114 protein-coding genes, 1 tRNA gene, 1 other RNA gene and 4 pseudogenes (2 of these 120 running past the window's edge) are annotated in these 113,094 nt (G+C 66.2%); 72 read left to right on the top strand and 48 right to left on the bottom strand.

The genetic code is table 11. The features are described 5' to 3' along the window. Window positions 1–474: the 5' portion of an RNA polymerase sigma factor SigI gene (sigI, locus tag ACJEIK_RS18920; protein WP_064860722.1), read on the bottom strand. The gene continues 384 nt to the left of window position 1, outside the view; only the first 474 of its 858 coding nucleotides appear in the window; its start codon is at window positions 472–474; its stop codon lies off the left edge, out of view. A 91-nt stretch (window positions 475–565) separates the two neighbouring features. Here sigI and ACJEIK_RS18925 point away from each other — a divergent pair, with 91 nt between their 5' ends. Beyond that, a complete protein-coding gene (locus tag ACJEIK_RS18925; RefSeq protein WP_064860723.1) occupies window positions 566–1,417 on the top strand; it encodes an NmrA family NAD(P)-binding protein in 852 nt (283 codons plus the stop codon). Window positions 1,418–1,460: 43 nt separating this feature from the next. After that, window positions 1,461–1,868 carry a nitroreductase/quinone reductase family protein gene (locus ACJEIK_RS18930; protein WP_409430127.1) on the top strand — a complete coding sequence of 136 codons (408 nt, stop codon included), beginning with the start codon at window positions 1,461–1,463 and terminating at the stop codon, window positions 1,866–1,868. Window positions 1,869–1,896: 28 nt separating this feature from the next. Here the strand turns inward: ACJEIK_RS18930 and ACJEIK_RS18935 are convergent, their stop codons facing one another. From ACJEIK_RS18935 to fabG, 5 genes and pseudogenes are all read right to left on the bottom strand, one after another. Continuing rightward, on the bottom strand, window positions 1,897–3,240 hold the full coding sequence (locus tag ACJEIK_RS18935; protein WP_064860725.1) for an MFS transporter: 1,344 nt from the start codon (window positions 3,238–3,240) through the stop codon (window positions 1,897–1,899). A gap of 153 nt (window positions 3,241–3,393) precedes the next feature. Then, complete coding sequence (locus ACJEIK_RS18940; protein WP_061005220.1) at window positions 3,394–4,077, bottom strand: GntR family transcriptional regulator; 684 nt, start codon at window positions 4,075–4,077, stop codon at window positions 3,394–3,396. After that, window positions 4,061–5,254 carry an acyl-CoA dehydrogenase family protein gene (locus tag ACJEIK_RS18945; RefSeq protein ID WP_061005218.1) on the bottom strand — a complete coding sequence of 398 codons (1,194 nt, stop codon included), beginning with the start codon at window positions 5,252–5,254 and terminating at the stop codon, window positions 4,061–4,063. Before ACJEIK_RS18945 ends, ACJEIK_RS18940 begins: the two co-directional genes overlap by 17 nt. Beyond that, window positions 5,251–6,469 (bottom strand): annotated as a pseudogene (locus ACJEIK_RS18950) (acetyl-CoA C-acetyltransferase). The gene ACJEIK_RS18945 and the pseudogene ACJEIK_RS18950 overlap by 4 nt, the downstream one beginning before the upstream one ends. After that, window positions 6,470–7,207 (bottom strand): 3-oxoacyl-ACP reductase FabG, encoded by a 738-nt coding sequence (gene fabG / locus ACJEIK_RS18955; RefSeq protein WP_061005235.1) that lies wholly within the window; start codon window positions 7,205–7,207, stop codon window positions 6,470–6,472. A 126-nt stretch (window positions 7,208–7,333) separates the two neighbouring features. Between fabG and ACJEIK_RS18960 the strand changes: the two genes are divergently transcribed. After that, window positions 7,334–8,530, top strand: a complete 1,197-nt coding sequence (locus ACJEIK_RS18960) for an acyl-CoA dehydrogenase family protein (RefSeq protein WP_061005215.1) — start codon at window positions 7,334–7,336, stop codon at window positions 8,528–8,530. Between the two features lie 51 nt (window positions 8,531–8,581). On the opposite strand, the gene ACJEIK_RS18965 is transcribed toward ACJEIK_RS18960, so the two are convergent. Then, window positions 8,582–9,034 carry a MaoC family dehydratase gene (locus tag ACJEIK_RS18965; RefSeq protein WP_064860726.1) on the bottom strand — a complete coding sequence of 151 codons (453 nt, stop codon included), beginning with the start codon at window positions 9,032–9,034 and terminating at the stop codon, window positions 8,582–8,584. A gap of 307 nt (window positions 9,035–9,341) precedes the next feature. Beyond that, window positions 9,342–10,500, bottom strand: a pseudogene (locus ACJEIK_RS18970) (transposase). Window positions 10,501–10,750: 250 nt separating this feature from the next. Here ACJEIK_RS18970 and ACJEIK_RS18975 point away from each other — a divergent pair. From ACJEIK_RS18975 to ACJEIK_RS18985, 3 genes are read left to right on the top strand one after another with little or no spacing between them, the layout of a single operon-like run. Further along, entirely contained in the window at window positions 10,751–11,467 is a 717-nt protein-coding gene (locus ACJEIK_RS18975; RefSeq protein ID WP_061009922.1) for a hypothetical protein, read from the top strand. Then, window positions 11,467–13,596, top strand: coding sequence for an Rv1355c family protein (locus tag ACJEIK_RS18980; protein ID WP_133427118.1), 2,130 nt, complete (start codon window positions 11,467–11,469; stop codon window positions 13,594–13,596). Before ACJEIK_RS18975 ends, ACJEIK_RS18980 begins: the two co-directional genes overlap by 1 nt. A gap of 12 nt (window positions 13,597–13,608) precedes the next feature. Further along, window positions 13,609–15,498: a putative bifunctional diguanylate cyclase/phosphodiesterase gene (locus ACJEIK_RS18985; RefSeq protein ID WP_409430128.1), complete on the top strand. Its 1,890-nt coding sequence runs from the start codon at window positions 13,609–13,611 to the stop codon at window positions 15,496–15,498. 11 nt (window positions 15,499–15,509) lie between these two features. Here ACJEIK_RS18985 and ACJEIK_RS18990 read toward each other — a convergent pair whose 3' ends face one another. Beyond that, a complete protein-coding gene (locus ACJEIK_RS18990) occupies window positions 15,510–16,412 on the bottom strand; it encodes a hypothetical protein (RefSeq protein WP_409430129.1) in 903 nt (300 codons plus the stop codon). A 186-nt stretch (window positions 16,413–16,598) separates the two neighbouring features. Between ACJEIK_RS18990 and ACJEIK_RS18995 the strand changes: the two genes are divergently transcribed. From ACJEIK_RS18995 to ACJEIK_RS19005, 3 genes are all read left to right on the top strand, one after another. Further along, the gene (locus tag ACJEIK_RS18995) at window positions 16,599–17,264 is read left to right on the top strand and encodes a ScbR family autoregulator-binding transcription factor (protein WP_061009914.1); all 666 of its coding nucleotides are present in this window, start codon (window positions 16,599–16,601) and stop codon (window positions 17,262–17,264) included. Window positions 17,265–17,336: 72 nt separating this feature from the next. After that, window positions 17,337–18,569, top strand: coding sequence for an acyl-CoA dehydrogenase family protein (locus tag ACJEIK_RS19000; protein ID WP_064860413.1), 1,233 nt, complete (start codon window positions 17,337–17,339; stop codon window positions 18,567–18,569). Then, the gene (locus tag ACJEIK_RS19005; RefSeq protein WP_135357322.1) at window positions 18,570–19,694 is read left to right on the top strand and encodes an acyl-CoA dehydrogenase family protein; all 1,125 of its coding nucleotides are present in this window, start codon (window positions 18,570–18,572) and stop codon (window positions 19,692–19,694) included. A 53-nt stretch (window positions 19,695–19,747) separates the two neighbouring features. Here the strand turns inward: ACJEIK_RS19005 and ACJEIK_RS19010 are convergent, their stop codons facing one another. Then, window positions 19,748–21,010, bottom strand: coding sequence for an amidohydrolase family protein (locus ACJEIK_RS19010; protein ID WP_135357321.1), 1,263 nt, complete (start codon window positions 21,008–21,010; stop codon window positions 19,748–19,750). A gap of 76 nt (window positions 21,011–21,086) precedes the next feature. On the opposite strand from ACJEIK_RS19010, the gene ACJEIK_RS19015 reads away from it, so the two are divergent. Further along, complete coding sequence (locus tag ACJEIK_RS19015) at window positions 21,087–21,947, top strand: helix-turn-helix transcriptional regulator (protein WP_209841251.1); 861 nt, start codon at window positions 21,087–21,089, stop codon at window positions 21,945–21,947. Window positions 21,948–21,956: 9 nt separating this feature from the next. Here the strand turns inward: ACJEIK_RS19015 and ACJEIK_RS19020 are convergent, their stop codons facing one another. The 4 genes from ACJEIK_RS19020 to ACJEIK_RS19035 form a co-directional block, all read right to left on the bottom strand. Next, complete coding sequence (locus ACJEIK_RS19020) at window positions 21,957–22,592, bottom strand: nucleoside/nucleotide kinase family protein (RefSeq protein WP_135357319.1); 636 nt, start codon at window positions 22,590–22,592, stop codon at window positions 21,957–21,959. 64 nt (window positions 22,593–22,656) lie between these two features. Continuing rightward, window positions 22,657–23,637, bottom strand: coding sequence for a hypothetical protein (locus ACJEIK_RS19025; RefSeq protein ID WP_135357318.1), 981 nt, complete (start codon window positions 23,635–23,637; stop codon window positions 22,657–22,659). Window positions 23,638–23,660: 23 nt separating this feature from the next. Then, window positions 23,661–24,842, bottom strand: a complete 1,182-nt coding sequence (locus tag ACJEIK_RS19030; RefSeq protein ID WP_135357317.1) for a type VII secretion target — start codon at window positions 24,840–24,842, stop codon at window positions 23,661–23,663. Continuing rightward, window positions 24,839–25,354 carry a WXG100 family type VII secretion target gene (locus ACJEIK_RS19035; protein WP_064860409.1) on the bottom strand — a complete coding sequence of 172 codons (516 nt, stop codon included), beginning with the start codon at window positions 25,352–25,354 and terminating at the stop codon, window positions 24,839–24,841. Before ACJEIK_RS19035 ends, ACJEIK_RS19030 begins: the two co-directional genes overlap by 4 nt. Before the next feature lie 186 nt (window positions 25,355–25,540). Between ACJEIK_RS19035 and ACJEIK_RS19040 the strand changes: the two genes are divergently transcribed. The 3 genes from ACJEIK_RS19040 to ACJEIK_RS19050 all read left to right on the top strand — a co-directional run bounded on the left by ACJEIK_RS19040 (window position 25,541) and on the right by ACJEIK_RS19050 (window position 28,077). Further along, window positions 25,541–25,984, top strand: coding sequence for an alcohol dehydrogenase catalytic domain-containing protein (locus ACJEIK_RS19040; protein WP_234789752.1), 444 nt, complete (start codon window positions 25,541–25,543; stop codon window positions 25,982–25,984). Continuing rightward, on the top strand, window positions 25,915–26,514 hold the full coding sequence (locus ACJEIK_RS19045; RefSeq protein ID WP_244602347.1) for a zinc-binding dehydrogenase: 600 nt from the start codon (window positions 25,915–25,917) through the stop codon (window positions 26,512–26,514). Before ACJEIK_RS19040 ends, ACJEIK_RS19045 begins: the two co-directional genes overlap by 70 nt. Window positions 26,515–26,658: 144 nt before the next feature. Further along, window positions 26,659–28,077: an AMP-binding protein gene (locus tag ACJEIK_RS19050; RefSeq protein WP_409431726.1), complete on the top strand. Its 1,419-nt coding sequence runs from the start codon at window positions 26,659–26,661 to the stop codon at window positions 28,075–28,077. A gap of 9 nt (window positions 28,078–28,086) precedes the next feature. On the opposite strand, the gene ACJEIK_RS19055 is transcribed toward ACJEIK_RS19050, so the two are convergent. Further along, window positions 28,087–28,854, bottom strand: a complete 768-nt coding sequence (locus ACJEIK_RS19055) for a DUF2127 domain-containing protein (RefSeq protein ID WP_061009895.1) — start codon at window positions 28,852–28,854, stop codon at window positions 28,087–28,089. An 81-nt stretch (window positions 28,855–28,935) separates the two neighbouring features. Between ACJEIK_RS19055 and ACJEIK_RS19060 the strand changes: the two genes are divergently transcribed. From ACJEIK_RS19060 to ACJEIK_RS19080, 5 genes are all read left to right on the top strand, one after another. Continuing rightward, a complete protein-coding gene (locus tag ACJEIK_RS19060; RefSeq protein WP_133427112.1) occupies window positions 28,936–30,315 on the top strand; it encodes a deoxyribodipyrimidine photo-lyase in 1,380 nt (459 codons plus the stop codon). A 90-nt stretch (window positions 30,316–30,405) separates the two neighbouring features. Then, window positions 30,406–30,903 carry a TspO/MBR family protein gene (locus tag ACJEIK_RS19065; RefSeq protein WP_406774210.1) on the top strand — a complete coding sequence of 166 codons (498 nt, stop codon included), beginning with the start codon at window positions 30,406–30,408 and terminating at the stop codon, window positions 30,901–30,903. Between the two features lie 76 nt (window positions 30,904–30,979). Further along, window positions 30,980–31,315 carry a GerW family sporulation protein gene (locus tag ACJEIK_RS19070; RefSeq protein ID WP_135357314.1) on the top strand — a complete coding sequence of 112 codons (336 nt, stop codon included), beginning with the start codon at window positions 30,980–30,982 and terminating at the stop codon, window positions 31,313–31,315. Between the two features lie 187 nt (window positions 31,316–31,502). Further along, a complete protein-coding gene (locus tag ACJEIK_RS19075; RefSeq protein ID WP_061009885.1) occupies window positions 31,503–31,916 on the top strand; it encodes a hypothetical protein in 414 nt (137 codons plus the stop codon). 202 nt (window positions 31,917–32,118) lie between these two features. Then, window positions 32,119–34,404: an alkaline phosphatase family protein gene (locus tag ACJEIK_RS19080; protein ID WP_135357313.1), complete on the top strand. Its 2,286-nt coding sequence runs from the start codon at window positions 32,119–32,121 to the stop codon at window positions 34,402–34,404. 67 nt (window positions 34,405–34,471) lie between these two features. Here ACJEIK_RS19080 and ACJEIK_RS19085 read toward each other — a convergent pair whose 3' ends face one another. Beyond that, the gene (locus ACJEIK_RS19085; RefSeq protein ID WP_061009931.1) at window positions 34,472–36,235 is read right to left on the bottom strand and encodes an acyl-CoA dehydrogenase; all 1,764 of its coding nucleotides are present in this window, start codon (window positions 36,233–36,235) and stop codon (window positions 34,472–34,474) included. Between the two features lie 124 nt (window positions 36,236–36,359). On the opposite strand from ACJEIK_RS19085, the gene ACJEIK_RS19090 reads away from it, so the two are divergent. From ACJEIK_RS19090 to ACJEIK_RS19100, 3 genes are all read left to right on the top strand, one after another. Then, window positions 36,360–36,944, top strand: coding sequence for a TetR/AcrR family transcriptional regulator (locus ACJEIK_RS19090; RefSeq protein WP_029105473.1), 585 nt, complete (start codon window positions 36,360–36,362; stop codon window positions 36,942–36,944). 123 nt (window positions 36,945–37,067) lie between these two features. Beyond that, entirely contained in the window at window positions 37,068–39,266 is a 2,199-nt protein-coding gene (locus ACJEIK_RS19095) for an adenylate/guanylate cyclase domain-containing protein (RefSeq protein WP_212813682.1), read from the top strand. 3 nt (window positions 39,267–39,269) lie between these two features. Continuing rightward, complete coding sequence (locus ACJEIK_RS19100) at window positions 39,270–40,793, top strand: mechanosensitive ion channel domain-containing protein (RefSeq protein ID WP_244872841.1); 1,524 nt, start codon at window positions 39,270–39,272, stop codon at window positions 40,791–40,793. Here the strand turns inward: ACJEIK_RS19100 and ACJEIK_RS19105 are convergent. Continuing rightward, window positions 40,762–41,352, bottom strand: coding sequence for a TetR/AcrR family transcriptional regulator (locus tag ACJEIK_RS19105; RefSeq protein ID WP_061009878.1), 591 nt, complete (start codon window positions 41,350–41,352; stop codon window positions 40,762–40,764). The two genes, ACJEIK_RS19100 and ACJEIK_RS19105, sit on opposite strands and share 32 nt — an antisense overlap. Before the next feature lie 162 nt (window positions 41,353–41,514). On the opposite strand from ACJEIK_RS19105, the gene ACJEIK_RS19110 reads away from it, so the two are divergent. Together ACJEIK_RS19110 and ACJEIK_RS19115 are read left to right on the top strand one after the other, a co-directional pair. Beyond that, a complete protein-coding gene (locus ACJEIK_RS19110) occupies window positions 41,515–42,171 on the top strand; it encodes a TetR/AcrR family transcriptional regulator (protein WP_064859663.1) in 657 nt (218 codons plus the stop codon). Between the two features lie 26 nt (window positions 42,172–42,197). Further along, window positions 42,198–42,941 (top strand): TetR family transcriptional regulator, encoded by a 744-nt coding sequence (locus ACJEIK_RS19115; RefSeq protein WP_371824557.1) that lies wholly within the window; start codon window positions 42,198–42,200, stop codon window positions 42,939–42,941. A gap of 61 nt (window positions 42,942–43,002) precedes the next feature. On the opposite strand, the gene ACJEIK_RS19120 is transcribed toward ACJEIK_RS19115, so the two are convergent. From ACJEIK_RS19120 to istA, 3 genes are all read right to left on the bottom strand, one after another. Continuing rightward, complete coding sequence (locus ACJEIK_RS19120) at window positions 43,003–43,305, bottom strand: DUF4333 domain-containing protein (protein ID WP_061009874.1); 303 nt, start codon at window positions 43,303–43,305, stop codon at window positions 43,003–43,005. 94 nt (window positions 43,306–43,399) lie between these two features. After that, on the bottom strand, window positions 43,400–44,155 hold the full coding sequence (gene istB / locus ACJEIK_RS19125; protein ID WP_074360265.1) for an IS21-like element helper ATPase IstB: 756 nt from the start codon (window positions 44,153–44,155) through the stop codon (window positions 43,400–43,402). Between the two features lie 54 nt (window positions 44,156–44,209). Next, window positions 44,210–45,754 (bottom strand): IS21 family transposase, encoded by a 1,545-nt coding sequence (gene istA, locus ACJEIK_RS19130; RefSeq protein WP_109558051.1) that lies wholly within the window; start codon window positions 45,752–45,754, stop codon window positions 44,210–44,212. Window positions 45,755–46,071: 317 nt separating this feature from the next. Here istA and ACJEIK_RS19135 point away from each other — a divergent pair, with 317 nt between their 5' ends. After that, complete coding sequence (locus ACJEIK_RS19135; RefSeq protein WP_234789704.1) at window positions 46,072–46,437, top strand: hypothetical protein; 366 nt, start codon at window positions 46,072–46,074, stop codon at window positions 46,435–46,437. Window positions 46,438–46,550: 113 nt separating this feature from the next. After that, on the top strand, window positions 46,551–46,892 hold the full coding sequence (locus ACJEIK_RS19140; RefSeq protein ID WP_064859656.1) for a hypothetical protein: 342 nt from the start codon (window positions 46,551–46,553) through the stop codon (window positions 46,890–46,892). 29 nt (window positions 46,893–46,921) lie between these two features. On the opposite strand, the gene ACJEIK_RS19145 is transcribed toward ACJEIK_RS19140, so the two are convergent. The 9 genes and pseudogenes from ACJEIK_RS19145 to pgm form a co-directional block, all read right to left on the bottom strand. Then, the gene (locus ACJEIK_RS19145; protein WP_409430130.1) at window positions 46,922–48,607 is read right to left on the bottom strand and encodes a patatin-like phospholipase family protein; all 1,686 of its coding nucleotides are present in this window, start codon (window positions 48,605–48,607) and stop codon (window positions 46,922–46,924) included. Between the two features lie 70 nt (window positions 48,608–48,677). Beyond that, window positions 48,678–49,553: an alpha/beta fold hydrolase gene (locus ACJEIK_RS19150; RefSeq protein WP_212813675.1), complete on the bottom strand. Its 876-nt coding sequence runs from the start codon at window positions 49,551–49,553 to the stop codon at window positions 48,678–48,680. 82 nt (window positions 49,554–49,635) lie between these two features. Continuing rightward, entirely contained in the window at window positions 49,636–50,091 is a 456-nt protein-coding gene (cynS, locus tag ACJEIK_RS19155; RefSeq protein WP_409430131.1) for a cyanase, read from the bottom strand. A 347-nt stretch (window positions 50,092–50,438) separates the two neighbouring features. Continuing rightward, the gene (locus ACJEIK_RS19160) at window positions 50,439–50,759 is read right to left on the bottom strand and encodes a contact-dependent growth inhibition system immunity protein (RefSeq protein WP_061004664.1); all 321 of its coding nucleotides are present in this window, start codon (window positions 50,757–50,759) and stop codon (window positions 50,439–50,441) included. After that, window positions 50,756–52,687 carry an RNase A-like domain-containing protein gene (locus ACJEIK_RS19165; RefSeq protein ID WP_212813673.1) on the bottom strand — a complete coding sequence of 644 codons (1,932 nt, stop codon included), beginning with the start codon at window positions 52,685–52,687 and terminating at the stop codon, window positions 50,756–50,758. The genes ACJEIK_RS19160 and ACJEIK_RS19165 overlap by 4 nt, the downstream gene beginning before the upstream one ends. Window positions 52,688–52,690: 3 nt before the next feature. Further along, complete coding sequence (locus ACJEIK_RS19170; protein ID WP_212813671.1) at window positions 52,691–52,996, bottom strand: hypothetical protein; 306 nt, start codon at window positions 52,994–52,996, stop codon at window positions 52,691–52,693. 336 nt (window positions 52,997–53,332) lie between these two features. Continuing rightward, window positions 53,333–53,405, bottom strand: a tRNA-Ala gene (locus tag ACJEIK_RS19175). Window positions 53,406–53,465: 60 nt separating this feature from the next. After that, window positions 53,466–54,724 (bottom strand): annotated as a pseudogene (locus ACJEIK_RS19180) (MFS transporter); the annotation flags it as partial. Further along, a complete protein-coding gene (gene pgm, locus ACJEIK_RS19185) occupies window positions 54,721–56,355 on the bottom strand; it encodes a phosphoglucomutase (alpha-D-glucose-1,6-bisphosphate-dependent) (RefSeq protein ID WP_409430132.1) in 1,635 nt (544 codons plus the stop codon). The gene pgm and the pseudogene ACJEIK_RS19180, both read right to left, overlap by 4 nt. 70 nt (window positions 56,356–56,425) lie before the next feature. Here pgm and crcB (ACJEIK_RS19190) point away from each other — a divergent pair, with 70 nt between their 5' ends. From crcB (ACJEIK_RS19190) to mbtN, 6 genes and pseudogenes are all read left to right on the top strand, one after another. Beyond that, entirely contained in the window at window positions 56,426–56,824 is a 399-nt protein-coding gene (crcB, locus tag ACJEIK_RS19190; protein ID WP_133428459.1) for a fluoride efflux transporter CrcB, read from the top strand. Then, on the top strand, window positions 56,821–57,186 hold the full coding sequence (gene crcB / locus ACJEIK_RS19195; protein WP_061004654.1) for a fluoride efflux transporter CrcB: 366 nt from the start codon (window positions 56,821–56,823) through the stop codon (window positions 57,184–57,186). Before crcB (ACJEIK_RS19190) ends, crcB (ACJEIK_RS19195) begins: the two co-directional genes overlap by 4 nt. Continuing rightward, window positions 57,183–58,247: a DUF190 domain-containing protein gene (locus ACJEIK_RS19200; protein WP_409430133.1), complete on the top strand. Its 1,065-nt coding sequence runs from the start codon at window positions 57,183–57,185 to the stop codon at window positions 58,245–58,247. Before crcB (ACJEIK_RS19195) ends, ACJEIK_RS19200 begins: the two co-directional genes overlap by 4 nt. 44 nt (window positions 58,248–58,291) lie before the next feature. Continuing rightward, window positions 58,292–58,558: pseudogene (locus ACJEIK_RS19205) on the top strand (acyl carrier protein); the annotation flags it as partial. Window positions 58,559–58,569: 11 nt separating this feature from the next. After that, complete coding sequence (gene mbtM, locus ACJEIK_RS19210) at window positions 58,570–60,132, top strand: long-chain-fatty acid--ACP ligase MbtM (protein WP_409431727.1); 1,563 nt, start codon at window positions 58,570–58,572, stop codon at window positions 60,130–60,132. Further along, the gene (gene mbtN / locus ACJEIK_RS19215; RefSeq protein ID WP_064859651.1) at window positions 60,129–61,298 is read left to right on the top strand and encodes a mycobactin biosynthesis acyl-ACP dehydrogenase MbtN; all 1,170 of its coding nucleotides are present in this window, start codon (window positions 60,129–60,131) and stop codon (window positions 61,296–61,298) included. The genes mbtM and mbtN overlap by 4 nt, the downstream gene beginning before the upstream one ends. Here the strand turns inward: mbtN and ACJEIK_RS19220 are convergent. After that, window positions 61,288–61,980 (bottom strand): YceI family protein, encoded by a 693-nt coding sequence (locus ACJEIK_RS19220; protein ID WP_061004649.1) that lies wholly within the window; start codon window positions 61,978–61,980, stop codon window positions 61,288–61,290. The two genes, mbtN and ACJEIK_RS19220, sit on opposite strands and share 11 nt — an antisense overlap. A 28-nt stretch (window positions 61,981–62,008) precedes the next feature. Next, window positions 62,009–62,617: a GNAT family N-acetyltransferase gene (locus tag ACJEIK_RS19225; RefSeq protein ID WP_061004647.1), complete on the bottom strand. Its 609-nt coding sequence runs from the start codon at window positions 62,615–62,617 to the stop codon at window positions 62,009–62,011. Window positions 62,618–62,856: 239 nt separating this feature from the next. Between ACJEIK_RS19225 and ACJEIK_RS19230 the strand changes: the two genes are divergently transcribed. Further along, window positions 62,857–63,189, top strand: coding sequence for a hemophore-related protein (locus ACJEIK_RS19230; protein ID WP_020102663.1), 333 nt, complete (start codon window positions 62,857–62,859; stop codon window positions 63,187–63,189). A gap of 69 nt (window positions 63,190–63,258) precedes the next feature. Here the strand turns inward: ACJEIK_RS19230 and ACJEIK_RS19235 are convergent, their stop codons facing one another. Next, window positions 63,259–63,882 carry a TIGR03085 family metal-binding protein gene (locus tag ACJEIK_RS19235; protein ID WP_212813658.1) on the bottom strand — a complete coding sequence of 208 codons (624 nt, stop codon included), beginning with the start codon at window positions 63,880–63,882 and terminating at the stop codon, window positions 63,259–63,261. A gap of 228 nt (window positions 63,883–64,110) precedes the next feature. Between ACJEIK_RS19235 and ACJEIK_RS19240 the strand changes: the two genes are divergently transcribed. Next, window positions 64,111–65,547 (top strand): DUF4185 domain-containing protein, encoded by a 1,437-nt coding sequence (locus tag ACJEIK_RS19240; protein ID WP_409430134.1) that lies wholly within the window; start codon window positions 64,111–64,113, stop codon window positions 65,545–65,547. Window positions 65,548–65,566: 19 nt separating this feature from the next. Here ACJEIK_RS19240 and ACJEIK_RS19245 read toward each other — a convergent pair whose 3' ends face one another. From ACJEIK_RS19245 to ACJEIK_RS19255, 3 genes are all read right to left on the bottom strand, one after another. Continuing rightward, window positions 65,567–66,313, bottom strand: a complete 747-nt coding sequence (locus tag ACJEIK_RS19245; protein ID WP_061004643.1) for an alpha/beta fold hydrolase — start codon at window positions 66,311–66,313, stop codon at window positions 65,567–65,569. Window positions 66,314–66,399: 86 nt separating this feature from the next. Then, a complete protein-coding gene (locus ACJEIK_RS19250; protein WP_409430135.1) occupies window positions 66,400–67,017 on the bottom strand; it encodes a hypothetical protein in 618 nt (205 codons plus the stop codon). 55 nt (window positions 67,018–67,072) lie between these two features. Then, window positions 67,073–68,095 carry a linear amide C-N hydrolase gene (locus ACJEIK_RS19255; protein ID WP_064859648.1) on the bottom strand — a complete coding sequence of 341 codons (1,023 nt, stop codon included), beginning with the start codon at window positions 68,093–68,095 and terminating at the stop codon, window positions 67,073–67,075. Window positions 68,096–68,292: 197 nt separating this feature from the next. Here ACJEIK_RS19255 and ACJEIK_RS19260 point away from each other — a divergent pair, with 197 nt between their 5' ends. Further along, entirely contained in the window at window positions 68,293–68,796 is a 504-nt protein-coding gene (locus tag ACJEIK_RS19260) for an allene oxide cyclase barrel-like domain-containing protein (RefSeq protein WP_409430136.1), read from the top strand. A 16-nt stretch (window positions 68,797–68,812) separates the two neighbouring features. Here ACJEIK_RS19260 and ACJEIK_RS19265 read toward each other — a convergent pair whose 3' ends face one another. Beyond that, entirely contained in the window at window positions 68,813–69,283 is a 471-nt protein-coding gene (locus ACJEIK_RS19265) for a nuclear transport factor 2 family protein (RefSeq protein WP_064859646.1), read from the bottom strand. A gap of 516 nt (window positions 69,284–69,799) precedes the next feature. Between ACJEIK_RS19265 and ACJEIK_RS19270 the strand changes: the two genes are divergently transcribed. From ACJEIK_RS19270 to ACJEIK_RS19280, 3 genes are read left to right on the top strand one after another with little or no spacing between them, the layout of a single operon-like run. Beyond that, the gene (locus tag ACJEIK_RS19270; protein WP_409430137.1) at window positions 69,800–70,675 is read left to right on the top strand and encodes an alpha/beta fold hydrolase; all 876 of its coding nucleotides are present in this window, start codon (window positions 69,800–69,802) and stop codon (window positions 70,673–70,675) included. After that, window positions 70,672–71,379, top strand: a complete 708-nt coding sequence (locus tag ACJEIK_RS19275; protein ID WP_409430138.1) for a haloacid dehalogenase type II — start codon at window positions 70,672–70,674, stop codon at window positions 71,377–71,379. Before ACJEIK_RS19270 ends, ACJEIK_RS19275 begins: the two co-directional genes overlap by 4 nt. Window positions 71,380–71,391: 12 nt before the next feature. Then, window positions 71,392–72,441: a zinc-binding dehydrogenase gene (locus ACJEIK_RS19280; protein ID WP_409430139.1), complete on the top strand. Its 1,050-nt coding sequence runs from the start codon at window positions 71,392–71,394 to the stop codon at window positions 72,439–72,441. Window positions 72,442–72,529: 88 nt separating this feature from the next. Here ACJEIK_RS19280 and ssrA read toward each other — a convergent pair. Both ssrA and ACJEIK_RS19290 read right to left on the bottom strand, forming a co-directional pair. Beyond that, window positions 72,530–72,901, bottom strand: a transfer-messenger RNA (tmRNA) gene (ssrA, locus tag ACJEIK_RS19285). 91 nt (window positions 72,902–72,992) lie between these two features. Further along, window positions 72,993–73,847, bottom strand: a complete 855-nt coding sequence (locus tag ACJEIK_RS19290; protein WP_409430140.1) for a maleylpyruvate isomerase family mycothiol-dependent enzyme — start codon at window positions 73,845–73,847, stop codon at window positions 72,993–72,995. Window positions 73,848–73,927: 80 nt separating this feature from the next. On the opposite strand from ACJEIK_RS19290, the gene ACJEIK_RS19295 reads away from it, so the two are divergent. Both ACJEIK_RS19295 and ACJEIK_RS19300 read left to right on the top strand, forming a co-directional pair. Next, complete coding sequence (locus tag ACJEIK_RS19295) at window positions 73,928–74,362, top strand: helix-turn-helix transcriptional regulator (RefSeq protein ID WP_061004630.1); 435 nt, start codon at window positions 73,928–73,930, stop codon at window positions 74,360–74,362. A 20-nt stretch (window positions 74,363–74,382) separates the two neighbouring features. Continuing rightward, window positions 74,383–74,790, top strand: a complete 408-nt coding sequence (locus ACJEIK_RS19300; protein WP_133428467.1) for a VOC family protein — start codon at window positions 74,383–74,385, stop codon at window positions 74,788–74,790. A gap of 7 nt (window positions 74,791–74,797) precedes the next feature. Here the strand turns inward: ACJEIK_RS19300 and ACJEIK_RS19305 are convergent, their stop codons facing one another. Genes ACJEIK_RS19305 through prfB form a run of 7 tightly spaced genes read right to left on the bottom strand, consistent with a single transcriptional unit; the run spans window position 74,798 to window position 80,441 of the window. Beyond that, window positions 74,798–75,598 carry an EamA family transporter gene (locus ACJEIK_RS19305; RefSeq protein WP_234789705.1) on the bottom strand — a complete coding sequence of 267 codons (801 nt, stop codon included), beginning with the start codon at window positions 75,596–75,598 and terminating at the stop codon, window positions 74,798–74,800. Window positions 75,599–75,639: 41 nt separating this feature from the next. Further along, a complete protein-coding gene (gene smpB, locus ACJEIK_RS19310; protein ID WP_064859642.1) occupies window positions 75,640–76,143 on the bottom strand; it encodes an SsrA-binding protein SmpB in 504 nt (167 codons plus the stop codon). A gap of 2 nt (window positions 76,144–76,145) precedes the next feature. Next, the gene (ftsX, locus tag ACJEIK_RS19315) at window positions 76,146–77,042 is read right to left on the bottom strand and encodes a permease-like cell division protein FtsX (RefSeq protein WP_061004623.1); all 897 of its coding nucleotides are present in this window, start codon (window positions 77,040–77,042) and stop codon (window positions 76,146–76,148) included. Next, the gene (gene ftsE / locus ACJEIK_RS19320; protein WP_061004622.1) at window positions 77,043–77,732 is read right to left on the bottom strand and encodes a cell division ATP-binding protein FtsE; all 690 of its coding nucleotides are present in this window, start codon (window positions 77,730–77,732) and stop codon (window positions 77,043–77,045) included. Window positions 77,733–77,786: 54 nt separating this feature from the next. Further along, window positions 77,787–78,338 carry a hypothetical protein gene (locus ACJEIK_RS19325; protein WP_082934767.1) on the bottom strand — a complete coding sequence of 184 codons (552 nt, stop codon included), beginning with the start codon at window positions 78,336–78,338 and terminating at the stop codon, window positions 77,787–77,789. After that, window positions 78,338–79,333 (bottom strand): mechanosensitive ion channel family protein, encoded by a 996-nt coding sequence (locus ACJEIK_RS19330; RefSeq protein ID WP_061004619.1) that lies wholly within the window; start codon window positions 79,331–79,333, stop codon window positions 78,338–78,340. Before ACJEIK_RS19330 ends, ACJEIK_RS19325 begins: the two co-directional genes overlap by 1 nt. Beyond that, on the bottom strand, window positions 79,326–80,441 hold the full coding sequence (gene prfB, locus ACJEIK_RS19335) for a peptide chain release factor 2 (protein WP_061004617.1): 1,116 nt from the start codon (window positions 80,439–80,441) through the stop codon (window positions 79,326–79,328). Before prfB ends, ACJEIK_RS19330 begins: the two co-directional genes overlap by 8 nt. Window positions 80,442–80,590: 149 nt before the next feature. Between prfB and ACJEIK_RS19340 the strand changes: the two genes are divergently transcribed. From ACJEIK_RS19340 to ACJEIK_RS19370, 7 genes are all read left to right on the top strand, one after another. Next, a complete protein-coding gene (locus ACJEIK_RS19340) occupies window positions 80,591–81,967 on the top strand; it encodes an FAD-dependent oxidoreductase (RefSeq protein WP_267323605.1) in 1,377 nt (458 codons plus the stop codon). Window positions 81,968–82,103: 136 nt separating this feature from the next. Next, window positions 82,104–83,429: a hypothetical protein gene (locus ACJEIK_RS19345; protein ID WP_409430141.1), complete on the top strand. Its 1,326-nt coding sequence runs from the start codon at window positions 82,104–82,106 to the stop codon at window positions 83,427–83,429. Next, a complete protein-coding gene (locus ACJEIK_RS19350; protein ID WP_061004612.1) occupies window positions 83,426–83,920 on the top strand; it encodes a hypothetical protein in 495 nt (164 codons plus the stop codon). Before ACJEIK_RS19345 ends, ACJEIK_RS19350 begins: the two co-directional genes overlap by 4 nt. Continuing rightward, window positions 83,901–84,221 carry a WXG100 family type VII secretion target gene (locus tag ACJEIK_RS19355; protein WP_133428462.1) on the top strand — a complete coding sequence of 107 codons (321 nt, stop codon included), beginning with the start codon at window positions 83,901–83,903 and terminating at the stop codon, window positions 84,219–84,221. The genes ACJEIK_RS19350 and ACJEIK_RS19355 overlap by 20 nt, the downstream gene beginning before the upstream one ends. Window positions 84,222–84,223: 2 nt before the next feature. Continuing rightward, entirely contained in the window at window positions 84,224–84,511 is a 288-nt protein-coding gene (locus ACJEIK_RS19360; protein WP_082761772.1) for a WXG100 family type VII secretion target, read from the top strand. A gap of 87 nt (window positions 84,512–84,598) precedes the next feature. Beyond that, window positions 84,599–84,736, top strand: coding sequence for a hypothetical protein (locus ACJEIK_RS19365; RefSeq protein ID WP_209841248.1), 138 nt, complete (start codon window positions 84,599–84,601; stop codon window positions 84,734–84,736). Continuing rightward, the gene (locus ACJEIK_RS19370; protein ID WP_244602344.1) at window positions 84,733–85,386 is read left to right on the top strand and encodes a metal-dependent phosphohydrolase; all 654 of its coding nucleotides are present in this window, start codon (window positions 84,733–84,735) and stop codon (window positions 85,384–85,386) included. The genes ACJEIK_RS19365 and ACJEIK_RS19370 overlap by 4 nt, the downstream gene beginning before the upstream one ends. A 45-nt stretch (window positions 85,387–85,431) precedes the next feature. On the opposite strand, the gene ACJEIK_RS19375 is transcribed toward ACJEIK_RS19370, so the two are convergent. After that, window positions 85,432–85,788 (bottom strand): hypothetical protein, encoded by a 357-nt coding sequence (locus ACJEIK_RS19375; protein ID WP_064859637.1) that lies wholly within the window; start codon window positions 85,786–85,788, stop codon window positions 85,432–85,434. 206 nt (window positions 85,789–85,994) lie between these two features. Continuing rightward, a complete protein-coding gene (locus tag ACJEIK_RS19380) occupies window positions 85,995–86,291 on the bottom strand; it encodes a hypothetical protein (protein ID WP_374704302.1) in 297 nt (98 codons plus the stop codon). A 44-nt stretch (window positions 86,292–86,335) separates the two neighbouring features. Here ACJEIK_RS19380 and hisN point away from each other — a divergent pair, with 44 nt between their 5' ends. The 3 genes from hisN to ACJEIK_RS19395 all read left to right on the top strand — a co-directional run bounded on the left by hisN (window position 86,336) and on the right by ACJEIK_RS19395 (window position 89,967). After that, complete coding sequence (gene hisN / locus ACJEIK_RS19385; RefSeq protein ID WP_064859636.1) at window positions 86,336–87,145, top strand: histidinol-phosphatase; 810 nt, start codon at window positions 86,336–86,338, stop codon at window positions 87,143–87,145. A gap of 156 nt (window positions 87,146–87,301) precedes the next feature. After that, complete coding sequence (locus ACJEIK_RS19390) at window positions 87,302–88,708, top strand: acyl-CoA dehydrogenase family protein (protein WP_409430142.1); 1,407 nt, start codon at window positions 87,302–87,304, stop codon at window positions 88,706–88,708. Between the two features lie 47 nt (window positions 88,709–88,755). Continuing rightward, complete coding sequence (locus ACJEIK_RS19395; protein WP_061009402.1) at window positions 88,756–89,967, top strand: acyl-CoA dehydrogenase family protein; 1,212 nt, start codon at window positions 88,756–88,758, stop codon at window positions 89,965–89,967. Between the two features lie 113 nt (window positions 89,968–90,080). On the opposite strand, the gene ACJEIK_RS19400 is transcribed toward ACJEIK_RS19395, so the two are convergent. Next, window positions 90,081–91,070 carry an esterase family protein gene (locus ACJEIK_RS19400; protein ID WP_064859634.1) on the bottom strand — a complete coding sequence of 330 codons (990 nt, stop codon included), beginning with the start codon at window positions 91,068–91,070 and terminating at the stop codon, window positions 90,081–90,083. A 289-nt stretch (window positions 91,071–91,359) separates the two neighbouring features. On the opposite strand from ACJEIK_RS19400, the gene ACJEIK_RS19405 reads away from it, so the two are divergent. From ACJEIK_RS19405 to nuoL, 23 genes are all read left to right on the top strand, one after another. Continuing rightward, window positions 91,360–91,950: a TetR/AcrR family transcriptional regulator gene (locus ACJEIK_RS19405; RefSeq protein ID WP_409430143.1), complete on the top strand. Its 591-nt coding sequence runs from the start codon at window positions 91,360–91,362 to the stop codon at window positions 91,948–91,950. Window positions 91,951–91,984: 34 nt separating this feature from the next. Further along, on the top strand, window positions 91,985–93,142 hold the full coding sequence (locus ACJEIK_RS19410) for an acyl-CoA dehydrogenase family protein (protein ID WP_064859632.1): 1,158 nt from the start codon (window positions 91,985–91,987) through the stop codon (window positions 93,140–93,142). A 132-nt stretch (window positions 93,143–93,274) separates the two neighbouring features. After that, entirely contained in the window at window positions 93,275–94,366 is a 1,092-nt protein-coding gene (locus ACJEIK_RS19415) for a homogentisate 1,2-dioxygenase (protein WP_061002990.1), read from the top strand. Further along, window positions 94,366–95,553: a S9 family peptidase gene (locus ACJEIK_RS19420; protein ID WP_064859631.1), complete on the top strand. Its 1,188-nt coding sequence runs from the start codon at window positions 94,366–94,368 to the stop codon at window positions 95,551–95,553. The genes ACJEIK_RS19415 and ACJEIK_RS19420 overlap by 1 nt, the downstream gene beginning before the upstream one ends. After that, window positions 95,550–96,752, top strand: coding sequence for a CaiB/BaiF CoA transferase family protein (locus ACJEIK_RS19425; RefSeq protein ID WP_061002986.1), 1,203 nt, complete (start codon window positions 95,550–95,552; stop codon window positions 96,750–96,752). The genes ACJEIK_RS19420 and ACJEIK_RS19425 overlap by 4 nt, the downstream gene beginning before the upstream one ends. Then, window positions 96,749–97,654: a hydroxymethylglutaryl-CoA lyase gene (locus tag ACJEIK_RS19430; RefSeq protein ID WP_061002984.1), complete on the top strand. Its 906-nt coding sequence runs from the start codon at window positions 96,749–96,751 to the stop codon at window positions 97,652–97,654. Before ACJEIK_RS19425 ends, ACJEIK_RS19430 begins: the two co-directional genes overlap by 4 nt. A gap of 2 nt (window positions 97,655–97,656) precedes the next feature. Further along, window positions 97,657–98,268 (top strand): TetR/AcrR family transcriptional regulator, encoded by a 612-nt coding sequence (locus ACJEIK_RS19435; RefSeq protein WP_061002982.1) that lies wholly within the window; start codon window positions 97,657–97,659, stop codon window positions 98,266–98,268. Window positions 98,269–98,286: 18 nt separating this feature from the next. Further along, window positions 98,287–99,525: an acyl-CoA dehydrogenase family protein gene (locus ACJEIK_RS19440; RefSeq protein WP_138249939.1), complete on the top strand. Its 1,239-nt coding sequence runs from the start codon at window positions 98,287–98,289 to the stop codon at window positions 99,523–99,525. Beyond that, the gene (locus ACJEIK_RS19445) at window positions 99,522–100,481 is read left to right on the top strand and encodes a phosphotransferase family protein (RefSeq protein ID WP_133428289.1); all 960 of its coding nucleotides are present in this window, start codon (window positions 99,522–99,524) and stop codon (window positions 100,479–100,481) included. The genes ACJEIK_RS19440 and ACJEIK_RS19445 overlap by 4 nt, the downstream gene beginning before the upstream one ends. Then, window positions 100,478–100,819, top strand: a complete 342-nt coding sequence (locus tag ACJEIK_RS19450) for a DUF6285 domain-containing protein (RefSeq protein WP_061002975.1) — start codon at window positions 100,478–100,480, stop codon at window positions 100,817–100,819. The genes ACJEIK_RS19445 and ACJEIK_RS19450 overlap by 4 nt, the downstream gene beginning before the upstream one ends. 45 nt (window positions 100,820–100,864) lie before the next feature. Then, window positions 100,865–101,257 (top strand): response regulator transcription factor, encoded by a 393-nt coding sequence (locus tag ACJEIK_RS19455; RefSeq protein WP_064859630.1) that lies wholly within the window; start codon window positions 100,865–100,867, stop codon window positions 101,255–101,257. 193 nt (window positions 101,258–101,450) lie between these two features. Then, on the top strand, window positions 101,451–101,825 hold the full coding sequence (locus tag ACJEIK_RS19460; protein WP_020102710.1) for an NADH-quinone oxidoreductase subunit A: 375 nt from the start codon (window positions 101,451–101,453) through the stop codon (window positions 101,823–101,825). A 10-nt stretch (window positions 101,826–101,835) separates the two neighbouring features. Continuing rightward, complete coding sequence (locus ACJEIK_RS19465; RefSeq protein WP_029119553.1) at window positions 101,836–102,393, top strand: NuoB/complex I 20 kDa subunit family protein; 558 nt, start codon at window positions 101,836–101,838, stop codon at window positions 102,391–102,393. Beyond that, window positions 102,390–103,064 (top strand): NADH-quinone oxidoreductase subunit C, encoded by a 675-nt coding sequence (locus ACJEIK_RS19470; protein WP_061002971.1) that lies wholly within the window; start codon window positions 102,390–102,392, stop codon window positions 103,062–103,064. Before ACJEIK_RS19465 ends, ACJEIK_RS19470 begins: the two co-directional genes overlap by 4 nt. After that, a complete protein-coding gene (gene nuoD, locus ACJEIK_RS19475) occupies window positions 103,064–104,392 on the top strand; it encodes an NADH dehydrogenase (quinone) subunit D (protein WP_409430144.1) in 1,329 nt (442 codons plus the stop codon). The genes ACJEIK_RS19470 and nuoD overlap by 1 nt, the downstream gene beginning before the upstream one ends. After that, the gene (nuoE, locus tag ACJEIK_RS19480; RefSeq protein WP_409430145.1) at window positions 104,389–105,111 is read left to right on the top strand and encodes an NADH-quinone oxidoreductase subunit NuoE; all 723 of its coding nucleotides are present in this window, start codon (window positions 104,389–104,391) and stop codon (window positions 105,109–105,111) included. Before nuoD ends, nuoE begins: the two co-directional genes overlap by 4 nt. Next, window positions 105,108–106,409 carry an NADH-quinone oxidoreductase subunit NuoF gene (gene nuoF, locus ACJEIK_RS19485; protein ID WP_061002965.1) on the top strand — a complete coding sequence of 434 codons (1,302 nt, stop codon included), beginning with the start codon at window positions 105,108–105,110 and terminating at the stop codon, window positions 106,407–106,409. The genes nuoE and nuoF overlap by 4 nt, the downstream gene beginning before the upstream one ends. A gap of 97 nt (window positions 106,410–106,506) precedes the next feature. Beyond that, complete coding sequence (locus ACJEIK_RS19490; RefSeq protein ID WP_133428288.1) at window positions 106,507–108,879, top strand: NADH-quinone oxidoreductase subunit G; 2,373 nt, start codon at window positions 106,507–106,509, stop codon at window positions 108,877–108,879. Next, a complete protein-coding gene (gene nuoH, locus ACJEIK_RS19495) occupies window positions 108,876–110,105 on the top strand; it encodes an NADH-quinone oxidoreductase subunit NuoH (protein ID WP_061002960.1) in 1,230 nt (409 codons plus the stop codon). The genes ACJEIK_RS19490 and nuoH overlap by 4 nt, the downstream gene beginning before the upstream one ends. Beyond that, window positions 110,095–110,664: an NADH-quinone oxidoreductase subunit NuoI gene (gene nuoI, locus ACJEIK_RS19500; protein ID WP_061002958.1), complete on the top strand. Its 570-nt coding sequence runs from the start codon at window positions 110,095–110,097 to the stop codon at window positions 110,662–110,664. The genes nuoH and nuoI overlap by 11 nt, the downstream gene beginning before the upstream one ends. Then, a complete protein-coding gene (locus ACJEIK_RS19505; RefSeq protein WP_061002956.1) occupies window positions 110,661–111,398 on the top strand; it encodes an NADH-quinone oxidoreductase subunit J in 738 nt (245 codons plus the stop codon). The genes nuoI and ACJEIK_RS19505 overlap by 4 nt, the downstream gene beginning before the upstream one ends. Continuing rightward, a complete protein-coding gene (nuoK, locus tag ACJEIK_RS19510; RefSeq protein ID WP_061002954.1) occupies window positions 111,395–111,694 on the top strand; it encodes an NADH-quinone oxidoreductase subunit NuoK in 300 nt (99 codons plus the stop codon). Before ACJEIK_RS19505 ends, nuoK begins: the two co-directional genes overlap by 4 nt. 2 nt (window positions 111,695–111,696) lie before the next feature. Then, on the top strand, window positions 111,697–113,094 hold the 5' portion of the coding sequence (nuoL, locus tag ACJEIK_RS19515) for an NADH-quinone oxidoreductase subunit L (protein ID WP_135357282.1). Its footprint extends 486 nt past the window's final position; only the first 1,398 of its 1,884 coding nucleotides appear in the window; the start codon lies at window positions 111,697–111,699; its stop codon lies off the right edge, out of view.

Here is a 113,094-nt window from a genome sequence, read left to right on the forward strand (position 1 = left end):
CGCGCGGGCCCGACGGGCCAGCTGCCGGCACGTGCCGACCGGACGGCCGACGGTCTCCGCGATCGACTCGAACGGGACGCCGAACACGTCGTGCAGGATGAAAGCCACGCGCTCACCGGGACTCAACTGCCGTAGCACCCGCAGCAGGGCGCTCGACACCTCGTCGTCCAGGGTGACGCGGTCCGCCGGGTCTGGCTCACTCGATGCCAGTGGCGGCATCGCGTCCTGCTCGGTCGGTTGTTCCCGCCGCGCCCGCGCCGACCGCACCAGGTCCAGGCACAGCCGCCCGGCGACGGTCGTCAGCCACGCGCGGACGTCCTCGATCTCACCGGGAAGCGTGCGGGACAGTCGCAGAAACGCTTCCTGCGCAACATCTTCGGCGTCGCCGACGTCACCGAGCATCTGGTACGCGAGGTTGACCAGATACGGATGGTGGTGGCGCCAGGCCGCGGTGAATTCGGTGGTTTCTGTCATCAGTTGAAGACGATTCAGGGTGCTGAAAAGTTACCGCACCGCCTCATCTTTCGGGCCGTAACTTTCCCGAGCGGTACTCCGTCCTTGATGCATGACCATTCTCATCACCGGGGCCACCGGCAACGTCGGCCGCCCACTCGTCGAACAGTTGCACGCCGCAGGCATGAAAGTCCGTGCCGTCACCCGTAATCCGTCGCCGCATTTCCCGGCCGGGGTCGAGACCGTCGCGTCCGTCCGCGACGGCCTCGCCGGAGCCACGGCGGTGTTCCTCAACTCCCGTGCCCTCGGACCGGACCTGACATGGACCGTCGAGGCTGCCAAAGACTCCGGAGCCAAGCTGGTTGCGCTGTCCGCGATGAATGTCGACGAAGACTTCACGCGGCAGCCCTCGCGTCTGCGCGGCGACCGCAACAAGGAAGTCGAACAACTGGCTGTCGACTCGGGACTGCCGTGGGTGAGCCTGCGGCCGGCGTTGTTCGCCACCAACTTCATCGGTATGTGGGCGGGCCAGCTGCAGGCCGGCGACGTCGTGGCGGGCCCCTACGCAAGCGCGTCCAGCGCGCCGATCATCGAAGCCGACATCGCCGCGGTCGCCGCGCATGCCCTGCTGACCGACGACCTGAACGGTCGCAAGATTCCGCTGACGGGGCCGCAGTCGCTCACCAACGCCGAGTTGCTCGCCATCGTCGGCGAGGTGCTGGGGCGCGCTCTGCACTACCGGGAAATCCCGGTAGTGCAGGTCCGCGAACGCTTCGTCGCCATCGGCTTCCCCGCCGAATTCGGCACCGCCTACACCGCGCTGCTCGCCGAAACGGTCGACCGCCCGGCGCCGGTGACCGACGAGGTCGAGCGCATCCTCGGCCGCCCCGCCACGACGTTCGCCGAATGGGTGGCGCAGCACCGCGGCGCCTTCACCCCGCGATTGGAGACCAGCCATGTCTGAGCCCCGCACATCGAATCCCCGGCCGCCCCGCTACCTCAAACAGATGAACAAAGTTGTTGTCGCCGTAGGCAAACTCGGCATCCCGGTCGGTCCGGCGATGGTGCTCACCGTGCCCGGCCGCAAGACCGGTACACCGCGGAGCACCCCGATGACGCCGTTCGTCGTGCACGGCGAGATGTACGCCGTCGCCGGCTATCCGGGTGCGCACTGGGCCCTCAACGCCCGCGCCGCCGGCACCGGCACCTTGACGCGGGGCCGCAAGTCGCGGCCCGTGCGGATCACCGAGTTGACGGTCGACGAGGCTCGCCCGGTGCTGCGCGAGTTCCCCGTCCAGGTACCCGTCGGCGTGAAATTCGCCAAGAGTTCGGGCATGGTCACCGAGGGCACGCCCGATGAATTCGAGTCGCTGGCAGGCAGACTCGCGGTCTTCCGGTTCGATCCGCTGGGCTGATCCGGAGATCACGCAAGCCGTCGAACTCTCAGCGGTAGGCGCTGCCCTGCTCGCGGTCGAGGTAGGTGTCGGACTTGTTCTTCAAGAAGAACAGGTACACCAGCAGCGACGCCGCGATACAGACGGTGACGTAGGCGATGAACAGCGGCACGTCGCCCCGGGCCTTGAGGGCCTGGTAGATCAGCGGTGCGGTACCGCCGAAAATCGAATTGGCCAGCGCGTAGCCGACGCCGACGCCGAGGGCCCGCACGTGGGCCGGGAACAGTTCGGACTTCACCAGCGCATTGATCGAGGTGTATCCCGTGAGGATGACGTATGCGACGGCAACCAGCAGGAACGACATGATCGGCGAGTGCGTCTGCGGCAGATAGGTGATGAGGACGTACGTGTAGACCAGCCCGCCGAAGCCGAACCACAGCAGTAGGGGCTTGCGGCCTATCCGGTCGCTGATCATTCCGCCGATCGGCTGGATCAGCATCAGGAAGATCAGTCCGAGCAGGTTGATCCAGGTCGCGGTCATGGGTTGGTTCTTGTAGGTCGCCTTGACCATCGCCGGCGCGTTGACACTGTACGTGTAGAACGCGACGGTGCCACCGAGCGTGATCAGGAAGCACAGCAGCAACGGCTTCCAATAGCGCGAGAACAGCACCCATATCGAACCGGCATGGGGCTCCTTGCCCTCCTGAATCGCCTCGAGGGTCTCCTTGGACAGCGACTCGTCCATGCTGCGGCGCAGCCAGAACACCACCACCGCCGCGACACCGCCGACCGCAAAGCCTATGCGCCAACCGAATTCGCTCACCTGCGCGGTGCTCAGCGCCGTGAGGATGATGAGCAAGGTGAATTGGGCCAGCACGTGCCCACCGACCAGGGTGACGTACTGGAACGAGGAGAAGAACCCACGGCGTTCCCTGGTCGCCGCCTCCGACATGTAGGTCGCCGACGTGCCGTACTCGCCGCCGGTGGCGAACCCCTGCACCAGCCGGCAGATGATCAGGATGATCGGTGCGGCGACGCCGATGCTCGCCCGCGAGGGAACCAGGGCGATCACCATCGAGCAGGCGGCCATCAGCGAAACGCTGACCATCAGTGCGGCGCGGCGGCCCCGGCGGTCGGCGAAGCGGCCGAAGAACCACGATCCGATGGGCCGGGTGACGAACGTGACCGCGAAGATCGCGTACACGTAGATCGTCGAATTCTGGTCGGCCTTGTCGAAGAACTGGTTTTCGAAGTACGTGGCGAAGACGGTGTAGACGTAGACGTCGTACCACTCGACGAGGTTGCCCGACGATCCCCGGATGGTGTTCCAGATGGCGCGCCGGGTCGCGGCGCGGCCCGACGGCGTCGGCGTGTCCTCGGTCAGTGCGGTCATGCTGCTCTCCAACGGTCGGCAACGAACGGGTGTGGGCACATCCTTGCGGCGAACCGACGCCAAGGAACGGGATCTGGCCACAGCGCCGTTTTCCTTGCACGATTCACAGATTCACACAGACCGTACCCCCGGGCGACACCGGCTCACCGGACTTCAGCCCTCGCGGATGACCCCGCGTGCGCAGAGGTGCTCGGTCAGCGGGGCCACCCCGACCTCGAAGTGTTCGGCCATCGCCGTTCGGGCCGCTTCACCGTCGCCGGCCTGCAGTGCGGCGATCACCCGGCGGTGGTCCCGGATCGACAGATCCGGCCAGCCCTCCAGTGTCGGGAACACGGCTTCAGGCGCGTAACGGGTTATGCCGGACATGAATTGGGTCAGCTTGGGTGAGTCGGCGACGACGTTGATCAGCCGATGGAACTCGTGGTTGAGCTGCACCATGCGGTCGACATCGGTGTGCTGGTAGGCCTGCTCAAGCGCGTCTTGAATCCGGGTGAGTTCCGAAACCTGGGCCGCGGTGATGTTCTCGGCGGCGCGGGCCGCGAGTTCCCCGCCGACGAACGCCTGCACCATGGCCACATCGGAGACATCGCGGGCGGTGACCTCCAGGACCATGAAGCCGCGTCGCGGGTGCTGCACCAACAGCCCCTCGGCCCGCAGGTTCAGCAGCGCCTCCCGGACCGGGGTGACGCTGACACCCAGCTCGGTGGCCAGCTGGTCGAGCCGCAGATACTCCCCCGCCGGGAAGGTGCCGTTGAAGATCCGGCGGCGGACGTAACGCGCCACGTCGTGCGAAAGCTGTGCGGGCGCGGCGAATTCGGGTTCAGATGCGGTATTCATTGAGCAGGCTCTTGCTGATGATGGTCTTCTGGATTTCGCTGGTGCCCTCGCCGATCAGCAGGAACGGCGCGTCCCGCATCAGCCGTTCGATCTCGTACTCCTTCGAGTAGCCGTAGCCACCATGGATCCGGAAGCTCTGCTGGGTGACCTCCGAACAGAACTCGCTGGCAAGGTATTTCGCCATGCCTGCCGCGACGTCGTTGCGCTCCCCCGAGTCTTTGAGCCGCGCCGCATTGACCATCATCAGATGCGCCGCCTCGACTTTCGTGGCCATCTCGGCGAGCTGGAAGGCGATGGCCTGGTGGTCGGCGATCGGCTTGCCGAACGTCTCCCGCTGCTGGGCGTACCGCACCGCCAATTCGAAGGCGCGGATACCGACACCACAGGCCCGCGCCGACACGTTGACCCGGCCGACCTCGATACCGTCCATCATCTGGAAGAAGCCCGCACCCGGCTTGCCGCCGAGTACGTCGTCCGCGCCGGCGCGGTAGCCGTCGAAGATGAGCTCGGTGGTGTCGATGCCCTTGTAGCCCAGCTTGTCGATCTTGCCCGGGATGGTCAGGCCGGGTTTGACCTCGCCGAAGCCGGTCGGCTTCTCGACCAGGAACGCGGTCAGGTTGCGGTGCGGCTTGTCCGCGCCCTCATCGGTTTTCACCAGCGCCGCAACCAGAGTCGAGCTGCCACCGTTGGTCAGCCACATCTTCTGCCCGGTGATGGTGTAGCCACCGTCGGCATCCCGGACACCCCTGGTGCGGATCGCCGCGACATCGGAACCCAGCTCCGGCTCGGACATCGAGAAGGCGCCGCGCACCTCGCCGGTCGCCATGCGGGGCAGGTAACGCTGCTTCTGCTCGTCGGTGCCGTGCTGGCGGATCATGTACGCGACGATGAAGTGGGTGTTGATGACGCCCGAGATGCTCATCCAGCCGCGGGCCAGTTCCTCGACGCACAGCGCGTACGTCAGCAGCGACTCACCGAGCCCGCCGTACTCCTGCGGGATCATCAGGCCGAACAGGCCCATGTCTTTCATCTGATCGACGATGGCCTGCGGGTAGGAGTCCGAGTGCTCGAGCTCCTGGGCCGCGGGAATGATCTCCCGGTCGACGAATTGCCGCACGGTGGCGACGATTTCGCGCTGCACCTCGGTGAGGCCGGCGGTCTGGGCGAGACGAGTCACGATGCCACCCTTTCGAAGACAGCGGCCAGCCCCTGGCCGCCTCCGATGCACATGGTTTCCAGGCCGTAGCGGGCATCCCGCAGGTGCAGTTCGCGGGCCAGGGTCGCGAGCATCCGGCCGCCCGTCGCGCCGACGGGATGGCCGAGCGAGATACCCGAGCCGCGCACGTTCGTGCGTTCCCAGTCCCCGTCGGTGAACTTCCATTCCCGGGTGCACGCCAGCGCCTGCGCGGCGAAGGCCTCGTTGAGTTCGATCAGATCGATATCGGCAAGAGCCAGGCCGGCTTTGGCCAGTGCGACCTCGGTGGCCGGCACCGGTCCGATGCCCATGACGTTCGGCGGCACCCCGGCCACACCCCACGACACCAGCCGCACCAGCGGCGCCAGCCCCAGTTCGGCCGCGCGCGGGGGTGGTCACGATGCACATCGACGCCGCGTCGTTCTGCCCACTGGAGTTTCCGGCCGTCACGGTGGCATCCGGATCGTTCTTGCCCAGTACAGGTTTGAGCTTGCCCAGCGCTTCGACGGTGGTGTCGGCGCGCGGATGTTCGTCGGTGTCGATCACCTGGTCGCCGGTGCGGGAGCTCACCATGACGGGCACGATCTCGTCGGCCAGGACGCCACTGCGTTGCGCCGCAACGGCTTTCTGGTGCGACCGCACCGCCAGCGCGTCCTGTTCGACGCGGGAGATCGCACACTGCCGGCGCAGATTCTCCGCGGTCTCCAGCATCCCGCCGGGCACCGGGTAGTTCTTGCCACCGGCGGTGGTCCGGCCACGCGCCAATCCGTCATGGACGGTGATGCCGCCGCGCGAGCCGCCCCAGCGCATATCGGTGGAGTGAAAGGCGACATTGCTCATCGACTCGGCGCCACCGGCGATCACGAGATCGTTTGCGCCACTGGCGACCTGCATGCACGCCTGGATGACGGCCTGCAGTCCCGACCCGCAGCGCCGGTCGACCTGCATGCCGGGAACCGTGACCGGCAACCCGGCGTCGAGCGCCACCACGCGGCCGATGGCCGGCGCCTCACTCGACGGGTAACAATGCCCGAGAATGACGTCCTGCACCGCCTCGGCCGGAATCCCGTTGCGCTGCAACAGGCCCCGCAGCGCCGCAACGCCCAGCTCGACCGCGGTCAGTGACTTGAACATGCCGCCGTAGCGGCCGATCGGGGTACGTACCGGTGCGCAGATGACGGGACTGGTCGCGGTCATCTAGATGTGCCGTCCCCCGGTGATTTCCAGGACGCAGCCGGTCATGTACGACGACATGTCCGACGCCAGGAACGTGACCACCGACGCCACTTCACTGGGCTCGGCGGCCCGTCCCATCGGGATCTCCGCCAGTTTCTGGTCCCAGATCCGTTGCGGCATGGCCTCGGTCATCGCGGACCGGATCAGGCCCGGCTGCACGGCGTTGACCCGCACGCCGAGGTGGGCGACCTCCTTGGCCGCCGCCTTGGTCAGACCGACGATGCCCGCCTTCGCGGCTGAGTAGTTGGTCTGGCCGATGAGGCCGACCTTGCCCGAGATCGACGAAATGTTGATGATGGCACCGTTTTTCGCCTCCCGCATGACATTGGCCGCGAGCCGGGTGCCGTTCCAGCAGCCTTTCAGGTGCACATCGATGACCTGATCGAACTGCTCCTCGGTCATCTTGCGCATCGTGGCGTCGCGGGTGATGCCGGCGTTGTTGACCATGATGTCGAGGCCACCCCATGCGACGGCGGCGTCGATCAGCGCCTGGACGTCGGCGGCGGACGTCACGTCGCACCGGACGGCCTTGGCCACCTCGGCGCCACCGAGCTTGGCGACAGCCGCCTCGGTCGCCTCGAGATTCAGGTCGCCGATCACGACGCGGGCGCCCTCGGCGATGAAGCGTTCCGCGATCGCGTATCCGATCCCCTGGGCTCCGCCGGTGATCACCGCGATACGTCCGTCCAGCAGCGGCATGGTCGTGCACTCCTCCTGATCGACTGAACCGGTCATCGCAGCACCCGACGACCAGCTTCATACATAAAATATGATATTTCTTGCATCAAACCAGAAGCACCGTCGTGTTGCGCAAGGAGACCCCACATGGCCGGACCCACCGGTTCCCCCGTCGCAGAAGTCAGCGATCAGGATTTCCGCGACATTCTCGACGCGACCCGCCAGTTCGTCCGTACCGCGGTGGTGCCGCGGGAGCTGGAGATCATGACCGAGAACCGGGTGCCCGACGACATCCGGGATCAGGCCAAGAACATGGGCCTGTTCGGCTATGCCATCCCCCAGGAATGGGGCGGCCTCGGGCTCGATCTCGTCCAGGACGTCGAGATGGCGATGGAGTTGGGCTACACCACGCTGGCCGTCCGCTCGATGTTCGGCACCAACAACGGCATCGCCGGTCAGGTGCTGGTCGGCTTCGGCACCGACACCCAGAAGCAGCGCTGGCTGGAACCGATCGCCAGTGGCGACTGCGTGGCATCGTTCGCGTTGACCGAGTCCGGCGCCGGTTCCAACCCGGCGGGCCTGCGCACCAAGGCCGTGGCCGACGGGGACGACTGGATCATCACCGGCCACAAGCGATTCATCACCAACGCGCCCACCGCGAATCTGTTCGTGGTGTTCGCCCGGACCCGGCCGGCCGACGCCGACGGACCCGGCATCGCGGTGTTCCTGGTCCCCGCCGACGCTCCCGGCGTCGTGGTCGGACCGAAAGACGCGAAGATGGGCCAGGAAGGGGCCTGGACCTCCGACGTCACGTTCGACGATGTGCGGGTCGGTCCGGATGCCCTCATCGGCGGCAATGAGGACATCGGCTACCGCGCCGCGCTGACGTCACTGGCCCGGGGACGGGTGCACATCGCCGCAGTGGCGGTGGGCGCGGCGCAACGCGCGCTCGACGAGTCGGTCGCATACGCCGCGACCGCCACCCAGGGCGGCACCGCAATCGGCGAATTCCAGCTGGTCCAGGCGATGTTGGCGGACATGCAGACCGGCGTCATGGCCGGTCGCGCCCTGGTCCGTGATGCCGCGCAAATGTGGGTCAGCGGCACGGACCGACGCATCGCGCCGTCCGCCGCGAAGCTCTTCTGCACCGAGATGGTCGGCAAGGTCGCCGACCTGGCCGTGCAGGTGCACGGCGGTAGCGGGTACATGCGCGACGTGCCCGTCGAACGGATCTACCGCGACGTGCGTCTGCTGCGGCTGTACGAGGGCACCAGCGAGATTCAGCGTTTGATCATCGGTGGCGGCCTGGTGAAGGCGGCACAGCGCTCGGCTGCGGGCCGCTGACGCGACCGCGCGACCTGGCGGTCCGCGCTCTCACCTGGCCGCCTCCAGCAATCATCCGATGATTCGCACGATCGACTCGACCACGGCCGCCGGCTTATCCGATCCCTCGATTTCGACGGTTACTGTCACGGTCGCCTGAACGGCACCGTCCAGCTCGTCGACTTTCGAAATGACCGCACCCGCCCGAACGTTTGCTCCGACCTTGACCGGTGTGATGAATCGCACCTTGTTATAACCGTAATTGACGGCCAATGCGACGTTGTCGACGCGATAGAGCTGGTGCATGAAATGCGGTAGCAGTGAAAGCGTCAGCAAACCATGGGCAATTGCGCCGCCGAACGGGCCCGCGGCGGCGCGCTCAGGATCGACGTGAATCCACTGATGGTCGTCGGTGGCGTCGGCGAACAGATTCACCCGCTCCTGGGTGATTTCCATCCACTCCGTCGGCCCAAGCTGACTACCTGCTGCTGCGACGAACTCGGACAGATTGTCGAAGACCTTCACGCTTGCTCCTCTCGGGCGCGGCCGCTTCCCGGGCCGCACCGCTATTACTTCTAACGCGTCCGTCAGGGCAGCACAATGCACAGATTTTCGGCCGATGCCACCTACTTAGCCACTCAAAGTTCGCCATCTTGGGGCATCGCCTACGCTAACCTGCACATATAGCAATATCCGGGATTGCCAACGTCCATTGCACCAGCACACTCGGTTTGACCAATTCTTCGGCCCGCCGAAGGCCGACAGACAACGTTTCACCACTAGTTGGCTGCAGGACCCCGAGCAATTGTCGATACCTGTGGATCGGGGTGTTTCAGGCGACCTCCGTTTCGGTGTGTTGATCGCCGTCTGACGGTGGTGTCGGTGGGGTGATGTCGGTGGGTCGTTCGAGCAGTTTGCCTTTGTGGAAGACCGCTCCGGCGCGGACGAGGGCGACCAGATGTGGGGCGTTGACGGCCCGCCAGCGGGCTTGGGCGGCGTCGATCAGCTTGTAGGCCATGGCCAATCCAGCGGCCCGTGATCCCGGACCCTTGGTGACCTTCGTTCTCAAACGCACTGTGGCGAAGGTGGATTCGATCGGATTCGTGGTACGCAGATGGATCCAGTGCTCGGCGGGGTAGTGGTAGAACTCCAGCAGGACATCGAGGTCGTCGACGATCTTGGCGACCACTTTCGGGTACTTCGCGCCGAAGGCAACCGCGAAGGCCTTGACCGCGACCTGAGCTTTGTAGCGCGCCATCGCCGACGGCCAGCACTGGGGCGGTCATGCCGCGGCGTTTGCAGTCGCGCAGCAGATCCGCCCACGACTCGCATGACTCCCGATAGCCGTCGGTGATCGCCACGAGTTCTTTGCGGCCGTCAGCGCGCACGCCGAGCATCACCAGCAGGCACAGCTTCTCCTGGTCCAGGCGGACCTTGAGGTGAATGCCGTCGACCCACAGGTAGACGTAGTCGCTGCCGGACAGGTCCCGGGCAGCGAACGTACGGGCTTCGTCTTGCCACTGCGCGGTCAGACGGGTGATCGTGGTGGCCGACAACCCGGCACCCGAGCCGAGGAACTGCTCGAGTGCGGGCCCGAAGTCGCTGGTTGATAGGCCGTGCAGATACAGCAGCGGCAGCACCTCACTCATCTGCGGGGACTTGCGTGCCCAGGCCGGCAGGATCGCCGAGGAGAACCGCTGCCGCTCACCAGAATCGGGGTCGACACGGCGGTCGTTGACCCGCGGCGCTTTCACCTGCACGGCACCGGCCGCGGTCAGCACCTCACGCGGCTGGTGATAGCCGTTGCGGACCACCAGTCGGTGACCGTTCTCGTCACGCTGATCAGCGAATGCGGCGACGTACGCGGCGACCTCGGCCTGCAGGGCAGCGGCCAACATCTGCCGGGCTCCGTCGCGGACGATCTCGTCCAACAACGACCGGCCGGCCTCGCCGCCGTTGGCCTCCTCGGCATCGTGAACTACGGTGAGCATGGGCGTACCTTCCCAACCAGCGCGCCAACGCCGGTCTTGATCGAATACCTGATTCCGTGATGATCATCCTCGGGAAGGTGCGCCCACTTTCAGGCCACCTCCTCGGGCCTCATCCACAGGTATTGATCATTGCTCCAGGACCCCAACAACCCCGATACTGAATTAGGGAATGCAGTCCGCGCGAGATGCGTTTACCGCAACCGACTGCCAACTGACGTTGCAGTGACTGCTCGAAACGAATGGGGCAACGATGTCGGTGGAGTATGTCGAATACGAATCCAACGTCGATATTCGCTTTCCCGAAAACATCGCCTGGTTCGACACCGATACCGATTGCAGCGTGGTGCTGTCGCAACCCCACACCGACCCGGAACTCTGGAACCGCTACGTGGATGCGGCGGAGCAAAGCTATCGCCGGCACGGCGTCGAAGCGGTCGTCGACGCTGCCGCGATCCGCGGCGGTGCCGACACCGCGCTGTTCTGGACGGTCCTGGACCGCGGCGGCAACATGGTCGGCGGCCTGCGTGCCAAAGCCCCGCTCGGCGGCGCCGATGATTCTCATGCCGTGGTCGAGTGGGCCGGCCGGCCCGGACTGGCCATGGTGCGCAAGATGATCAACGACCGGGTGCCCTTTGGCGTCATGGAGATGAAAACGGCGTGGGTCTCCGACAACCGGACCAGCCAGCACGCCATCACGAATCTCCTGGCCCGCACCGCCTATCACGCCACCAGCGTCATGGGCGTGCAGTTCGTGATGGCCACGGCAGCCCAGCACGTCCTGGAATTGTGGAAATCCGGTGGCGGCGTGGTGGCGCCCATTCCGGCCACGCCGTACCCGGACGAGCGCTACCGCACCAAGATGATGTGGTGGGATCGACGGACCATGGTCAATCATTCTCAGCCGGAGCAGATTACGAAGGCGCTGCACGAGATCGACGCGATATCAACCAGGCTGGTCGCCGGTTGATGCCAGCTCTGGACGCTAACCACATCTCGATCCTCGACCCGCAGAACCCCGCCGACGCGGAATCCCTCGAAGCGCTGCTGCGCGACCCGACGGTGAACACCGTGGACACCTGGGCCGACCAGTTCGCCGCGCTGGCCGAACTCCGGCCGGCACCGACGTCCGATCTCCTCGACGAGCCCGCCCGCTGGGTCTACTACCCGTGGCGCGCGACGGTGCTGAAGCTGCTGGGACCGCGGTCGTATCGCCGACTGCGTCTGGACCGCAACCGGCATCTGGCCACCAGCGGCGAACAGGACCGGCTGGGCCGCCTCCGCATCGGCATCGTCGGACTCAGCTCGGGCCACCTCATCGCTCACTCGCTCGCCGTAGCGGGGTTCTGCGGCGAGCTGCGGCTCACCGATTTCGACACGCTGGGCGTGTCCAATCTCAACCGCATTCCCGCAACGGTTTTCGACATCGGCCTCAACAAGGCGACCGCCGCCATGCGCCGGATCGCCGAACTCGATCCCTACCTCCTCGTCCGGCATTCGTCCGCCGGACTGAGTGCCGACGCCCTCGCGCCGTTCCTCGACGGGCTCGACGTACTGGTCGAGCAATGTGACTCGTTGGAGATGAAACTGCACCTCCGGCACGGCGCCCGCGCCCGCGGGATCCCGGTGCTGATGGCCACCAGCGACCGCGGGCTGATCGACGTCGAACGCTTCGACATCGATCCCACCCGCCCGGTCTTCCACGGACTGCTCGGCGACATCGACCCCGACGCGATGGCGGGCCTGCCGATCGCCCAGAAGTTGCCGTACCTCATGCAGGTCTTCGACCCGGCCAGAGTTTCGCCGCGAATGGGTGCGTCCCTACTCGAGGTGGGCCGCACGCTGTCGGCCTGGCCACAGCTCGTCGGCGACGTAACCGTCGGAGCGGCAACAGTTTTGGAAGCCATCCGCCGGATCGGGCTGGACGAACCGCTGGCGTCGGGGCGCACCCAGGTCGACATCGGCGGTCTGCTCGGCGAATTGGCCGAACCCACCCGCGCGGACCCACCTGCCGACGGCGCCCTGCCGCCGTCCCCTGCGGTCGCCACCGGGCTCGGCCAGGTCGTCGACGCCGCGGTCGCCGCCGCCATCCGCGCCCCGTCGGGCGGCAATTCCCAGCCCTGGCACATCGCGGCGACAGCCGACAGCGTCGTCATCGGCATCGATCCCGCGCGCACGTCGACCATGGACGTCGGCTTCCGGGGCAGTGCGGTCGCCATCGGAGCCGCCGCGTTCAACGCCCGAGTTGCTGCCGCCGCCAACGGTTTTGCCACCGACGTGACCTACACCGAACCCGCCGGCGAGTCCCCGCTGCAGATCGCCCTCCGGCTGCGGCCGGGCGCCGACCCTGAGCTCGCCCGGTGCTACCCCGGGATCTTCGAACGTGAGACCAACCGCCACCGCGGGACGGGCGCACCGTTGCCCCCCGAGGTGTCCGAGACACTCGCGCGGGTGGCACAGCAACACGACGCACGTGTGCACGTGATGGTCGACCACGACGAGATCGCACGCACAGCAACGGTCTTCGCCGACGCCGACCGAATCCGCTATCTCACCCCCACCCTGCACCGCGAGATGATCTCGGAACTGCGCTGGCCCGGCGACGACGGATCGGACTTCGGCATCGACGTCCGTTCCCTGGGGCTCGATTCCGGCGATCTGGCCGTACTGCCCCTGCTGCGCCGGACCGACGTCGTTGCGGCACTCGATGACTGGGATGCCGGCTCCGTCCTCGGGGATGACACAAGTGGTCGCATGCGTTCCAGCAGTGCGATCGTCACCGTCATGATCCGAGGCGCGGCGCTGAGCGACTTCGCCCGTGGCGGTGCCGCCGTGGTCGCCGTGTGGATGGCGGCGCAGGACGCCGGCCTGGCCGTGCAGCCGATGTCGCCGCCGTTTCTCTACGCCCACACCGGAACCGAACTCGGCGAACTGTCCGGCAAGTACGCCGACGAACTCCGCCGACTACAGGACACGTTCCATGCGTTGACCAGCAAAGGGCCGGGCGAGGCCGTGGTGCTCGCGCTCCGAATATCGGATGCGCCACCGGCTTCGGTACCCAGCCGCAGGAGCACCGCCTTTGAGGTCAGCGCAGGTTAAGCTGATCGTCTCATGTCCATCGACGAGTCTCCCCCTTCACTGGATCGCCTGGTCACAGAGGTTGCGACGCGGTTGATGGCGGCGGACTCCAGCAACTCCACCAAGGTGTACACGGACGTTCTGGAGATCCTCGTCAACTACTTCGAGGTCGACGTCAGCTTCCTGCGCCGCAACGACCATGAGATCAGTGCTTCGATCCTCGTCGCGGAATGGCCACTGCGGCCGGAGATTCCGGACCCCGACCCCCTGCGCGTGGTGTACTTCGCCGAGGCCGACCCGGTCTTCGCGGAGACCGAGCACCGCAAGACACCGCTGATCGTGCGCCCCGACCCGGAGCCGGACGACTACCAGCGCCGCATCGAGGCGGACCGCAACGTCCCCCAGATATCACTGGCAGCAACGCCTTTGGTGTCCGGCGACCGCACCACCGGCGCCTTGGGCTTCATCAAGTACGGCAACCGGGAATGGGTCACCGAGGAGATCAACGCGCTGCAGGCCATCGCTTCGCTGTTGACCCAGGCCCAATCTCGGGTTCTCGCCGAGGAGCAGCTCCGGTACCTGGCCGAACACGACGACCTGACCGGCCTGAACAACCGGCGCGCCCTCATCGCCCACCTCGATGCCCGGTTGCAGCCGGGACAACCCGGCCCGGTCACCGCCCTCTTCTTCGACCTCGATCGGCTCAAGGCCATCAATGACTACCTGGGGCACAGCGCGGGAGATTCGTTCATCCGCGTCTTCGCCCAGCGCCTCACCGAAGGGGTCGACAGCAAGACCGTGATCGCCCGGCTCGGCGGTGACGAGTTCGTGGTCGTCCCGGCCGAACCGATCTCCGCGGACAAGGCCGAAGCCCTCGCCTACCAGCTTCAGGACTCGCTGCGGCGCCGCGTCTGGATCGACGGTGAACGGCTCACGCGGGCAGTGAGTGTCGGCGTCGCTTCGGGCATTCCGGGCTCCGACACCTCCTCCGACCTGTTGCGCCGGGCCGACCAGGCCGTCTTGAGCGCGAAGTCGGCCGGCGGGGACCGTGTCGCGGTGTTCACCACCGCGATGTCCCTGGAAACGGCCTACCGCAACGACATCGAACTGCATCTGCAGGACGTCATCGAGAACGGCGCACTGCTGCTCAATTACCTACCGGAAATCGACATGCGCACCGGGAAGCTGCTCGCGACCGAAGCGCTCGTACGCTGGGACCATCCCACGCGCGGGCTGCTCCCGCCGGCCGCATTCATCGGTATCGCCGAATCGATCAACCTGGCAGGCGAATTGGGCCGTTGGGTGTTGCGGACGGCTTGTCGCGAGTTCGCCCGGTGGCGCGAGGACTTCCGGGCTTCGAAATCCGGCGGCGATGATGCCGACGATCGCGACGATTTCGAGCTGCGCGTCAACGTCTCCCCGGTCCAGCTGGTGACCGACGGCTTCGCCGAGTCGGTGGCCGACATCCTCGACGAATTCGGTCTCGACCGCGGATCGGTGTGCCTGGAGATCACCGAGAACGTCGTCGTCCAGGACAGCGAGTCCTCCCGCGCAACCCTGGCAGACCTCCGCAGAACCGGGGTTCGGCTGGCGATCGACGACTTCGGCACCGGCTACAGCGTGCTGTCCCACCTCAAGTCGCTACCGGTCGACATCCTCAAGATCGATCGCAGCTTCGTCACCGACCTGGGTTCCAACCCCGGCGACCTCGCGATCGTCCGGGCGATCATCGCGCTGGCCGACTCGTTCGGTCTCCAGATCGTCGCCGAGGGCGTCGAAACCAAAGCTGCCGCAACCACACTGCTGCGCCTCGGCTGCCACCGCGCGCAGGGCTTCCTGCTGTCGCGGCCGCTGCCGAGCGATCAGATGGCGACGCTGTACCGCAAGGGCCGGGTGCCGGTCCGGTTCACCGGCGAGATGTGAGCCGAACAGCGCTAGCGCGCAACCAGTTCCACGCGGGCGAATCTGCTGGCGGGCTGGCCGACGATACAGACCTCGAGGGCGCCGGCCGGCGGCGCGGCAGTGTCGGCGGGCGCACCCCCGCCGGTGAAATCGGGCGAGATCACGACGCCGTGGCGCGCACGTACGAAGTACGGCCCGTCGGGTGTGTTCAGTTCGGCTCCGATGATCCGGCGGTCTTCGAACAGCAGCGCCTGCAGCGTGCTGGCCGCGCTCACCGCGATATCGCGTTCGGCGGCCGCCGCCGCCAGCCAGTCGAACAATTGGCCCGGTCCGTCGCCCGTGCTCCATTCGATGGCGCCGAGCGAAGACAGCCGGAGCGTCGTGCCCGCCGAGTCGCGCAGGGTCTCCGAGGACCAGCCGCGAACCGTGCTGTAGAGCGCGCCGGTGGCCGAATCCAGGCACACCCGGGCCCAGTCGAGCAGTCCCGCGCCGAAGAACGTCTCGATGGTGCGCGTGTGCGTCTCGGACTCCGTCAGCTCGCGCACGACACGGGCCGGCACCGAAGCGCCGTCCGACGGCGGTTCGGCCGCGTCATCGACTTCGGCGGTCACCGCAGCGAAATAGACGGCGGTGGCGTCGAGCTGCTCGCCGAGGTCGGGCTCGGCCGCTTCGACTTCGCCGGGTCCGCCGGCTTCCGGGGCGGGCTCGTCGTCGGGAATCCCTCGCGGTACGCCGAACTCGTCGATCCTTGCGTCGAGCGTGGCGCCCAGAGTGACGCAATGCACATCATCGCCGCGCAGCCAGCGCCCGTCATCGGCGTGCAGCGCTCCGGCAACCATCACATCTGCGGCGGCGTCGACCGCGGCAATGGCTGTCGCCAGGCCACCGATACCGGCGCCGACGCACAGCACGTCAACTTCTGCGTCCCAATCCAACCTGAAATCCCTGAGTTAAGCGGCAGCGAATTGCAACAATCCGACAGCCAGGGATCGATTTCGCCGTGCGGCTACTTTACATACTCTCGGAATGAACGACACCAACAACGGCCCACGTTATGGCACCCTTAGGATGATTCCGGGGGGCTAGCCACAGAACGCGCGCTGACGGAAGGTGATCGACGAATGGGGCGCCAGCCGCGATCCGAAGTGACCCGACGCAAGATCATTGACTCTGCTGTCGATTTGATCAACGAGATCGGTTATCCCGCCGCGGGATTGGCTGACATCATCGAACGCGCCGAGCTGACCAAGGGCGCGCTCTACTATCACTTCGACTCCAAAGAAGCACTGGCCACTGTCATCATCGAAGAGGCAATGGTTCTGCTGCACAACGTGTTCCAGTCCGCACGGGACTCCGAGCACAGCGCCATGGAATCACTGATCGTCGGCACCTTCACCACCAGCGACCTGTTGGCGACCAACCGGACCGCCCAAGCGGGGACCAAACTGCTGCGCACGTTCGCCGGCTTCAACCCGACGGCGCGACACAGTTACGTGAACTTCGTCGACCAGTTCACCTCGGACATCAAGCGCGCCGAAACAGACGGCGACCTGCGCCCGGGCGCCGACCCCGCCGACGTCGCCAACACGCTGGTGGCCTGGATCCTCGGCGCGGAGTTGATGTCGAGCGCCGCGTCCGACGGCAACGATCTCCGGGAGCGGTTCGCCAGGCAGTGGCGCGTTCTGATGCCGGCGATCGTGACCGCGGACTCGCTCGACCGCCATCTTGCCTTCATGGCGGCCGCATCCACGCGACAGACGAACACCGTGGAGCAGACCACCACCTGAAACCCACATCGCTAACTAAGTTCACTTCTTTGTTGCTAGGCTGCCATCAGCCCAAGCGACAGAGGAGTCTGCATGGACCTCAATTGGTCGGCCAGTGATCTGGCATTCCGCGATGAAGTACGCACGTTTCTGCAGGAAAATCTGACACCGGACATCCAAGAAGCCGGTCGCCTGATGACCAGCGTGTACAGCGATCACGACGCGAGCCTGGACTGGCAGCGCATCCTGCACGAGCGCGGCTGGGCGGCGCCGGCCTGGCCGGTGGAGTACGGCGGCTGCGATTGGAGCTTGACGCAGCACTACATCTTCAGCCGGGAGTCGATCCTGGCCGGGGCGCCGTCGCTGTCCCCGATGGGCATCCGGATGGTGGCACACGCGATCATCCGGTTCGGCACTGCCGAACAGAAGGACTACTTCCTGCCCCGCATCCTGACCGGCGAGGTCTTCTTCTGCCAGGGCTACTCCGAACCCGAGGCCGGGTCCGACCTGGCCGCCCTGACCATGGCCGCCGCTTCCGACGGCGACGACCTGGTGTGCACCGGCAGCAAGATCTGGACCACCCACGCCACCGAGGCGAACTGGATGTTCGCACTGGTGCGCACCACCCGCACCGCCAAGAAGCAGCAGGGCATCACCTTTGTCCTGATCGACATGAGCACACCCGGTATCGAAATCCGGCCACTGGTCATGACGTCGGGCGAAGAGGTCCAGAACCAGGTCTTCTTCGACGAGGTCCGGGTGCCCAAGAGCAACGTCATCGGGCAGATCGACGACGGCTGGACCGTCGCGAAGTACCTGCTCGAATTCGAACGCGGCGGCGGTGCGGCCGCCCCGGGCCTGCAGGTGCTGGCCGACGAGATCGCCACGGCGGCGGCGCACGCGCCGGGCCCCGAGGGCGGCGTGCTGCTCGACGATGCCGCGTTCTCGCGCAAGCTCGCCGATGCGCGAATCCGCACCGAAGTGCTCGAGATTCTCGAATACCGCGTGCTGGCCGCGCTGGCCGGCGGCGGACATCCGGGCGCAGCGTCGTCGATGCTGAAGGTGCTCTCCACCGAGTTGAGCCAGACCCTGACCGAACTCGCCATGGAGGCCGCCGGCCCCCGCGGCCGGGCGTACCAGCCGCATGCCACCCGTCCCGGTGGACCGGTGGCCGAATTCGCCCCTCCCCCAGACGGTTACGTCAGCGGCGAGGCATGGCAGGCGGTCGCGCCGCTGCGGTACTTCAACGACCGCGCCGGCTCGATCTACGCCGGCAGCAACGAAATTCAGCGCAATATCCTCGCCAAAGCAGAATTGGGGCTGTAGATGGACTTCACCTTCTCCGCGGAACAGGAACTTCTCCGGGACGGCCTGTCCAAGTTCCTGGCCGGCCGGTATGACCTCGAAACCAGCCGGGCGGCAGCCAAATCCGGGCCCGGTTGGCAGCCTGACATCTGGCAGTCGTTCGCCGAGGAACTCGGCATCCTCGGCGCCGCGCTGCCGGAGGACGCGGGTGGCATCGGCGGCGGGCCCGTCGAGGTCATGCTGATCGCCGAGGCGCTGGGTCACGCCCTGGTCATCGAACCGTACGTGGACACCGCGGTGGTCGCCGCCGGTCTGCTGCTGCGCTCCGGGAGTGCGACGGCCGGCCCGGTTCTGGCGGAAATCGCTTCCGGCACAGCGGTTGTCGCGCTCGCCGCGGCCGAGGCCGACAGTGGCGACCGGTGGCAGGACGTCCAGACCACCGCCTCCCGCGACGGCGACGACTGGGTGCTGCGCGGCGACAAGATCATGGTGGTCAACGCGCCGTTGGCCACCCACCTGCTGGTCACCGCACAGACGCCCGGCGGCATCTCGCTGTTCCTGGTCGACATCTCCGAGTCCCGCGACGGGCTGGTCATGCACAGCTACCGCACCGTCGACGACCGTCGTGCGGCCGACCTGGAACTCCGCGACGTCCGGCTGCCGGGCGATGCACTACTCGGCGCCGAGGGCGAGGCGTGGCCGTCGATCGCCCAGGCGCGCGACGAGTGCGCCGCCGCCGTGTGCGCCGAAGCCGTCGGCAACATGCGGAAGGTGTTGGCGGACACCGTCGAATATGCCAAGCAGCGCCAGCAGTTCGGCCAGCCGATCGGCAGCTTCCAGGCGCTGCAGCATCGCATGGTCGACATGCACATGGAGCTCGAACAATCCGTCTCGGCGGTTTACCTGGCCGTGCTCAACCTGGACGCCGACGCGCGTACCCGGGCACGTTCGGTTTCCGCGGCCAAGGCCACCGTCGGCCGCGCCGCGCGGTTCATCGGCCAGAACGCCGTCCAGCTGCACGGCGGGATGGGCATGACCGAAGAGCTCGCCATCGGCCACTACTTCAAGAGGCTGACCGCGGTGCAGTACGAATACGGTTCCACCGATCACCACGTGACCCGCTACGCCGAACTGACCCGCGGCTGAGTTCGGCGCCGCGCAACTCTGGGTGTGCCCTCACCTGATCCGGCCGGACCGGATCAGGTGAGCGTCATCTGCTTCTGCGCGTACAGCTTTGCCCACTCGGCGCGCGGCCGGATCGACGTGTCGACGTCGACGGCCTTGGCGGGCAGGGCACCCGCCGTCGCCTGGTCCTTCGGGGTCAGCTTGAACGGGTCCCAGTCGAAGAACCGGCAGGAGTTCTGCCAGGTGATCTTGTCGATGTCGGAATCGCTTGCGCCCGCGGCATTCAACTCGGCCAGCACCTGCTCGGGCGCATCGGGCCAGAAGCAGTCCGAGTGCGGATAGTCGCACTCCCAGGCGATGATGTCGATGCCGATCTCGTGGCGCAGCTTCAGCGACGTCTTGTCGGTGACGTAGCACGCCAGCGAATGCTCACGGAAGACGTCACTGGGCAGCTTGTCCCCGAAGTCGCGGCGCAGCCATTTCTGGTTGGTGTAGTGCCGGTCACTGCGATCCAGATAGAACGGGATCCAACCGATACCGCCTTCGGAGAACGCGAATTTCAGGTCCGGGTAGTTGCGCATCGCCGGGCCCCACAGCAGGTCCTGGGCGCACATCGCCGAGACCTGCGTGGCCAGGATGATCAGATTGTCGATCGGGGCGTCCTTGGCCATCGAGATCGCGCCGAAACCGGTGCCGATGTGCAGACACATCACCACGTTCTCTTCCGACAGGGTGCGGAACACCGGGCCCCAATAGTCTTCGTCGAAGTAGCTCGGCAGGCCTTCCAGGTGCGGCAACTCGGGCATCGTCACCGCCCGGCACCCCTTCGCGGCGACGCGACGGATCTCACGGCACATCGCCTCCGGATTCCACGTCGGCAGGATCGCGACGGGGATGAACCGGTCCGGGTACGAACCGGCCCATTCATCGATGTGCCAGTCGTTGTAGGCCGAGACCATCACCAGGGTGGCCTCTTCGCGGTGCATGTTCAGGTGCCGGGCCGAGAAACCGGTGAAGGTCGGGAAGCACATCGAGGCCAGGATGCCGTTGCGGTTCATGTCGCGCACCCGCTCGTGCACGTCGTAGACGCCGGGACGCATCTCTGCGAACCCGGCAGGATCGCGGCCCCACTCCTCGGCCGGCCAGGAGACCACGGCATTGAGGCCGCTCACCCCTTGCGGGCGGCCCTGGTACATCCACTGGTCGACGCCCTTGTCGTCGGTGACGACGATCGGCGCCTCGGGCTTGTACTTGTCCGGAACATGGTTGACGAACATGTCGGGCGGCTCCACGACATGGTCATCGATGCTCACCAGGATCAGGTCGTCGGTATTCACTGGACTCCAATTGCTCCTCACGTGCGCGGCATCCTCACGTCCGCGCCTGCTCACCTCAGTAGTACCGTCTACAGGCGTGACCGTCTCTGCACTTTCGGACAGAGGTTTATCTCAAACGGCCAAGATGTCCGAGCGGCCGGTGATCGAGCTGCGCCGCGGCGGCCGCGCCCTCGGCGGCAGCTACCTCTACGAGGGCGACGCGCTGATCACCGGCTGGCACTCGCACGAGGTGCACCAGATCGAATACGCACTGCACGGCCTGGTCGAGGTGGAGACCGATGTCGCCCACTATCTGCTGCCGCCGCAACAGGCCGCCTGGATACCGGCCGGCCTGCCCCATCAGGCGGTGATGAACCCCGACGTCCAGACCGTTGCCGTGATGTTCGATCCCGGCCTGATCTCGGACCGGTCGGACCGGGCTCGGATCATCGCCGTCTCCCCACTGATCCGCGAGATGATGATCTACGCGTTGCGGTGGCCCATCGACCGGCCGGACGGCGATGCCGTCTCCGACGGGTTTTTTCGCACCCTGGCGCATCTCGTCGCCGAAGCGCTGGACCACGAAGCGCCGCTGAGCCTGCCGACGTCCGAGCACCCGATCGTCGCCGCGGCGATGGCCTACACGAAAGCGCATCTGGCTTCGGCAACGGCCGAACAGGTGAGCCGCGCGGTCGCGGTGTCGCAGCGGTCGCTGCGCCGGCTGTTCCAGGAGTCCATCGGATTATCTTGGCGGACTTATCTTCTCAACGCCCGGATGCTCCGGGCGATGGCGTTGCTGACAGAACCGGGGCAGTCGGTGCAGGCCACTGCCACCGCGGTCGGCTTCGAGAGCCTGAGCGCGTTCACCCGCTGCTTCACCCAGTTCAGCGGGCAGTCACCGTCGGGTTACCGGCGCCAGACCGCGGAGACGGCGCGCGCGCCGCACGAGTCGCGATAAGGGTCGCGATCACGGCCGGTCAGCCATCTCCCAGGTGCGATCACATCGCACCTGGGTCTCGGCGATCAACTGCGCGTTCGGCTCGTCGACCGCACGGACCCAGTGCTCGGCCGCGATCAAACTGCGTCCGCCGGCGATGTGGCGCGCAAGCAGTCGCTGCCGCCGCACCTCGTCGGCGCCGCTGAGGTAGTACAGCCGATCGATCAGGTCCCGCGCACCGGCAAAGCCGTTGGACGGCAACGCCAGATAGTTCCCCTCCGTGACCACGAGCCGGGCCGCCGCGGGCACAACCAGTCCGGCCGCGACAGACTCCTCCATCGCCCGATCGAACCGTGGCACATAGACATCGGCAGTCTGATACGCGTCCCGCACCCGAGCCAGCGCCACCAGGAAACCGGCCGCATCGAAGGTGTCCGGGGCACCCTTACGGCCTTTGCGGCCGAGCCGCGCCAGCTGCGCATTGGCGAGATGAAAGCCATCCATGGGCAGTAGGGCCGCGAAATCATGCTGCGCGGAATTGAATTCATCGACGAGATGTGCGGCCGCGGTCGACTTGCCGACACCCGGTGGCCCGGTGAGGCCGACGACCACCCGGCCCGACCGCTCATCGAGCAGTCGGGCGACATCGTCCGTCAAGCGGGCCATGGCGCGGACATTAGCCGTTCGGCGCGTCCAAGTCGAAGACGTCCAGCACGCGATACCGGCAATGTCACCGGCGCTGCGGCTCGGGCGCACACGCCGTCAACAGCTCCGTGCCGTCCTTGCCCGCGACATCAGCGGGACTCAGCCAGCCGAATCCCTGGAACCAGTAGGTATCCGGTGCATGCCGGCCCGACTCGGTGACGGCCGGACCGAGGTCGGTTGTGGTGGTTTCCGGCTCCCCGCTGGGGCGGTAGACCCGCAGCAGCACCGTTTTCCGGGTCCGCCAGTCGAATCCGCCGGGCAGCGGCCGTGCCACAGCGAAGCCGGGGTACGGCCCGGTGGCGGTCAGGGAGTCGAACGGGACGGCATTGCGTGCGTCGGCAGCCAGTACCAGATCCGTCTGACCGGGCTGGAACGTCAGGATCACCGCGTCCACCGGACCGCAGTACCGGCCGGGCCAGATTCGCAACGTGCCGTCGGTGACGCGCACCCCGAAAACCCTCGGCAGTTGCCGGCCCCGCGCGGGGTCACGCGAACAGATCGTCAGGAACTTCGTGCCGTCCCGGGCCGCGACGCCCGCAGGATTGAGCCAACCGATGCCCTCGAACCAGTAGGTGTCCGGCGGATGCCGGTCCGATTCCGTGATCGCCTCGCCCAGCTTGCTGACACCGCCGAATGATCGTGGCGACTGCGGAAAGACGGACACGGTGTCCGCGGTGCGCCAGTCGAATCCGGCGGGCAGCGGCGTCACCACATCGAACCCTGGATAGGGCCCGCCGACGGTGAGGTACTCGACTTCGACGCCGGGGTTCGGCGGAGTCGTGCGTGCACCGATGGCTTCCGGCAATGGCGTCGCCTCGAGCTTCAGTTCCGCCTTGGCGCGGCCATCGATGTTGAAGGTGACGTTGACGGCCGTCGTGCCGCGGCATGGTGAGCCGGTCCACACCCGCAGTTGTCCGTCGGTCACCCGGACTCCGAATTGCACCGGTAGCGACGGCTTCCCCAGGGGGTCACAGCCGCACAACGCCAGCAGCGTCACGAAAGCCACACCGAGACAGTGGATTCGCCGGATCACGAGTAACCCCCGTCCGATGCGCCGGCGTTGGTCTCGAACGGATTTCGGCGGCCGGTGAGCTTTTCGGCGGCCAGACTGATCGCGTACTGCTTGGCGAATTCCACGGGTCCCAACGCGGCCCACTGTCCCGAGTGCCGCTCTTCGTGATGCAGGATGCGATCGATGTCCATGTCCTGCTGGCGTGCGCCGCCGGGCCCGTCGTACCACATCTGACCCGACCCGATGATCTTGCGGAGTTGGTCGCCCGCATCCGCCGGGTGATCGATGTTGATCAGGAACACGTCACCATAGGTGGATCCGGCCTGCTGGCTCAGCTGGTTCTGGATGAACCCGCCGCCCAGTCCCATCAGCATGCCGTTGGGTGTGGTGGCGAACCGCCCGCCGCTGCCCGCCAGTCGCGGAACCTGTTCGTAGCTCCAGGAATTCGCCGACTGCCGGTCGACGATGCGCTGCACCTCGGTCGCCGTGTAGGGCGTTTCGGCGAAGTCGGTGGTCGGGTTTCCTTTTTTGTAGCTGGTGCCCGCGTTGAGGATGTACGTCATCAACACGGCCCGGCGGGCGTCGTCGGCGCTGGTCCCCGGCGGTAGCAGGAAGTAGGTGTTGTCGTCGCTGGGATCGCTGCTCGTTCGGTTGTTGTCGACGACGCGCTCCATGCCCTCGAGGATCTCGAAACTCGCCGGGGTGAGCTTCTGCTGCCGTGCGATGTCGACGATGACCTGAGGCGGCACACCCTTTTTCGCCGCATTCTGCAGCCACTCCCGGTAATACCCCGCGCTGGTCCCGCTCAGCAGGCCCGCGTCGCGCAGCGCGTCCTCGTACTTGTTGACGGGGTCGTATCCCGGTTCCCCGGGATCATCACCGATTCGTGCGTCTTTCGCTTCCGGCACGTCGAACGGAATACGTTCGGCAGCTGCTTGGTCGCCGTGCTCGTAAAGGAACGCGGCCGAATCGAGCTTCCCCGCGAACGCGGACATGCCCTGTCCCAGCACCTGCGCACGACGCAGGAGCGCAGCCCCCACCTCGCGACACGCCTGGCCGCTGTCGAGCCCGGCCACCGGGCCCGCGGCGGCAGACAGTTCGGGGCCGCCGCCGTCGTTGACCAGTCCGCCGGCCACGTCCGCCAGCTCCGCTGCGGTTTCCCGCAACGAGGCCACGACGACCGTCAACGGCGCCGTCATGCCAGTTCCCAACCGACCTTGCGGAGCTGATGGCCGGTGTCGCGGTCGGCCGCTTCGAATTTCGCGAGCAGCAGTTTGATCGCGTTCTCGACCTCGATCCGCTTGGCCGCGATCTGCAGCGCCTGGACCGGCGAAACCCGCGCATACCAGCGGAGCCAGAAGCCGGGCGTGACCCCGCCGTCGTCGGCGACGTCCCACTGCGACCCGGCAGCGTCGACTGCCTTCTTCAGACTGGCGCGGAGCTCGGTGAGCTGGGCACCACCTGTCGCCAACGGCTCTGCCACGGCATCGAGCTGGTTCCGATATGCGGTCTGCTCGTCGAGTGATTCGCGGCCCTGCTTCTGCGCGGCATCGGCGGCGGTGCCGGTCCAGTCCTCGGCCAGATGGGCGAATTGCGTTCGTGCCCGGTCGATCTGGGCGCCGACGCGCTGGGCCGCGGCCCGCGCGTCGAGGGATGCGGTCAGCAGCGATTCCGGATCGGAATTCAGCACCTGCGACACCGTGTACGACATGGACCGTCCCCCGTTCCCATCGGTCTCCATTGTCCCCCACGGGCCGCAGGCCACCGGTCACCAAAAATCGCGTCCCCGCGACCAGGATGTCACCTAGTGGGAACCTGCCTTCCACTGACGCTGCGGGCCGACTAAGACCGAATGATGACCTCCCACATCGCGCCCCCGCCCGACACAATGCAAGCAATGGTGCTGACCGAGTTCGGCGGCCCCGAGGTGCTGCACGCCGCCGAGTTGCCCACCCCGGTGCCCGCGGCCGACGAGGTGCTGGTCGAGATCGCCTGCACCAGCGTCAACCCGGCGGACTGGAAAACCCGCGAGGGCAAGCTCTCCGCCTACATCGACTATCACTTCCCGTTCGTGCTCGGCTTCGACCTGGCCGGCGTCATCGCGGCAGTCGGGCCGGGCGTGACCCGTTGGCAGGTGGGCGATCAGGTCTTCGGGATGTCCAACCAGCGCAACGGGAATGACGGCACTACGCCGAATACTGCCTCGCATCGTCCGAGCTGCTCGCGCCACTGCCCGCCGGCTGGAGCCACGTCGACGCCGCGGGACTGCCGGTGGCGGGCAGCACCGCCTACGGCGGCATGGTCGACGCCGGCGGGCTGCAGGACGGCCAGACCGTGCTGATCAACGGCGGCGCCGGTGGCGTCGGCAGCATCGCGATCCAGATCGCCCGGGCGCTGGGCGCGCGGGTCGCGGTGACGTGCAGCCCGAGGAACTTCGATTACGTCACCGAACTCGGCGCCGAGCTGGCCATCGACTACCGCGGCGGCGACGTCGTCGCGCAGCTGCGGGCCTGGGCTCCGTCGGGCGTCGATCAGGTGCTCGACGCCGTCGGGCTGGACACCCTGCTGCCGCATGCCGAGGAGCTGGTGGCTCCCGGCGGCAGCTACGTCGAGATCGAGACCCTCATTTCGCGCGCCGACGAGGAGCGGGTGGCCCGTGCCGCCGAGCGCGGCGTGCGGATCGTCTCCAACATGATCGCGGTCCAGCGCCAGCCCCAGCACCTCATGGAGTTGGCCGCACTCTGCGCCAAGGGCGCGATCCGGCCACCGGAAACCGAGGTGCTGCCACTGTCGAAGGTGGCTGACGCGCACCGCCTCGTCGAGGCCGGGCACGTCCGCGGGAAAGTCATCCTCGCCACGCATTCCGGCTGAGCTCGCCCGGCCAAAGCCCTTGGGACGGAGACTCATCCGACCACCGGGCTGGTAGCGTGATGCGGACGTTCAGGCCGAGGCACGGGAGGCATTGTGGGGCATCGCGAATTGCTCCATCACCTGGTGTCCGACGCCGCTGCCGCAATGCCTGATCGGCCGGCTCTCATCGCCGAGGACGGCACCGTCACGACGTTCGCGCAGTTCGACCGGTCGATCGCGGCGGTCGCCGGCTGGATCGCGTCGCGGACCAGGCGCGGCGACCGCGTCGCGGTGATCGCCGACAACGGCCCGGATTACGCGACGCTCTACTACGCGGTGCCCGGCGCCGGACGCATCCTGGTCCTGATCAATCAGCGGCTCAGTGCCGACGAGCATGTCGCACAACTGGCGACCGCGGCTCCGACCTTGATACTGGGTGACGGCCGCTATCTGGGGCCCCTGAACCGGCCCGAGGCAATCTCGTTCGACAGCGAAGAGTGGACTGCGGCAACTCAATCGGCCGGACGGCCCGGGCCCGACGAACCTGACGCCGACGACCCCGTCTGGCTGCTGTTCACCAGTGGGTCGACGGGAGCGCCGAAAGGTGTTGTGCACACGCATCGTTCGATCACCGCGGCGGTCCGGGGCAGTATCGCCGGCAGGTCGGTCCGTCCGGGCGGTGTCTATCTGCTGCCGTTTCCCATGTGCCACATCGCCGGGTACAACATGCTGGTGCACCACGGTGCCCGGTCGACGGTGCTGCCGGTGGCGGCATTCCGGCCCGATGACTTCGCGGCCGCGGTGAACCGGCACCAGGTGACCTCGTGTTCGTTGGCCCCGACCATGCTGCACAGCCTGCTGGCCCATCTGGACCAGGCCGGCACCGATCTGCCGTCGCTTCGCGACATCGCCTACGGTTCGTCGGCCATTCCGGCCGACCTGCTCCGGCGTGCCCTCGACCGGCTCGACGTGGGATTCCACCAGGGTTACGGAATGACCGAAACCGGCGGCAACGTCACGTTTCTCGGGCCCGAGGACCACCGGGCGGGCGCTGCTGGCGACACCGCCGTCCTCGGGTCGGCCGGCCGTCCCCACGGCGGCGTGCAGATCCGGATCGCGCCGAACGGCGAAATCCTGGTGCGCGGAGACCAGGTGGCGGTCCGGTACTGGCCCGACACGCCCACGACCGTCGACGGCTGGTTGCACACCGGCGACGTCGGATATCTCGACGACGAGGGCCGACTCGTGGTGTCCGACCGGCTGAAGGACATCATCATCACCGGCGGCGAGAACGTGTCCTCGCGGGAAGTCGAGGACGTGCTGTCAGCGCACCCCGACGTGGATCAGGTTGCGGTCGTGGGGGTTCCGGATCCGTACTGGGGTGAGGCCATCTGCGCGGTCGTCGTGCCCAGCGGCGGGGCTCACCCTGACGCGGATGCCCTGACCGCGTATGTTCGCGAGCACATCGCGGTCTTCAAGCGCCCCCGGCACGTCGTGTTCGTGGACGCCCTACCGCTGACGACCAATGGCAAGATCGCGAAACAGATACTGCGCGAACAGCTCCGAGCACGATTCACCAACTAGCGCGGCTGCTCAGGGCGTGGTCGTCGCGAGGCCTGCCCGCTCGACGCTCATCAGGCTCTCGGTCTCGTGCTCCTGCCGGTACGCCGCACCACCGCCGTTGAGGCCGAACAGCCGCTTGCTCCACAACAACCACAGCACGGCGATGATGTTCACCAGCAGCATCGCCACGCGCAGTGTGGTGACCTTTTCCGTCAGCTCGTAGATCTCCAGCGGCAGGAAGATACCGGTGGCCACCACCGCGAAATACTCTCCCCACCGCCACATCCCCCACAGCCCGACAGCTTCCACCAACTCGATCAGCGCATACACCGCAATGCCGATCCCGATCCACAACAGGGTCGTGCCCGACATGGTGAAGGCATCGTTGATGTGCCGAATGATCTTGGAACCGTCGATGTTCCAGCCGATCTGGTCGGCCAGCGGCCGCAGCAGGGGCAGGTCCTTCTCGAACATGTCCCGCAGATGCACACGCGCCGCTCGCACCCTGAAGACGCCGTAGGACATCGCGGCCAGCAGCAGGAATCGGAAGACGCGCTCGACCGCCAGCACCCGCATCAGCACGCGGTCGCGCAGCAGCCGGCCGCGCGGGACTTCGGGTGCCGATTCCGCCGGTCCCTTCCCCCGTGGCGGGCCGACGACGAACGTCTCGCACCTCAGGCAGCGCCACGCCTCACCGACCGGGGTCTGCACGTGCAGACGGGCGGCCAGCTCCGGCTCATCCGGGGCGAACGTTGCGTGGCCGCGGAGTCCGCAGGACCGGAGGGCGAAATCCACCATGTCCGTACCGTATCGACACGAGCTGAGCGGAGCACCCGAATCCGCCCGCCGTAGTTCCGCCGGTTCAAGGAAGATGGACCGATGCCATCCCTACTGTGGTTCCGTCGCGACCTGCGGCTGCATGACCTGCCCGCGCTGGCGGCTGCGATCGACCAGGACCGTGACGTACTCGCGTGCTTTGTGCTCGACCCGCGCCTCGAGGCGTCGTCGGGCCCGCGCCGTCTGCAGTTCCTGGGCGACTGTTTGAGACACCTGAACGCAGAACTCGATGGCCGACTCCTGATCACCCGTGGCCGCCCTGAAGAGCGAATTCCGTTGATCGCCAACAAAGTCGATGCCACTGCAGTGCACATCTCGGCAGATTTCTCGCCGTTTGGCCGACGCCGCGACAGCCGCGTGCAGGACGCCCTGGACGGTATCCCCCTGATATCCACCGGATCGCCGTACCTGATCTCGCCGGGGCGGGTCACCAAAGACGACGACAGCCCATACAAGGTGTTCACGCCGTTCTTCCGTCGCTGGCGTGACCACGGCTGGCGGCAACCGGCCGGCACCGGTGCACAATCGGCACGGTGGATCGATCCGGGCAGCGTGGCGACCGCCGTGTCCAAACTTGCCGACGCCCCAGACACTGGTGTGCCGGCCGGATTCACCGCCGGCGAGGAGGCAGCTCGGCACCGGTGGCAGCAGTTCGTCGACGAGGGACTGGGCGACTATGACGACCACCGCGACCTGCCCGGCATCGACGGCACGAGCCATATGTCGGTGCATTTGAAGTTCGGCACCATTCATCCCCGCACCATGGTCGCCGACCTCGACTTACGCCACAGCAGCCACCTTGCGTACCTGCGCCAGCTTGCTTTTCGCGATTTCTATGCCGCGGTACTGCATCACTGGCCGAACAGCGCCTGGCACAACTGGAACCGCGACTTCGATGTCATCGAGACCGATACCGACGACGCGGCAGAGCGGCTCTTCGAAGCCTGGAAGGCCGGACAGACCGGATTCCCGTTCGTCGACGCCGGCATGCGGCAATTGCATCAGACCGGATTCATGCCCAACCGGGTACGTATGATCGCCGCGTCCTTTCTGGTCAAAGACCTGCACCTGCCTTGGCAATGGGGCGCCCGCTGGTTCATGGAGCAGTTGGTGGACGCCGATATCGCCAACAATCAGCATGGCTGGCAGTGGTGCGCGGGCAGCGGGACGGACGCCGCGCCCTACTTCCGGGTGTTCAATCCGACAGCGCAAGGACAGAAATTCGACCCCACCGGGGCCTACATCCGCCGCTGGATTCCCGAACTGGCCGACGTGGTTGATCCCCACCTCAAATCGGGATCGCGGCCGGCCGACTACCCGGCGGCGATCGTCGATCACGGCGAAGAGCGCGGCGAAGCGCTCCGCCGGTACCAAGCGGTCGGCGCCCGTAGCGCCGCGGTGCACGCGTCGCGGAAACCGTAGCGATTTCCCGGCGTATGGCAGCATCGAAAGGGAGCGCCTGCCAATTGGCCAGTGCCGTAGCGGTTTTGCCGCACCGGGGGAAGGATTGCGATGCGTGTCACGACATTTCTGATCACGGGAGTCGCGACAGCCGTCACCGCGGCCGTCGGCGGCGCCGCAACAGCGCCTGCGGTCCGCTCGAGTTGGTATGCGCAGCTGCGGAAGCCGGCCTACCAGCCGCCGCGTCAGGTGTTTCCGGTGGTCTGGCCGGCGCTGTACGCGGACATCGCCGTGGTGTCGGCAGCCACGATCGACGAGTTGGGGACAACCGGCCGCGACAGCGAGCGACGCGCCTACCGGAACGGGCTCGCGCTGAACCTCGTACTCAACGCCGCGTGGTCCTGGTTGTTCTTCAACCGCCGCCGGTTCGGAATGGCGACAGCCGTCAGCGCCGTGCTGACGGTGAGCAGCGCCGATCTGACCCGGCGAGCCGTCGACGCGATCGGCGGACGGGCCGCACCACTGGCGCTGTATCCGCTGTGGTGCGCTTTCGCCACCGTGTTGTGCGGGCACATCCGGCAACTGAACCGCCGAGCCGGCCAGTCGTAGCCGCGGAGGTCTGGCACTCACCGGGCCATCGACCTACGCTGGCGAGCATCCACGCCCGATACACGCGGAGGCCAGGTTGCCGAATCCGGAAGCTTTTCTCGACCAGTTCGCCGATGACGCGTCCGGGCGGGTGTTCGCCGAGCCGTACCACACGCCTGATGGCTCGACTGTGATCCCCGTCGCCAAGGTCAGCCACGGCGGCACCGGACCGACGGCAAAACCGCTGGGCGTCTTCGTCATCCGTGACAGTGGCACGACCTGGGTGCCCGCCGTCGATGCGGACCGCATCGCGTTGGTCGGTGTCGTGACGGGCCTGGTGGCCGCCACGATCGGCTGCCTTGCGCTGCTGCGGCGCCCGCCGTGGCCGGACCTGTCCGACCACGGGCACCCGGCTTCGCGTCGGCAGCGCTGACGTTCATCCGCGCCGGGCGCGGATTTCATCTCACAGATTCAGATCGTCGACTTGTCGACACTTGCGTCGTTTCGCGAGCCCGCCTCTGGGTATCTGGTGTTGCGGGGGTCGTGGAGTTGTTCGACCGCGGGACAGCGCGGAAGAGCGATTCCTCTTTCATCACGAGCACACGCAAGGAGTTCAACCCATGACCTTGAAGAAGACCGCAGCGCGTGCAGTTGCAACCAGCATGCTTGGCCTGGCAGGCCTCGGCGTCGGCGCCGGCCTCGCGCAGGCAGACCCGGTCGGCCCGATGCCGACACCGCCATTTCCGTCGCCCAACGTCCCCGGACCAGGCGTAAACGCCGGGACACCGGGCAACCCGCTCCCGCCGGGACGCGGTTTCCTCCCGCCTCCTGGACACGGCGGGCCGATGCCGCAGGACCGTATTCCGTTCACCGCGACGCCGTCGTGGGTCCTGGTCCCGGTGGTGCCGCCGATGGGCACCCCACCGGCACCGGCGCTCCCGGACTGGGCCACCGGCATGCAGGTGGTCTGGAACCCTGACCTGGGCGCTTGGGGCGTCTGGGACATGCAGGGCAGCGCGTTCATCCGCATCTGACCGACAGCAAGCGGCCGCCACCCCGTCGTTTGACGGGGTGGCGGCCCGCTGACGGGGACTGCGGACCTCGCAGCACTCACCAAATCCCCGGAAACTCTACGGATACTCCCAGCTGTATCCCAGGCAGAAATGCTGACTCTGGCGTCAATTCTTTCTACCGTTACCGCTGACAGCCATCAGTGCGCGGGCGGAGGGAACGACCATGGGTTGCTCACGGTACATCGGCCGGGTCGGCGCCCTGGCAGTTTTTCTGGGGGTCGGCGTATCGCTGACGACGGGGCAGGCGATCGCCTACGCCGAGCCGTCGGCGACGGACACCTCGCACGCGACACAAGCAGCAACCCCAGGCAAGCCGGCACCCCACACGCCCACCTCAGAGACGGCGGCACGGGCCGACACGACGCCGGCCTCGACGCCAGACGGATCGGTGCCCTCACCCCACAAGCCCAAGCGGCAGCCGAAGAACAAGGGCGCTGACAGCAAGAACACCGAGACGGCCGGCAAGCACCGCGACGCGAATTCCACCCGCCACGCAGACCGCGCCACCAAGGCCGCGCCGGCCTCGACCACCGGCGAATCCGTCAGCGCCACAACGAAAACCGATCAGCCGCGGCCCACTGCGACGGTCAACCACTCCCCCACACCAGCGGTCGCCGCGACCTCGGCCGTGCCCGCGACGGCATCGGTGGCCCATACCGCCGCCGCACCGCCGGCGGCGGTCGTCACGCCCACCGTGTCGGCCCCTTCCGTACCCAACACGATCAACCAGATCGTCACCGCCGCAAAGCAACTCATCGGCGTGGTGCTGCGGCCGCTGGTATCGACGCTGCCGTCGAACGTACCCGCCAATTCGCCCGCCCTGTGGACGGTATTGGCCTGGGTGCGCAGGCAGATCGAGACGAATCTCCTTCCACCCCATGTGGTCTCCGCCTGGAACGTGACGAGCCCGAACCTGCTGACCAACCCCGGTGCCGAGTTCGGTGATCCTTCGCTGTCCGGCGGCAGCACGGTGTCCATCCCCGGCTGGACCGTCACCGGCACGCCGCCCTATGGCACCAAGCGCCAGCTCCCGTTGGGTCTGCCGACGCCGGGGCCGACACTCCCGGCCATCTTCAACTTCCCCAGTGATCGGCCGACCCCGGGCGACACGCAGTTCTTCGGAGGCGGCAATGTCGCGACCTCCACGCTGACCCAGACAGTCGATCTCAGTGGCGCCGTCGCGGGCATCGATACCGGCACGACACCGTTCAAGCTGAGCGGCTTCCTGGGCGGCGCCATGATCGATCCTTCGGCCGCGTCGATCAAGGTCACGTTCCTCGACGCCACCGGGACGCAACTGGGGGTCGGCAAAGTGGCGCCCGTCGGCCCCTTCGAACGTTGGTTCCAGACCGGACTGCTCGAGCGCAGCACCGAAGGCACCGTCCCGGCCGGCACCCGCACCGCGCAAGTTGTCGTCACCCTGAAAGACTTGAACCCGCTGACCGGCGGCTACAACAACGCGTTCGCCGACGATCTCTCGTTCACCGTCGGGGCGTCGCTGCCTGCACCGTCGCCGCCCACCCCGCCGAAGTCGACGGTCGGCGCACTCGACCACATCTTCATGGTCTACCTGGAGAACAAGGGCTACAAGGACATTGTCGGCAGCGCCAACGCGCCGTACCTCAACAGCCTGATCGACACCTACGGCGTCGCGACCGACTACCACGCGCTGACGCACCCGAGCGATCCGAACTACTACCCGATCCTCGGCGGCTCCGACTTCGGCCTCAGCTACAACTGCGCGACCAACTGCATCGATGCCACCAACCTCGCCGACAGAATCGAATCGGCAGGCAAGACATGGGCCGGCTACGCGCAGGGCATGTCCGCCGCTGGGCCCTACGTGTCGACAAGCGGTTACGCGCCCGACCAGTTGCCGTTCCTGGCATATAGCGACATCTACAACAACCAGGCCCACGCCACCGCGCATCTCCACCCACTGACCCAGATGGCGACAGACCTCTCGTCGTCGGCCACCACGCCAAACTTCGTGTGGTTCGCGGCCAACGAGGCCAACAACGGTGAAGGGCCGCTCGACTTCCCCGGCGGCTATCTCAATTACATTGGGGCGCTGCTCACCAACCACCAGTACAACGTGAAGGCGGCCGACCAGTTCGCTCAGCAGACCATCCCGACAATTCTGAATTCGGCGGTCTGGAACGACCCGACGCAGAAGTCGGCGATCGTCGTCACATTCGACGAAGACACCGACAACCTCTCGCTCGGCTTCGGCAACGGCGGCAATCGCGTTGTCACCGTGGTGATCCCATCTCCGGCAGCCGTCAGCGCCGGGATGCGGTCGGGTAACTTCACCAGCACCAGCTACGCCAACCACTACAGCCTGCTGCGCACCATCGAGGATTCACTGCAATTGGCGCCGTTGACCAACAACGACGCCTACGCCGTGCCGCTCAACGACTTCTGGGGCACGCCGCCGGTCATGCCGTAGCCCAAACGAGCGTCGGACCCGAGGAAAAACCTCGGGTCCGACGTCTACTTCCGGTTGGTTCAGCGGATCAGAACCAGTCGACCTGAGCCTCGACGGTGGTGCGGTCCAGGCTGGCCAGCAGGTCCAGCTGGGTCGTCACCTTCGGCAGCTCGTAACGGAAGAAGTACTGCGCGGCAGCACGTTTCCCGTCGTAGAAGTTGCCGGTGTTGCCGCCGGCGGCAACCAGCTGCTCCAGCCAGATCCAGGCCATCACGATGTGGCCGGCGGCTTCGAGGTAAGCGGTCGAGTTGGCGAGCGTGGTCTCGGGATCGCCCGCGGCCCACAGCGCCGCGGTGACCTCGGCGAGGCGGTCGGTCTGCGCCTGCAGGTCACGCGCGTAGCCGGCCGTCGCCTCCGACTGCAGTGCGGTCTGGACGGTGTCACCGATCCGGCTCTGCAGCAGCTTCAGGCCGGCGCCGCCCTGCATGACCACCTTCCGGCCGAGCAGGTCGATGCCGTGAATGCCATGCGTGCCTTCGTGAATGGCGTTGAGGCGGTTGTCGCGGTACTGCTGCTCGACGTCGTACTCGGTGGTGTAGCCGTAGCCGCCGTGAATCTGGATGCCGAGGTTGTTGGCTTCCAGGCACCACTGCGACGGCCAGCTCTTGGCGATCGGCGTGAGGACCTCGAGCATCAGCTCGGCCTCGTCACGCTCGGCGCCGGTGAAGATCTTGATCTGGTCGACCAGCCGTGCGCAGTACAGGCCGAGCGCCAAAGCGCCTTCCACGTAAGACTTCTGAGCCAGCAGCATGCGCTTGACGTCGGCGTGCTCGATGATCGCGACCTGCGCCCGCGACGGATCCTTGTCGCCGACCGGACGACCCTGGGTGCGCACCTTGGCGTACTCCAGCGACGTCAGGTAACCGGCGTAGCCGATGGCGGTGGCCATGGAGCCGACGGCGACGCGGGCCTCGTTCATCATGTGGAACATGTAGGCCAGACCGCGGTGCTCCTCGCCCACGAGGTAGCCGACGGCGCCGGGCTCGTCGGTCGGCTGGTGGCTGCCGTCACCGAAGTTCAGCAGGGCGTTGGTGGTGCCGTGGTTGCCCATCTTGTGGTTGAGGCTGACGAGCGCGACGTCGTTGCGGGTGCCGTCGGTCAGGAACTTCGGCACGATGAACAGCGAGATGCCCTTCACGCCGGGGCCGCCGCCGGGGACCTTGGCCAGGACCAGGTGCACGATGTTCTCGGACAGCTCGTGGTCACCACCGGTGATCCACATCTTGGTGCCGGTGACGCGGTAGGTGCCGTCGGCCGCCTTGGTGGCCTTGGTGCTGATGTCGGCGAGCGACGAGCCGGCGTCCGGCTCGGAGAGGCACATGGTGCCGAAGTAGCGACCCTCGAGCATCGGGCGTACCCAGGTGTCGATCTGCTCTTCGGTGCCGTACTCGGTCAGCAGGTTCGCGTTGCCGACGGTGAGGAACGCGTACGAGAAAGTGGCGGGGTTCGCGGCACGGAAGAACGCGGCCGACGACTGCGCAACCACGTTGGGCAGCTGCATACCGCCGACACGCTCGTCGAACGAGCTGGCCATCAGGCCCGCGCCGTTGAAGTCGTCCAGCGCCTGCTTGATCTCGTCGATCAGCACGACCTTGCCGGCCTCGTCCACGAACGGCGGGTTGTGGTCGGCCTTCTTGTTGTGCGGCGCGAAGCGCTTGGTGGCGATGTCGGCGCTCAGATCGAGGACGGCATCGAAGGTGTCCCGCGAGTGCTCCGCGAAGTGCTCGTGCTTGGTGAGCTCGACGACGTCAAGCCACTCGTACAGCAAGAAGTCCAGGTCGCGCCGAGACATGAAATCAGTCACTGGGTTCTACCTTCCAATGCAGCCAGACATTAGCAGTCGCTCATTTCCTAAGCGATTGCTAATATCGCCTATCAGTCAGGCCTGTGTCAACTGTGTGTACGATCACGTGCACATGAAGACCGACCGGACGACCGACTCGGCCGCAGCCGAGCGCATCCGGCGGGCGGCCATCGAGGCGTTCGCGGAGTCCGGCTACGGCGGCACCTCCACCCGTCAGATCGCCAAACGCCTCAACATGAGCGCGACGGCCATGTACCCGCATTACCGCTCGAAAGAAGAACTGCTCTACGCCATTGCCCTGGAAGGGCACGGCAGCCTCCTGGCGACGCTGCGCGCCACCGATGATGCCGCCGCACCGAGCGCCGAACGCTTCCACACGGTCGTCGCGGCCTTCGCCACCTGGCATGCGGAGAACAGCAAGCAGGCCAGGGTCGTGCAATACGAACTCCACGGCCTGACCCCGGCCCACTACCGCACCATCGCCCCACTGCGGCACCAGGTCACCGCCGTCATCGCCAACATCATCGAAACCGGCATGGCGACAGGCGAATTCCATGTCGACAACCTCGACGACGTGGTGATGGCGATCTCGTCGCTGTGCGTCGACGTCTGCCGGTGGTTCCCCTCGCGCACGCACCGCGACCCCCACAAACTGGGCGAGATCTACGCCCAGGTCGCCGCCCGCCTGGTGCGCTGACCGCGCGCCGCGCAGCTCGCGCGAAAGGGCGTCGGGACGCCCGATTTTCGGGCTCTACCTGCCATAACCTGCCAGTCATCGGCACCGGTCATGATGTACTTGCTGCCGACGACAGGAGGCCCGATGGTCAACCCTCGACCGGAGGACCGCGAAGAGGTCGCGACGGCGGCAGACGACAGCCCGGCCACCACGGGCGACGCGCCAACGACCGAGGTCCGGTTGCGCCGCGTGCGTGGCAGATTCAGCATCCAGTCGAAGCTCATCACGATGTTGTTGGCCGCGAGCATCGTCTCGGCCGCCATCGTGGGTTTCATCGGATATCAGACCGGACAGGCCTCGTTGCGCAACGCCGCCTTCGACCGGTTGACGCAGGTCCGTGAGACGCAGGCCCGGCAGTTCGCCGTCCAGGTCACCAACCTGAAGAACGCGCTGCTCATCTACACCAGCGGGCCCGCGATGGCCGAAGCAGTCCAGGCCTTCAGCACCGGATTCAACGAACTGGCCAATGCCACAATCGATCCCGCTGAGCAGAACGCAATCCTCGATTACTACAACCAGGAACTGATCAACCCCGTCGAACGCGCGACGGGCGCCAAGCTGAACCTCAACGTCCTGTTGCCGTCGTCCAACGCGGCCAAGTACCTGCAGGCCCGATACACCGTCGCCGCGGCTCGGCCGAACGGCCCGCCGCCGCCGCCCGATCCCACCGCCTGGGGCGCCGCCGCCAACCGCTACAACCTGTTCTTCCAAGAGGTCGTGCGGTTGTTCGGCTACGGCGACGCCCTGTTGATCGATGCCGCCGGCAATGTCGTCTACTCGGCCAAGAAGCGCGCGGACCTCGGTACGAACGTCCTGTCCGGCCCGTACCAACAGGGCAACCTGCACGACGCCTACGCCAAGGCGATGGGCGCCGACCGCGTCGGGTACGTCGCCATCACCGACTACCAGACCTATCACCCGGCCGCCGACCACCCCATCGCCTGGATGGCAGCGCCGGTCGTTTCGGGCGGGCGCACCGTGGGAGTGGTGGCACTGCAGTTCCCGATCTCCGGGCTGAATGACCTGATGACCTTCAACGGCAAGTGGCAGGCGAACGGTCTGGGCGCCACTGGCGAAACCTATCTCGCCGGGACCGACGACCTCATGCGGTCGAATTCGCGTGTCTTCGAGGAGAATCGGCAGACCTATCAACGCGACGTCGTCGCGGCCGGGACGCCGGCCGAGCTGGCGGAGCGGGCCGTCCGGCTCGGCGGTACCACGCTGATACAGCCCGTCGGTGGCCCCGCCACCCGCGCGGCGCAGCGCGGCCAGTCGGGGGTCCTCATCGCCACCGACTACCTCGGCCAGGAAACGCTGCAGTCATATGCGCCCGTGACCGTCGGTCCCGACGTCAATTGGTCGATCGTCGCGAAGATCAACACCGCGGAAGCCTTTGCGCCCGAACGTGTCTTCACCCGGACCATGGGCGTGGCCGTGACCGCGATCGTCATCCTGGACTGCCTGGCCGCCATGGCACTGGCGCAACTGTTCGTACGGCCCATCCGACGGCTCGAGGCCGGTGCCCAGAAAGTCAGCAGGGGCGACTACGACGCGATGATCCCGGTGCGGACGCGCGACGAATTCGGGGATCTGACCAAGACATTCAACGACATGAGCCGGCTGCTCGGGATCAAGGACGACCTGCTGCGCCGCGAACGCCGCGAGAACGCCCAGCTGCTGCGCTCGCTGATGCCCGAATCGGTCATCGAGCGCTATCGCAGCGGCGAGGAGACCATCAGCGAGAACCACCAAGACGTCGCGGTGCTGTTCGCCGACATCGACGGCCTCGACGCCCTCTCCAGTGCGCTGCCGGCCGACGAATTCCTCACCGTGGTCAACGAATTGGTCCGCCAGTTCGACGACGCCGCCGAACGCAGCGGGGTCGAGCCGGTGCGCATCCTGCGCAACGGCTACACGGCGAGCTGCGGTTTGAACGTGCCCCGGCTGGACAACGTCGAGCGCATCGTCAACTTCGCCATCGAGTTGCAGCGCATCGTGGCCCGCCTCAACGACGAGGACAATCTGCAGCTCGGTTTCCGGGCCGGCATCGACACCGGCACCGTCACCAGCGGCCTGGTGGGCGGCGCCACCATGATGTACGACATGTGGGGCAGCGCAGTCGATTTGGCCTATCAGATTCAGGCCGGCGGCGCCGAGCCCGGGATCTACATCACCGGGCGGGTGTACGACGCCGTGCACGACACCCACCGGTTCACACCGGCCGGACAGCACACGGTCGACGACGTCGAAGAGCCCATCTGGCGACTGGCCGGGCGGCGGTAACCCGTGTACTCCTCCGGTTCGTCATGGTTTCTGTGGGTCGCAGCGATCGCCATCGGGCTACCTGTCGGCCTGATCGTCCTGACCGAGTGGCGCCGCTCCCTGATCCGCCGGCACAGCCCGCTCGCCGCGCCCGTCGGGCTCCTGCGCACGTATGTGCTCCCCGTGATCGCCGTCCTGCTGCTGATGCTCAAGGTCGCCGTCGTCCCCGCCCGCGACGTTCCCATCCGCATCGTGGCGACCGTCCTGGTCTTCCTGGTGCTGCTGCTGGTGCTGTCCGGCTTGAGCAACACGATGTTCGCGAACGCCCCGGAGACCTCGTGGCGCAGCCGCATCCCCCGCATCTTCCTCGACGTGGCCCGGATGGTGCTCATCATCCTGGGCTTGGCGGTGATCTCCCGCTACATCTGGGGCAGCAATATCAAGGGCGTCTTCACCGCGGTCGGCGTCAGCTCGGTGGTCCTCGGCCTCATGCTGCAGCACTCCGTCGGGCAGATCGTGTCCGGGTTGTTCATGTTGTTCGAGCAGCCGTTCCGGATGGGCGACTGGCTGGACACTGCCGCGGCGCGTGGCCGCGTCGTCGAAGTCAACTGGCGCGCAGTGCACATCGAGTCCAGCACCGGCGTGCAGATCACCCCCAACTCGGTGCTGGCCGGCACGTCGTTCACCAACCTGAGCCGGCTGGCCACCTCGCACACCACCGTCACCACCACGTTCGCCGCCAGTGACCCTCCCGACCAGGTGTGCGCGATGCTCACCCGGATTGCGGCTGCCCTGCCCAACCGCGGCGACGACGTCGAGCCCAGCACCGTGCCCATCGGCGATCACAAGTACCGCACCACCATCGGGCTCAAATCGCCCGGGGACGACGACGCCGTGCAGGCCACCTTCCTGCGCTGGGCCTGGTACGCGGCCCGGCGCGACAAGCTGCATCTCGACGGTGTGGCCGACGACTACTCCACCCCGAAACGTGTCGACGAAGCGCTCGAGGAGGCGGCGGCGCCCGCACTCCGGCTGAACAAGGCCGACCAGCAAGCTCTCGCCCCGTACGCACGCCTGATCCGTTACGGCACAGGCGAACTCATCCATGCGCCCGGCGAGGTCCCGAAAACCATCAACGTGGTGGTGTCAGGCCGGGTCCGGTTGACCGTGCCGACGGCCGATGGTTCAGTCGCCGGCGTGCGCAGCCTGGACAAGGGCGCGCTCATCGGCGTCGCCGCGTTCACCCACCAGGCCAACCTCGCCTACGTGCACGCCCTCGACGAAGTCACCCTGCTGCAGATCGAGCACGACGAAATCCAGCGCCTGCTCACCGACCGGCCCCAACTGTCCCGGGAGTTCGGCCGCCTCATCGACGAACGGCGGAGCGAGGCCAGAGCCACCATCAGATCTGCGGGGAAAGCAGACCGCGCCAAGGCAATTCGTGATGCCGGGGCCGCACAACTCGGCACTGCCGGTGGAGCCAACGGGCTGCATTCCTCTCAGCTCCCGACAGGCATCACGTCTCGGCCGTCCCGTCGAACTTGCTGATGTGTCGATCGAAGAACTCGACGATGTCGTCACGACCGCCTGACAACCCAAGCGACGCATGCATGGACAGCAGTTGCGCCGTCCCGACGATCAAGGACGTCGCCACAACCGGCGGTAGATCCTCGGCGGCGATGCCGTGCCGCGACAGGACGGACCGGACAGTCTCAGCCTGCGCTTCCAGAAACTGCTGCGCTGCGGCCGCGATCTCGGCCCGCAGCGCTTTCCGATGATTGGCGAGTGCCGTGTATTCCGTGATCAGTCCGAAATCACGGTTGTCGATGAGGGCATTCCACAACGCCCGCAACGGGTTCGGCGCCCGTAGGATCTGGGCCTGCGATGCCAATTCCTGCTCGATCCTGCGCCGGATCGCAGCCAGGAACAGATCATCCATGGTGCGGAAGTAGTAGTGCACCAGCTGCGGCTTGAGCCCTGCCCTTTCAGCGACCCGCCGCGATGTCACCGCGGCGTAGCCCTCGTCGAGCATCAGCGCCTCGGCGGCATCGAGTAGGGCTCCGCGGTTCTTCGACTCGGGACCAGCGATCCTGCGCTCCGATGCCATACCGTCACCACCTTTCTCCACCGCTGCCGCCGGGCGCCATTCTCGCGGTTCCACCACGTGACGGCGACGCCATGATGCTAAGCAGGCGCTCGGCACGAGCATCCGCCAGCCTGGGTTCGGGTACAATTCATGAGTGTTTTCCGCCGATGACCTGGGCGTGTGGTGACCAGCCCGACAGACGATCCGATCTGGAAACAACGCGCGGTCGAGCGCTCAGTCAAGACGGCGAAACTCCGGGCAGCCCAACGAGTCCAACGATTCATGGACGCGGCTCAGTCGATCATCCTCGAGAAGGGCACCACGGACTTCACTGTCCAGGAGGTCGTCGACCGCTCAGGCCAGTCGCTGCGTAGCTTCTACCTGCAGTTCGACGGCAAGCATGAATTACTGCTGGCGCTATTCGAAGATGCGCTGAACCGCGCAGCCGACCAGATTCGGGCCGCCGCCGACCCCGAGAGTGACCCGCTGAATCGCCTCAAAATTTCCATCGAGCTGCTCTTCGAACTGTGCCGACCCGACCCAGCGGCCAGGCAGCCACTGTTCACCGACTTCGCTCCGCGACTCGTGGTCACGCATCCGGATGAGGTCAAAATCGCCCAAGCACCTTTGCTGTCGTTGCTCACCGAGTTGATGGAAAATGCCAGTGCCGCAGGCGAACTTCGGCCGAGTGCCAATCCGGCTCGAATGGCGGCGATGGCCATGCAGACGGTGATGTTCATCGCTCAATCCAGTGGGACCACCGACAGCGCAGCCGCAGATTCCATCACCACCGACGAACTATGGGATTTCTTGGCCAACGGGTTCGCCGCGCCAAAGTGAGAATTGGAAACGGATTTCGAGATGGGGTGCCCGCAGTGACAACAGAGGCAACCGCAGACAAGCGCCGGCGGCGCGAACGAGGTTCCATCAATCCCGACGACATCGTCAGCGGTGCTTTCGAACTCGCCGAACAGGTTTCGATCGACAATCTCAGCATGCCGATGCTGGGAAAGCATCTCGACGTCGGTGTCACGAGCATCTACTGGTACTTCCGCAAAAAGGACGACCTGCTGGACGCCATGACGGACCTCGCCTTGCGAGAGTATGCGCTTTCCGCGGTCTATTCCGTTGCCGAGAACTGGCGGTCCGCGTTACGCAGCCATGCCCGCGCGATGCGTCAAATATTTGTGGACAACCCGGTGATGTGCGACCTGATCCTCATTCGATCCCCACACGCCCTACACACCGACGGCTTGGGCGTACAAGCCGTCGAGCACGCCATCTCCAGTTTGGTCGAAGCCGGGCTGACACCGGAGGCTGCGTTGGACGTCTATACAGCGGTATCAGTTCACGTCCGTGGATCGGTTGTGCTGCAACGCCTTCGGGAAAAGATGACCCCCGAAGCGGGACGGGACGGGCGCAAGGACGCTCCCCTTGTCGATCCCGGGACCACACCACTACTCGCGCAGGCGCTTCGGGACGGTCGGCAACTCTGCACTCTGGACGAGGTGAATTTCGACTTCGGGCTCGAGTGCATTATCGACCACGCTGAGCTCCTGATCGCGGCCAACACCAAGGAGGCACGAGCGCGCAGATCAGCGCGCTCGTGAGCCGGCCCGACACCACGCCGATTAATGTCGCCGCACGGAGACACCGCCGCCCGCGCGTGACCTAACTCCGGTTCGTCTTGATGTCGAAACCGACCTTGTCACCGTCGACACTGGTGATCTTCAGGTGCGCCTTGTAGGGACCCTCCGGGCCGGTGAAAGTGCAGTCGAATTCGCCGCCGACCTTGGCGTCGATGCCCGACGGGCACTTGACATCGGTCGGATGGAATCCGGTCTTGCTGCTCACCATGTCGGTCACCGACTGCGCGGCGCCTTCCGGTTTGATGGTCGAGGTACACGCGCTCAACTGCAGCGTGAGGACCCCGACGATGACGGTCGTGCCGATGAAACCGATGGATCGGGTCATGTGTCGTCGGTCACGTAATTCCCCAGGGGTTGCTGTCACGTAATTCCCCAGGTGTGGGCCTCGTGTTGGTCTTACCGGTCGGGGCGGGCGTTGTCTAGGTGGTGGTGCGGCCGGGTCGTTTCCGGGGTCGGTAGCTGGGTCCGTCCATGAGGACTTGGTGGCTGGTGTTGATCAGTCGGTCGAGTAGGGATTCGGCCACGACGGGGTTGGGGAACAGCGGGTACCAGTCTTTGGGGGCGCGGTTGCTGGTCAGGATGAGGGGTTTGCCAGCGATGGCCCGGTCGGAGACCAGATCGTAGAGATCGTCGGATTGGGTGGTGGTGTGCTCACGCATCGCGAAGTCATCGACGATCAGTACCAGGGGCCGGGTGTACTCGCGCATGCGCTGGCCGATGGTGCGGTCGGCGTGTCCGCCGGCAAGGTCGGCGAGCATGCGGGCGCATTTGACGAAGCGGATGTCCCCGCCGCGGCGGGCTACGTGATGTCCGAGTGCTTGTGCCACATGGGTTTTGCCGACGCCGACGGGGCCGTAGAGGATGACTGATTCGCCGGCGTCGAGCCAGCGCAGGGCGGCCAGGTCGCGCAGCATCGCGGCGGGCAGTTTCGGGTTGGCGGTGAAGTCGAAGTCTTCGAAGGTGGCCTGTTCTTCGAACTTGGCGCGGCGCAATCGCCGTGTGAGAGCGGCGGATTCGCGGCGGGCGATCTCGTCTTGACAGAGGGCTTGCAGGAATTCGAGGTGGCCGAGGCCGCCGTCGCGGGTTTGGGCGAGCCGGGCATCGAGGGTGTCGAGCATGCCGGACAGTTTCAGGGTGCGCAGCGCGGTGCGTAGCGCCGGATCACAGATAGACATGGTGGGCTTCCTTTGAAGGTTGATTATGTTGCAGCAGTGTGGAATTGGTGACGATCAGGCGATGATGCCGGTATCGGTGCCGAACTGGTCGGGGCCACGCAGAAACGCCCCCGCCGCGCCGGTGCTGGCGGGCGGTTCGTCGCCGGCGTGTTCGGTGCCGGCGGCCAGGATGCCTTTGATGGTGCGGTAGGACGGGTCACCGACGGCGATGGCGCGGGCGCACGCGGCCTCCAACCGGTCGCAGCCGTGTTTGTCGCGCAGCCCGAGCACTCCTTGCGCGGCGCGCAGATGGTGGATGGCGTTGTCGGCCATGAACGCGGCGATCACCGCGACGCAGGCCGGGCCGACCAGTTCGGCGGTGCGCCGGCACCAGGTCGGGGTTTTCATCGCGAACGCGACCTTCTCCGGCGGGTAATGGGCGAAGTCGGTCGAGCGCCCCGATGGGCGGCGCACGTGGATGGCCACCACCGCATCGGCGTGAAAGACCTGTACCACGTCGCCGGCGGTGCGGGCATGCAGGCGTTGCCCGATCAGCCGCCACGGCACCGAGTACAACGCCTTGCCGACCTTGAGGTGCGCGTCGGTGCCGACGGTGCCGATCGACCAGGTGGACAGTTCAAATACTCTGGGCGGCAACCCGATCAACGCGCTGGCTTCGATCGCTTCAAACACCCGCAACGGCGGCGCGCCCTCCAGTGCCCGACACGACCTCGCCCCGGCCACCTCGATGCTCCAGCGCTGGGCGTCGGTTTGCATCGCGGGCAGCCCGTCGAACTGGCGGCCGCGCCAGAACGAATCCCGGATGTATTGCATGGGCCGTTCGACGCGGGGTTTGTCTTTGGGTTTGAACGCCCGCGCCGGGTCGATCAGGGTGCCGTAGTGGGTGGCCAGCTCGGCATAGGCGCGGTTGATCTTCGGGTCATACAGGTCGGGTTTGTCCACCCCGGTCTTGAGGTTGTCACACACCAACCGGGCCGGGACCCCGCCGAAGAACTCGAACGCCGCGACATGGCAAGCGCACCAGGTGGTTTGGTCCATCCGGATCACCGGGCGCACGAACAGGTGCCGCGAACACGCCAACACCATCACGAACGCCCACACCGCCACCCGGCGGCCCACCGCGGGATCGAACCACATGCCCAGGCGACCGTAGTCGATCTGCGCTTCACTGCCCGGCTCGACCGGCCCGCGCGGCACGGTCACCTTCGCTCGTGCCACCTCTTCCGCGAAATGTGTTGCGATCCAACGCCGAACCGAGGACTCCGACACCGCTACCGCATGCTCGTCCCGCAACCGCTGAGCGATCGTGGCGATCGTGACATCGGCATCGAGCCAGGTCTTGATCTGGTCCCGGTGCGGTTCGATCAGCGGCCAGGTCAGCGCCCGCGCCGCAGGATCGGACAGTTCCGGGAACCACCCGCCGATCAGCTCCGACCACTGTGGCGCGGTCAGCGGCTCCGTACCCGGGCCGATACCCGCCGCGACCGCCGGAGCCAAATATTTGCGGACGGTCTTGCGGTCAATGCCCAGCGACTCCGATAACTGGACCTGCGAACGGCCCGCGTGCCAGTGGGTGAACAACTCGACCAAATCGAGCATCACGATACTTCTCCTCGCCATCAGCGCCCTTCCATCCACCATCAGATGGATGCAGAGCGAACCGGTAAACGAGGCCCACACCAGGCAGACACACCGCCCAGGGTGGGGAATTACGTGACAGCCAGGGTGGGGAATTACGTGACGGACAACCCCTCAAACCTGGGGAAATACGTGACCGCTGACACATGCAAGGAACCGTAGGCACGTCGGTTGGAAATGCGTTGGAGACCCAACTCTGCGTGGTGATCAAACGCGTTCCGAAATAAGCGTCCCGTTTCTGTTCGGTGGCCGCTCCTACCTATAGGCGGAGCCTCACCGTGGGGCCCAACTTTGAAAATCGGACGTTAATCATGACCAATACCCACAACACCAGGACAAACCGGCTGATCGCGGCGGTTGGCGTCGCAGCGGCCCCTGCCCTGATGCTCATCGCCTCGAGCTGGACGGCCGCGCCGGCATTCGCGGTCTGTAACGAGGCCACACCGAACTGCCAGCAGGTCGATTCCGGGCATCAGAGGGCGCTCGACCAGATCAACGACGCATTGCTGAGTGGACAGTGCGCGGGACCTGACGGCTTCTGCGACGACAGCATCCCTGGCAGCGACGTCACACCCCGGCAAGGCACTCCGAAGTCCCCCACCAAGACTGGCGTTCAGACTCCGATCACGACCACACGAAAGTAGTTAGCCCCTGCGGTCAACGGGTATCCGCCAGTCACAGTGGAAAAGTCACGGCAGTTGCTCTTCCGTCCACCGAGGCAGGCGCGGCGATGAGGTTTGCATATCTGGCCGGAAGCTTGGGCCTCCTCCTCATCTGGCTGGCGTTGTGGTGGCATTCAAGCCATCTGCGACGCCCGCTGATCCTGCGGGTCAGCGCCGCCACCGCACTTTGCGGACTCACCGAACCGCACCGCGTTCCCGAATACTGTTACCCGCCAACACTTTTCGATATCAATCTCATGACGGGGTTCGACATCGAAAGTGTGCTGTTCTCGTTCGCCATCGGGGGCATCGCAACCGCGGTGTACGGCGCCATTACGTTCAACCCGACAACTTCGGCGCAGCGCAGCCGCGCCGCTCGGACGGGTGTCCCCGTCGAGGAGCTGTCGTTCGGCTTCGTCTTCGGCCTGATGTGGTGACCCGTCGCAGTGACGGCTGGGCGGCGCCGTCACTGCGACTTGCGGATGCGGTCCCCGACGGCCGCGACCCGGCGCCGTACCCGCGTGACCCGCGGGACGTACTCGGCGGCGCGCCGGGCACCGTCCAGAATCGTGGCCATCGGCTGCAGCGGTGCGGAGACTCGAACCGGTGTCCGATCGACCTGCGGCGGCTGACTTCCCTGCCACCACACCGGTTCGGTGAGCCTTTGCACGAACGGCACCGAACTCTCCACCGAGGCGTTGCCCCATTCGATCGCGCGGTCGATGGCTTCCGGCGCGGCGGCCAGCGTCACCGGAGACAGCGTGGGGCTGAACCGGATGACACGGTCGGCGAACGGTGCGTTGCGGACCATCTGCAACTGCAGCGCCTGGGTAATCGGTTGCAGCCAAAGGTGTCTCGGGTTCCATTGCGGGTGGAAGCAGTCCCAGCCGATGTAGCACGCGTTGCGGGTGCCGAGGCGACCGTCCTGAATTCGCTTCCACGCCAGCTCGATCGGGACGTTGCTCGCCGCTCCCCCGTCGACCAACGCGGCGACATCCTTCTCCACGAGCAGCTGATCGAGCAGGCCCCACATCCGCGGATCACTCGACTCATGATGCAGAATCCCCGGGATCGCCGACGAAAAGCTCGCGGCGTCAACGACATTGAAGTCGGCCGTCAGATCGTCGCCGCCGAGCACGATCGGCTTGACGACGCGGGAATCGATGAACGCGGCGACCTGCCACAGCCTGTTGACGACGCCGGGCGCGTAGCCCAGCTTGAGGTGCTCGAGCGCGCGCACCCCCATCATCGTGAAATGCGACGGATGGAACTGGCCGGGCAGCCGGTCGAAGGACTGCTTCCGGACGCCGGCGACGACGGTCTCGTACGGGATCGAGAGATCCGTCATCCGCATCGGTTCACCGTCCTCGCGCGTGAACATCTCCTTCGCGAACTCGTTGAACTGCAACGAGAACAGTCCGTTGAGTCCGTGGCGACGGCGGGTCCGGGCCGGGGCCAGGACGCCGCGGTAGGTGACGGTCTTCGCCCAGGCGACGTAGTCCTCGATGGGCACCGGCAGGACGCGGGCCATGACGCTGCCGACGATGGCGCCGAACGAGTTGGTCAACATGTAGGCGGGCGGCAGGCCCGCCGCGAGCATGCGCTGCATGCCGCCCAGGTAGACGTAGCCGGCGCCACCCCCGCCGCCCAGGACCGCGACGTAGGTCTTGTAACCGAGTTCGGCATCGAGTTCGGCCGCGGAGAAGTCGTTGGCGTGGCGCTCCAGCAGCAGCGACCGCTCGTAGTCGACGTCCTCGGCGAAACTCGCGAGGATCGCCTTCGCCGCGTCCAACCGTTCCTGTGCGGTGGTCCGCCCGCGCAGTGCGTGGTACAGCGCATCGATCACTCGCGCGCGGAAGCCGGCGATCTCGTCACCGACCGTCACATCGCCGCGACCCCGGGTACCGCCCGGACCGGCCGCGCCCGGTTCGAACACCGTCAGACGCGCGAAGCTCAACAGGTAGCGCAAACGCCGGAACTGCTCGGGGCTGAGCACGTCGGGGCATTCGAGGTCGGCCCGAACCAGCGCGGCTTCCATATGCTGCAGCGCGAGAGTCGGATTGCTGCCCGGAAGGCCCGGGGGTTCCGCGGCCTCGATCACCGCCAACTCGGTGGACACGTCGCCGAACGGTACGAGCTCGGGATTCACCATCAGATCATTGTTCGCCACCGGGCATCCGGCCGCGGCGGTTGGGTCGGATTGCCAGAACTGCCCGACAACGTCAGCTCTGTCGCGACTCGGCCAGCACGTCCGAGAGCCACTTGATCACGAGATCGGGCTGCTCGTCGATGATGAAGTGACCGCAGTTGGGCACCTCGGTGATGTTCAGATCGTCGGCGTGGTCCTTGAAGCCCTCCAGCAGCGACGGGTGCACCGCCACATCGTCGAGACCGAACAGCACGCGCACCGGCATCGCGAGCTTCTGGTCGTCGTAAGGACCACGCGCCAGTTTCGCGAACTCCTTGCCGACCATGGAACGGTAGATCTTGGAGCCCGCGACACGACGGTCCCGGTCGCGGAAGCAGCCGCGGAAGAAGTCCACCGACTCCTGGGGCATGCCGCTGCGGCGGATGAACCACCACAGCGTCGGTGACAGGTGCGACAGCGGTCCGACGACCGGAGCGCCCACGACAAGTTGGTACGCGAGTTTGTGGGCATGCCGTGCGACGCGGCCCGGCTCCTGCCACACCGGCGGGATGTTGAGGATCGCCAACCGCTTGACGCGCGCCGGCGCCTTCAACGCCACCAGCTGTGCGGTCCAGCCGCCCCAGTCATGACCCACCAGGTCGAAGGTGTCCAGCCCCAGTGCCGTCGCCGCGGCCAGCACGTCGGAGGCGAACTGTTCCTTCTCGTAACCCTTCGGGGTGACCTCGCTCCAGCCGGCGCCGCGCAGGTCCATGGCGTGCACCCGGTAGCCGGCATCGGCCAGCGCCGGAATGACCTTGTGCCACATGAACCAGTTCTCCGGCCAGCCGTGCAGCAGCACGACCGGGCGCCCCACCTCCGGCCCGGCCACGGCGACGTGAATCTTCACGTCGCCGGCCTGCACATATTCATGGGTCACGCCATCGACGGTCGGCATGCTGCGCTGAGTCATGCGCGCATCTTACCGCGCGGTAAGTTCGATGATCGAGAGGTGGCGGATTCTTCGATCGGGACGCTGACGCGGTCCGCAGCGATCAGTTCGTCGCCGCGTTCCACTCATAGGGCAGGAACTTCCCGTCGAACGTGATCACCACGCGGTCACCGCCCGGGTGGGGCTTGCGTTGCAGGTCGATGCTGAAGTTGATGGCGCTCATGATGCCGTCACCGAACTGCTCGTGGATGACCTCCTTGAGCGCTGGACCGTACACCGAGAGCGCTTCGTAGAGCCGGTAGATGGTCGGGTCGGTGGGTACCGCGGTCGGCAACCCGCCGCGCATCGGAACGGCGGCCAGAACGGGAACGACGGACTCGTCGAGACCGAGCAGTGCCACGACCTTGGCGCCCAGTTCGGCCGGCACCGGGTGCTGGCCGAGCAGTGCCGCGATCGTCCACACCAACGGACGCTCGACCGCATCCGCCAACTGTTGCCACGTCAGGCCTTTCGCCAGGCGCGCGGCGAGGATCGCTTCGGTTACTTGATCTCGTGTCATGCGGTACAGCTTCGTGGACCGGTGTTACTGAGGAATTACGAGTTCGGCGCTGCCGCACCATCAACCCCGCCCGCCGGAAACGAGAAACCCGTCCTGACCGAGATAGTCGTCGAAACACAGCGACCACGAGCGATTACGGAGAATGGCGACCATCCCACTGCGGCTCACTTCACAGCTGAGCTGGGCAGAAATCGAGTTGCAAGGTGAACCATGGACCAGAACGAACATGGCGCCCTATCAACACAATTCGACGTATTGCCACACGCCTATCCTTCAAGATGCGGGTTCGGAACATCCTGAACGCGTCTGAGGATCGCCGTCCTCACGGCGCGCAAAACTAGCTCAAACTAGGACACACTGTTGGTGCCGTCAGCCCGCTGGCGCAGTCGCTGAGCGATCTGCCCTAGCCACACGCAGTAGTTATGTGGCTCGGGGACGTAGTAGACGCCGACTACGTCCACTAGAAACTGTTCCAATTCCGACTCAGACCGGGCGGCACGCAGGTCGTCGATCTCTTGAGCCAACATCTGTAGCTGCTGGGCTGCGGGATGATCTGCGGCATAGCCGTCAACAATCCCTTCCCAGTCATCGGCTTCCAGGTCCCAATCCTGGTGGAAATAAGCCGCGAAGAACTGATAGAGAGCGGCGGAAATCGAACCGTCGTTCACGGTGTCGGGAATCCTGTCAACACGTACCATCCACCTGCCCCGTCTCCTTTGAGCACGACTCTAACTCCACTTCCTGCTACCGCTTCGGCCGCTCCGCGACGAAGCACCTCACCACCGACAAACGGTGCGTCCAGTTCGACCTTGCCGACAGCTCCACTCGATATCCACTCGTCAATTATTTGTCGATTGTGCTGGAGCGCGGCGCTAACAGCGGAGGCAGCTTCGTCAGCGGTTCCGAACGACGACACCACTGGCAACCGGGTTGCGTCCAGTCTCGACGACAGGTCCTCGACGGTTTGGCCGACATGCCGATCGAGAAGGTGTCCGCCCGCCGCTTCGCTTGCTCCCAATAGTGCTGTGGTGTCCTCGACGCCATACGGTGCAACGTGTCCCGAATCTCCGCTGACATGGTGCTCGACGGGAGCATCACCTGTCGCGTGATGTTCCACCGGTGGCACGTCGTCGTGGTGTGGCGCCGGTACATCGACGTGCGGAGTCGAGATGTCGTCTGCGTGGCGGCCGACTCCGGCGAGGGCTTCCCAACCGTGGTGAACTTCTCCGACCAGTTTTCCGCCTGGCACCAGACCTGCGGCATCGAGGACTGCTCCAGTCCGTTCACCGGCCGACGCGTCACCCCAGTGGTTAAAGGTGTGAATGTCCTGAGCGACGTCCGGCACCAGACCGAACGTTCCTTTGTTGAGATCGTGGCTGACATCGGTCAGGCCTTTGGCCGCCTGTTCACCAAAGGTGGGCTGCGCCGGCCACGACTGCACATCGGCGTTCTCGGGAAGCTTGGGGACCGGGACGGTCCGGCCACCGGCCTCGGCCGAGGCACCGTTCATGTCCTGCAGGAGCTTCGTCTCGGTGGTGAGGTTGCGCCGCGCATCCATCAGCTGCTGCGTCAGCGGGTCAGTGACATCCCGGCCCGGCCCCTTAAGGGGCCCATCCCAGAGGGCCGGACCAGCGGCGGCATCCAGCTTTGCCTGCGCGGCATCGACAGCCTGGCGGGCTGCATCAACTTTCGCCGCTTGCCGATCCAGGACCGACGGGTCGGCCTTGACGATCGGGGCCAGTAGTGGGTTGTGGGTGTAATTCGGATCAGCACCGGGCTTGCCGTCCTTGCCGGCTAGCAGGTCCAACGGATTGGTTGGCTTGCCCGCCGCGTCGGCAGCCGGAGGCACGCTGGCCGGTTTGTCATGCTGGCCAGCGAGCACGTCCAGCGGGTTCGTCGGCGGCTTGTCCGGCCGGCCGGGAGCAGGTTGCCTCGTCCACGGCGAATTGGAGTCGGGTTTGTCAGAGACACCCAGCAGCTGACCCAGCGGATCGGTTGCGGCTGGTGGTTTTTCGCCGGGTTTCGGCTGCTCGCCGGCAGCCGCCTGCTTAGTGGCTGGTGGTGTAGGTCGCGGCGCGTTCGCAGGGACGGTGGCCGTCGGATCGCCAACAGCCGCCCGCAGGGCATTGGCAACTTCAGTTTCGGTCGTATCGGCAACGGAGAGAAGGTGTTTCAGCCGCGCTTCGGCGGTGGATCGCACCTGCTCGCGTTCGTCGGCTTCCACTTGATCAGTCAAATTGCCAGCATTCGGATCGGTCACCGAACCGTCCGCGTTGACCTTCATTCCTAGGGCTTCCGCTGAGGCACGAGCGTCCTTCAATTCGTTGATGCACCACAGCACGTCATCGATGGCGGTGGTGATGATCTGACCAACCGCTTGAGTCTGCCCGTGCTGCTCGGTGACATCGGTGCGCAGCTTGCCGTGCTCGGAGCGCCACGCTTCCGACGCCGGACCCATCCAATCGGTCAGGCCTGCCGCGGTGCCGTCGAGGCCCTCGCCGAGCTTCTGCAGGCTCTTGCCGGCGTTCTGCGAGACGGCGAACACCTGTTGCAGGGCAGCGACGTTCCAGTGTTCGAGGTCCGGGATTGAGACCACGTGCTACAAATCGACGGATTTGGCGATCGGTGTGGCTGCGTCCTCATCGGTGATTTGATAGCTCAGGACGGCATCGCCCATCGCCGCGCCGATCTGCCCGACCTTGGTATGCAGTGAGTTCCGCTGCTCGGCCCAGGTCGTGGCAACGTGCGACAAGGTTTCACCGATCGGACCACGCCAGCCGCCAGCCGCTTCGGCCAACTCATCGTCATGCAGCGAGTGCTCAGTGCGTGAGCAGTCCATGTGGTCAAGCATGCTGTTGGAGGCGTGGTGCAGCGCTGCTACGTCCACGCGCAGTACTTCAGCCATCAGAACCCCCATTTCACTCCCCGATTCGAGGATACTGCGAGACCGACTGGTCACTCGACGCGTGTTTGGCAGAGGCGATTAGGACCAGCGCATACTCGCCATTGACACCACGACCAGTCGTGAGCCAAGCCAATCCACCCACAGCTAATTCGGACTGAGTACCCGACGCCACATCGCCTGCTTCAGACCGATCTTGACCGCCCGTCTGTCGATCGGGGTTGCTCCACCCCAGCCCTTCGAATACACCCCGCAGGTCTACTTCGCTGCCGCACGATCAACCCGCCCGCCGGAAACGAGAAAACCCGCTCTGACCGAAGTCAGAACGGGTTTTACTTGTGGAGCTAAGGGGACTCGAACCCCTGACCCCCACACTGCCAGTGTGGTGCGCTACCAGCTGCGCCATAGCCCCTTAAGTGGTGCCTGATGAAGCTACACCACTGGCACCACCGTCGACAAAACGGCTGGTCAGAGGGACCCTTCCACCGGCTCGTGGCCCAGTGGACAGATCGGGGTCTCCTCGTCGTCACCGGATCGACGCGTTTCCGGGGCCAGCGACCAACACACCGCAGCCGCCAGCAGGATCACCCCGCCGACGCCGAATGCGGCGGTGAAGGACACGTGCTGGGCGATCTGTCCGGCGGCCAGGGAGCCGACGATCGTGCCGAGGTCCGACATCATCTGGAAGGTCGCTACGGCGGTACCGCCGCGTGCGCGGTTGCCGATGATGTCCGCGACGGCCGCCTGCTGGGGCGAGACGAAGACGCCACTCGCCGCACCCGTCACGAACGCGATCACGAGGAACACCGGCAGCGACGTGGTCCAGCCGAGCAGCGCCGTCGAGGCGGCCGACACCGTCAGGCCGACGATCATCAATTTGCGGCGGCCCACCCGGTCGGACAGGTGCCCGCTGGGAATCACGGCACAGACGTTGCCGATCGCGAACATCGCCAGCACCAGGCCGGCCATGCCCGCGCTGCGGTGCAGGACGTCGACCACGAACAGCGGCACCAGCGCCACGCGCAGGCCCAGCGCCGCCCATCCGGCCGCCAGGTTCGACAGCAGGGCGGCCTGATAGGCACGGTTGCGCAGCACGGTTCGCACCGACACCGTCGGCCCGACCGCCTCCTCGTCCGGAGCGGCCAGCGTCGAGTTCCGCAGGCTGACGAACACCACGGCCGCGGCGACCACCAGCGCCGCCCCGTAGATGGCGAACGGCACGGACAGACCCAGCCCTGCGGTCAAGCTGCCGACCACCGGCCCGGCCACGCCACCGATCATGAAGGCGCTCGAGAACAACCCGGCCACCCGGCCACGGGCGTCGAACGGCGACAGCCGGATCATCAGCGCCAGCGACGACACCGTGAACATTGCCGAGCCCGCACCACCGAGGGATCGGAACACCAACAGCTGCCAGTAGGTCTCCGCAAACGCGCAGGCCAGCGTCGACAACGCGACGATCAGCAGGCCGGTGAGATAGACGCGCCGCTCACCGAGCTTCTGCACCAACAGGCCACTGGGCGGCGCGAAGATCAGGCGCATCGCGGCGAACGCGGTGATGACGAACGTCGCCGCGCTGATGCTGACACCGAAGTTGCGGGCGTACGCCGGCAGTACCGGGGCCACCACGCCGTAGCCGAGTGCGATGACGATGTTGGCGCCGGCCAGCACCCAGATCTCGGCCGGCAGTCGGGTCGGGGTCGGACAGTCGCCCTCCGTTACAGCGCTCACGCTATGACTGTATTCACCACTTCCCGCGCCGCGGCCTGGACCTGCGCCAGATGTTCCGGACCCTTGAACGACTCGGCGTAGATCTTGTAGACGTCCTCGGTCCCCGAGGGCCGCGCGGCGAACCAGGCGTTCTCGGTGGTCACCTTCAGCCCGCCGAGCGGCGCGCCGTTGCCCGGCGCGGCCGTGAGCTTGGCAACGATCGGTTCGCCCGCCAGCTCGGTCGCGGTGACCTGCTCGGCCGACAGCTTCGACAATCGCGCCTTCTGTTCGCGGTTGGCCGGGGCATCGATGCGCGCATAGGTTGGGGCACCGTACTTCTCGGTCAGTTCGGCATAACGCTGCGACGGCGACTTACCGGTGACCGCCAGGATCTCCGAGGCCAGCAGCGCCAGGATGATGCCGTCCTTGTCGGTGGTCCAGACGCTCCCGTCGGTGCGCAGGAACGACGCCCCGGCACTCTCCTCGCCACCGAAGCCGATTGTGCCGCTGAGCAATCCGTCCACGAACCACTTGAAGCCGACCGGCACCTCCACCAGCTGGCGTCCCAGCCCGGCCACCACGCGGTCGATGATCGACGAGCTGACCGCGGTCTTGCCCACCGCGGTGGAACCCGGCCACCCCGCCCGATGCGTGTACAGGTAGTCGATGGCCACGGCGAGATAGTGGTTCGGGTTGAGCAGGCCCCCGTCGGGCGTGACGATGCCGTGCCGGTCCGAGTCCGCATCGTTGCCGGTGGCGATCTGGTATCGGTCGCGGTTCGCGATGAGCGACGCCATGGCGTTCGGTGAACTGCAGTCCATCCGGATCTTGCCGTCGGTGTCCAGCGTCATGAACCGCCACGTCGCGTCCACCAGTGGGTTCACGACGGTCAGGTCCAACTGGTGTCGTTCGGCGATGGCGGCCCAGTAGTCGACGCTGGCCCCACCGAGCGGGTCCGCGCCGATGCGCACACCCTCGGCGCGAATGGCATGCAGGTCAACCACATTCGGCAGGTCCTCGACGTAGGCATTGAGGTAGTCATGCCGCTCCGTCGAGCCCAGGGCCCGCGCCAGCGGCATCCGCTTCACGTCGCGCAGCCCGTCGCGCAAGATCTCGTTGGCGCGTTTGGCGATCACGCTCGTCGCGTCGGTGTCGGCCGGACCGCCGTTGGGCGGGTTGTATTTGAACCCACCGTCACGCGGCGGGTTGTGCGACGGGGTGACGACGATGCCATCGGCGAGGTCTCCTTCCCTCCCGCGGTTGAAGGTCAGGATGGCGTGGCTGACCGCCGGCGTGGGCGTGTAACGGTCCGCGGCGTCGATCATGGCGACGACTTCATTGCCGGCCAGCACCTCCAGCGCCGTGACCCAGGCCGGCTCCGACAAGGCGTGGGTGTCGCGGCCGATGAACAACGGTCCGGTCGTGCCCTGCGCCGCGCGGTACTCGACGATCGCCTGCGTGGTGGCCAGGATGTGCGGCTCGTTGAACGCCGCGTCCAGGCTCGACCCGCGGTGACCCGACGTACCGAAGACGACCTGCTGGTCGACGTTCTCGGGATCGGGCGCCACGGTGTAGTAGGCGGTGACCACGTGGGCCACGTCGATCAGGTCATCTGGCTGGGCCGGTTGGCCGGCGCGCGGGTTGGCCGTCATGGCCTCGATTCTGCTACCGGTTCTCCCCCGGTGTGCACCTGTCGGTGGCCTGCCACCATACTTTTGCTTCATGTTCGGCCACGACAACCGAGAATTGGCCGCCGTGTTCGTCGGGGGCGCCATCGGCACCGTCGCGCGTGCCGCCCTCGCCGTCTTCGCCGCGCCGCACCCTGCGCACTGGCCGTGGCCCACCTTCGTCGTCAACATCGTCGGCGCATTCCTGCTGGGCTACTTCACCACCCGACTACTGGAGCGGCTTCCGGTCTCGAGTTACCAGCGCCCGTTGCTCGGCACCGGCGTGTGCGGCGGCCTGACCACGTTCAGCACCATGCAGGTCGAAACAGTCCGGATGCTCCAGCACGGTGCCTATGGGCTTGCCGCGGGCTACACGGTGGCCAGCATCGTCGCCGGCCTGGCCGCGGTGTACCTGGCCACGGTCCTGGTCCGACGGGTCCGGGTGCGCACATGACGGCGGTCATCTGGCTGGGCGTCGCGCTCATCGGCGGTGTGGGGGCCGTGACGCGGTTCCTGGTGGACCGCGCGGTGTCGAAACGCAAGAGCAGCAGCTTCCCGTTCGGCACCTTCGCGGTGAACCTCAGCGGTGCCTGGCTGCTCGGCTTCTTCGGTGGATTGGCCTTGAGTCCCAATGTCGCCCTGCTGGCCGGTACCGCGTTCGTCGGCGCCTACACGACGTTCTCGACATGGATGCTGGAAACCCAACGCCTCGGCGAGGAACGACAGGTCTGGTTCGCGCTCGCCAACATCGTCGCGAGCGTGGTGCTGGGCCTGGCCGCCGCCGCGCTGGGAATCTGGATGGGCGGCCTGCTGTGAACGACTCCACGGACTACCTGAAACTCACCACGTATTTCGGTGAGCGCCAACGTCATCAGGGCCGCCGCTTCCTCGCCGAGGAGCTGCTCGACCTCTACGCCGCCGAAAACGTCGCCACCAGCGTGGTGCTGCGCGGCATCGCCGGATTCGGGCCACGGCACCAGCTGCGCACCGACCAGACCCTGAGCCAGTCCGAGGACCTGCCGGTGGCCATCGCCGCGGTGGACACCGCCGACAAGATCGCCGCACTGGCCGAGCAAACCGTGGAGCTGACGACGCGCGGACTGGTCACGCTCGAACGCGCTCGCCTGCTCACCACCGCAAAGGTCGCCGCGCACACCAAGCTCACCGTCTATGTCGGCCGCCAGCACCGGATCAATGGCCGGCCGGCCCACATCGCGGTGTGCGACCTGCTCCACCGCAGCGGATTCGCCTGCGCCTCCGTCTTTCTCGGGGTCGACGGCACGGTCCGCGGCCGCCGTGAACGGGCCCGCTTCCTGAACCGCAACACGGACGTTCCCGTCATGATCATCGCGATCGGCGACGGCGACCGCGCGGCCGCGGTCCTGCCCGAGCTGGAGCGGCTGCTGCCCGACCCGCTGGTGACGGTCGAGCGAGCCGAGCTGTGCAAGCGGGCCGGGACACTCCTGGCCCGCCCGGGTGCGCTGCCGGCGCACGACGCCGACGGAACGCCGTTGTGGCAGAAGCTCATGGTGTACACCACCGAGGACACGCTGCACGGCGGCGAGCCGGTGCACCGCGAGATCGTGCGCCGACTGCGCGCCATCGAGGCCACCCGCGGCGTCACGGTCCTGCGCGGCATCTGGGGCTTCCATGACCGACGGACGCCGCATGGCGACCGGTTGTTTCAGCTAGGCCGCCAGGTCCCTGTCACGACCATCGTGGTCGACACCCCCGAAAACATCGCTACCGCTTTCGATCTCATCGACGAAGTGACCGCCGACCACGGCGTGGTCACCTGTGAACGCGTGCCGGCGCTAGTCTCCATCGACAATGGAAACCGGGACGGCGGTACCAGTCTGGGACACTTCCTCAGCTAGAAGGTAAGCCTAGCCTAAACAGCTCTGGTCGACTACGGTCCCTCGACATGGAGTCAACAACTGAATCGGTTAGCACTGGCTTGGCCAAGATCATGCAAGACGACATGGGCGTGGACATCAGACGCGTCACCCGCGAATCACGACTCATCAACGATGTCGGTTTGGACTCGGTGGCTTTCGCCGTCGGCATGGTCGCGATCGAAGACCGCTTCGGCGTCGCACTGTCCGAGGAAGACCTGCTGAGCAGCGAAACCGTCGGCGACCTCGAAGACGCGATCACCGCGAAACTGCCCACCGCCCAACGCTCATGAGCGCCTCGAGTCTGGCCTCCGCCCTGTCCGAAGTGATGACCCGGTCCACACGCGACCTGGTGACCCTCGACCCGAAAACCGGTTGCTGGCAACGACATCCGTGGCAGGAGGTGCACGCCCGCGCCGAGAACGTCGCCGCACGCGTCGACGGCCAGAGCCGAATCGGCCTGGTCGGCGAACCCACGGTCGAATTTTTGGCAGGCATCTACGGCGCGATTCTCGCCGGCGCCGCGGTATCCATCATTCCCGGACCGGTCCGCGGGGCCGACACCGCCACCTGGGCCGGCGCCACCAGGAACCGGTTCGCCGGTATCGGCATCCGTACGGTGCTCAGCCACGGCAAGCATCTCGAACTGTTGCGCGCCGGCACCACCGATGCGGACCTGCACGACGTCAATACCGTTGCCCACGAACATCGTTCGACAACCTTCGTACCCTCGCGGACTGCCGACTTCGGCATCCTGCAGGGCACGGCGGGATCGACCGGCACGCCCCGCACCGCCCAGATCCCAGCGGACGCGGCGTTGGCGAACCTGCGTGGCCTGGTCTCGCGGATCAGCGTCACCGATGCCGATCGTGGCCATTCGTGGCTGCCGATCTACCACGACATGGGTCTGGCGTTCATGCTCACCATGACGCTCGGCGGCGGCGAGCTGTGGCAGGCACCCACCACCGCGTTCTCCGCGTCGCCGTTCAACTGGCTCAAGTGGTTGACCGAGAGCAGGGCAACCATGACCGCCGCCCCGAACATGGCTTTCGGACTGCTCGGCAAGTACGCGCGTCTCGTCAGCGATGTCGACTTGGGCGCGCTGAGGTTCGCACTCAACGGCGGCGAGCCAGTCGACTGCGACGGCACCAATCGATTCGCGACCGAGATGGCCAAGTTCGGCTTCGATGCGAACGCCCTGTGCCCGTCGTACGGCCTCGCCGAATCGACTTGCGCGGTAACCGTTCCCGCCCCGGGCGGCGGGCTGCGCTGCGACGACGTGACCGTCTCCATCGACGGCCACAACACCGTCCGCAGGTACGCGGTACTCGGCCGGCCGATCGACGGCATGGAAGTCCGCATCGCACCCACGGATGTGCCGCACGAACTAGCCGGACGCGATGTGGGCGAAGTCCAGGTACGCGGCACCTCGATGATGGCCGGCTATCTCGGGCAAGACCCCATCGATCCTGAAACGTGGTTCGCCACCGGTGATCTCGGGTACCTCACCGACGACGGCCTGGTCGTGTGCGGCCGGCTCAAGGAACTCATCACCGTAGCCGGGCGCAATATCTTTCCCACCGAGATCGAGCAGGTGGCCGCCCGCGCCGACGGCGTGCGCGAGGGCGCCGTCGTGGCGGTGAGCGCCAACGATGCCGGCGCCCGACAGGGTTTGGTGATCGCCGCGGAGTTCAAGGGCGACGATGAGTCGACCGCCCGCAGCCAAGTGGTGTCACTGGTTGCGTCCGAGTGCGGCATCGTGCCGGCAGACGTGGTGTTCCTCAAACCAGGGTCCCTGCCGCGCACCTCATCGGGGAAGCTCCGGCGCCTCGAAGTAAGACGCACCCTGGAAACGGTGGGATCGTGACCACTTTCGAGACGTGCACCACCGAGAGCTACCGGGAACTGCTGGGTGAGGTCTTCGATGAGCGCGTCCGCGAGTGGACCGCGGAAGCCGAGGAATCCGAACGCTTTCCGCGCAAACTCATCGAATATCTGGGCCAGTCCGAGGTTTTCGCGGCCAAGTGGGGCGAGCGCCAGCATCCGGACGTGGCGAAGGTGTTCGCACTCGCCGAGGAACTGGGCAAACTGGGGTCTGCGGGCATCGGCGTCGGCGTCAGTCTGCATGACTCTGCCATCGCGATCCTGCGCCGGTTCGGCAAGTCCGACTATCTGCGCGACATCTCCGAGCAGGCCATCCGGGGCGAGGCCGTGTTGTGCATCGGCGCGTCGGAAGAGTCCGGTGGGTCGGATCTGCAGATCGTCGAGACCGAAGTCGTCTCGGCGCGTGGCGGTTTCGAGGTCCGTGGCACCAAGAAGTTCGTGTCGATGTCACCCATCGCCGACCACATCATGGTGGTCGCCCGGAGCGTGGACCATGATCGGGAGAGCCGCCACGGCAGCGTCGTGGTGATCTCCGTGCCGACCGCTCAGGTCGAGGTGCAGACACCCTATCGCAAGGTGGGTGCCGGTCCGCTCGATACCGCGGCGGTCCACATCGACACCTGGGTGCCGGCAGAAGCGTTGGTGGCGCGGGCGGGCACCGGCCTGGCCGCCATCTCCTGGGGATTGGCGCAGGAGCGGCTGTCGGTCGCCGGTCAGATCGAGGCCAATTGCCGCAGGATCATCGGAATCACGTTGGCCCGCATGATGAAACGGCGCCAGTTCGGCCAAACGTTGTACGAGCATCAAGCGCTGCGGATGAGACTGGCCGACCTGCACGCTCGGGTCGATCTGCTGCGCTACGGCCTGGCGGGTTTGGCCGCGCAGGGACGTATGGACCTGCGCGCGGCCGCGGCCATCAAGGTCACCGCGGCGCGGCTCGGCGTCGAGGTCGTCGACGAGTGCATGCACATCTTCGGCGGCGCCGGATATCTGGTGGACGAGACACCGCTGGGCCGGTGGTGGCGCGACATGAAGCTCGCCCGGGTCGGCGGCGGCACCGACGAGGTGCTCTGGGAACTCGTGGCGGCGGGGATGCGTCCCGACTACGAGGGGTACGACGCGGTGATGTCCGCACCGTTCATCGCTTGACGAGGTTCACCAGGAATTCGATGGTGACGATCGGATCGACGGCGAGCAGTCCCACCGGCGGCGCCGGTGGGACGATGCCGTAATCGGCGAAGGTGACGGGGATCTGGCCCACCGCCACGACCCCGTTGCCCGAGCGCTGCACATCCAGCCGCACCGCGACTTGCCGGGCCACCCCCTTGAGCGTCAGTTGCGCCGAGACCTCCATCGTCGTGGGCGTGCCGTCGCCGGCGATGGACGACAGGTCGACCGGATCGAGGACCGCGAGTTTCGCCGTCGGGAACTTGGCGGCATCCATGACGTCGGGGCCGCGGAACCTGTCATCGCGGCCGCGGTGCGGCGACTGCATGGTGGCCACGTCGACGACGAAGCTCGCCGCCTGCAGCGTGCCACCGGCAACAGTGGCGTCGCCCCGGACCGAGTTGGTCCGCCCGGTGACGGTCACGGTTTCCCACAACAGCTGTTGCCGGGCGCGGTAGCCGGCCTGGGAGCGGTTGGCCTCATCGTCGGGGCCCGCGGCCACGATCCATTTACCGTCGAGGTTGGTGCTGGCCGGTCGATGAGTGGACGGCAAGGTCAGGGCCGGAGCCGGGGCGCCTTCCATCTGGGTTCGGTAGAACCACGGTCCCGCGCACACCCCCACGACGGCGAGCACTGCCAGCAACAGCAGAAGCCTTTTTGCCACTCCCTCTATATACAGGGCGCGTCCGACGTCAGCTGGATGGGCGCGCCAGCGCGTACAGCGCCATCCTGCGGTTGGCCATGTCGTGTTCACCGAGGAATTCGGCGCCACCATGCTCGACCAGCCGGCGCGCACCCGTGTTGCGGTGGTCGGGATCGAACATCACCCGACGGCACGACGGCACCAGTTCGAACAGGCTCGCCAACACCTGGGGCATCAACAGCGGTCCCAGTCCCCTGTTGACGAAGCGCTCATCGGCGATCGCGGCGTGCAGTCCCAGATCATGGGGCTCGGCGTCGTAGCAAGGAGCAATGGAATCCTTGGCGGCCCAGTACAGCTCGAGGTAGCCCATGGCCTTGTCCTGGTAGCTGACCAGCAACGGTCGCGAGTACTCACCCTCGAGCTGCGCCTGCAGGTGCCGCCGCCACCATGCCGGCGGTCGGTCGTACTCCCAGGCCTCCGCCAGATGCGGTCGGTTCATCCATTCGGACAGCATCTCGGCATCGGCGTCGGCGTCGACAAGGCGCACGGCCCACGGGCCGACGAGCTGCGGAACGGGTGGTGCACCCACCGCTCGCACTTCAGCGGACAGTGAGGTCAACTCGCGCGGTAGCACCGGCCCCAGATCAATCTCGGTCATTTCAGCGGCGAGCCTACCCGATATTGCTTAGGTTAGGTTTGCCTACGTCGAGGTGTCGGAACGTGGCTGCTGCCCACGTCCCGACCGTCACCGCTGCGGTCGCCGATGAGCCCCAGAACCCGCGCGGACTGCTCGTTCGGACGCTGTAACGCTCAGCCACAGACGGTCGATAGAACTGCTAACGTAGTCATCAATCACTTTGGTCGCATCGGTTAGCTGGTGCGGGAGGGGAATACACAATGTCTTTCACCACTCGGATGATGGTCGGCGCGGGCTCGGCACTGGTCGCTGTCATGGCCAGCGGCGCAGTCGCCACCGCTCAGCCGGACCCCACCCCGATCATGTACTCGACCTGCACCTACCCGCAGGTGATCGCCGCTCTGACCGCACTCGACCCGGGTGCTGCCGCCGAGCTGCAGGCAAACCCGATCGGCGTCGGTTACCTGCACCAGCTGATCGCCTCGGGCCCGCAGCAGCGTAAGGCCCTGATCACGCGGGCGTACAACACCCCGGGTGCCGCTCAGTACACCGACCTGGTGCTGAACGTGGCCAACACCTGCAACAACTTCTGATCAGAAGTCAGAACAACGCGGCTCGATCCTTCGGGATCGAGCCGCGTTGTGCTTTCCACAGACTGAAAGTCAGAATCCGCGGTTCGTGCCCCGGACCGCGGCGACGGCCTCGTCAGGTCCGGTGAAAGCCACCTGAGCCGGGCCACGGCCCGCCGCGAAGAGCAGTAGCTCGCCCGGTGCGCCAGTCACCGTAACCTCGGCGCCGCGGCCGGTCTCGGCCAGGCGACGGCCGTCCGGAGTCACCAGCACAACCCGCGCGGGCGCGTTCTTGATCCCCATCCGCGCCATGTTCGCGACTTGTCCCGCCAGCGCGGACACCAGCCGGTCGTCGAGCTCGCGCGGCTCCCAGGCCGGCTGCGCCCGGCGGACGTCCTCGTTGTGGATGAACATCTCGGCGACGTTGACGAACGGGTCGAGCAGTTTGAACGGCGAATACAGCGGCGGGCCCGCAGCGATCATGTCGACCAGCTCTGCCCAGTCGGTGGACGCGGTAACCCGTGCCTGGACACGTTCGGTGTAGCCGGCCAGCTGCGGCACGAGGATTCCGGGCGCTGCGTCGAGCCGACGTTCCCGCACCACCAGATGCGCGGCCAGATCACGAGCGGTCCACCCCTCGCACAAAGTGGGTGCATCGGGCCCGTGCTCGCGCAGGGATTCGACGAGTGCGGCACGTTCCCGTTGGGCGGCAGTCATGGCTGGAGTCTAGGTCGGACGACGATCCGGCGGCGCGGCACGAGCGCTGTATTCCACGCTGCGACGCGGGTCACCTCCGTGGGGCAAACGCCAGGTGAACGATCGCGACGTGGTTACAGATGGGTACCCATCCGCATAGCAGGGGCCTCAACAGCCTCATTGATAACTATGGTCACAAAAGCCCCTCGCTGGCGTCCGAGCGCCGCCTGCCATCCGAAAGGTGTGACCGTGTCGCCGCGTCCTCGCATTGCATCGGTGGCTTTGACGGCTGCCGTCGTTCTCGGTGGAGCTGTCGGCATCGCGCCGCCACGTGCTGCCGCCGAACCCTGCACCGGCCCGAATGCGGGCGTGCTGCCACCGAACGGGGTGCCCTCGAGCGGCGTCATGCGGCCGCCGTCGGGCGGCCACCGACCGAGCAATGCCAACGACAAGGCCCCGCTGCCGACCCTGGGCAAGCTGTCCCGATCGCTGCTGAGCGCCTTCACCCAGGGCACCGTGCAACAACAAGCCGGCGTGCTGCCGGGAACACCTCGTGTGCCGCAGCCACCGGTCCAACAACGCGTGACGCAGCCTGCCCCCGCCGCGGCGCAACCCCAGCCCGGCGCTGAACCGGCGCCGGCCATCGACGCGGGCACCACGTCATTGGTCGGTTGGGTGACCGGCGACCAGAGCGCGGGCGGCGACACCCTGCAGCGTTTCGGCATCTCCGGCACCGACCTGGGCATCATGTGGGACAACGGCGACCCGGTGAACAACCAGGTGCTGATGATGTTCGGTGACACCTACGGCTACTGCGCCACCCCCAATCAGCAATGGCGCTACAACACCATGTTCCGCACCAACGACCGCACGCTGTCGCACGGCATCCACATTCCGCCCGGCTCGGTGACCAACCCCTATTCGGGCTCACCCGAGTGGCAGCCGAATCTGGCCAAGCAGACCATCCCGACCATCCGGTGGGCGCCCGTCGAGAAGGGCATCATCCCGACTTCCGGTGTCTCCGTGGGCAAGACGCAGTACGCCAGCTTCATGTCGATCAAGAACTGGGACAGTGCCGGCGCGTGGACGACGAACTACTCGGCGATCGCCGTATCGAACGACAACGGCCAGAACTGGGGCGTGTACCCCAGCAGCGTCCGGCCGATGGCACCCGACAGCGTGTCCCGCGTGGCGTACATGCCGGGCAATGAGTACTTTCAGCAGGGCGCCTTCTTGAAGGGCAGCGACGGCTACATCTATTCGTACGGAACGCCTTCCGGCCGAGTCGGAAACGCCTACGTGTCCCGGGTCCCGCAGAACTTGTTGCCGGACATGAGCAAGTACGAGTACTGGAACAACGAGAGCCAGTCGTGGGTGCCCAACAACCCCGGTGCGGCCTCGCCGATCATTCCCGGCCCGGTCGGTGAGATGTCGGTGCAGTACAACACCTATCTGAAGCAGTACCTGGCGATGTACTGCAACAACCTGTCCGATGTGGTCATCCGTACTGCACCGACACCGCAAGGGCCTTGGGGCCCAGAGCAATTGGTGGTGTCGTCGCAGCAGTTCCCGGGCGGCGTCTACGCGCCGTACCTGCACCCGTGGTCCAACGGTCGCGACCTGTACTTCACGTTGTCGCTGTGGTCGGCGTACAACGTGATGCTGCTGCACACCGTACTGCCCTGAGCCAGTGGGGTTTTGACGTTCAGTCGAGCGTGGCCCAGAACTCCGTGAGCGCGGCCGCGCCGCGCGCGGGGTCCTGCAGCATCCACCAGTGCCCCAGCCCGTCGAGCACCGTGGTGCGCGCGCCCGCGCGTTCGGCTGCGCGGTAACGAATTTCGTCGGATCCGATGTACGGGTCATCGGTGGCCAACAGCGCGAGGCCCGGCCGGGCACGCAACTTCTCGAGGTCACGCCCGGCCTCTGCCATCGCGGGCTGGCGCGCCGAGCGGTACAGCGCCAGGATCGCCCGGCCCATCTCCGGCCCCTGCGCGGCGGCGAGGGCCGTGGCGACATCCAGCGGCATGCCCAGGGCGACCATCTGGGCGGCGCGGTCCTCGACGCTGCCGCCGAGCATCGTCTCGACCAGCTGCTCGCCCTCCCCCGGCGTCTGCCACACCTGGGCCAGGTCGTGCCAGACATAGTCCGGGTCGAGTATCCCGACCACGTCCGTCACCCAGCTACGGACGAGTTCCGGCCGGTGCATGACGGCAGTGAGCACGTGCCCGCCGCCCCAGTCGTGGCCGACGAGATCGACGGGCTCGCCGAGTGCTTCCAGCTCGGCCTCGAGCCAGTCCCGGTACGCGAGGTACGTGGCGGAGAAGTCGTCGGGCAGCGGGGCGCCGAATCCCGGTGGCGACAAGCGCACCACGTCGTCGCGGCCGAGCTCGTCGACCAGTGGACCCCAGATCGCATCGGTTTCCGGATTGCCATGCACCAGAACGACAGTCATGAGGCGATCCTGGCACTGCCGCGATCGCCATCGCCACGAATTCGTGAATGGCGTCGGTACTCAAGCATTTGCCGCCCTGACGATGTCTAGGTTCTCGGAGGCGGCGTGGCCGCCGGGCCCAACAGGTCGGCGCTGTTGTTCGACGACGTGCGGCGCCACCGCCCGTAGAGCGGCAAGTCGCGCATCGACTCCCCGCCCACCGACCGCCGTCGGGCCACGAAGCGGATGACGGTCCGCACGTAGCGGTTGGTCTCTGAGTACCAACGCCATTCGTACAGCCGTCCGCCCTGCAGCCAGTGCGCGAGTGCTTCGGATTCGACGCCCTGCAGGTACGGCCGAACCCAGGTGACCATCACCCATGGCTGCGCCGCTGCGCCGTCGGGAACCCGGAAGGTCCAGTCGATCGGATCGTCACCGGCAATCATGGTGTGGCGCAACGCCGGCGGCTCCGGCGCCGCGCTCTCGGGCACGCCGAACAACTGCACCGTCACGTTGTGAAAGACAGCAGGTCCCCCGGCCTCGAACCGCACTCGGTAGGTGTCAGTGGCCGCGTCGTCGCGGTCCACGGAGAATGCCGCCAGCCCGCCGACAGCGACATAGCGCGCGAACACCAGTCCGCTGACGACCATCACGACGCGGCGCACCGCCAGCAGCACCGTGAACGTCGCGACGGTCAACGCGACGACGCCCCACATGAGGTCCATCCGGACAGCGTGGCAGAGCGTCAGCGGCGCGTCATGGCAATAGCGGACGTACCACTCAATCCGCCGTGTTCGCCTTCGCCAATTGGTGCAGCAGCGACAACGACAGGAATGTCATCGGTCCCGCGTCCTGGAACTTGCCGCCGACGTTGCCCGCGATACCGCCCTCGACAGCGAGGCCACTGATCAGGTCGAGTTTGAGCTGGGGGCTACCCGCGCTGAAGTCGAGGTCGGCGAGATCCACCCAGACGATGTTCGGGCGGGTCGTGGATTCATAGACGTAGCGCCGATTGGTCAGGTCCATGACCACCTGCCAGATCGTCTGCGAGGCATCGGGCTTGCCCGGATCCGGTATCCGGAAGGGCTGGGCGGCATTGCGGATCACCGAGAACATGCCGGCGATCGCTTCCACTTGACTGGATGGCGCGGGCAGCCGGCCGACGTAGTAGGTGGCTCGCGCGAACCTGTCGGCGGCCGACGTCGAACCCGGCAGCGGCTCGGCGCCCCCGAGGCCCTCGAAGTTCTTCACCAGCTCGAGCTGCTGATCGAAGGTGGGCGAGTTCGTCATCACCCGAAAGTCCTTGCTGTGGTAGACCTTCGGCCGGCCGTCGAGGTACTCGATGATCGCCGAGTCGCCGGTGGCGTCATCGAGGGCCAGATGAATGGTGGGCGGGTCGCCACCGGTGGGGTCGTCCAACTGGACCACCTGCACGTCGGTCTCGGCGATCCAGGCGACGGCCTCGGCCACCGTCGCGAAGTTGTCGAGGAAGTACTGCAACCAGATTGCCTGGCTCAGCTGGGTCCGGGTGTCATCCGGTGTGCCGTAAGTGGATTCGGCCAGCCACAGCACGTGCCCCGCCAGACCGGCTTCGTTGATGCCGTCCACCGAGATGATGTCGAAGGCGGTGGCAATCACGCTGCCGAACTTCGAGGTCCAGGTGAGCTTGCCGGTGACGCCGTCGTCACGGGCCACGCCGCGCGGTTGCTTCCACAGGTTGGTCATGAGGTCGCGGTGGAAGTCCATGTTGCGGCCGACCAGAACCGCATCGCCTGCGTCAGGCCAGATGACTCGTGTGCACACCGGAGCAAGCCTAACTTTCTACGCGCGGGCCACCCGCCGAATCGTTTGCTATGAATTGCGCCGCGCGAGTGGGATGCTCGACAGACGACGGTTCCCCACAGGGAACTCGCAGCTGAACATAGGGGTGAGGAGGTCTTGCCGGTCGACCGATGGTTCGCGGCCATCGGTAGCTATCGAAACCCCCGAGAGGAAGACCCATGAACATGTTGCGTAGCACGACGGCCGTGCTCGTCCCCGCCCTGCTGCTGACGATGTCCTGTTCCTCGGGAGACAAGAGCAAGGATCAGTCGGCCGTCACCACGCTGCACTTCTATGAGCACGACACCGGGCAGACCAGTGTGGATTTGGGAACTCCCGGGGAGGGACCCGGCGACCAATTCATCTTCTCGGGTGATGTCGTCGATCGCCAGGGTGGCACCAAGCTCGGGCGGACAGCCGGCCAGTGCACGACCCTCAGCGGCAACGCCACCTCAGGTGACGTGTCGTGCACCGAGACCTTCATCCTCGACGGCGGGCAGATTTCGGTCCAGACACTTGCCGACCGCGCCGCCGTGTTCAGCAAGGGCGAAACCGTGCCGATATCGATCGTCGGAGGCAGCGGCAAATACAGCAAGGCCCGGGGTGACGGCACCGTACAGGTGCCGCCCGAGGTGCCCAATCAGACCGACGCCAACTTCGTGCTGAACGTGATGACGAACTAGACGAGGCGCGCGGACACTACGCCCAGCGGTTCGCCAGCAGCTTGAAACTCGGCATATCCTCCAGCGAAGTGAGCGCCTCGTAGATGCGCTGGTAACCCGTGCTGGCAATCCGCCACACGCCGTCCTCGTCCTTGCGGTAGGTATCGGCGTAGTAGCCCGAGCCGCGGATCATGGCGTGCCCCGGCACGATCACGGTGTCCTCGAACACCCACGAACCGTGCGCAGTGGTGTCGGAGTCGAGGTCGATCTCGGGGTGGCTGGCGATATGGGTCGTGATGATGCCGTTGTCGAGGTTCGTCCGCATGAAGTCGACGACGGCGTCTCGTCCCTCGTAGTGCACCGGCTCACCCATCGCGTGTGTGCCATAGCGGGTCACGACATCTGCGGCGAGGCAGTCCCCGAAGGTGTCCCAGTCCTTGAGGTCCAAGGAGCGGAAGTAGCGGTACTTGAGCCGTTGGATGTCGGCGATCGCCTCCAGGTTACCCATGATACCGAGACTAGAACATGTTCCAGTTTCTGTCACAGGAATGCGGAAACGTTGCGCCACATGGCGGTATCGAAACTACGACATATGGTGCACCCATACTGATGAGACTGCTTGCACAGAATTGCCCGGAACGGCGCCTGCCACTCACGACGCCCCGCGACCTGCACGCCGGTGGCGCGCCCAGCAAGCGGCGCTTGATCCACTTTGGCGACCACCCGCGCTCCGTCGACCAGGCGGCCGACGGTACGCCCGGTGAGACTTTGGCGCAGAAAAGTGAACCGATTCGATCTATCAGCGTTGATCGCCGTTGTCTACGTTCGACTGATGGCGCTACAGGTTTACCGCTTCGAATGTGGATGGCCGGAAAGTACTGCACCGCAGGGTATTTGACATCTGAAGTAGTCGATCACCACCGAGCTCCACCGCCGTCGATGAAATAACCCCCAAAAATGTGTTGACAGGTTATAGACGCGATGCCTAGTTTATAACTATCTAAATCGAGATAAGAGGTTAGCAATGAGTACAGCTTCCACGAGCTACCACTACGTGACCGTCGCAGGACAGCGGCTGTTCTACCGGGAGGCGGGCCGCAAAGATGCGCCGGCAATAGTGCTGTTGCACGGTTTTCCGACGAGCTCATTCATGTTCAGGGACCTCATCGCGCGACTGGCCGGTGACTATCACGTCATCGCCCCCGATCACCTCGGCTTCGGCTACTCAGACATGCCGCTGGTGACTGAGTTCGACTACACATTCGACGCGCTGGCCGATCTCACCCAGGGTCTCCTGGACCAACTTGGCCTTACTCGTTACGCGATCTATGTCCAGGATTACGGCGCACCCATCGGCTGGCGACTGGCGCTGAACCGTCGCGATGCGATCACCGCGATCATCACGCAGAACGGGAATGGCTACGACGAGGGGTTCGTCGACAGTTTCTGGACGACCGTCTGGGATTACCAGCGTGAACAAACCGCGGAGACCGAGGCCGCCATCCGTACTGCGCTCGAGTTCGATTCGATCAGGTGGCAGTACGTGACCGGCTCACCGGATGAGTCTCTGGTCAGCCCGGACACCTGGACACTCGACAGTGCGCTGCTATCGCGGCCGGGCAACGACGAGATTCAACTCAAACTTTTCCGGGACTACGCCACCAATCCGCCGATGTATCCGGCGCTGCACAACTATCTGCGCACCAGCGGAGTGCCGGTTCTGGCCATCTGGGGCAAGCACGACCCGATCTTCGGGCCGGCCGGCGCGACGGCGTTCGCCCGAGACGCCCACGACGCCGAAATCCATCTGCTCGACGGCGGCCATTTCGTGCTGGAGACCGCCGGCGCAGAGGCTGCCGGCCTGATCGCCGCATTTCTACGCAGGGCTGGCGTGAATTGAATACGACCGCTCGAGAGACCAGCCCGCGTGTCCTCGTCTTCGATGTCAACGAAACGCTCATCGACATCGAGTCCCTGGCGCCGTACTTCGCAAGGATTTTTGGCGACGCCGCGGTTCTTCGGGAATGGTTCGGCCAAGTCGTCATGTACTCGATGACAGTCACCCTGTCTGCCTGCTACGTGGACTTCTTCGCGCTCGGACAATCCGTATTACGGATGCTCGCCGAAGTTCGCGGCATGTCCTTGAGCGATGACGACGTGGCTGCGCTGTCCACCGCCATGGCCACGATGCCAGCACACCCCGATGCCGCCGACGGCCTGTCCCAGCTGCGTGAGGCAGGGTACAGACTGGTCACCCTGACCAACTCGCCACACCGCTCAGGGCGACCCACTCCACTGCAAAATGCCGGCCTCCAGCACTACTTCGAGCGGCAATTCACCGTCGACGAACATCAAGTGTTCAAGCCCGCAGCAGCGCTGTACCGCAGGACCGCCCAGGAGCTGGGCGTACACGCCTCAGAGTGCCTGATGGTCGCCGCCCACGCCTGGGACACCATCGGCGCGCAGGCTGCCGGTTACAGCGGAGCCCTGATCACTCGCCCCGGCAACGCGCAGCTGCGCGCCCGCGGGATACCTCAACCGAACTACGTCGCAACCGATCTCATCGATCTGGCGCAGCAGCTGCAAGCAACCCGCAACGTGTAAGGAGACCGTCACATGACCACCCCCACCAACCCGTCAGCGACGCCGACCCGGCCGGCAGTGGTCCGCGAACAGGACGGCGGGCCGACCATGCGTGCAATCGTCCTCGACGGCTTCGGCGGCCTGAACGCACTGACCTACACGGACATCCCCAAACCGCTGCCGAAGCGCGGCGAAGTGGTTATCCGGGTCAAAGGGTTTGGGATCAACCACGCCGAGATGCATATGCGCCGCGGCGAATGGGCCGAAGCTGCCGAGGGCAGCGGCATCGAGTGCGTCGGAATCGTCGACGCCTGTCCCGGAGGCGAATTCCCGGTCGGCGCCAAGGTAGCAGCCCTGATGGGCGGGCTTGGTCGCACCATCAACGGCAGCTACGCCGAGTTCACCCGCGTGCGCGCGCAGAATGTGGCGCTGGTCGACTCTGACCTGCCTTGGTCGCAGCTGGCGGCGCTGCCGGAAACGTATGCCACCGCATGGACCTGCCTATTCCGAAATCTCAACCTCACAGCCGGACAAACGATCGTGATCCGTGGTGCCACATCGTCTTTCGGACAGGCGGCAGTCAAGCTCGCCGTGCAAGCAGGAGCCCGAGTGATCGCGACCACGCGCGACCGGAACCGTTTTGGATTCCTGACCACACTCGGTGCTGAACGCGCCGAGCTGGAGGCTCCCGATCTCGGTACTCACATCGCCGAAGCCCAAGAAGTAGATGCTGTTCTCGATCTCGTCGGGAACAGCACGATCTTGGACTCGATGTCGATGCTGCGCCGTGGTGGGACGGCATGTCTGGCCGGCTGGCTCGGAGGGCTCGCCCCAATTACGGACTTCAATCCGTTGTTGCAGATGGCGAGCGGGGTCAATCTGAGTTTCTTTGGCAGTTTCGTGTTCGGTTCACCGCAGTTTCCGCTGTCGGATGTCCCCCTTCAGGACATCGCGAACAAGGTCCGCAACGGCGAACTGGACGTCACGCCGACGCGCGTCTTCTCGTTCGATGAGATCCGCGAAGCGCACAGGGTCATGGAAGCAGGCCAAGCCGAAGGAAAGATGGTGGTGGTTGTCGACTGACTCGGCGGCAAGCGCACGAATAACTGACCTGTCAAAAACAGCGAAACCCCGCCCGTACCGACGGGCGGGGTTCGCACCTGCTATTCACTTGTGGAGCTGCCGGGAATTGAACCCGGGTCCTACGGCATTCCCTCAAGACTTCTCCGTGCGCAGTTCGCTATGCCTCTACTTGGATCTCCCGGTCACGCGAACAAGCCGAGATGACGATCCCAGTCGCTGTTTGATGTCCCCACGGGTTCCGCGACCGATCCCGTGGGTGGGTCCCTCTAGTCGATGCCAGGGTCCGGGCCGAGGGCGCTCCCGGTCTGACAGACACGCGGTCGCTACTTAGGCAGCGAGGGCGTAGTCGCGCTGATGAGAATCGGCGCTTAATTGGTTACAACGACGCTTACGGTGGTCTCTTGCCTGCACCGGCACGCTTCCCTTGATTCGATGCGCGAAGTCGAAACCGTTCAGCCCCTCGCGCCCCCGCCGACTTTCGGCAGGACACTCCATCATACCGGCCACGCCGACAACGTCCACCGAGTATCCGTCGTCGCCGTCTGATCAGGTCAGATGACGTAACCGAGGTTCTCGACGATGCGCTGCCCGACCTCGGCGTCGCCCTCGAATTCGATGACCACCGACCGGACCGCGCCCAGCGGACGCCCGCCGCACAGCCGCGTGAACTGCCAGCCGTCCATCCGGATCACCGTGGTCGGCTCGGCGCCGCCGAAGTCGGGCACCACCGCGGCACGGCCGTCGACGGCGACGCGGATGGTGCGCGCCATGGGGCCGGTCAGTTGGATCTCGACCCGCGCTCCGTCGGGCGCTCCCCCGCGCTTGGCGACGACGAAGCCCATCATCGTCTCGATCTCGTCGAGCGACAGCCGCGCTTCCGGCTTCTGCAACGCGGCATCCGGCGCGGGCCGCGCGACGGACTCACGGATGTCCTGCTCGTGCATCCACGAGTCGAACGTCCGGATCCGCATGAAGCGACCGATGCTGTCCTGTCCTGCCGGCGTCATCGTCGGGGTGTTCCACTCCTCGTCCGACATCGCGGTCAGTGTGGCCCGGCGGTCGCCGGTGACGGCGCGGAACTTCTCCAGCAGCTCGGCGCTCGAGAGCCCGGCCATCGACCGGTTCCAGCATTCGTTCATCACGCCGACGGGGTTGTGCACGTGGTCAAGTTCGGAGACGTCCACGTCGGCCTCCGGCACCGCCTCGCCCTTGAGCATCAGCTCGGTGCCGATGATGTGCGCCACCACGTCACGGACGTGCCAGCCGGGCAGCTCGGTCTGCGTGGTCAGCAGTTCCGCTTCGGAAATTGTGGACAACAGCGTGTCGAGGTCGTCCCACACCCCGAAGAGGGCGGGCAGGACGTCGGACTTCTCGAGGACGGTCACGGGGCGGGTTGGGCTGCTCACCGGCTGACCGTACGACGGCAGACCCCTGCGCACTGGGAAATGCGCGATGCGTCCCAATTCCGTCATGCGACGATGGCCCCATGGGGGACGACCGCGCCGAGGCACAGCGCCTGCGGGACATCACGGTGATCCGTAAAGTGCGCGACCGCATCGACCGCGAGTACGCCAAGCCGCTGAACGTCGAGGAGCTGGCGCGCGGTGCGCACATGTCCGCCGGCCATCTCAGCCGGGAATTCCGGCGCATCTACGGCGAATCGCCTTACTCGTACCTGATGACGCGCCGCATCGAACGGGCCATGACGCTGCTGCGCCGCGGCGACCTCAGCGTGACGGATGTCTGCTTCGCCGTTGGCTTTTCATCACTGGGCACGTTCAGCACCCGGTTCACCGAGCTGGTCGGGGTGGCGCCCAGCGTGTACCGCCGCGACCATTCGCAGGCGGCCGACGGCATTCCCGCCTGTCTGGCGCGGCAGGTCACCAGACCGATCAGGAATCAAGAAGCACCGCCGCACTGAGCGCCACTACCGTGACGGGCATGGAAATCTCCATTCACTACGCATTCCTGCCCCACACCGACGCCGAGGCGGCGCTCAAGTTCTACCGCGACGACCTCGGGTTCGAGGTACGCAAAGACGTTGGCTACCAGGACATGCGGTGGCTCACGGTCGGTCCGCCCGGGCAGCCGGGCACGTCGATCGTGCTGCATCCGCCGGCCGCCGACCCGGGCATCACCGAAGACGAGCGCCGCACCATCCTGGAGCTCATCGCCAAGGGCTCCTATGGCGCCGTCACGCTGGCGACCGACGACCTGGATGTGCTGTTCGCCCGCTTGGAGGCCGCCGGCGCCGACGTCCTGCAGGAGCCCACCGACCAGGACTATGGCGTGCGCGACTGCGCATTTCGCGATCCGTCCGGCAACCTGATCCGGATCAACCAGCTCTAGTGACCAGCTACCCCGCGGCGATCATCGCGACCGAGCCCAACGCCAGCGCCATGCCGACGGCTTGCCAGGCCCGCACCCGCTCTTTGAGCACCACCATGGCCAGCGCGACGGTCGCCGCGGGATAGAGCGAGATCAGCACACTCGCCAACGACAGCATCGAGGCCTGCAGCGCCAGCAGCATCCCCACGTTTGCGATGACGTCGAGCGCCGCCGCGACCAGGGCGAGCTTCAGCGGAAGTCCGCGCGGCAGAGCGAAATTGCGGGTCGCCACCGCGGCGAGCATCACCACCGCGGTGGCCGCGAAGCGCGCGAAGACCAACGGCCAGAGCTTGGCGTCGTGCGGTACCTGATGGATCACGGCGAAGCTGAGCCCGAAGGTCAATCCGGAACCGACGGTCAGCCAGGCGACCTTGGCGGTGAACCGGTGCGGCGTCTCGTCCTCGTCGGTGGCCTGCGCACTCACCAGCGCGACCGCGACCAACGCCAACGCGATCCCGGCGATCGCCACCGGACTGGGCCGCTCCCCCAGTGCGACGCCGACGCCGATCGGCCCCGCCGACACCAGGATTGCGGTCAGTGGCGAGACGACGGATATCGGTCCTGAACCCAACGCGGCGTAGAACCACCAGATGCCGAACGCCTGCAGCACGCCGCACAAGATGCCCCACATGACCGCGTTCGACGAAACCTGGCCGCCGACAACGCATGCCATCACCGTCAGCAGCACCCCGGCGACGGGGTACGACACCAGAACCACCCGCAGTGCCGCGACGCGCCGTGCCGCGATGCCACCGACGAAATCGCTGATGCCATAGCCCAGCGCCGACAGCAGCGCGAGCAGAACCCCGGTCAGATCTTGCCCTTGAAACGGCGGCCCATCTCACGGGTGATCTCGCGCTGCGCATCGCGCTTGGCGATGTCCTGACGCTTGTCGTGTGCTTCCTTACCGCGGGCCAGCGCCAACTCGACCTTGACCCGGCCGTCGGAGAAGTACAGCTTCAGCGGCACCAGCGTGAAGTTGCCGTCCCGCAGCTTGCCGACCAGCATGTCGATCTGCTTGCGGTGCAACAACAACTTTCGGTTGCGTCGCGGCGCGTGGTTGGTCCAGGTGCCGTGGTGGTACTCGGCGATGTGCAGGTTGCGCAGCCACACCTCGCCGTCGTCGACGGTGGCGAACGCGTCGGCCAGGGATGCCAGGCCCTCGCGCAAACTCTTCACCTCGGTACCAACCAGCGCGATGCCCGCCTCGTAGGTATCGATGATCGAATAGTTGTGCCGCGCTTTGCGGTTGGTCGCGACGACCGCGTTGTTGCCGGATTTGTCGGCGTCTTTCTTGTTTGCGTTCTTGGCCATCGCTACCGCCGTATGTACGCGCGCAGCGTGACGTATGCGGTGATGCCGGCCATGCCGAGCCCCAGCAACAACATCAGCGGCGCACAATAGACGAGGACATCGGCGTAGTCGACCTTGGCGATCAAACCCGCTTGGTAGAACTGGTTGAGCACGTCCTCGAGGAACATCGCCCGTACGATGATCAACCCGACGACGGCAAGCACCACACCAACCAGTGCCGCGAGCACCGCTTCGACGAAGAACGGCAATTGCGTGTACCAGCGCGTGGCGCCGACCAGCCTCATGATGCTGATCTCGGTGCTGCGGGTACGTGCGGCGATCAACACCGTGTTGGCGATCAACAGGGTCGCGGCGATTGCCTGAACGAGCGCCACTGCGAAGGCGGTGGCACTGATGCCGTCGAGAATGCCGAAGAGGCGGTCGACCAGTTCCTTCTGGTCGGTCACCTGGCGCACACCGGGACGTCCGCGCAGCGCGTCTTCAAATCCCTTGTGCTGCTCCGGATTGTCGAGCTTGACGACGAACGACGCGGGGAAAGCCTTCTTGCTCGCGTAATCCTTGAATGCCGGAATCCGGCGGACCGCGTCGTCGTACGCCTGGTCCCGGTTCATGTACCGCACCGACTTGACGTCCTTGCGGTCGTCGATCAGCTTGCGCAGCGACTTGCACGGGTCGGCGTCGCAGTTGGGGTCGTTGGACGAGACGTCGTCGGTCAGGAAGACCTGGCTCTCCACGCGGTCCAGATAGATCTGCTTGGACTGATCGGCCAGCCGCACCACGAGGAGACCACCGCCGAACAGGCCGATGGAGATGGCGGTCGTCAAGATCATGGCGACCGTCATGGTGACGTTGCGACGAAATCCGGTCAGGACTTCATTGACGAGAAAGCCGAAGCGCACTTAGCGATCCATTCCGTAGACGCCGCTCTGCTCATCGCGGATGAGGCGGCCGAGTTCGAGTTCGATGACGCGCTGACGCATCGAGTCGACGATGTGATGGTCGTGGGTGGCCATCACGACCGTCGTGCCGGTGCGGTTGATCCGCTCCAGCAGGTCCATGATGTCGTTGCTCGTCTCGGGGTCCAAGTTGCCGGTGGGTTCGTCGGCCAGCAGCACCAGCGGCCGGTTGACGAAGGCCCGGGCGATCGCGACCCGCTGCTGTTCGCCACCGGACAGCTCCCCGGGCAACCGGTTGGCCTTGCCGGACAGGCCCACCATCTCCAGCACGTCGGGCACGACGCGGTTGATGGTGTCCGGGCGCTTGCCGATCACCTCGAGCGCGAACGCCACGTTCTCGAACACCGTCTTCTGCTGCAGCAGCCGGAAATCCTGGAACACGCAGCCGAGCACCTGGCGCAGGCTCGGGATATGCCGGCTGGGCAGCTTGTTGACGTGGAACTTCGAGACGCGAATGTCACCCGAGGTCGGCACCTCGGCTCCGAGCAGCAGACGCATGAACGTCGACTTCCCGGAACCGGACGGACCGATGAGGAAGACGAACTCACCCTTGTCAATCTTGAGCGACACGTTGTCCAGGGCTGGGCGTGCCGAAGACTTGTAGTTCTTGCTCACGTGGTCGAGGGTGATCATCACGGCACGCCAGTGTAGTCGGACGCCGGAGTGTGACGGCTGAGGCTGTTGCTGCTAGCTCGCCGCCGGTGCCGCGCCGGGCGAAATGATGGTGGTCGTGACCGGGCCGTCGGGCGGCGCTGCGGCCGGGAGCGGACCCGGTGGCGGCGACGGTGCGGGAGCCGGCGTCGGTGCCGGAGCCATGCCGGGCAGCAACGGCAACGTGACCGGCGGCAGTCCCGGCGCCGGGGTGATGACCGTCGTGGTGGGCGGCGCCGTCGTGGTGGAACTGGTCGTGCTCGACGTCGTCGTTGTGGTCGTGGTCGTCGTCGTATCGGTCGTCTCGGTGGGAGTCTCCGTCGGCGTCGACCGGGGCGTCGTCCTCGGGCGGGTGTTCACATCGGTCCGCGGCACCCAGGTGTACTCGGGATTGGGCACGAACCCCGGTGGCACCACCGCGGGCGGCGGCGTCGGCGGAGGCGGTGGCGGTGCATAGGTCTGGTGCAGCCAGTACGCGACGAAGAAGGCCACCATCAGACCGACCGTCGACGTCCGGACCCGCCCCAGGATGTATGCGGGCCAGGCGCGGTCAGCGCGTTTGACGGCGATACGGGACAGCGCACTCATCATCGCTGGTCCCCCGGCCCCTGGGTCTCGTCCGCGGCGCCGGCGGCGGTCGCCGGATGCACCATGGCCTCCACTTCAGGCTCGTGGTCGGCGGGACTCTCGATACCGGCCCGACCGAAGGCCGAGACGACCATCACGCGCAGTCGCCGGCCGACCTCGAACTGCTTGCCGGGCAGTGTCCGCGCCACCATCCTCAAGTTCACGGTGTCCAGTTCGATGCTCTCCACACCCATCAACTGCGGTTTGTCGAGCAGCAGCGTGCGCAACTGGCGGTCTTCCATCGCGCGTTCGCACACCCGGCCCAGCACGTCGTTGACCTTGCCGAGATCGGCCGTCGTGGGCACCGGGATGTCGACCACCGCGCGCGCCCAGTCCTTGGACAGGTTGACGGTCTTGGCGATCTGCCCGTTCGGGATCGTGTACACCTCGCCGTCACTGGAGCGCAGTTTGGTGACGCGCAGCGTGACGTCTTCGACGGTGCCCTCTGCCGGCACCGTGATCCCGCTGACGGTGAGCGACACCAGGTCACCGAAGCCGTATTGCTTCTCGGTGATGATGAAGAACCCCGCGAGTAGGTCCTGCACGATGCGCTGGGCACCGAAGCCCAGCGCGGCGCCCAGCACCGCGGCGGGAGCGACCAGCGAGCCGATGGGGATGCCGAGGATCTGGATGACGTCGACCAGCACGATCACCGATACCAGAGCAATCGTCACCCACGAGATCACCGAGGCGACAGCTTGCCGGTGCTTGGTGGTCTCCGACCGGACGAGCGCATCGCTCTCCTGAAAGCGCTCATCGATGCGCGCGGTGACCCGGTGCGTCAGCCAGCCGACGAACCGCGCGATGAGCATCGCCGCGATGACGAGCATGACGATCCGCAGCCCGCGGGTGATGATCCATTCGCCGATCGAGCCCCGCCAGAAGTCGTGCCACTGCTGGGCCCACCAACCGAGCGACTCCGGTTGGCTCGCGGCAATCAGAGAAAAATTAGTCATCTTCTTTTCGGTTGCGCCAGCGGATTCCGGCTTCCAGGAAGCCGTCGATGTCGCCGTCGAGAACCGAGGCCGGGTTGCCGACCTCGAACTCGGTGCGCAGGTCCTTCACCATCTGGTAGGGGTGCAGCACGTACGAGCGCATCTGGTTGCCCCAGGAGCTGCCGCCGTCGCCCTTGAGGGCGTCCATTTCGGCGCGCTCTTCCTGGCGCTTGCGTTCCAGCAGCTTGGCGCTGAGCACTCGCATCGCGGAAACCTTGTTCTGCAGCTGCGATTTTTCGTTCTGACAGGTCACGACGATGCCGGTCGGGATGTGCGTGAGCCGGACCGCCGAGTCGGTGGTGTTCACGGACTGACCACCCGGGCCGCTCGAGCGGTAGACGTCGACGCGGATGTCGCCTTCGGGGATGTCGATGGAGTCGGCGGTCTCGACGACCGGCAGCACCTCGACGTCGGCGAACGACGTTTGACGGCGACTCTGGTTGTCGAAGGGGCTGATCCGCACGAGCCGGTGGGTGCCCTGCTCGACCGACAGCGTGCCGTACGCGAACGGAGTGTGCACCGCGAACGTGGCGCTCTTGATGCCCGCCTCCTCCGCATACGACGTGTCGAAAACCTCGACCGGATACCCGTGCTTCTCGGCCCAGCGGATGTACATGCGCATCAACATCTCGGCCCAGTCGGCAGCGTCGACGCCACCGGCGCCGGAGCGGATGGTGACGACAGCTTCCCGCTCGTCGTATTCCCCCGACAGCAGCGTTCGAACCTCGAGCGCCTCGATGTCCTCACGCAACTTGGCCAGTTCGGCATCGGCGTCGGCGATCGCGTCGGTCTTGGCCGCGCCCTCTTCCTCCTCGGCCAGTTCGTAGAGCACGGGCAGGTCCTCGACCCGTCCGCGCAGCTCCTCGACCCGGCGCAGCTCGCCCTGTGCGTGCGACAGGCTGCTGGTCACCTTCTGGGCGTTGGCCTGGTCGTCCCACAACTTGGGATCGGATGCCTCATCTTCGAGTTTGGCGATTCGCGCGCGCAGACCTTCGACGTCGAGCACCCGCTCCACAGTCGTCAGAGTGCTGTCGAGGGCGGCAATGTCGGCTTGACGGTCGAGGTCCACAAAGGATGAGGGTACCGACCAGTGAGACGGACTTTCACATTGCGAGCCCTGATCGCTTAGACCGGTTTAGCATCGCCGTGTAACCCGCTCGGCCGCGTCGCGACAGCCCCTTGCGCGCACTGAGCAGAACAAGAAGGCAAACCATACATATGCGCCCTTACCATGTGGCGGTTGTCGGATCCGGCCCGTCAGGGTTTTTCGCTGCCGCGTCACTGTTGAAATTCGCCGATGCCAAGGCCGCAACCGATGATCCGGTCGAGGTGCGCATCGACATGCTCGAGATGCTGCCCACCCCGTGGGGACTGGTGCGCTCCGGCGTGGCTCCGGACCATCCGAAGATCAAGACCGTGACGGCGCAATTCGACAAGGTCGCCGACGATCCCCGGTTCCGGTTCTTCGGCAACATCACCGTCGGTGAGCACGTGCAGGCCCCCGAGCTTTCGGAGCGCTACGACGCCGTCATCTACGCCATCGGCGCCCAGTCCGACCGCCCGCTCGGCATCCCCGGTGAGGAACTGGAAGGCAGCGTGGCTGCCGTCGACTTCGTCGGCTGGTACAACGCGCATCCGCATTTCGCGGCCATGAACCCCGATGTCACGCAGGACCGGGCCGTGGTCGTCGGCAACGGCAACGTGGCGTTGGACGTGGCCCGCATCCTCGTCAGCGATCCGGGCGAGCTGGCGGCCACCGACATCGCCGACCACGCGCTGACGGCCCTCGGCGCCCGCGGCGTCCGCGAGGTCGTGATCATCGGCCGGCGCGGCCCGTTGCAGGCGCCGTTCACGACGCTGGAACTGCGCGAACTCGGCGACCTCGCGGCCATGGCCGACGTCGACGTGATCGTCGACCCGGCCGATGTCGACGGCATCACCGACGCGGACCTGGAAGCGGCGGGCAAGACGGTGCGGCAGAACATCAAGATCCTGCGCAGCTATGCCGAACGCGGGGCCCTCGGGCGCGCGCGCCGCATCGTCTTCAAGTTCCAGACCTCGCCCATCGAGATCAAGGGAACCGACCGCGTCGAGTCAATCGTGTTGGGCCACAACGATCTGATCGACGACGGCGGCCGGATCGTCGCCAAGGACAGCGGCCACCGCGAAGAACTGCCGGCCCAGCTGGTGGTGCGCGCGGTGGGCTACCGCGGCGTGCCGACCGCGGGCCTGCCGTTCGACGAGCGCGCCGCGACCATCCCGCACACCGAGGGCCGGGTCGAGGGCAGCCGCAACGAATACGTCGTCGGCTGGATCAAGCGCGGGCCGTCGGGCGTGATCGGCAGCAACAAGAAGGACTCGCAGGACACCGTCAACACCCTGATCGAGGACATCTGCGGCGCCGAGCTGGCCGACTTCGGACCCAGCCACACCGAGGACCTGGAGGCCTGGTTCCTGTCCCGGCAGCCGGCCTTGGTGACCAACGACCATTGGCGCCTGATCGACGCGCACGAGCGGTCGGCCGGCGAGGGCCAGAACCGGCCGCGCGTGAAGCTGACCGACGTGGCGCACATGCTGCGGGTGGCGCACGGCTGACTACGTTGCGCCGGCACCTGAAGCGAATGCGGGCCGCGAATATCTACAGGAAACTTTCAGATATCTCCGCTTAGCATTGCTTTAGGGGAGGTGCGCAGGCAGTTTCGGGCTCACGAACAAGCTGCAGCTGCGGTTGATGACGGTTATCAAAGTCGACGCTGCACAAATGCGTGCGGCGGCCAAAGGCCTGGCCGGCAATGCCAACGCGGCATCTGACTCATACAGCAAAGTCAGTGCCGCGATGGGATCTATCGGGGGTATGGCCGGATCAGATCCGGCCGCCCAGGACTGGGGCCACGGCTTTGACTCGGCCCTGGCCCGGGCACTTCAAGCTCACTATTCGTCAGTGGGCGCGGTAGCGAACTGCGCGGAACTTACCGATGCCACCGCTGTCAATCACCTGAACGCAGATGGCCAATCCGTGGTGGGGCCAAAGCCGACGCCCGAGGCATTGGGGATCTCCAAGACCAACCTTGTTCCAATGTGCCTTGCACCTCCGCCATCGTCCGCCGGCGGCGACGATGCCAGCAAGCCGTGGTGGTGGGCCAAAATCCAGCATCTCGTCGGTGATATCTGGCCGAATGGGCACCAGGATCGCCTGCATTCCGCGGCGGCGTCACTTCGCACAGCTGCGACAGAACTGCGCTCCGTCGCCAGCCAGATGCAGGGCAACGTCGCCGTCATCGAGAATCAGATCTCCCCCGAGATCGACTCGGCAACCGTAACTTTGATCAAACTGCAAACCGGCCTCAATTCAGTCGCCGGCACTTACGATCAACTGGCACAAAATTGCGACGATCACGCTCACCACATCGACGACGCACATTCCCAGATGGAGGAAGCGGCGGCAGAACTCATTGGACTTGCGCTGCTCGACGTCCTCACCGACGGCGCTTTGTCTGCGGCCGTCGCGCGGGTAGCAGCACGGGTGATGGAGATATACGAGGATTTCAGGGGTCTGTTGCAGACCGCGCGCCTGGCTATCAAAGGCACCGAGGAGGCCGCAGAGGCCACTGAAGGCGTGATGGGCGGGGTCGAACAGGCGGTCAGCAAGGTCGAGTCGTTCTCGGAGGCCGATTCAGCCGCTATGAATCCGGCAAAAGACCTGACCAAACCTACGGGCGACCCAGCCACCGCGCATTTGCCGCCGCTTCGTCAGCATTACATCCAGGACGTCCAACAAAAGGTTGGATCACTCGTGCAGGAACTCCGGCAAGCGGGTGCATCGGACGAGCAGATTGCCCGAGCAGCCAACGCAGAACGGCGAGCAATCGGGCAAGAATACAAGGACGCCACCCCCGAGCCGATGAAGAGCCAGATCTATGGTCGGAATGAAGAAAAATACGGTGACCCACTTGGACCAACCTACGACTATCTCAAGGCGCAAGGAAAAACTGACCAACAAATTATCGATGCATCGCAACGCACCGGCGGCGGCGATTTAGGATTGGGCCAAAAATGACTGAGACGAAAATACTGACGTTACTCTCGCACGATAAGTGGCTCGACGTCGCAGACTATCGTCTTTCTACTCACACAATCGAAAATATCCGACACGTCGATAACCCGGAAGACTTGAAATTTTTGGAAATTTCCGGCCGGTACGGCACTGTGGGATCGGAAAAAATTGTCGTAAGCCTCGACAAATCTTTCCGTGCACTTGTCGTCGGATTCGAGCACGATGCTCAATTCGCACTCTCCAACTGCGATGTCCAGTGGACTCAACTTGACGAGACTCTTGCCCAATTGACGATAACGCACGGGGCATACACCAGATCCCTCACATATCCCCACCATCGCGACTGGGTCGAGGATGATTTCAACTTCGACATGAGCTCATACGAAGATTTTGATTTCGGCTTGTGGATATATGGCTTAAAGACTGACCCAGACCTCAGGCAGCGGTTGACGCAAGAATGGGCAGGGGCGCGGCATGGGGGTTCGATTGTCTAATCCACTAAAGGTCAACACGCAGAATACCTTCGAAGCAGCACAGGGCGTGGCCAACCAAGCACTGGAACTGCGGGACCACCTCAAGCAAATAACCCTGGAGTGGGAACAACTGTCCGACAGCTGGGAAGGAAGGGCCGCATCCGCTTATTTGCACGCATGGACCGAGTGGCACGACAGCGCGTCGATCCTGGTGCAGTCCCTCGTCGAATCGTCTGAGAAATTGATGCGTGCGGCGATCGCATACGACGAACAGGACCATGCGAGCGGCTGCAACATCAACTCCGCGGGAAGCACTATCTGATCATGAGCCACTATCGGGTCGAACTCGAAAACCTGTCTTCATTCATCGATAAGCTTGCGGCGTTCGACAACAACGCGGAGGCCGTCACTTCAACCGTCGACCAACTCGTCTCACAATTACATGAGACATGGTCAGGATCGGCCGCAGACGCTCATCAAAGTCGCCACGACGAATGGATGCAAGCGGCGTCAAACATGCGTGAGGCGGTCGGGAAATTACGACAGGCAGCGCATGATGCGCACCACAACTACGACCGTGCCGTATCCACAAATACGACTATGTGGCCATAACCACGCACCAGCGGTGAGGATGGTGTGCCGGTCGCGCACAAGCTGACTAACATGCATGTGACGCAGCGTGACAGGAAGGGGCGGATCATGAGCGGATGGCATCGGTTCATGCCCAAGACGTGCCGGCCGACCAGCAAACGGTTGTGCGCCGTGGACGACACCCGGACCGGAAGCAGCCGCAAACCTCTGGACCCCATCCAACTCCCGCCGGACTACGCACAGTGACAGTTGACAACGCCGATGACCAGATCGGCGAACTGCACCGATCCTGGTACGAACTCCTCGCACCTCACGCTGGCGCGGCGGTTGACATCGCCCAGACAGGACGGGCAGTGATCGCGTCGTGGGCAGAACCGTCACGGCGTTATCACGACCTCGACCACCTGTGTGATGTTCTGCGCAGTGTCGACCAGTTGGCCGCACATGCGGCCGACCCGACTGCGGTTCGGCTGGCGGCGTGGTACCACGATGTGGTCTATCACGGGCGCTCGGACGACGAGCTGGCAAGCGCCGCCCGCGCCGAACGTGAACTCTTCAACCTGGACGTCGAGCACAGCCTGGTGACCGAAGTGGCGCGGCTCGTACGCCTGACCGCCACCCATGATCCTGGCCCCGGGGACCGCAACGGAGAAACCCTTTGCGACGCCGACCTACGCATCCTGGCGTCTCCCGCCGATCGCTACGCCCGCTACGTGGCTGCAGTGCGCGCCGAGTACGCCCATGTGCCCGACGCCCAATTCCGTGAGGGCCGCGCTGCCCTGCTCTCATCGTTGCTGGCTGGGCCAGCACTGTTTCGCACGCCACACGGACACGCAGAATGGGAAGCTCCGGCGCGGGCCAACCTCACCGCCGAATTGCGCACTCTGCGCGCCTGAGAGCTCATCCACCCGAGTTCTCACAACCTGTACGCGCACACCCGGCTAGTGGCCGGGCCGCAGGATGCCCTGCACGGCGAATGTCGTCAGGTTGCCGCCTGAGTTGAGCAGCGACGACGTGGCCGTCGACCCGGACAGCAAGCCCGAACCCAGTGAACCCACGCCGGCCTGAAGGCCGCCGGCGTTGATGGCCGCGATGCCCTCGAGTCCCCCGATGTTGTGGGTGGTGAAGTGCTGGGCGAAACCGGCCTCGTTGCTCAGGGCGCCGCCCAGGCCGTCGAGCGGACCACTGTCAGCTAATGCCGTACCTGCGGGTGCAAGGAGCAGCGATCCGCCTGCGGCGAGTGCCGCCCCGATCATCTTGGTGGCCCTACCGGTCGCCGACATCTGAGACGTGGCCATGTGCGTTGTTGTCCCCTTCTGCGGAAAGATTCTGTCCAACGGTCGAATCCGAGCGCTGCACGCCAGACGGCCGGCAAGCTCGATGCGATAGCTGACTATTCACACAGTGAATCTATTAGCACAGGACAATGCTCGAATTGAACCCATTTTCCGAAAATCCCAGAGAGTGCTGAGCAAACTCGCGGAGCAGTCCGAGAAAGAGCCGACTACGCCTGAGTGGCGTGCGGCGCGAAGTTCCAGTTGTCGGGGTTCTTGGGCGAGTAGACGACGGGGACCAACTGGCCCACCGTGGGCCACTCGGCGACGTCGATCGCGATACGGCCGTAGACCTCGTGCTCGTTCACGCTGGGGCCGTTGATGACTCCGGCGACGGTGACGAACTGCTCCCCCGTGGCGTCCGGCCGCGGACTGACGCCGGTGATCAGCAGCGTCCCGCTCTCCCCGCTACGCGTACGTCGCAACCACGGGGCGGCCAGCAGCACGAGCGCCCCGAGCAAGACAATGAGCACGACGAATTCCCACACCCACTCATGGTAGGACTGCACTCATGAGTGCCACCCAAGCAAGTAGCGCAGCGGATTGCGCGTCCCGCCGAGACGACGTCACTTTGGCCCTGGCCCTGGCCGATCAGGCCGATGCCGTGACGCTCGATCGCTTCGGCGCGCTGGACCTGCGCATCGAGACCAAGCCGGACCTGACGCCGGTGACCGATGCCGACCAGTCCGTGGAGCGGGTGCTGCGCGAGACGTTGGCCGCGGCCCGGCCGGACGACGCCCTGTTGGGCGAAGAGTACGGGGGCACAGCGGTTTTCGCGGGCCGGCAGTGGGTCATCGATCCGATCGACGGCACCAAGAACTTCGTCCGCGGCGTGCCGGTGTGGGCGACGTTGATCGCCCTTCTCGAGGACGGTGTGCCGGTCGTCGGTGTCGTCAGCGCGCCGGCTCTCGGCCGTCGGTGGTGGGCCGGCACCGGCGCGGGCGCGTTCAGTTCATTCGGCGGGCGGACGCGGCCCATCTCGGTATCGGGCGTCGACGCACTGGACGCGGCGAGCCTGTCCTACTCTGATCTGACCACCGGCTGGGAAGACCGGCGCGACGCCTTCGTCGCACTGACCGACGCGGTGTGGCGGGTGCGCGCGTACGGCGACTTCTGGTCGTACTGCCTACTGGCCGAAGGTGCGGTCGACATCGCCGTCGAACCGGAGGTCAAACTCTGGGATCTGGCCGCGTTGGACGTCGTCGTCCGCGAGGCCGGCGGGGCGTTCACGAACCTGGCCGGCGCGCCCGGGCCGCACGGCGGCAGCGCGGTGGCGACCAATGGATCACTGCACGAAAAGGTGCTCGCCGCCCTCTCCTGATGCCGCGATTTGTGCACGAAAACCCGCGTTCAGCGCGGGTTTTCGTGCATAGGCAGCCGAGTCCCCGAATGTGAATTTGATAACACGAGCGTCGTACCTTACTCCGGAGTAAGATACGGTCATAACGCACTGCCCCAACGACGCGAGGCTGTCGAAATGACCAACACCCTTCCTCAGAACGGCACATCTGCCGGCTCCGCCCAGCGCCCCGTGCGCAAGGGCCCGGAGAGCGCCATCGGACTCCAGCGGCACAAGCGGACAGCGACCGACATCGGTCTGGCGCTGATCACGCCTTTTGTCGGCCAGGAGTTCCTGGACAAGTACAACCTGCGGGATCCGATGAACCGCGGCCTGAAGTACGGCATCAAGACGGCGTTTTCCACCGCCGGCGCCGCGGGCCGGACGTTCAAGCGCATTCCCGGAGTGAACGGCGCCCCGACGCGCCTGAAGCCGGGCGGGTCGGACTACTTCGACCTGAATCCGGACGAAGACCAGCAAATGATCGTGGACACCGTCCGCGAGTTCTCCGCGGAGACTCTGCGCCCGGCCGCCCATGACGCCGACGCGGCCGCGACCTACCCGGCCGACCTGATCGCCAAGTCCGCCGAGCTCGGCATCACCGCGTTCAACGTGCCCGAGGAGTTCGACGGCATCGCCTCTTCCCAGAGCACCGTCACCACGGCGCTGGTTGCCGAGGCCCTGGCATACGGCGACATGGGCCTGGCCTTGCCGATCCTGGCCCCGGGCGGCGTGGCGTCGGCCCTGACCCGTTGGGGCAGCGCCGGCCAGCAGGCCACCTACCTGCCGTCGTTCGCCGGCGAGAACGTGCCGCAGGCCTGTGTCGCAATCGCCGAGCCGCACACACTCTTCGACCCGACGGCGCTGCGGACCACCGCGGTCCGCACCCCCAGCGGCTACCGCCTCAACGGCGTCAAGTCTCTGGTTCCGGCCGCCGCCGACGCCGAGCTGTTCATCATCGGCGCGCAGCTCGACGGCAAGCCGGCGCTGTTCATCGTCGAGTCCAACTCCGAGGGGCTGTCGATCACGGCCGACCCGAGCATGGGCATCCGCGCGGCGGCCCTGGGCAAGATCGAGCTGGACAACGTCGCGGTGCCGCTGGCCAACCGCCTGGGCGAGGACGAGGCGACCGACAACGACTACGCCGAGGCCATCGCGCTGTCCCGATTGGGTTGGGCCGCACTGGCAGTCGGCACCTCGCACGCGGTGCTCGACTACGTGGTGCCCTACGTCAAGGAGCGCCAGGCGTTCGGCGAGCCGATCGCCAACCGCCAGGCGGTGGCGTTCATGTGCGCCAACATCGCCATCGAACTGGACGGCCTGCGCCTCATCGTCTGGCGCGGTGCCTCGCGTGCCGAGCAGGGCATGACCTTCCTGCGTGAAGGCGCCCTGGCCAAGCGGTTCGCCGCCGACAAGGGCATGCAGATCGGCCTCGACGGCGTGCAGCTGCTCGGTGGCCATGGCTACACCAAGGAACACCCGGTTGAGCGCTGGTACCGCGATCTGCGGGCACTCGGCGTCGCCGAGGGTGTCGTGGTTCTGTAAGCCGGCCCGGTAGTCCAACTCTTCCGAACTTACCCGAAAGACCAATCATGGCAATCAATCTGGAACTGCCCCGCAAACTGAAGGCAGTCGCGGAAAAGGGACATCAGGGCGCCGCCGAGATGCTCCGCCCGATCTCCCGTAAGTACGACCTCGCCGAGCATGCCTACCCGTCCGAGCTCGACACCCTGGCCAGCCTGTTCGAGGGCGTGCAGGAATCGAACACCGTCTCGGTGGCCGGCGCCGGCTTCTCGGCCAACGAATCCAAGAGCAAGCACGCAAACGTCAACGGCGCCAACATGTCTGCGCTGCTGAACGCGCTCGAGGTCAGCTGGGGCGACGTCGCCCTGCTGCTGACCGTGCCCTACCAGGGCCTGGGCAATGCCGCCATCTCCGCGGTCGCCACCAAGGACCAGCTGTCCAAGTGGGGCAAGGTGTGGGCCGCCATGGCCATCACCGAGCCCAGCTTCGGTTCCGACTCCGCGGCGGTCACCACCACCGCCGTGCTCGATGGTGACGAGTACGTCATCAACGGCGAGAAGATCTTCGTCACCGCCGGCTCGCGCGCCACCCACATCGTGGTGTGGGCGACCGTCGACAAGTCGCTGGGCCGTGCCGCCATCAAGTCGTTCGTCGTGCCGCGCGAGCACCCCGGCGTCATCGTTGAACGCCTCGAGCACAAGCTGGGCATCAAGGCCTCCGACACCGCGGTCATCCGCTTCGACAACTGCCGGGTCCCGAAGGATTACCTCCTGGGCGATCCGGAGGTCAAGGTGGACAAGGGTTTTGGTGGGGTCATGGAGACCTTCGACAACACCCGTCCGATGGTCGCCGCCATGGCGATCGGCGTGGGCCGTGCCGCCCTGGAGGAGCTGCGGGCGATCCTGACCGACGCGGGCATCGAGATCTCGTACGACAAGCCGGCCCACGCGCAGAGCGCACCGGCCGCGGAGTTCCTCCGGATGGAGTCCGACTGGGAGGCCGCGTACCTGCTGTCGCTGCGCGCCGCCTGGCAGGCCGACAACAAGATCCCGAACTCGAAGGAAGCGTCCATGAGCAAGGCCAAGGCCGGGCGCATGGGCACCGACGTCACCCTCAAGGCCGTCGAATTGGCAGGCACCACAGGCTATTCCGAGCAGACACTGCTGGAGAAGTGGGCCCGCGACTCGAAGATTCTCGACATCTTCGAGGGCACGCAGCAGATTCAGCAGCTCGTCGTGGCCCGGCGGCTGCTGGGCCTGTCGTCGGCACAGCTCAAGTGACCGGGGCTCCGGTAGCCCGGCACCACGACCGGGCTACTGGGGCACGGTAGCCACCACACTGTGATAAGCAGACAGGCCCCGGGATTGCTCCCGGGGCCTGTCTGCTGTCGAGGTTACGAGGACGGGTTGGCGCCCAGCACACGCTGCAGGTCAGGCTTCATGGCCTGCAGCTGCTGGCCCCAGTAGCCCCAGTCGTGGGTGCCGCTGTCGGGGAAGTTGAACACGCCGTTGTTGCCGCCCGCGGCCAGGTAGTTGTCCTGGAAGGTGCGGTTGGTGCGGATGGTCAGCCCCTCGAGGAACTTGGCCGGCACGTTGTCACCACCGAGCTCGCTCGGGTTGCCGTTACCGCAGTAGACCCACAGGCGGGTGTTGTTGGCGACGAGCCGCGGGATGTTGACCATCGGGTCGTTGCGCTGCCAGGCGTTGTTCGGGTCGCCCGTCGAGCCCCACATGTCGTCGGCCTTGTAGCCGCCGGCGTCGCCCATCGAGACGTTGATCAGGAACGGCCACCAGCCCTCGGACGGGTTCAGGAAGCCCGACATCGAACCGGCGTAGATGAACTGGTCGGGGTGCCAGATCGCCAGGGTCATGGACGACGAGCCGGCCATCGAGAGGCCGACGGCGGCACTACCGGTCGGCTTGACCTCCCGGTTGGCCTGCAGCCACTGCGGCAGCTCCGAGGTCAGGAAGGTCTCCCACTTGTAGGTGGAGCAGCCCGCCTTGCCACACGCCGGCTTGTACCAGTCGGTGTAGAAGCTGGACTGGCCGCCGACCGGCATGACGATCGACAGACCGGAACCGAGGTACCACTCGAAGGCGGCGGTGTTGATGTCCCAGCCGTTGTAGTCGTCCTGTGCGCGCAGACCGTCGAGCAGGTACACCGCAGGCGAACCGTTGCCACCGCTCTGGAACTGCACCTTGATGTCGCGGCCCATGGACGGCGACGGCACCTGGAGGTATTCGACCGGCAGGCCGGGGCGCGAGAACGCACCGGCGGTCGCTGTCTGGCCGGCAAGTCCGATGAGACCCGGGAGCAGGGCGACGGCCGAGACGGCGCCGGCGACCCTGCGCGCCCAGCGGCCGCGAAGCTTGTCAACGAACATTCACAATCCCATTTCAGTATCAGGTACCGGGTATCGTGCCCACTCCACGCGCTCGAACGGCGTTGGTGGCACAGCCGCGATCACTCGCAGCTGTGTGCGGCGGCTCAGCCTGGTACGGGAACTGAACGCACCGAATGATTCAGTTGTATGTGGGCAGTAAAACACGCACCGGACACGCCGAGGAACCCCCGATTCCGGCTTGAGACCAGGTTGTTGCGGACTTCGTACCGTTCAGCTACCACCCTGACGCAAAGCCGCGCGGTGTTCATCCGGCCGTAGGCTGCCGTTTGTGACGAGCGATCGGGACCAGGTCGACGAGCTGCCGGACGCCCGAGCCGGCGGCCGGTTGGGGATCGACGACTGGCGCGCGGCCGGGTACGCGATCCTGGCCGAAGAGGGCCTGAAGGCCCTCAAGATCGACCGGTTGTGCGCTCGACTGAAGGTCACCAAAGGCAGCTTCTACTGGCATTTCACCAACATCGCCGCCTACCGGACAGCTCTCATCCAGGGCTGGAGCGAGCTGCGCGACGCCGACCGCAGCCAGATCGAGGAGATCGGCGCCCTGGCCCCGCGCGACCGATTGGTCCGCATGATGAATTCGCTGGTCAGCCCCAGGCATTGGACGCTGGAACGGGCCATGCGGGAGTGGGCGCGCTCGGATGAGGCCGTCGCCGAGAGCGTGCGGGCCGCGGACCGGCGCATTCTCGCCGCGGTCCGGCGCGCGTTCGAGGATTACGGCTTCGACGCCGACGAGGCCGAACTGCGGGCCGACGCCACCTTCGCTGTCGGCATCGGATTCCTGCACCTCTCGGGCGACTCCCCGCATCCGCGGCTGGCCGCGCGCAGCGAACGATTCCTCGACCTGATGCTCGCGACCTGACCTCCATACTAAAAGGTATGGTACGGTCCGGCGCATGTTGAAAACGCAGGCCGGCATCACCGATGGGTTCGTCACCGCACTCGGTGAACGCGCCGCCGAGGCCGAAGAACTCCGCCGCCTCCCCGACGACACCGTGAGCGACCTGATCGCGTCCGGTTTCACCGAGCTTCTGGTGCCCGCACGCTTCGGCGGACAGGAGGCACCGTTCCCCGACATCCTCGATCCGGTGCGCCGCCTTGCCCACGGCTGCACCTCGAGCGCCTGGACCATCGGGTTCCTGACGCTGCACAACTGGATGCTGGCGCTGTTCGGCGAGCAGGCCCAGCAGGAGGCGTTCGACAGCCGGCCCTTCCTGGCACCGGCACCGCTGGCCCCGACCGGCAGAGGGCTGCCGGCCGACGGCGGCATCCGGCTGTCCGGGCGCTGGTCCTGGGCCACAGGGGTCATGCACGGCAACTGGATCATCGTCGCCGCGCTCTGCGGGCCGGATGACGGCATCTACCCCGCCCTGGCGCTCTTGCCGATCAGTGCCGTCAGCGTCGAGGACGTCTGGCACACCGACGGGATGCGGGCCACCGGCTCCAACGACGTCGTCGCCACGGACGTATTCGTGCCCGAGCACCGCCTGGTCAAGGTCACCGACATCTATGCCGGCACCGCGCCCGGCGCGGGACTGCACGACAGCGCCACCTACCGCTGGCCCATGGTGCCGGCACTGGCCCTGCTCGCGGCGATGCCAGCCCTGGGCAGCGCCGAGCGGGTGACAGAGAGCTACGCGCAGCGCTTGGCCGAGCGGGTACTGCCGTACGAGGGCGTCATGCAGAAGGACAAGCCGATTGCCCAGGCGCACCTGGCCGGAGCGCAGGTCCGGTTGCGGTCACTGCGCGCCCTGCTTGCCGACACCGTCGGGGAGATCGAGGCGATCGTCGTCGCAGGCGATTCCGTCGAGAAACCCGTGCGGGCACAAGCGCGGCTGGCGGCCGCACACATCGTTGCCGAATCACGCGCGGTGATCGGCGAGCTCATGGGCGCCGGCGGGGCCAGCATCCATTTCCTGTCGAGTCCGATGCAACGCTTCAAGCGCGACGTCGACGTGCTGGCCGGGCACGTCGTGTTCGACTACGACACCAGCCGGGAGCTGGCCGGCGCACTCGCGCTCGGCATGAAGATCCCGCGCACTTCCATGGTCTAGGCAATCGATCACCGCGCCCTCGCCGCAGAATCGCGTACACCCCGGCGCGCGGATCGATTCACCCTTGCCTACCACCTAAACCAAAAGTAATGTCACTTTCAGTTTTGCTGCCCGATCCTCGAGGAGTCCAGCATGGAATCATTCGTCCACCTGCGAAAAGGCCGGACCCCGAAGCGGGTACACGCCGACCTCGACGGACTCAAGGACGATGAACTCGGGCGCGGCGGATTCGTCGGCCGTACCGCCAACATGTACCGGCGCAACGATCCGACCGCTTACCGCACCGTCGGCCCGCTGCGGCCCACCGACGTGCTGTCGTCCGAACTGAAACCGTCCGACGCGGCCGATCCCCAGGGCGCTCCCCTGCTGATGTTCTCCAACGCGGACTGCCAGGTGCTGCTGAGCCGGCGGAGCACGGAGATGCCGTTCTTCGTCCGCTACGTCGACGGTGATCTACTCCTGTTCGTACACAAGGGTTCTGGGCTGCTGGAGACGGAGTTCGGCCCGCTGCGCTACCGCGAGGGCGACTGGGTCTACATCCCCAAGGCGTGCACGTTCCGGCAGGTGCCCGATGACGAGTCCACCTGGCTCATGATCCAGGCCACCGACGACTTCCGGGTGCCGCCGGCAGGCACGCTGGGACGGCACTTCCCGTTCGACCCGGCGCAGGTCACCATCCCCGAACCGGAACCGATCGACGACGACGGGCGGGACGAATACGAGGTCCGGCTCTACCACGACGGCGGACCGACTTCGCTCTTCTACCAACACAATCCGCTCGATGTGGAGGGCTGGCGGGGCGACAACTTCCCGTTCACCTTCAACATCGAGGACTACACCGTCATCACCTCCGAGAGCGTGCACCTGCCGCCGACGGTGCACCTGTTCATGCAGGCGACCGGCGTCTACGTCATGAACTTCCTGCCCAAGCCGGCCGAGAGCGTGCCGGGTACCGAGCGCACCCCCTGGTATCACCGCAACGTCGACTACGACGAGATCGCGTTCTTCCACTCCGGCTCGCTCTACGGGATCCCGATGCCACCCGGACTGGTTTCCCATGCGCCGCAAGGGGTTCACCACGGTGCACCGGAAGCCGCACGTGAGCGTGCCCGCCGCAAGTTCGACCAATACGACCGCGTCGACTGGTCGGTGATCGCCATCGACACGCGCCGACGTCTCACACCATCCGCCGAAATCCTCGCCAACGATCTGGGGCAACACTGATGACTGTTGAAGCGCCTGTGAAGCACGACTACGACCGCATCCCGTATCTGGTTGCGTACCAGAACAACTCGGCGGTCCGAGATGTGTACGGCGGCGTCGCCGAACTCGTCGTGTTGGAGAGCTATCTGCTCAAGCCCAAAGACAAGCCGTCGGACACGGTCCTGGTGTTCATGCACCCCATCGGGGGCGGTGCCTACCTGCCGATGATCAACGCGCTGGCCCGCGCCGGCCACCACGTCATCTACTGCAACAGCCGGTTCCGCGGCACCGACTCCGCGCTGCTGATGGAGAAGGTGGTCGAGGACCTCGGCGAGTGCATCAAAGACGCCAAGAACCGGCTGGGCTACTCGAAGGTGGTCCTCGCCGGCTGGAGTGGCGGCGGCTCGCTGTCGGTGTTCTACCAGCAGCAGGCGCAACACCCGACGGTGACCGCCAGCCCCTCGGGGGACGGGCCCGACCTGACCAAGCTGGGCCTGATCCCGGCGGACGGCCTGATGCTGCTGGCCGCCCACATCAGTCGCCACGGCACCATGACCGAGTGGATGGATGCCTCCATCCTCGATGAGAACGACCCGTCGAAGCGCGACCCGGAACTCGATCTCTACAACCCGGACAACCCGAACCGACCGCCGTACACCCCCGAGTTCCTGGCGCGGTACCACGAGGCACAGGTCGCCCGGAACCGGCGAATCACCAAGTGGGTCAAGGAAAAACTCGCGGAACTGAAGGCCGCCGGCCGCCCCGATGACGAGTTCGCGTTCGTCGTGCACGGCACCATGGCCGACCCGCGTTGGCTCGACCCGACGGTCGATCCCAACGAACGCACCCCGGGGCAGTGCTATCTGGGGGATCCTGAAGTGGTGAACATGAGCCCCGTCGGCCTGGCCCGATTCTGTACGCTGCGCAGCTGGCTGTCGCAATGGAGTTACGACGATGCCAACGGTGACGCCGTGAAGGCGGGTCCCGACATCGCGGTGCCGACACTGGTGATCGGTAACCTCGCCGATGACGCCTGCACGCCCAGCCACACCCGGCGGCTGTTCGAGGCCATCGGGCATCCGGACAAAGAGATGCACGAGATTCCCGGCGCCAACCACTACTACTCGGGGCCGGATCAGCGCGGCACGCTGCGACAGGCCGTCGGCATCTGCACCGATTGGCTGCACCGACAGGGGTTCTCGCTGTGACGACGGGGGCTCTGGACGGCATCAGGGTGCTCGAACTCGGCACGCTGATCTCCGGCCCGTTCGCCGGCCGGCTGCTCGGCGACATGGGCGCCGAGGTCCTCAAGATCGAGTTGCCGTCCTCGCCCGATCCCTTACGGACGTGGGGCCAGGCGGAACTCGACGGACACCGCTTCTTCTGGACGGTCCACGCGCGCAACAAGAAAGCCGTGACGCTGGACCTGCGCACCGAACGCGGCCGGGAACTGTTCCTCGAACTCGTCGAGATGTCCGATGTCATCGTCGAGAACTTCCGGCCGGGCACCCTCGAGAAATGGAACCTGGGTTACGACGTTCTGCGCGCGCACAATCGGGGCATCATCCTGGTGCGGGTGTCGGGCTACGGACAGACGGGCCCGGACGCCGGCAAGGCCGGATACGCGTCGGTCGCCGAGGCGGCGAGCGGGCTGCGGCACATGAACGGTTTCCCCGGCGGTCCTCCCCCGCGGCTCGCGTTGTCGCTGGGCGACAGCCTCGCCGGCATGTTCGCCGCGCAAGGCGCGCTCGCCGCGCTGTACCGGCGCAGCGTCACGGGCGAGGGGCAGGTCGTGGATACGGCACTCACCGAAAGTTGTTTGGCCATCCAGGAATCCACCATTCCGGACTACGACATCGGCGGCGTGGTGCGTGGACCGTCGGGCACCCGGCTCGAAGGCATCGCGCCGTCGAACATCTATCAGAGCGCCAACGGCAGCTGGGTGGTGATCGCGGCCAACCAGGACACGGTGTTCCGCCGGCTGTGCCAGGCGATGGGCAGCCCGGAGCTGGCGACCGACGAGCGGTTCGTCGACCATCTGGCGCGGGGCCGCAACCAGGACGAACTCGACAAGATCATCGGCGACTGGGCAGCGCAGCGTGAGCCCCACGACATCATCGCCACACTGTCGGAGGCCGGAGTGATCAGCGGACCCATCAACACCGTCGCCGAAGTGGTGCAAGACCCACAGCTGCAGGCGCGCAACATGATCGCCGACCACTGGGACGAACGCGTGCAACGCAATGTCAAGGGCCCCGGCGTCGTCCCGGTGCTGTCGGACACGCCCGGAACCATCCGCAACGGCGGTTCGGCGCGGCCAGGTCAGGACAACGAGGAGGTGTTCGGCCGGCTGCTCGGTCTCGAAGGCGAGCAGTTGGCCGCGCTGCGTGCGGAGGGTGTGCTGTGACAGACCTACCGGCGTTCGTCACCGTCCGCGAGGTCTGCCTGCGTGACGGCCTGCAACTCGAAGACCCGATCCCGTTGTCGGCCAAGCTCGAACTGCTCGAAGCCATCGTCGCCACCGGGGTGAAGGAAGTCGAGGCAACGGCGTTCGTGTCGCCGTCGAAGGTGCCGGCGCTGGCCGACGCCCCCGAAGTGGCAGCCGCGCTGTCCGCATTTCCGGATGTCGAATTCTCCGCACTGGTGGCCGGGCCGGGTGGCGCGGGCCGCGCGCTGGCCGCCGGCATACTGTCCCTGGAGTACGTGGTGTCCGCCGCCGACAGCCACAGCCAGGCCAACGTCGGTCGGTCGACGGCCGAGTCCACGGCCCTGATCGCCGACATCGTGGGACTGGCCCACGACAGCGGAGCCAGCGCCGAGGTCATCATCGCCACCGCGTGGGACTGTCCCTTCGATGGACCGACCGACCCGAGCAGAGTCGTTGAGATCGCAGTGGCAGCAAGCGAATTCGGTGCGGACCGGGTCGCCATCGCCGACACCATCGGTACCACCACGCCGCGGCGCGTCGCCGACCTGATCAACCGGGTCCGCCCGGTCATCGGGGACCTGCCGCTCGGCGCCCATTTCCACAACACCCGGGGCTCCGGCCTCGCCAGTGCCTACGCCGCCGTGCAGGCCGGTGTCACCCGACTCGACGCGTCGGTGGGTGGGCTGGGCGGCTGCCCGTTCGCACCCGGCGCGACCGGCAACATCGCGACCGAGGATCTGGTTTATCTGTTGCGGGACAGCGACATCGACACCGGTATCGACCTAAACCTGGCCATCGACGCGGCCATGGTGGCACAGCGGGTGGTCGGCCATGAACTGCCCAGCGCGCTCCTGCGCGCCGGCGACCGGCTCCTGGACTGAGCATGCCGACCGACACCCTGACCGCCAAGGGCCGCCAGACCCGCGAGGCCATCGAGCTGGCGGCGCGGAAACTGTTCGCCGAGCGCGGCTTTCACGGCACCACGCTGGCCGACATCACGTCGGCCGCGGGCAAGTCGTCGGCGGTGTTCTACCGCTACTTCAACGACAAGGAAGACCTACTGGCCGCACTGGCCGAGTCGTTCCTGCACGACATCGTCACCCCCTCGGGCATGAGTGTGCCGCTGCCGGAATCGCCCGAGGACACCGACTACTTCACCACGGTCGTGACCGGGTACTGGAACCTCTTCAAGCAGAACATCGGCATCATGATCGCGGTCGCCCAACTGGGCGCCACCCAACCGCGATTCGCCAAGGTGCAGCACGAGTTCCGTCGTTTCGGCATGGACATGGTCGCCGACTCGGTACGCCACGCTGCCGCACAGGGTTACGCCGAGGGCCTCAACCCCGAACACATCGCCGCCGCCATCGCGCTGCTGTTCGAGAACTTCACCGTGGTGGTGGTCGGCAGCCCCGGATCCGAACTCCGGATCAGCGACGAGGATGCCATCACCACGCTGTCGACCATCTGGAAGAAAACCCTGTACGGCTTCTGACCGAAAGAAGAGATCACCGTGGATTTCGCGCTACCGGAACACCTTCCGGGCCTACTGGCTGAGATGGATGCCTTCATCGAGGCAGAGATCAAGCCGCTGGAACGGGAGAACCTGCAGTACTTCGACCGACGACGGGAATTCGCCCGCACCGATCTGGAGAACGGCGGTGTGCCGGCCCGGGAATGGGAGGACCTGCTCGACGAGATGCGGCGGCGGGCCGACGCCGCCGGCTGGCTGCGGTACGGCCTGCCCCGCGAGTTCGGCGGCCGCGACGGCACCAATCTGGACATGGCTGTCATCCGGGAACACCTGGCGCACAAGGGCCTTGGGCTCCACAACGACCTGCAGGACGAATCGTCGATCGTCGGCAACTTCCCGCAGGTCATCATGATGAGCCGATTCGGCACCGCGGCGCAGCAAGCCGAATGGGTCGAGGCCATGATCACCGGCGAGCGATCCATGGCGTTCGGGCTCACCGAACCCGACCACGGCAGCGACGCCACCTGGCTCGAGACCACCGCCGTCCGGGACGGCGACGGCTGGATCATCAACGGCCGCAAGCGCTGGAACACCGGAGTCCACCGGGCCACGCACGACCTGATCTTCGCGCGCACCTCGGGCGAGCCCGGTCAGGCAGTCGGGATCACCGCGTTCCTGGTCCCCACCGACACCCCGGGCTTCACCGTGCCGTACTACTGGTGGACGTTCAACATGCCGAGCGACCACGGTGAGGTCGAACTGAAAGATGTTCGCGTGCCGGAAGATGCGGTGCTGGGCGAGGTGGACCACGGCTTGGAGGTCGGCCAGACGTTCCTGCACGAGAACCGCATTCGCCAGGCCGCCAGCAGTCTGGGCGCCGCGCAGTACTGCATCGACCGCGCCGCGCAGTACGCCGGCGAGCGCGTGGTGTTCGGCAAGCCGCTGGCGGTGAACCAGGCCGTGCAGTGGCCGCTGGCCGAGCTGCAGACCGAGGCCCAGATGGTCCGGCTGCTGGTGTATTTCGCGGCCTGGCATCTGGATCGTGATCACCACATGGAGGTCTCCGACAAGGTGTCGATGGCCAACTACCGAGCCAACAGACTGGTGTGCGAGGCTGCCGACCGGGCCATGCAGATCCATGGCGGCGTCGGCTACAGCCGGCACGAGCCGTTCGAGCACATCTACCGACACCACCGCCGCTACCGGATCACCGAAGGCGCGGAAGAGATTCAGATTCGCCGGGTGGCGCAGCGGATGCTGAAGTTCGGACGCAAGTGATCGACGCCGCGGCAGTCGCCCGGGTGCTGGAACCCGGCCTCGGAGACGTCGACGTCCAGAACCTGCGCGAGCTGACCGGCGGGGCCAGCCGCGCGACGTGGGCGTTCGATGCGGTCACCGCAACCGGGGCGCGCGCGTTGATCCTGCGCGTCGGGCCGCCCGACGAGATCCACGCCGGCATGGAACTGGAGGCTGCCGCACTGTCCCGGGCCGCGGCAGCGGGCGCACCGGTGCCGCACGTCCTGGCGGCCAGCAATTCAGTTGCCGCCCTGGGCAATCCGTTCCTGGTGTGCGACTTCGTACCGGGCGAGACCATCGTCCGCAAGATCCAGCGCGCACTCGACGACGACGGCCGGGCCACCCTCCTCGGGCAGTGCGCCGAAGCGCTGGCGGCGATCCACCGCGCCGACCCCACCGGCGTCGGCCTCTCGAGCGAAGACCAGCTGAGTTCGTGGCGACGCGAGCTCGACGAGATCGGCGACACCACCGCCACTTTCGAGTGGGCTTTCCGCTGGCTGGCGCACAATCAGCCGCCGGACACCGGCGATGCCGTGCTGGTTCACGGCGACTTCCGGATGGGCAACCTGATCGTCGACGGCAGCCGGCTGGCCGCGGTGCTGGATTGGGAGCTCACCCATCTGGGCTCGCGCGCCGAGGACCTGGCCTGGTTCTGCATTCGGGCCTGGCGCTTCGGGGCGCCGCGGACGCTCGACGCCGGTGGCCTGGGCAGTATCGAGGACTTCCTGACCGCCTACGAGCACACCAGCGGAATCACTCTGGACCGCAAAGCCTTTCACTGGTGGCTGGTGTCCGCCACCTTGCGCTGGGGCATCATCTGCCGGTACCAGGCGGAACGGCACCTGTCCGGACACACCAGATCAGTGGAGTTGGCCACCATCGGCCGGCGGGTGTGCGAGACCGAATGGGACCTGCTCGACCTCCTGGAGGACCGATGAGCCACTACCGTCCCACCGCCGCCGAACTGGTCGCCGCGGTGGCCGAGTTCCTGGAGACGGAAGTACGCGACGCCACTGGCCCGAACAGTCGGCCGGCCGACGTGGGCGCCGTGAACTTTCATGCCCGCGTCGCGGCGAACGCGCTGCGGATCGTCGAGCGGGAACTCTCACAACAGGGCGCGGAACCGGGGCTGCTGGGATTCGAGGACGAGCAATCCCTGGCTCGTGCGATCCGCGACGGGGACTTCGACGGCCGTGGTCCGGAGCTCGAGCCCGTCCTGCGGACACTGGTGCGATATCGGCTCGACGTGGCCCATCCGGGCTATGCCGACGAGTAGCCGAACCCGACCTACCTGGTCACCGGGTTGTCGTAGCCTGAGCAGGTGGCCGACTCTGCGCTCAAGATCCTGGTGTACAGCGACAACCCGAACACCCGCGACCAGGTGCGCACGGCGCTGGGGCGGCGCATCCACCCAGACCTGCCCGACCTGACGTATCTCGACGTGGCGACGGCACCCGTCGTGGTGAGCTCCGTCGACGCGGGCGGGATCGACTTGGCCATCCTCGACGGCGAAGCCACACCCGCCGGCGGAATGGGGCTGGCCAAACAACTCAAGGACGAGGTCGCGAACTGCCCGCCGATCGTGGTGCTCACCGGCCGCCCGGACGACGCCTGGCTGGCGTCCTGGTCGCGCGCGGAGGCGGCGGTGCCCCATCCGATCGACCCGATCCGGCTCGGTGAGGCAGTGGTGGCGGTGCTGGCTCCACAGCGCTGAAACCGTGCGTTAACCAGCACGAAATGGCCTGTGGCCGTTCACTCTTCGCGTCAACGCCGATGTGACGCGGGAACGTCAGGAACTGATCATGATCCTAGCCAAAATGCGGCGGCCGTTCCGTTAACCGAGCTAAGCTGTGGGCCAGCTCACATCGACAGCTCGACGAGGGAGCCTCACAGGGCATGACGAACGCATGAACGTCTACATCCCCATCCTGGTACTCGGCGCGATCGCCGCGGCGTTCGCGGTGGGTTCGGTCGGAATTGCACTGGTCATCGGCCCTCGCCGGTACAACCGGGCCAAACTCGAGGCCTACGAATGCGGCATCGAGCCGATGGCGCCGGGCTCCGCCGGGCATGAGACGACCGGCCAGCGGTTCCCGGTCAAGTACTACCTGACCGCGATGCTGTTCATCGTCTTCGACATCGAGATCGTCTTCCTGTACCCCTGGGCCGTTTCCTTCGAATCGCTGGGGGTGTTCGCAGTGGTGGAGATGCTGCTGTTCATGCTGACGGTGTTCGTCGCCTACGCATACATCTGGCGACGCGGCGGACTGAGCTGGGACTGAGGACAGATCCATGGGACTCGAAGAACGCCTCCCCGGCGGCATCCTGCTGTCCACTGTCGAGAAGGTCGCGGGCTACGTGCGCAAGGGGTCGCTGTGGCCCGCCACCTTCGGGTTGGCGTGCTGCGCCATCGAGATGATGGCCACCGCGGGCCCGCGCTTCGACATCGCGCGCTTCGGCATGGAGCGGTTCTCCGCGACGCCACGCCAGGCCGACCTGATGATCGTCGCCGGCCGCGTGAGCCAGAAGATGGCGCCGGTGCTGCGGCAGGTGTACGACCAGATGGCCGAGCCCAAATGGGTGCTGGCCATGGGCGTGTGCGCCTCCTCGGGCGGGATGTTCAACAACTACGCGGTGGTGCAGGGCGTCGACCACATCGTGCCCGTCGACATCTACCTGCCCGGCTGCCCGCCCCGGCCGGAGATGCTGCTCAACGCAATCCTCAAGCTGCACGCCAAGATTCAAGAGATGCCGCTGGGCGTCAACCGGGCCGAGGCGATCGCCGCGGCCGAGGAAGCCGCCCTGCAGGCCCGTCCCACCATCGAGCTGAAGGGACTGCTGCGGTCATGACGGACGCGCCCGACCAGACCGGACCCGAGGTGATCGGGACGCGGCGCGGCATGTTCGGTGTCCGCGGCAGCGGCGATACCTCGGGCTACGGTCGGTTGGTCCGGGAGGTCGCCCTGCCCGGCAGCTCACCCCGGCCCTACGGCGGCTACTTCGACGACGTCGTCGACGCGTTGGCGGCGGCCCTCGGCGCCGACGAGTTCGGCGCCGCGATCGAGCGCGTCGTGGTGTTCCGCGACGAGCTGACCCTCGAGGTACGCCGCGATCACCTGGTCGCGGTGGCCCAGACGCTGCGCGACGAGCTGCTGTTCGAGCTGTGCCTGGGAGTGTCCGGTGTGCACTACCCCGACGACACGGGTCGCGAATTGCACGCCGTGTACCCGCTGATGTCCATCACCCACAACCGCCGGATTCGCGTCGAGGCGTGCGCCCCGGACGCCGATCCTCATGTGCCATCGCTGTATTCGGTCTATCCGACCACCGACTGGCATGAACGGGAGACCTACGACTTCTTCGGCATCATCTTCGACGGCCACCCCGCCCTGACCCGGATCGAGATGCCCGACGACTGGGTGGGCCATCCGCAGCGCAAGGACTACCCGCTCGGCGGAATACCGGTCGAGTACCACGGTGCGAAAATCCCGCCCCCGGACGAACGGCGGGCCTACAACTGATGACCCAAGACAACCAACCCGATGGCCGTGAACGTGTGGTCACCGTCGGCGGTCAAGACTGGGCCGACGTCGTGGCCGCGGCGCGTGAGAGTGCTGTCGCCGGCGAGCGCATCGTGGTCAACATGGGCCCGCAGCATCCGTCCACCCATGGTGTGCTGCGCCTGATCCTGGAGATCGACGGCGAGACCATCACCGAGGCCCGGTGCGGAATCGGCTACCTGCACACCGGAATCGAGAAGAATCTCGAGTACCGGACCTGGACGCAGGGCGTCACCTTCGTGACCCGCATGGACTACCTGTCCCCGCTCTTCAACGAGACGGCGTACTGCCTGGGCGTGGAGAAACTGCTCGGCGTCACCGACGACATCCCCGAGCGCGCCAGCGTCATCCGGGTCATGCTCATGGAGCTCAACCGGATCTCGTCGCACCTGGTTGCGCTGGCCACCGGCGGTATGGAGCTGGGCTCCATGTCGGCCATGTTCTTCGGCTTCCGGGAACGCGAACTGGTGCTGTCGATATTCGAGACCATCACCGGGCTCCGGATGAATCATGCCTACATCCGACCCGGCGGGCTGGCCGCCGACCTGCCCGACGAGGCGCTGCCGCAACTACGGGAACTGTTGAAGCTGCTGCCCAAGCGGTTGCGCGACATGGAGAATCTGCTCAACGAGAACTACATCTGGAAGGCGCGCACGCAGGGTGTCGGCTACCTGGATCTGACCGGATGCATGGCGCTGGGTATCACCGGACCGGTGCTGCGTTCCACGGGGCTGCCGCATGACCTGCGCAAATCGCAGCCGTACTGCGGTTACGAGTCATATGACTTCGACGTCATCACGGATGACCAGTGTGATGCCTACGGCCGCTACATGATTCGCGTCCGCGAGATGCGGGAATCCATCAAGATCGTCGAGCAGTGTGTGGATCGCTTGGGCAAGGCGGGCCCCGGTCCGGTGATGATCACCGACAAGAAACTGGCCTGGCCGGCGGACCTGAAGGTCGGCCCCGACGGCCTGGGCAACTCGAAGGAACACATCGCCAAGATCATGGGCTCGTCGATGGAGGCCCTGATCCACCACTTCAAGCTGGTGACCGAAGGTATCCGGGTGCCCGCCGGGCAGGTGTACGTCGCCGTCGAATCGCCGCGCGGCGAGCTCGGTGTGCACATGGTCTCCGACGGTGGCACCCGGCCCTACCGGGTGCATTACCGCGACCCGTCGTTCACGAATCTGCAGGCGGTGTCGGTGATGTGCGAGGGGTCCATGGTCGCCGATGCCATCGCGGCGGTGGCGTCGATCGATCCGGTGATGGGAGGCGTGGACAGGTGACCGCTATCGAACTGCGTCTCGGGCCCCGGCCGGACGAGCCCGGTCCGCCCATCGGCCAAGGGCCGCAATCCTATTCGGCCGACGTGCGCGAGCGCCTGGCATCCGACGCCGCGACGATCATCGCCCGCTACCCCAGTGCCCGCTCCGCGCTACTGCCCCTGCTGCACCTCGTCCAATCCGAGGACGGATACCTCACGCCTGCCGGAATCTCCTTCTGTGCAACGCAATTGGACCTCAGTACCGCCGAGGTCACCGCGGTCGCGACGTTCTACTCCATGTACCGCCGCACGCCCACCGGCGAATACCTGGTCGGCGTCTGCACCAACACGCTGTGCGCCATCATGGGCGGCGACGCCATCCTCGAATCACTCGAGGACCATCTGGGTCTCGGCGCCGGCGAGACCACCGCCGACGGCCGCGTCACGCTCGAACACATCGAGTGCAACGCCGCCTGCGACTACGCGCCCGTGATCATGGTGAACTGGGAATTCTTCGACAACCAAACCCCCGGTTCCGCGCGTGATCTCGTCGACTCGCTACGGGCCGGCGAGCCTGTTACGCCGACCCGCGGCGCGCCCCTGTGCACCTTCAAGGACACCGCACGCATCCTCGCCGGCTTCCCCGATGAACGCCCAGGCAGCAACGACTCCGAACCGGGTGCGGCCACGTTGGCCGGGTTGCGCGTTGCGCAGGAGCGTGGGATGGAGGCGCCGCAATGACGCTCGCGCCGGTGCTGAGCAGACACTGGGACCAGCCGCAGTCGTGGACGTTGCAGAGTTACACCCGGCAGGGCGGATACCAGGCGCTGCGGACAGTGCTGCGGATGCCACCCGCTGAAGTCATTGCGCTGGTCAAGGATTCCGGGCTGCGCGGCCGCGGTGGCGCGGGTTTCCCCACGGGGACCAAATGGTCGTTCATCTCCCCCGACGACGGTCGCCCGCACTATCTGGTGGTCAACGCGGACGAATCGGAACCCGGCACGTGCAAGGACATTCCGCTGATGCTGGCGTCGCCGCACGCCCTGGTGGAGGGCGCGATCATCGCGTCGTACGCCATCGGCGCCCGGCACGCGTTCATCTACGTGCGCGGTGAGGTGGTTCCGGTGCTGCGCCGGCTGCAGGGCGCCGTGGCCGAGGCCTACGCGAACGGCTACCTCGGCACCAACATCGCCGGCACCGGGTTCGATCTGGATCTGGTGGTCCATGCCGGGGCGGGTGCGTACATCTGCGGCGAGGAGACCGCGCTGCTGGACTCGTTGGAGGGCAGGCGCGGCCAGCCCCGGCTGCGTCCCCCGTTCCCGGCGGTCGCCGGGCTGTACGCCTGCCCGACCGTGGTCAACAACGTCGAGTCGATCGCCAGTGTGCCGTCGGTCATCCGCGGCGGGATCGACTGGTTCCGCTCAATGGGGTCGGAGAAGTCGCCGGGCTTCACCCTGTACTCACTGTCGGGTCATGTCACCCGGCCGGGGCAATACGAAGCACCACTGGGCATTTCGCTGCGGGAACTGCTGGAGTACGCCGGCGGGGTGCGAGCCGGGCACCAGTTGAAGTTCTGGACGCCGGGCGGATCATCGACGCCGATGCTCACACCCGAACATCTCGACGTCCCGCTGGACTACGAAGGCATGGCCGGAGTGGGCTCGATGCTGGGCACCAAGGCACTGCAGATTTTCGACGAGACCACCTGCGTGGTGCGGGCGGTCCGGCGGTGGACCCAGTTCTACGCGCATGAATCCTGCGGCAAGTGCACGCCGTGCCGCGAGGGCACCTACTGGCTGGCGCAAATCTATGCCCGACTGGAGAACGGGCAGGCCCAGGCGGCCGACCTCGACAAGCTGCTCGACATCTCCGACGCCATCCTCGGCAAGTCGTTCTGTGCCCTCGGCGACGGTGCGGCCAGCCCGATCATGTCCTCGCTCAAGTACTTCCGCGACGAGTACGTCGCGCACCTGGGCGGCGGCTGCCCGTTCGACGCGCACGCCGCCACGCTCTTCGCCACGGAAGGAGCGGGCGCATGAGGCTTACGACCTTCTCCGCGAAAAGACGTAAAACTGTCGATTTCCGGCCAAAAACGACAGTTTTACGTCTGCTCGCGGAGAAAACGGGGGCACGGGTATGACGGTGACTGAGCCGGCAAAGGACGCACCTGCGGTCGAGATGGTGACGCTGACCATCGACGACCAGCAGATCAGTGTGCCCAAGGGCACGTTGGTGATTCGCGCGGCCGAGCTCATCGGGGTCCAGATTCCCCGGTTCTGCGACCACCCGCTGCTGGACCCGGTGGGCGCCTGCCGGCAGTGCCTCGTCGAGGTGGAGGGCCAGCGGAAACCGTTGGCGTCGTGTACCACCACGGTCACCCCGGACATGGTCGTGCGTACCCAGGTGACATCGGCGGCCGCCGACAAAGCACAGCACGGCGTGATGGAGCTGCTGCTGATCAATCATCCGCTGGACTGCCCCGTCTGCGACAAGGGCGGCGAATGCCCGCTGCAGAACCAGGCGATGTCCAACGGCCGCAGCGATTCTCGTTTCGAGGACGTCAAGCGCACCTACCCCAAACCCATCAATCTGTCGGCGCAGGTCCTGCTCGACCGGGAACGCTGCGTGTTGTGCGCGCGCTGCACCCGGTTCTCGAATCAGGTCGCCGGCGACCCGTTCATCGAACTTCTCGAACGTGGTGCGCTGCAGCAGGTCGGGATCGGCAACGAGGCGCCGTTCGACTCGTACTTCTCCGGCAACACCGTGCAGATCTGCCCCGTCGGCGCGCTCACCGGGACCGCGTACCGGTTCCGGGCCCGGCCTTTCGACCTGGTCTCCTCCCCCAGCGTCTGCGAACACTGCGCCTCGGGCTGTGCACAGCGCACCGATCATCGACGCGGAACGGTGTTGCGCCGCTTGGCCGGTGACGATCCCGAGGTCAACGAAGAGTGGAACTGCGACAAGGGCCGCTGGGCCTTCACCTACGCCACGCAGGGTGACCGGATCACCACACCCTTGATCCGCGAGGCCGACGGCACCCAGCGCCCGGCATCCTGGCCCGAGGCCGTCGCCGTCGCGGCACGCGGCCTGTCGGCAGCCGGTCCCCGGACCGGCGTACTGGTCGGCGGGCGACTCACCACCGAAGACGCCTATGCCTACGCGAAGTACGCGCGGATCGTGCTGGGCACCAACGACATTGACTTCCGCAACCGGGTCCACAGCGAAGAGGAGGCCCAGTTCCTGGCTGCCAGCGTCGCGGGTCAGCCGCTGCGGGTGACCTACGCCGACCTGGAAGCGGCACCCGTCGTGCTGCTCGTCGCGTTCGAGCCGGAGGACGAATCGCCGATCGTCTACCTGCGGCTGCGCAAGGCCTTCCGCAAGCACGGCCTGAAAGTCGTTGCGGTGGCGCCGTTCGCGAGCCGCGGCCTGGAGAACATGGGTGGCACGCTGATCTCCGCCGCGCCCGGCCGCGAACCTCGAGCGCTCGACGCCATCGAGGTGTTGCCGCCCGGCTCGGTCATCCTCGCCGGTGAGCGGCTGGCCGGTGTCCCGGGCGGATTCTCCGCGGTGGCCCGGCTGGCCGAGCGCACGGGCGCCGCCGTCGGCTGGGTGCCGCGGCGGGCCGGCGAGCGCGGTGCGCTGGAAGCGGGCGCGGCCCCCAATCTGTTGCCCGGCGGTCGTCTGGTGGCCGATCTGCCGTCACGGACAGAGGTGGCCGTCGCCTGGCACGTCGACGAACTGCCCGACGCACCGGGCCGCGACACCACCGCGATCCTCGCCGCCGCAGCCGACGGTGAGCTCGAGGCTGTGCTGGTCGCCGGCGTCGAACTGGCCGACCTACCCGACCCGGAACTGGCCCAGCAGTCACTCGGTGCCGCGAAGTTCGTGGTGAGCATGGAGGTCCGGCGCAGCGCCGTCACCGATCTCGCGCACGTGGTGTTCCCGGTGGCACCCGTCGTCGAGAAGGCCGGCAGTTTCGTGAACTGGGAAGGGCGCCAACGCCCATTCGGCGCGGCGCTGCCGCCCGCCACGCGAGCGGACATGGGCGTGTTGGCGGCGCTCGCCGACGAACATTGCATCGATCTCGGCCTGCGCGATGTCGCCGCGGTGCGCAACGAGATGACCCGACTCGGGTGCTGGACGGGGCCACGGCCCGCCGCACCGGAGTTCACCGCCCCCCCGAACCCGGTGCCAGGCCCCGGGCAGGCGATCCTCGCCGGCTGGCGGATGCTGTTGGACGCCGGCCGCCTGCAGGACGGCGAACCGCATCTGGCCGCCACGGCCCGCCCGGCGGTGGCCCGACTCTCCCCCGACACCGCAGCGAGCGTCGGCGCGTCCGAAATCCTCACGGTCAGCACCGATCACGGCACTATCACGCTGCCGCTCGAACTCACCGACATGCCGACCGGCGTGGTGTGGCTGCCGCTGAACTCGCCGGGATCGGCGGCCCATGCCACGCTCGGCGTCGCCCCCGGCGCGGTCGTCTCGATCAGCGGAGCGGCAACGTGAACTATCCCGACCTCTCCTCTTTCGGCCTCGACCCGTGGTGGCTGGTCCTCGCCAAAGCCCTTGGCATCTTCGTGTTCCTGGTGCTGACGGTGCTCGTGGCCATCCTGCTCGAGCGCCGGGTGTTGAGCTGGATGCAGATGCGTATCGGGCCGAACCGGGTGGGGCCGTTCGGGTTACTGCAGAGCCTGGCCGACGGCATCAAGCTCGCGTTGAAGGAGGGGCTGGTCCCGGCCGGGGTGGACAAGCCGATCTACCTGCTGGCGCCAATCATCTCGGTGATCCCGGCGATCATGGCGTTCGCGGTGATCCCGATGGGGCCGCTGGTCCATGTGTTCGGGCACGAGACGCCGCTGCAGTTGACCGACCTGCCGGTCGCGGTGTTGTACGTCCTGGCGGTCACCTCGATCGGGGTCTACGGAATCGTGTTGGCGGGCTGGGCTTCCGGCTCGACCTATCCCCTGCTGGGCGGGCTGCGGTCGAGCGCTCAGGTCATCTCGTACGAGATCGCGATGGCCCTGTCGTTCGCCGCGGTGTTCCTGTACGCGGGCACCATGTCGACGTCGCAGATCGTCGCGTCACAACAGGGCCGCTGGTACGTCTTCCTGCTGCTGCCGTCATTCCTGATCTACGTGATCTCGATGGTCGGCGAAACCAACCGGGCGCCCTTCGATCTGCCCGAAGCCGAGGGCGAGCTGGTCGGCGGTTTCCACACCGAGTACTCGTCGCTGAAGTTCGCGATGTTCATGCTCGCGGAGTACGTCAACATGACGACGGTCTCCGCCCTCGCCACCACGCTGTTTCTCGGTGGTTGGCAGGCGCCCTGGCCGCTGAGCCTCATTCCCGGAGCCAACACCGGCTGGTGGCCACTGCTGTGGTTCGTCGGCAAGGTGTGGGCGTTCCTGTTCCTGTTCATGTGGCTCCGTGCCACGCTGCCCCGTCTGCGATACGACCAGTTCATGGCGCTGGGCTGGAAGGTGCTCATCCCGATCTCGCTGGCGTGGATCATGCTCGTCAGCATCGTGCGCACGCTGCGCCTGCAGGGTCACGACAGCTGGCCCGTCGTGCTGGCCATCGCCGGCGCCGTCGCCGTGGTCGCCATCGCCGGCGCGCTGTGGAATACCGTGCGGCGCAGGTCGGCTCGCACACGCACCCCTGCCGTCGAACCGCAGCCCGGAGCGTTCCCGGTGCCGCCCATCCCGGCCAAGGAGGTACACCATGCCCGGTAGGCCCAAATTCATCGATGCCATCGCCGGCTTCGGCGTCACCTTCGGGACCATGTTCAAGAAACCCGTCACCGAGCAGTATCCCGAGGAGCCCGGTCCGGTCGCTCCGCGCTATCACGGCCGGCATCAGCTCAACCGCTACGACGACGGCCTCGAGAAGTGCATCGGCTGCGAACTGTGCGCGTGGGCCTGCCCCGCCGACGCGATCTTCGTCGAGGGCGCGGACAACACCGCGGAACAACGGTTTTCCCCCGGCGAGCGGTACGGCCGGGTGTACCAGATCAACTATCTACGGTGTATCGGCTGCGGGCTCTGCATCGAGGCCTGCCCGACCCGCGCGCTCACCATGACCAACGACTACGAGATGGCCGACGACAACCGGTCCGACCTGATCTACGGCAAGGACAAGCTCCTGGCGCCGCTGAAGCCCGACATGACCGCGCCGCCCCACGCGATGGCCGAGGGCAGCACCGACGAGGACTACTACCGGGGCAACATCACGGCTTCGGGCCTTGCGCGGCCCGCCGCGGACGGCCTTGCGCGGCGCGAGGCGGCCAAGTGACCGGAGAGGCCGTGACGTTCTGGGTGCTCGGTACCGTGTCGGTGCTCGGCGCCATCGCCATGGTGGCCGCACCCAAAGCGGTGTACTCGGCGATGTTCCTGGCCAGCACCATGATCAGCCTAGCGGTGCTCTACATCGCCCAGGACGCGGTGTTCCTCGGCGTCGTACAGGTAGTGGTCTACACCGGCGCGGTAATGATGCTGTTCCTGTTCGTCCTCATGCTCATCGGTGTCGATTCGGCAGACTCGCTGATCGAAACCATTCGGGGACAACGTATTGCCGCTGTCGTGGCCGGCATCGGTTTCGGCATCGCAGTGATCGCCGGCATCGGGAGCCTCGGTGCCAACTTCGTCGGTTTGGAGCATGCCAACCGCGCCGGCAACGTGCAGGGCCTGGCGGTGCTGATCTTCACCCGCTACCTGTGGGCCTTCGAGACCACCAGCGCGCTGCTCATCACCGCGGCGCTGGGCGCCATGGTGCTGACCCACCGCGAACGGTTCGAGCGCCGAAAGACCCAGCGCGAGCTGGCAATCGAGCGCTTCGCCGCCGGCGGGCATCCGACACCGCGGCCCAACCCTGGGGTATACGCGAGGCACAACGCCGTCGACGTCCCCGCGAAGCTGCCCGACGGCTCGGACGCCGACATGTCCGTCAGCGCCATCCTGCCCCGGCGCAGTGTGTCGGCCACCCTCGGCCGAGCCGAGAGTTCGACGAATGATGGGAGCGACTCATGAATCCCACCAACTACCTGTATCTGTCGGCGCTGCTGTTCACCATCGGCGCCGCCGGTGTGCTGGTGCGCCGCAACGCCATTGTCATGTTCATGTGCGTCGAATTGATGCTCAACGCCGCCAATCTCGCGTTCGTCACGTTCTCCCGGATGCATGGCGAACTCGACGGTCAGGTGGTGGCGTTCTTCACGATGGTGGTGGCTGCGTGTGAGGTGGTGGTGGGGCTGGCGATCATCATGACCATATTCCGGACCCGGCGATCGGCGTCCGTCGACGCCGCGAACCTGTTGAAGCAGTGACCATGACGACATCGGTGTGGTTGCTGATCGCGCTGCCGCTGGCCGGCGCGGCGATCCTGCTGCTCGGCGGCAAGGCCACCGACGCGTGGGGGCATCTGCTGGGCTGCGCCACCGTGGTCGGCGCCTTCCTCGTCGGCGCCACCCAGTTCGTCGCGATGTCCGGTCGCGACAACGACTCCCGGTTGGTGCACGAGACGCTGTTCTCCTGGGTTCCCGTCGCGCAGCTCCAGGTCGATTTCGGGTTACGCCTGGACCAGCTGTCGATGTGCTTCGTCCTGCTCATCACCGGCGTCGGCGCGCTGATCCACATCTATTCGGTCGGCTACATGGCGCACGACCCCGCCCGTCGCCGGTTTTTCGCCTACCTCAACCTGTTCGTCGCTGCCATGCTGCTGCTGGTGCTGGCCGACAACTATCTCGGCCTGTACGTCGGATGGGAAGGCGTCGGCCTGGCGTCGTACCTGCTGATCGGGTTCTGGTCGCACAAGCCATCGGCGGCGACGGCCGCGAAGAAGGCGTTCGTCGTCAACCGCGTCGGTGACATCGGGCTGGCACTGGCCCTGGCGGCAATGTTCGCCCACACCGGAACCCTCTCGTACACCGGGGTTTTCGCCCAGGCACCGCATCTCGCCGCGGCGACCACGACGCTCATCGGGCTGCTGTTGCTGCTGGCGGCGTGCGGCAAGTCCGCTCAGGTACCGCTGCAGTCGTGGCTCGGGGACGCGATGGAGGGCCCGACGCCGGTGTCGGCACTCATCCACGCGGCCACCATGGTCACCGCGGGCGTGTACCTCGTGGTGCGGTCGGCCCCGATCTTCAACCAGTCCGCGGACGCCCGGCTGGCGGTCGCGATCGTCGGGGCGGTCACGCTGTTGTTCGGCGCGGTGATCGGCTGCGCCAAGGACGACATCAAGAAGGCCCTCGCGGCGTCGACCATGAGCCAGATCGGCTACATGATGCTGGCCGCGGGCCTGGGTCCCGCCGGCTATGCGCTCGCGATCCTGCATCTGCTGGCGCACGGCTTCTTCAAGGCCGGCCTGTTCCTCGGTGCTGGTTCGGTGATGCACGCCATGGACGATGAAACCGACATGCGTCGCTACGGCGGACTGCGCACCGCGATGCCCGTCACGTTCGCCACGTTCGGCATGGGTTACCTCGCGATCATCGGTATCCCGCCGCTGTCCGGGTTCTTCTCGAAAGACCCCATCATCGAAACCGCGTTCGCGGCCGGTGGCGCCAAAGGGCTGTTGTTCGGTGGCGCAGCTCTGCTGGGCGCGGGCATCACCGCGTTCTACATGACACGCGTCATGCTGATGACGTTCTTCGGCGAAAAGCGATGGCGTGCCGAGACGCATCCCCACGAGTCGCCCTCGGTCATGGGCTGGCCGATGGTGGTGCTG

Origin of the sequence: Mycobacterium sp. SMC-16, assembly GCF_046250085.1 — a bacterium.
Lineage (GTDB): Bacteria > Actinomycetota > Actinomycetes > Mycobacteriales > Mycobacteriaceae > Mycobacterium > Mycobacterium phocaicum.

Excerpts from the sequence above, each read along its gene's own strand:
- ACJEIK_RS18925 (WP_064860723.1), top strand. The coding sequence starts at position 566 with ATGACCATTCTCATCACCGGGGCCACCGGCAACGTCGGCCGCCCACTC.
- ACJEIK_RS18930 (WP_409430127.1), top strand. The coding sequence starts at position 1,461 with ATGAACAAAGTTGTTGTCGCCGTAGGCAAACTCGGCATCCCGGTCGGT.
- ACJEIK_RS18935 (WP_064860725.1), bottom strand. The coding sequence starts at position 3,240 with ATGACCGCACTGACCGAGGACACGCCGACGCCGTCGGGCCGCGCCGCG.
- ACJEIK_RS18940 (WP_061005220.1), bottom strand. The coding sequence starts at position 4,077 with ATGAATACCGCATCTGAACCCGAATTCGCCGCGCCCGCACAGCTTTCG.
- fabG (WP_061005235.1), bottom strand. The coding sequence starts at position 7,207 with ATGCCGCTGCTGGACGGACGTATCGCGGTGATCACCGGCGGAGCCCAG.
- ACJEIK_RS18960 (WP_061005215.1), top strand. The coding sequence starts at position 7,334 with ATGGCCGGACCCACCGGTTCCCCCGTCGCAGAAGTCAGCGATCAGGAT.
- ACJEIK_RS18975 (WP_061009922.1), top strand. The coding sequence starts at position 10,751 with ATGTCGGTGGAGTATGTCGAATACGAATCCAACGTCGATATTCGCTTT.
- ACJEIK_RS18980 (WP_133427118.1), top strand. The coding sequence starts at position 11,467 with ATGCCAGCTCTGGACGCTAACCACATCTCGATCCTCGACCCGCAGAAC.
- ACJEIK_RS18985 (WP_409430128.1), top strand. The coding sequence starts at position 13,609 with ATGTCCATCGACGAGTCTCCCCCTTCACTGGATCGCCTGGTCACAGAG.
- ACJEIK_RS18995 (WP_061009914.1), top strand. The coding sequence starts at position 16,599 with ATGGGGCGCCAGCCGCGATCCGAAGTGACCCGACGCAAGATCATTGAC.
- ACJEIK_RS19000 (WP_064860413.1), top strand. The coding sequence starts at position 17,337 with ATGGACCTCAATTGGTCGGCCAGTGATCTGGCATTCCGCGATGAAGTA.
- ACJEIK_RS19005 (WP_135357322.1), top strand. The coding sequence starts at position 18,570 with ATGGACTTCACCTTCTCCGCGGAACAGGAACTTCTCCGGGACGGCCTG.
- ACJEIK_RS19020 (WP_135357319.1), bottom strand. The coding sequence starts at position 22,592 with ATGGCCCGCTTGACGGACGATGTCGCCCGACTGCTCGATGAGCGGTCG.
- ACJEIK_RS19030 (WP_135357317.1), bottom strand. The coding sequence starts at position 24,842 with ATGACGGCGCCGTTGACGGTCGTCGTGGCCTCGTTGCGGGAAACCGCA.
- ACJEIK_RS19035 (WP_064860409.1), bottom strand. The coding sequence starts at position 25,354 with ATGTCGTACACGGTGTCGCAGGTGCTGAATTCCGATCCGGAATCGCTG.
- ACJEIK_RS19040 (WP_234789752.1), top strand. The coding sequence starts at position 25,541 with ATGGTGCTGACCGAGTTCGGCGGCCCCGAGGTGCTGCACGCCGCCGAG.
- ACJEIK_RS19050 (WP_409431726.1), top strand. The coding sequence starts at position 26,659 with ATGCCTGATCGGCCGGCTCTCATCGCCGAGGACGGCACCGTCACGACG.
- ACJEIK_RS19055 (WP_061009895.1), bottom strand. The coding sequence starts at position 28,854 with ATGGTGGATTTCGCCCTCCGGTCCTGCGGACTCCGCGGCCACGCAACG.
- ACJEIK_RS19060 (WP_133427112.1), top strand. The coding sequence starts at position 28,936 with ATGCCATCCCTACTGTGGTTCCGTCGCGACCTGCGGCTGCATGACCTG.
- ACJEIK_RS19065 (WP_406774210.1), top strand. The coding sequence starts at position 30,406 with ATGCGTGTCACGACATTTCTGATCACGGGAGTCGCGACAGCCGTCACC.
- ACJEIK_RS19075 (WP_061009885.1), top strand. The coding sequence starts at position 31,503 with ATGACCTTGAAGAAGACCGCAGCGCGTGCAGTTGCAACCAGCATGCTT.
- ACJEIK_RS19080 (WP_135357313.1), top strand. The coding sequence starts at position 32,119 with ATGGGTTGCTCACGGTACATCGGCCGGGTCGGCGCCCTGGCAGTTTTT.
- ACJEIK_RS19085 (WP_061009931.1), bottom strand. The coding sequence starts at position 36,235 with ATGTCTCGGCGCGACCTGGACTTCTTGCTGTACGAGTGGCTTGACGTC.
- ACJEIK_RS19090 (WP_029105473.1), top strand. The coding sequence starts at position 36,360 with ATGAAGACCGACCGGACGACCGACTCGGCCGCAGCCGAGCGCATCCGG.
- ACJEIK_RS19095 (WP_212813682.1), top strand. The coding sequence starts at position 37,068 with ATGGTCAACCCTCGACCGGAGGACCGCGAAGAGGTCGCGACGGCGGCA.
- ACJEIK_RS19105 (WP_061009878.1), bottom strand. The coding sequence starts at position 41,352 with ATGGCATCGGAGCGCAGGATCGCTGGTCCCGAGTCGAAGAACCGCGGA.
- ACJEIK_RS19120 (WP_061009874.1), bottom strand. The coding sequence starts at position 43,305 with ATGACCCGATCCATCGGTTTCATCGGCACGACCGTCATCGTCGGGGTC.
- istB (WP_074360265.1), bottom strand. The coding sequence starts at position 44,155 with ATGTCTATCTGTGATCCGGCGCTACGCACCGCGCTGCGCACCCTGAAA.
- istA (WP_109558051.1), bottom strand. The coding sequence starts at position 45,754 with ATGCTCGATTTGGTCGAGTTGTTCACCCACTGGCACGCGGGCCGTTCG.
- ACJEIK_RS19145 (WP_409430130.1), bottom strand. The coding sequence starts at position 48,607 with ATGGTGAATCCCGAGCTCGTACCGTTCGGCGACGTGTCCACCGAGTTG.
- ACJEIK_RS19150 (WP_212813675.1), bottom strand. The coding sequence starts at position 49,553 with ATGACTCAGCGCAGCATGCCGACCGTCGATGGCGTGACCCATGAATAT.
- cynS (WP_409430131.1), bottom strand. The coding sequence starts at position 50,091 with ATGACACGAGATCAAGTAACCGAAGCGATCCTCGCCGCGCGCCTGGCG.
- ACJEIK_RS19170 (WP_212813671.1), bottom strand. The coding sequence starts at position 52,996 with ATGGCTGAAGTACTGCGCGTGGACGTAGCAGCGCTGCACCACGCCTCC.
- pgm (WP_409430132.1), bottom strand. The coding sequence starts at position 56,355 with ATGACGGCCAACCCGCGCGCCGGCCAACCGGCCCAGCCAGATGACCTG.
- crcB (WP_133428459.1), top strand. The coding sequence starts at position 56,426 with ATGTTCGGCCACGACAACCGAGAATTGGCCGCCGTGTTCGTCGGGGGC.
- crcB (WP_061004654.1), top strand. The coding sequence starts at position 56,821 with ATGACGGCGGTCATCTGGCTGGGCGTCGCGCTCATCGGCGGTGTGGGG.
- ACJEIK_RS19225 (WP_061004647.1), bottom strand. The coding sequence starts at position 62,617 with ATGACCGAGATTGATCTGGGGCCGGTGCTACCGCGCGAGTTGACCTCA.
- ACJEIK_RS19230 (WP_020102663.1), top strand. The coding sequence starts at position 62,857 with ATGTCTTTCACCACTCGGATGATGGTCGGCGCGGGCTCGGCACTGGTC.
- ACJEIK_RS19235 (WP_212813658.1), bottom strand. The coding sequence starts at position 63,882 with ATGACTGCCGCCCAACGGGAACGTGCCGCACTCGTCGAATCCCTGCGC.
- ACJEIK_RS19245 (WP_061004643.1), bottom strand. The coding sequence starts at position 66,313 with ATGACTGTCGTTCTGGTGCATGGCAATCCGGAAACCGATGCGATCTGG.
- ACJEIK_RS19250 (WP_409430135.1), bottom strand. The coding sequence starts at position 67,017 with ATGGACCTCATGTGGGGCGTCGTCGCGTTGACCGTCGCGACGTTCACG.
- ACJEIK_RS19260 (WP_409430136.1), top strand. The coding sequence starts at position 68,293 with ATGAACATGTTGCGTAGCACGACGGCCGTGCTCGTCCCCGCCCTGCTG.
- ACJEIK_RS19265 (WP_064859646.1), bottom strand. The coding sequence starts at position 69,283 with ATGGGTAACCTGGAGGCGATCGCCGACATCCAACGGCTCAAGTACCGC.
- ACJEIK_RS19270 (WP_409430137.1), top strand. The coding sequence starts at position 69,800 with ATGAGTACAGCTTCCACGAGCTACCACTACGTGACCGTCGCAGGACAG.
- ACJEIK_RS19280 (WP_409430139.1), top strand. The coding sequence starts at position 71,392 with ATGACCACCCCCACCAACCCGTCAGCGACGCCGACCCGGCCGGCAGTG.
- ACJEIK_RS19295 (WP_061004630.1), top strand. The coding sequence starts at position 73,928 with ATGGGGGACGACCGCGCCGAGGCACAGCGCCTGCGGGACATCACGGTG.
- ACJEIK_RS19300 (WP_133428467.1), top strand. The coding sequence starts at position 74,383 with ATGGAAATCTCCATTCACTACGCATTCCTGCCCCACACCGACGCCGAG.
- smpB (WP_064859642.1), bottom strand. The coding sequence starts at position 76,143 with ATGGCCAAGAACGCAAACAAGAAAGACGCCGACAAATCCGGCAACAAC.
- ftsE (WP_061004622.1), bottom strand. The coding sequence starts at position 77,732 with ATGATCACCCTCGACCACGTGAGCAAGAACTACAAGTCTTCGGCACGC.
- ACJEIK_RS19325 (WP_082934767.1), bottom strand. The coding sequence starts at position 78,338 with ATGAGTGCGCTGTCCCGTATCGCCGTCAAACGCGCTGACCGCGCCTGG.
- ACJEIK_RS19330 (WP_061004619.1), bottom strand. The coding sequence starts at position 79,333 with ATGACTAATTTTTCTCTGATTGCCGCGAGCCAACCGGAGTCGCTCGGT.
- ACJEIK_RS19340 (WP_267323605.1), top strand. The coding sequence starts at position 80,591 with ATGCGCCCTTACCATGTGGCGGTTGTCGGATCCGGCCCGTCAGGGTTT.
- ACJEIK_RS19345 (WP_409430141.1), top strand. The coding sequence starts at position 82,104 with ATGACGGTTATCAAAGTCGACGCTGCACAAATGCGTGCGGCGGCCAAA.
- ACJEIK_RS19350 (WP_061004612.1), top strand. The coding sequence starts at position 83,426 with ATGACTGAGACGAAAATACTGACGTTACTCTCGCACGATAAGTGGCTC.
- ACJEIK_RS19355 (WP_133428462.1), top strand. The coding sequence starts at position 83,901 with ATGGGGGTTCGATTGTCTAATCCACTAAAGGTCAACACGCAGAATACC.
- ACJEIK_RS19360 (WP_082761772.1), top strand. The coding sequence starts at position 84,224 with ATGAGCCACTATCGGGTCGAACTCGAAAACCTGTCTTCATTCATCGAT.
- ACJEIK_RS19365 (WP_209841248.1), top strand. The coding sequence starts at position 84,599 with ATGAGCGGATGGCATCGGTTCATGCCCAAGACGTGCCGGCCGACCAGC.
- ACJEIK_RS19375 (WP_064859637.1), bottom strand. The coding sequence starts at position 85,788 with ATGGCCACGTCTCAGATGTCGGCGACCGGTAGGGCCACCAAGATGATC.
- hisN (WP_064859636.1), top strand. The coding sequence starts at position 86,336 with ATGAGTGCCACCCAAGCAAGTAGCGCAGCGGATTGCGCGTCCCGCCGA.
- ACJEIK_RS19390 (WP_409430142.1), top strand. The coding sequence starts at position 87,302 with ATGACCAACACCCTTCCTCAGAACGGCACATCTGCCGGCTCCGCCCAG.
- ACJEIK_RS19395 (WP_061009402.1), top strand. The coding sequence starts at position 88,756 with ATGGCAATCAATCTGGAACTGCCCCGCAAACTGAAGGCAGTCGCGGAA.
- ACJEIK_RS19400 (WP_064859634.1), bottom strand. The coding sequence starts at position 91,070 with ATGTTCGTTGACAAGCTTCGCGGCCGCTGGGCGCGCAGGGTCGCCGGC.
- ACJEIK_RS19410 (WP_064859632.1), top strand. The coding sequence starts at position 91,985 with ATGTTGAAAACGCAGGCCGGCATCACCGATGGGTTCGTCACCGCACTC.
- ACJEIK_RS19415 (WP_061002990.1), top strand. The coding sequence starts at position 93,275 with ATGGAATCATTCGTCCACCTGCGAAAAGGCCGGACCCCGAAGCGGGTA.
- ACJEIK_RS19420 (WP_064859631.1), top strand. The coding sequence starts at position 94,366 with ATGACTGTTGAAGCGCCTGTGAAGCACGACTACGACCGCATCCCGTAT.
- ACJEIK_RS19435 (WP_061002982.1), top strand. The coding sequence starts at position 97,657 with ATGCCGACCGACACCCTGACCGCCAAGGGCCGCCAGACCCGCGAGGCC.
- ACJEIK_RS19450 (WP_061002975.1), top strand. The coding sequence starts at position 100,478 with ATGAGCCACTACCGTCCCACCGCCGCCGAACTGGTCGCCGCGGTGGCC.
- ACJEIK_RS19460 (WP_020102710.1), top strand. The coding sequence starts at position 101,451 with ATGAACGTCTACATCCCCATCCTGGTACTCGGCGCGATCGCCGCGGCG.
- ACJEIK_RS19465 (WP_029119553.1), top strand. The coding sequence starts at position 101,836 with ATGGGACTCGAAGAACGCCTCCCCGGCGGCATCCTGCTGTCCACTGTC.
- ACJEIK_RS19470 (WP_061002971.1), top strand. The coding sequence starts at position 102,390 with ATGACGGACGCGCCCGACCAGACCGGACCCGAGGTGATCGGGACGCGG.
- nuoD (WP_409430144.1), top strand. The coding sequence starts at position 103,064 with ATGACCCAAGACAACCAACCCGATGGCCGTGAACGTGTGGTCACCGTC.
- nuoF (WP_061002965.1), top strand. The coding sequence starts at position 105,108 with ATGACGCTCGCGCCGGTGCTGAGCAGACACTGGGACCAGCCGCAGTCG.
- ACJEIK_RS19490 (WP_133428288.1), top strand. The coding sequence starts at position 106,507 with ATGACGGTGACTGAGCCGGCAAAGGACGCACCTGCGGTCGAGATGGTG.
- nuoI (WP_061002958.1), top strand. The coding sequence starts at position 110,095 with ATGCCCGGTAGGCCCAAATTCATCGATGCCATCGCCGGCTTCGGCGTC.
- nuoK (WP_061002954.1), top strand. The coding sequence starts at position 111,395 with ATGAATCCCACCAACTACCTGTATCTGTCGGCGCTGCTGTTCACCATC.